General features: G+C 71.0%; 104 protein-coding genes, 2 tRNA genes, 1 pseudogene and 1 riboswitch (1 of these 108 cut by a window edge). Of the genes and pseudogenes, 48 read left to right on the top strand and 59 right to left on the bottom strand.

Annotation, left to right across the window (positions count from 1 at the left end):
• Nucleotides 1-443: 443 nt before the first annotated feature.
• From ACWENQ_RS14725 to ACWENQ_RS14755, 7 genes are all read right to left on the bottom strand, one after another.
• Nucleotides 444-3,008: a valine--tRNA ligase gene (locus ACWENQ_RS14725; protein ID WP_449919700.1), complete on the bottom strand. Its 2,565-nt coding sequence runs from the start codon at nt 3,006-3,008 to the stop codon at nt 444-446.
• A gap of 117 nt (nt 3,009-3,125) precedes the next feature.
• Entirely contained in the window at nt 3,126-4,409 is a 1,284-nt protein-coding gene (clpX, locus tag ACWENQ_RS14730) for an ATP-dependent Clp protease ATP-binding subunit ClpX (protein WP_354914831.1), read from the bottom strand.
• A 174-nt stretch (nt 4,410-4,583) separates the two neighbouring features.
• Nucleotides 4,584-5,207, bottom strand: a complete 624-nt coding sequence (locus ACWENQ_RS14735; protein WP_449919697.1) for an ATP-dependent Clp protease proteolytic subunit — start codon at nt 5,205-5,207, stop codon at nt 4,584-4,586.
• 11 nt (nt 5,208-5,218) lie between these two features.
• Nucleotides 5,219-5,851, bottom strand: coding sequence for a ClpP family protease (locus ACWENQ_RS14740; protein WP_449919694.1), 633 nt, complete (start codon nt 5,849-5,851; stop codon nt 5,219-5,221).
• Between the two features lie 112 nt (nt 5,852-5,963).
• Nucleotides 5,964-7,502, bottom strand: a complete 1,539-nt coding sequence (locus tag ACWENQ_RS14745) for a Na+/H+ antiporter (RefSeq protein WP_449919692.1) — start codon at nt 7,500-7,502, stop codon at nt 5,964-5,966.
• A 102-nt stretch (nt 7,503-7,604) separates the two neighbouring features.
• A complete protein-coding gene (tig, locus tag ACWENQ_RS14750) occupies nt 7,605-8,969 on the bottom strand; it encodes a trigger factor (RefSeq protein WP_354914839.1) in 1,365 nt (454 codons plus the stop codon).
• Nucleotides 8,970-9,133: 164 nt separating this feature from the next.
• Nucleotides 9,134-10,000 (bottom strand): helix-turn-helix domain-containing protein, encoded by an 867-nt coding sequence (locus ACWENQ_RS14755; RefSeq protein ID WP_449919689.1) that lies wholly within the window; start codon nt 9,998-10,000, stop codon nt 9,134-9,136.
• Between the two features lie 226 nt (nt 10,001-10,226).
• Here ACWENQ_RS14755 and ACWENQ_RS14760 point away from each other — a divergent pair, with 226 nt between their 5' ends.
• On the top strand, nt 10,227-10,706 hold the full coding sequence (locus ACWENQ_RS14760; RefSeq protein WP_354914843.1) for an ATP-binding protein: 480 nt from the start codon (nt 10,227-10,229) through the stop codon (nt 10,704-10,706).
• A gap of 195 nt (nt 10,707-10,901) precedes the next feature.
• Here the strand turns inward: ACWENQ_RS14760 and ACWENQ_RS14765 are convergent, their stop codons facing one another.
• A complete protein-coding gene (locus tag ACWENQ_RS14765) occupies nt 10,902-11,762 on the bottom strand; it encodes a class I SAM-dependent methyltransferase (protein ID WP_452414536.1) in 861 nt (286 codons plus the stop codon).
• Between the two features lie 158 nt (nt 11,763-11,920).
• A tRNA-Pro gene (locus ACWENQ_RS14770) sits at nt 11,921-11,994 on the bottom strand.
• Between the two features lie 89 nt (nt 11,995-12,083).
• On the opposite strand from ACWENQ_RS14770, the gene ACWENQ_RS14775 reads away from it, so the two are divergent.
• Nucleotides 12,084-12,154: transfer RNA gene (locus ACWENQ_RS14775), tRNA-Gly, on the top strand.
• 48 nt (nt 12,155-12,202) lie between these two features.
• The gene (locus ACWENQ_RS14780) at nt 12,203-12,430 is read left to right on the top strand and encodes a hypothetical protein (protein WP_452414537.1); all 228 of its coding nucleotides are present in this window, start codon (nt 12,203-12,205) and stop codon (nt 12,428-12,430) included.
• Nucleotides 12,431-12,515: 85 nt separating this feature from the next.
• Here the strand turns inward: ACWENQ_RS14780 and ACWENQ_RS14785 are convergent, their stop codons facing one another.
• Nucleotides 12,516-12,815, bottom strand: coding sequence for a hypothetical protein (locus ACWENQ_RS14785; protein WP_452414538.1), 300 nt, complete (start codon nt 12,813-12,815; stop codon nt 12,516-12,518).
• A gap of 28 nt (nt 12,816-12,843) precedes the next feature.
• On the opposite strand from ACWENQ_RS14785, the gene ACWENQ_RS14790 reads away from it, so the two are divergent.
• The 4 genes from ACWENQ_RS14790 to ACWENQ_RS14805 all read left to right on the top strand — a co-directional run bounded on the left by ACWENQ_RS14790 (nt 12,844) and on the right by ACWENQ_RS14805 (nt 15,439).
• Complete coding sequence (locus tag ACWENQ_RS14790) at nt 12,844-13,086, top strand: hypothetical protein (protein WP_452414540.1); 243 nt, start codon at nt 12,844-12,846, stop codon at nt 13,084-13,086.
• Between the two features lie 254 nt (nt 13,087-13,340).
• Nucleotides 13,341-14,075, top strand: coding sequence for a class I SAM-dependent methyltransferase (locus tag ACWENQ_RS14795; protein ID WP_452414541.1), 735 nt, complete (start codon nt 13,341-13,343; stop codon nt 14,073-14,075).
• 124 nt (nt 14,076-14,199) lie between these two features.
• On the top strand, nt 14,200-14,820 hold the full coding sequence (locus tag ACWENQ_RS14800) for an NADPH-dependent F420 reductase (RefSeq protein WP_452414543.1): 621 nt from the start codon (nt 14,200-14,202) through the stop codon (nt 14,818-14,820).
• Nucleotide 14,821: 1 nt separating this feature from the next.
• Nucleotides 14,822-15,439, top strand: a complete 618-nt coding sequence (locus ACWENQ_RS14805; protein ID WP_452414544.1) for a uridine kinase — start codon at nt 14,822-14,824, stop codon at nt 15,437-15,439.
• Nucleotides 15,440-15,550: 111 nt separating this feature from the next.
• Here the strand turns inward: ACWENQ_RS14805 and ACWENQ_RS14810 are convergent, their stop codons facing one another.
• Together ACWENQ_RS14810 and ACWENQ_RS14815 are read right to left on the bottom strand one after the other, a co-directional pair.
• On the bottom strand, nt 15,551-17,689 hold the full coding sequence (locus ACWENQ_RS14810; protein WP_452414546.1) for a protein kinase domain-containing protein: 2,139 nt from the start codon (nt 17,687-17,689) through the stop codon (nt 15,551-15,553).
• Nucleotides 17,690-17,900: 211 nt separating this feature from the next.
• On the bottom strand, nt 17,901-19,754 hold the full coding sequence (locus ACWENQ_RS14815) for a trypsin-like peptidase domain-containing protein (RefSeq protein WP_452414548.1): 1,854 nt from the start codon (nt 19,752-19,754) through the stop codon (nt 17,901-17,903).
• A 90-nt stretch (nt 19,755-19,844) separates the two neighbouring features.
• Between ACWENQ_RS14815 and ACWENQ_RS14820 the strand changes: the two genes are divergently transcribed.
• The 3 genes from ACWENQ_RS14820 (at nt 19,845) to ACWENQ_RS14830 (ending at nt 23,441) form a co-directional block, all read left to right on the top strand.
• Nucleotides 19,845-20,714, top strand: coding sequence for an LLM class flavin-dependent oxidoreductase (locus ACWENQ_RS14820; RefSeq protein ID WP_449919668.1), 870 nt, complete (start codon nt 19,845-19,847; stop codon nt 20,712-20,714).
• An 18-nt stretch (nt 20,715-20,732) separates the two neighbouring features.
• Nucleotides 20,733-22,046: a TrpB-like pyridoxal phosphate-dependent enzyme gene (locus tag ACWENQ_RS14825; RefSeq protein WP_452414549.1), complete on the top strand. Its 1,314-nt coding sequence runs from the start codon at nt 20,733-20,735 to the stop codon at nt 22,044-22,046.
• Between the two features lie 96 nt (nt 22,047-22,142).
• A complete protein-coding gene (locus tag ACWENQ_RS14830) occupies nt 22,143-23,441 on the top strand; it encodes a dihydrolipoyl dehydrogenase family protein (protein WP_452414550.1) in 1,299 nt (432 codons plus the stop codon).
• On the opposite strand, the gene ACWENQ_RS14835 is transcribed toward ACWENQ_RS14830, so the two are convergent.
• Nucleotides 23,368-24,444 carry an AI-2E family transporter gene (locus tag ACWENQ_RS14835; protein ID WP_452414552.1) on the bottom strand — a complete coding sequence of 359 codons (1,077 nt, stop codon included), beginning with the start codon at nt 24,442-24,444 and terminating at the stop codon, nt 23,368-23,370. The genes ACWENQ_RS14830 and ACWENQ_RS14835 overlap by 74 nt on opposite strands.
• Before the next feature lie 158 nt (nt 24,445-24,602).
• Nucleotides 24,603-24,680, bottom strand: coding sequence for a 50S ribosomal protein bL37 (locus tag ACWENQ_RS14840; protein WP_376773285.1), 78 nt, complete (start codon nt 24,678-24,680; stop codon nt 24,603-24,605).
• Nucleotides 24,681-24,814: 134 nt separating this feature from the next.
• Between ACWENQ_RS14840 and ACWENQ_RS14845 the strand changes: the two genes are divergently transcribed.
• The 3 genes from ACWENQ_RS14845 (at nt 24,815) to ACWENQ_RS14855 (ending at nt 27,812) form a co-directional block, all read left to right on the top strand.
• Nucleotides 24,815-25,594: a DeoR/GlpR family DNA-binding transcription regulator gene (locus ACWENQ_RS14845; RefSeq protein WP_354914866.1), complete on the top strand. Its 780-nt coding sequence runs from the start codon at nt 24,815-24,817 to the stop codon at nt 25,592-25,594.
• Nucleotides 25,591-26,652: a galactose-1-phosphate uridylyltransferase gene (gene galT / locus ACWENQ_RS14850; protein WP_452414554.1), complete on the top strand. Its 1,062-nt coding sequence runs from the start codon at nt 25,591-25,593 to the stop codon at nt 26,650-26,652. The genes ACWENQ_RS14845 and galT overlap by 4 nt, the downstream gene beginning before the upstream one ends.
• A 66-nt stretch (nt 26,653-26,718) precedes the next feature.
• A riboswitch (cyclic di-AMP (ydaO/yuaA leader) is annotated at nt 26,719-26,855 on the top strand.
• A gap of 3 nt (nt 26,856-26,858) precedes the next feature.
• Nucleotides 26,859-27,812 (top strand): coiled-coil domain-containing protein, encoded by a 954-nt coding sequence (locus ACWENQ_RS14855; protein ID WP_354914868.1) that lies wholly within the window; start codon nt 26,859-26,861, stop codon nt 27,810-27,812.
• Nucleotides 27,813-27,893: 81 nt separating this feature from the next.
• Here the strand turns inward: ACWENQ_RS14855 and katG are convergent, their stop codons facing one another.
• Nucleotides 27,894-30,170, bottom strand: a complete 2,277-nt coding sequence (gene katG, locus ACWENQ_RS14860) for a catalase/peroxidase HPI (RefSeq protein ID WP_452414556.1) — start codon at nt 30,168-30,170, stop codon at nt 27,894-27,896.
• Nucleotides 30,171-30,192: 22 nt separating this feature from the next.
• Nucleotides 30,193-30,471: a hypothetical protein gene (locus ACWENQ_RS14865; RefSeq protein ID WP_452414557.1), complete on the bottom strand. Its 279-nt coding sequence runs from the start codon at nt 30,469-30,471 to the stop codon at nt 30,193-30,195.
• A 152-nt stretch (nt 30,472-30,623) separates the two neighbouring features.
• Here ACWENQ_RS14865 and ACWENQ_RS14870 point away from each other — a divergent pair, with 152 nt between their 5' ends.
• Nucleotides 30,624-31,865: a cytochrome P450 family protein gene (locus ACWENQ_RS14870; RefSeq protein WP_452414559.1), complete on the top strand. Its 1,242-nt coding sequence runs from the start codon at nt 30,624-30,626 to the stop codon at nt 31,863-31,865.
• Nucleotides 31,866-32,009: 144 nt separating this feature from the next.
• On the top strand, nt 32,010-32,516 hold the full coding sequence (locus tag ACWENQ_RS14875; RefSeq protein WP_452414560.1) for a DinB family protein: 507 nt from the start codon (nt 32,010-32,012) through the stop codon (nt 32,514-32,516).
• Between the two features lie 2 nt (nt 32,517-32,518).
• Here ACWENQ_RS14875 and ACWENQ_RS14880 read toward each other — a convergent pair whose 3' ends face one another.
• Complete coding sequence (locus ACWENQ_RS14880) at nt 32,519-33,817, bottom strand: M50 family metallopeptidase (RefSeq protein ID WP_449919649.1); 1,299 nt, start codon at nt 33,815-33,817, stop codon at nt 32,519-32,521.
• A 140-nt stretch (nt 33,818-33,957) separates the two neighbouring features.
• Here ACWENQ_RS14880 and ACWENQ_RS14885 point away from each other — a divergent pair, with 140 nt between their 5' ends.
• On the top strand, nt 33,958-34,584 hold the full coding sequence (locus ACWENQ_RS14885; protein ID WP_452414562.1) for a response regulator transcription factor: 627 nt from the start codon (nt 33,958-33,960) through the stop codon (nt 34,582-34,584).
• A gap of 271 nt (nt 34,585-34,855) precedes the next feature.
• Here ACWENQ_RS14885 and ACWENQ_RS14890 read toward each other — a convergent pair whose 3' ends face one another.
• Nucleotides 34,856-35,971, bottom strand: a complete 1,116-nt coding sequence (locus ACWENQ_RS14890) for a PP2C family protein-serine/threonine phosphatase (RefSeq protein WP_354914878.1) — start codon at nt 35,969-35,971, stop codon at nt 34,856-34,858.
• Between the two features lie 118 nt (nt 35,972-36,089).
• Here ACWENQ_RS14890 and ACWENQ_RS14895 point away from each other — a divergent pair, with 118 nt between their 5' ends.
• The gene (locus tag ACWENQ_RS14895) at nt 36,090-37,316 is read left to right on the top strand and encodes a GNAT family N-acetyltransferase (RefSeq protein WP_452414564.1); all 1,227 of its coding nucleotides are present in this window, start codon (nt 36,090-36,092) and stop codon (nt 37,314-37,316) included.
• A gap of 197 nt (nt 37,317-37,513) precedes the next feature.
• Nucleotides 37,514-37,660 carry a hypothetical protein gene (locus ACWENQ_RS14900; protein ID WP_452414566.1) on the top strand — a complete coding sequence of 49 codons (147 nt, stop codon included), beginning with the start codon at nt 37,514-37,516 and terminating at the stop codon, nt 37,658-37,660.
• 343 nt (nt 37,661-38,003) lie between these two features.
• Here the strand turns inward: ACWENQ_RS14900 and ACWENQ_RS14905 are convergent, their stop codons facing one another.
• Nucleotides 38,004-38,471: a ribose-5-phosphate isomerase gene (locus ACWENQ_RS14905; protein WP_354914884.1), complete on the bottom strand. Its 468-nt coding sequence runs from the start codon at nt 38,469-38,471 to the stop codon at nt 38,004-38,006.
• Nucleotides 38,472-38,570: 99 nt separating this feature from the next.
• On the opposite strand from ACWENQ_RS14905, the gene def reads away from it, so the two are divergent.
• Both def and ACWENQ_RS14915 read left to right on the top strand, forming a co-directional pair.
• Nucleotides 38,571-39,059 (top strand): peptide deformylase, encoded by a 489-nt coding sequence (gene def / locus ACWENQ_RS14910; RefSeq protein WP_449919639.1) that lies wholly within the window; start codon nt 38,571-38,573, stop codon nt 39,057-39,059.
• A 28-nt stretch (nt 39,060-39,087) separates the two neighbouring features.
• On the top strand, nt 39,088-39,816 hold the full coding sequence (locus tag ACWENQ_RS14915; RefSeq protein WP_452414568.1) for an SDR family oxidoreductase: 729 nt from the start codon (nt 39,088-39,090) through the stop codon (nt 39,814-39,816).
• A 7-nt stretch (nt 39,817-39,823) separates the two neighbouring features.
• Here ACWENQ_RS14915 and ACWENQ_RS14920 read toward each other — a convergent pair whose 3' ends face one another.
• Both ACWENQ_RS14920 and ACWENQ_RS14925 read right to left on the bottom strand, forming a co-directional pair.
• Nucleotides 39,824-41,227 carry an aldehyde dehydrogenase family protein gene (locus ACWENQ_RS14920; protein WP_452414569.1) on the bottom strand — a complete coding sequence of 468 codons (1,404 nt, stop codon included), beginning with the start codon at nt 41,225-41,227 and terminating at the stop codon, nt 39,824-39,826.
• Between the two features lie 104 nt (nt 41,228-41,331).
• Nucleotides 41,332-41,994: a mycothiol-dependent nitroreductase Rv2466c family protein gene (locus ACWENQ_RS14925; RefSeq protein WP_452414571.1), complete on the bottom strand. Its 663-nt coding sequence runs from the start codon at nt 41,992-41,994 to the stop codon at nt 41,332-41,334.
• A gap of 81 nt (nt 41,995-42,075) precedes the next feature.
• Between ACWENQ_RS14925 and pepN the strand changes: the two genes are divergently transcribed.
• A complete protein-coding gene (gene pepN, locus ACWENQ_RS14930) occupies nt 42,076-44,646 on the top strand; it encodes an aminopeptidase N (protein ID WP_452414573.1) in 2,571 nt (856 codons plus the stop codon).
• A gap of 105 nt (nt 44,647-44,751) precedes the next feature.
• Here the strand turns inward: pepN and ACWENQ_RS14935 are convergent, their stop codons facing one another.
• Entirely contained in the window at nt 44,752-45,627 is an 876-nt protein-coding gene (locus tag ACWENQ_RS14935) for an NAD-dependent epimerase/dehydratase family protein (protein ID WP_452414575.1), read from the bottom strand.
• Nucleotides 45,628-45,742: 115 nt separating this feature from the next.
• Between ACWENQ_RS14935 and ACWENQ_RS14940 the strand changes: the two genes are divergently transcribed.
• The 5 genes from ACWENQ_RS14940 to ACWENQ_RS14960 all read left to right on the top strand — a co-directional run bounded on the left by ACWENQ_RS14940 (nt 45,743) and on the right by ACWENQ_RS14960 (nt 50,041).
• A complete protein-coding gene (locus tag ACWENQ_RS14940) occupies nt 45,743-46,264 on the top strand; it encodes a MarR family winged helix-turn-helix transcriptional regulator (RefSeq protein ID WP_452414577.1) in 522 nt (173 codons plus the stop codon).
• A gap of 190 nt (nt 46,265-46,454) precedes the next feature.
• The gene (locus tag ACWENQ_RS14945; RefSeq protein WP_452414579.1) at nt 46,455-47,909 is read left to right on the top strand and encodes a serine/threonine-protein kinase; all 1,455 of its coding nucleotides are present in this window, start codon (nt 46,455-46,457) and stop codon (nt 47,907-47,909) included.
• A 127-nt stretch (nt 47,910-48,036) separates the two neighbouring features.
• Nucleotides 48,037-48,999, top strand: coding sequence for a hypothetical protein (locus ACWENQ_RS14950; protein WP_354914901.1), 963 nt, complete (start codon nt 48,037-48,039; stop codon nt 48,997-48,999).
• A 9-nt stretch (nt 49,000-49,008) separates the two neighbouring features.
• Nucleotides 49,009-49,833 (top strand): GNAT family N-acetyltransferase, encoded by an 825-nt coding sequence (locus ACWENQ_RS14955; RefSeq protein ID WP_449919614.1) that lies wholly within the window; start codon nt 49,009-49,011, stop codon nt 49,831-49,833.
• A gap of 4 nt (nt 49,834-49,837) precedes the next feature.
• Nucleotides 49,838-50,041, top strand: coding sequence for an FmdB family zinc ribbon protein (locus ACWENQ_RS14960; protein ID WP_354914905.1), 204 nt, complete (start codon nt 49,838-49,840; stop codon nt 50,039-50,041).
• 27 nt (nt 50,042-50,068) lie between these two features.
• On the opposite strand, the gene ACWENQ_RS14965 is transcribed toward ACWENQ_RS14960, so the two are convergent.
• The 3 genes from ACWENQ_RS14965 to ACWENQ_RS14975 all read right to left on the bottom strand — a co-directional run bounded on the left by ACWENQ_RS14965 (nt 50,069) and on the right by ACWENQ_RS14975 (nt 52,395).
• Nucleotides 50,069-50,983 (bottom strand): serine hydrolase, encoded by a 915-nt coding sequence (locus ACWENQ_RS14965; protein WP_452414580.1) that lies wholly within the window; start codon nt 50,981-50,983, stop codon nt 50,069-50,071.
• 120 nt (nt 50,984-51,103) lie between these two features.
• Nucleotides 51,104-51,703, bottom strand: coding sequence for a GNAT family N-acetyltransferase (locus tag ACWENQ_RS14970; RefSeq protein WP_452415016.1), 600 nt, complete (start codon nt 51,701-51,703; stop codon nt 51,104-51,106).
• A gap of 206 nt (nt 51,704-51,909) precedes the next feature.
• Nucleotides 51,910-52,395: a helix-turn-helix transcriptional regulator gene (locus ACWENQ_RS14975; protein ID WP_354914909.1), complete on the bottom strand. Its 486-nt coding sequence runs from the start codon at nt 52,393-52,395 to the stop codon at nt 51,910-51,912.
• 91 nt (nt 52,396-52,486) lie between these two features.
• Between ACWENQ_RS14975 and ACWENQ_RS14980 the strand changes: the two genes are divergently transcribed.
• A complete protein-coding gene (locus ACWENQ_RS14980) occupies nt 52,487-52,855 on the top strand; it encodes a hypothetical protein (protein ID WP_452414581.1) in 369 nt (122 codons plus the stop codon).
• A gap of 70 nt (nt 52,856-52,925) precedes the next feature.
• On the opposite strand, the gene ilvD is transcribed toward ACWENQ_RS14980, so the two are convergent.
• Nucleotides 52,926-54,764, bottom strand: coding sequence for a dihydroxy-acid dehydratase (ilvD, locus tag ACWENQ_RS14985; protein WP_449919605.1), 1,839 nt, complete (start codon nt 54,762-54,764; stop codon nt 52,926-52,928).
• A 144-nt stretch (nt 54,765-54,908) separates the two neighbouring features.
• A complete protein-coding gene (locus ACWENQ_RS14990; protein ID WP_449919602.1) occupies nt 54,909-55,685 on the bottom strand; it encodes a nuclease-related domain-containing protein in 777 nt (258 codons plus the stop codon).
• A 194-nt stretch (nt 55,686-55,879) separates the two neighbouring features.
• On the opposite strand from ACWENQ_RS14990, the gene ACWENQ_RS14995 reads away from it, so the two are divergent.
• Genes ACWENQ_RS14995 through ACWENQ_RS15005 form a run of 3 tightly spaced genes read left to right on the top strand, consistent with a single transcriptional unit; the run spans nt 55,880 to nt 57,974 of the window.
• Entirely contained in the window at nt 55,880-57,280 is a 1,401-nt protein-coding gene (locus ACWENQ_RS14995; protein ID WP_452414583.1) for an amidase, read from the top strand.
• A gap of 41 nt (nt 57,281-57,321) precedes the next feature.
• On the top strand, nt 57,322-57,609 hold the full coding sequence (locus ACWENQ_RS15000) for a hypothetical protein (RefSeq protein ID WP_452414584.1): 288 nt from the start codon (nt 57,322-57,324) through the stop codon (nt 57,607-57,609).
• A 5-nt stretch (nt 57,610-57,614) separates the two neighbouring features.
• Nucleotides 57,615-57,974: a DUF5130 family protein gene (locus ACWENQ_RS15005; protein WP_452414585.1), complete on the top strand. Its 360-nt coding sequence runs from the start codon at nt 57,615-57,617 to the stop codon at nt 57,972-57,974.
• 18 nt (nt 57,975-57,992) lie between these two features.
• Here the strand turns inward: ACWENQ_RS15005 and ACWENQ_RS15010 are convergent, their stop codons facing one another.
• Nucleotides 57,993-58,502: an HNH endonuclease gene (locus ACWENQ_RS15010; RefSeq protein WP_354914927.1), complete on the bottom strand. Its 510-nt coding sequence runs from the start codon at nt 58,500-58,502 to the stop codon at nt 57,993-57,995.
• Nucleotides 58,503-58,756: 254 nt separating this feature from the next.
• On the opposite strand from ACWENQ_RS15010, the gene ACWENQ_RS15015 reads away from it, so the two are divergent.
• The 3 genes from ACWENQ_RS15015 to ACWENQ_RS15025 all read left to right on the top strand — a co-directional run bounded on the left by ACWENQ_RS15015 (nt 58,757) and on the right by ACWENQ_RS15025 (nt 62,023).
• Nucleotides 58,757-60,793, top strand: a complete 2,037-nt coding sequence (locus tag ACWENQ_RS15015) for a prolyl oligopeptidase family serine peptidase (RefSeq protein WP_452414587.1) — start codon at nt 58,757-58,759, stop codon at nt 60,791-60,793.
• A 73-nt stretch (nt 60,794-60,866) separates the two neighbouring features.
• On the top strand, nt 60,867-61,694 hold the full coding sequence (locus ACWENQ_RS15020) for a helix-turn-helix domain-containing protein (protein ID WP_449919588.1): 828 nt from the start codon (nt 60,867-60,869) through the stop codon (nt 61,692-61,694).
• Complete coding sequence (locus tag ACWENQ_RS15025) at nt 61,691-62,023, top strand: VOC family protein (RefSeq protein ID WP_449919586.1); 333 nt, start codon at nt 61,691-61,693, stop codon at nt 62,021-62,023. Before ACWENQ_RS15020 ends, ACWENQ_RS15025 begins: the two co-directional genes overlap by 4 nt.
• A gap of 109 nt (nt 62,024-62,132) precedes the next feature.
• Here ACWENQ_RS15025 and purU read toward each other — a convergent pair whose 3' ends face one another.
• The 5 genes and pseudogenes from purU to ACWENQ_RS15050 form a co-directional block, all read right to left on the bottom strand.
• Nucleotides 62,133-62,981 carry a formyltetrahydrofolate deformylase gene (purU, locus tag ACWENQ_RS15030; protein WP_452414589.1) on the bottom strand — a complete coding sequence of 283 codons (849 nt, stop codon included), beginning with the start codon at nt 62,979-62,981 and terminating at the stop codon, nt 62,133-62,135.
• Nucleotides 62,978-63,994 carry an aminomethyltransferase family protein gene (locus ACWENQ_RS15035; protein ID WP_452414591.1) on the bottom strand — a complete coding sequence of 339 codons (1,017 nt, stop codon included), beginning with the start codon at nt 63,992-63,994 and terminating at the stop codon, nt 62,978-62,980. The genes purU and ACWENQ_RS15035 overlap by 4 nt, the downstream gene beginning before the upstream one ends.
• A 103-nt stretch (nt 63,995-64,097) precedes the next feature.
• Nucleotides 64,098-64,631 (bottom strand): annotated as a pseudogene (locus ACWENQ_RS15040) (NAD(P)/FAD-dependent oxidoreductase); the annotation flags it as partial.
• Nucleotides 64,604-65,512 carry a LysR family transcriptional regulator gene (locus ACWENQ_RS15045; protein ID WP_452414592.1) on the bottom strand — a complete coding sequence of 303 codons (909 nt, stop codon included), beginning with the start codon at nt 65,510-65,512 and terminating at the stop codon, nt 64,604-64,606. The pseudogene ACWENQ_RS15040 and the gene ACWENQ_RS15045, both read right to left, overlap by 28 nt.
• Nucleotides 65,513-65,518: 6 nt before the next feature.
• A complete protein-coding gene (locus ACWENQ_RS15050; protein ID WP_452414593.1) occupies nt 65,519-66,607 on the bottom strand; it encodes a pyridoxal-phosphate-dependent aminotransferase family protein in 1,089 nt (362 codons plus the stop codon).
• A gap of 264 nt (nt 66,608-66,871) precedes the next feature.
• Between ACWENQ_RS15050 and ACWENQ_RS15055 the strand changes: the two genes are divergently transcribed.
• The 3 genes from ACWENQ_RS15055 (at nt 66,872) to ACWENQ_RS15065 (ending at nt 70,092) form a co-directional block, all read left to right on the top strand.
• On the top strand, nt 66,872-67,795 hold the full coding sequence (locus ACWENQ_RS15055) for an anion permease (protein ID WP_452414595.1): 924 nt from the start codon (nt 66,872-66,874) through the stop codon (nt 67,793-67,795).
• A gap of 534 nt (nt 67,796-68,329) precedes the next feature.
• Nucleotides 68,330-69,010 (top strand): DUF47 domain-containing protein, encoded by a 681-nt coding sequence (locus ACWENQ_RS15060; RefSeq protein ID WP_452414596.1) that lies wholly within the window; start codon nt 68,330-68,332, stop codon nt 69,008-69,010.
• Nucleotides 69,011-69,630: 620 nt separating this feature from the next.
• Nucleotides 69,631-70,092, top strand: a complete 462-nt coding sequence (locus ACWENQ_RS15065) for a cupin domain-containing protein (protein WP_449919570.1) — start codon at nt 69,631-69,633, stop codon at nt 70,090-70,092.
• Between the two features lie 403 nt (nt 70,093-70,495).
• Here ACWENQ_RS15065 and ACWENQ_RS15070 read toward each other — a convergent pair whose 3' ends face one another.
• Nucleotides 70,496-71,380, bottom strand: a complete 885-nt coding sequence (locus ACWENQ_RS15070; protein WP_452414597.1) for a TIGR03620 family F420-dependent LLM class oxidoreductase — start codon at nt 71,378-71,380, stop codon at nt 70,496-70,498.
• Between the two features lie 103 nt (nt 71,381-71,483).
• On the opposite strand from ACWENQ_RS15070, the gene ACWENQ_RS15075 reads away from it, so the two are divergent.
• A complete protein-coding gene (locus ACWENQ_RS15075; protein WP_452414598.1) occupies nt 71,484-71,765 on the top strand; it encodes an ArsR/SmtB family transcription factor in 282 nt (93 codons plus the stop codon).
• A 392-nt stretch (nt 71,766-72,157) separates the two neighbouring features.
• On the top strand, nt 72,158-72,712 hold the full coding sequence (locus ACWENQ_RS15080) for an NUDIX hydrolase (protein WP_449919564.1): 555 nt from the start codon (nt 72,158-72,160) through the stop codon (nt 72,710-72,712).
• Here the strand turns inward: ACWENQ_RS15080 and ACWENQ_RS15085 are convergent.
• Entirely contained in the window at nt 72,693-72,989 is a 297-nt protein-coding gene (locus ACWENQ_RS15085) for a hypothetical protein (RefSeq protein ID WP_452414599.1), read from the bottom strand. The genes ACWENQ_RS15080 and ACWENQ_RS15085 overlap by 20 nt on opposite strands.
• Nucleotides 72,990-73,136: 147 nt before the next feature.
• On the opposite strand from ACWENQ_RS15085, the gene ACWENQ_RS15090 reads away from it, so the two are divergent.
• Together ACWENQ_RS15090 and ACWENQ_RS15095 are read left to right on the top strand one after the other, a co-directional pair.
• Nucleotides 73,137-73,955: a helix-turn-helix domain-containing protein gene (locus tag ACWENQ_RS15090; RefSeq protein WP_354914969.1), complete on the top strand. Its 819-nt coding sequence runs from the start codon at nt 73,137-73,139 to the stop codon at nt 73,953-73,955.
• Nucleotides 73,952-74,188, top strand: coding sequence for a DUF397 domain-containing protein (locus tag ACWENQ_RS15095; RefSeq protein ID WP_452414600.1), 237 nt, complete (start codon nt 73,952-73,954; stop codon nt 74,186-74,188). Before ACWENQ_RS15090 ends, ACWENQ_RS15095 begins: the two co-directional genes overlap by 4 nt.
• A 390-nt stretch (nt 74,189-74,578) precedes the next feature.
• On the opposite strand, the gene ACWENQ_RS15100 is transcribed toward ACWENQ_RS15095, so the two are convergent.
• From ACWENQ_RS15100 to ACWENQ_RS15125, 6 genes are all read right to left on the bottom strand, one after another.
• Entirely contained in the window at nt 74,579-74,752 is a 174-nt protein-coding gene (locus tag ACWENQ_RS15100; protein WP_449919558.1) for a hypothetical protein, read from the bottom strand.
• Entirely contained in the window at nt 74,749-75,537 is a 789-nt protein-coding gene (locus ACWENQ_RS15105) for a hypothetical protein (RefSeq protein WP_354914978.1), read from the bottom strand. Before ACWENQ_RS15105 ends, ACWENQ_RS15100 begins: the two co-directional genes overlap by 4 nt.
• A 114-nt stretch (nt 75,538-75,651) precedes the next feature.
• A complete protein-coding gene (locus ACWENQ_RS15110; protein ID WP_452414601.1) occupies nt 75,652-76,467 on the bottom strand; it encodes a citrate/2-methylcitrate synthase in 816 nt (271 codons plus the stop codon).
• Complete coding sequence (locus tag ACWENQ_RS15115) at nt 76,464-77,216, bottom strand: CoA-transferase subunit beta (RefSeq protein WP_452414603.1); 753 nt, start codon at nt 77,214-77,216, stop codon at nt 76,464-76,466. The genes ACWENQ_RS15110 and ACWENQ_RS15115 overlap by 4 nt, the downstream gene beginning before the upstream one ends.
• Nucleotides 77,213-78,109, bottom strand: coding sequence for a CoA transferase subunit A (locus ACWENQ_RS15120; RefSeq protein ID WP_449919548.1), 897 nt, complete (start codon nt 78,107-78,109; stop codon nt 77,213-77,215). Before ACWENQ_RS15120 ends, ACWENQ_RS15115 begins: the two co-directional genes overlap by 4 nt.
• Complete coding sequence (locus ACWENQ_RS15125) at nt 78,094-79,533, bottom strand: aldehyde dehydrogenase family protein (protein ID WP_452414604.1); 1,440 nt, start codon at nt 79,531-79,533, stop codon at nt 78,094-78,096. Before ACWENQ_RS15125 ends, ACWENQ_RS15120 begins: the two co-directional genes overlap by 16 nt.
• A gap of 288 nt (nt 79,534-79,821) precedes the next feature.
• On the opposite strand from ACWENQ_RS15125, the gene ACWENQ_RS15130 reads away from it, so the two are divergent.
• The 4 genes from ACWENQ_RS15130 to ACWENQ_RS15145 all read left to right on the top strand — a co-directional run bounded on the left by ACWENQ_RS15130 (nt 79,822) and on the right by ACWENQ_RS15145 (nt 83,754).
• Entirely contained in the window at nt 79,822-80,901 is a 1,080-nt protein-coding gene (locus tag ACWENQ_RS15130) for an extracellular solute-binding protein (protein ID WP_452414605.1), read from the top strand.
• Between the two features lie 152 nt (nt 80,902-81,053).
• Nucleotides 81,054-81,938, top strand: coding sequence for an ABC transporter permease subunit (locus ACWENQ_RS15135; protein ID WP_452414607.1), 885 nt, complete (start codon nt 81,054-81,056; stop codon nt 81,936-81,938).
• A complete protein-coding gene (locus ACWENQ_RS15140; RefSeq protein ID WP_452414609.1) occupies nt 81,935-82,738 on the top strand; it encodes an ABC transporter permease in 804 nt (267 codons plus the stop codon). Before ACWENQ_RS15135 ends, ACWENQ_RS15140 begins: the two co-directional genes overlap by 4 nt.
• Complete coding sequence (locus ACWENQ_RS15145) at nt 82,735-83,754, top strand: ABC transporter ATP-binding protein (protein ID WP_452414611.1); 1,020 nt, start codon at nt 82,735-82,737, stop codon at nt 83,752-83,754. The genes ACWENQ_RS15140 and ACWENQ_RS15145 overlap by 4 nt, the downstream gene beginning before the upstream one ends.
• On the opposite strand, the gene ACWENQ_RS15150 is transcribed toward ACWENQ_RS15145, so the two are convergent.
• The 5 genes from ACWENQ_RS15150 to ACWENQ_RS15170 all read right to left on the bottom strand — a co-directional run bounded on the left by ACWENQ_RS15150 (nt 83,742) and on the right by ACWENQ_RS15170 (nt 90,496).
• The gene (locus ACWENQ_RS15150) at nt 83,742-84,194 is read right to left on the bottom strand and encodes a hypothetical protein (RefSeq protein ID WP_354915005.1); all 453 of its coding nucleotides are present in this window, start codon (nt 84,192-84,194) and stop codon (nt 83,742-83,744) included. The genes ACWENQ_RS15145 and ACWENQ_RS15150 overlap by 13 nt on opposite strands.
• 54 nt (nt 84,195-84,248) lie before the next feature.
• A complete protein-coding gene (locus ACWENQ_RS15155) occupies nt 84,249-85,892 on the bottom strand; it encodes a tetratricopeptide repeat protein (protein ID WP_449919531.1) in 1,644 nt (547 codons plus the stop codon).
• A gap of 149 nt (nt 85,893-86,041) precedes the next feature.
• A complete protein-coding gene (locus ACWENQ_RS15160; RefSeq protein ID WP_449919528.1) occupies nt 86,042-87,307 on the bottom strand; it encodes a DMT family transporter in 1,266 nt (421 codons plus the stop codon).
• A 1,147-nt stretch (nt 87,308-88,454) separates the two neighbouring features.
• Complete coding sequence (locus ACWENQ_RS15165) at nt 88,455-88,937, bottom strand: GNAT family N-acetyltransferase (RefSeq protein ID WP_354915013.1); 483 nt, start codon at nt 88,935-88,937, stop codon at nt 88,455-88,457.
• Complete coding sequence (locus tag ACWENQ_RS15170) at nt 88,934-90,496, bottom strand: XRE family transcriptional regulator (RefSeq protein WP_449919524.1); 1,563 nt, start codon at nt 90,494-90,496, stop codon at nt 88,934-88,936. Before ACWENQ_RS15170 ends, ACWENQ_RS15165 begins: the two co-directional genes overlap by 4 nt.
• A 275-nt stretch (nt 90,497-90,771) precedes the next feature.
• Here ACWENQ_RS15170 and ACWENQ_RS15175 point away from each other — a divergent pair, with 275 nt between their 5' ends.
• The 4 genes from ACWENQ_RS15175 to ACWENQ_RS15190 all read left to right on the top strand — a co-directional run bounded on the left by ACWENQ_RS15175 (nt 90,772) and on the right by ACWENQ_RS15190 (nt 94,651).
• The gene (locus tag ACWENQ_RS15175; RefSeq protein WP_354915018.1) at nt 90,772-91,047 is read left to right on the top strand and encodes a hypothetical protein; all 276 of its coding nucleotides are present in this window, start codon (nt 90,772-90,774) and stop codon (nt 91,045-91,047) included.
• A 475-nt stretch (nt 91,048-91,522) separates the two neighbouring features.
• Nucleotides 91,523-92,512: a mechanosensitive ion channel family protein gene (locus tag ACWENQ_RS15180; protein WP_452414613.1), complete on the top strand. Its 990-nt coding sequence runs from the start codon at nt 91,523-91,525 to the stop codon at nt 92,510-92,512.
• A gap of 235 nt (nt 92,513-92,747) precedes the next feature.
• A complete protein-coding gene (locus ACWENQ_RS15185; RefSeq protein ID WP_449919520.1) occupies nt 92,748-93,128 on the top strand; it encodes a globin in 381 nt (126 codons plus the stop codon).
• Nucleotides 93,129-93,145: 17 nt separating this feature from the next.
• Nucleotides 93,146-94,651: a glycoside hydrolase family 13 protein gene (locus ACWENQ_RS15190; RefSeq protein WP_449919733.1), complete on the top strand. Its 1,506-nt coding sequence runs from the start codon at nt 93,146-93,148 to the stop codon at nt 94,649-94,651.
• 419 nt (nt 94,652-95,070) lie between these two features.
• Here the strand turns inward: ACWENQ_RS15190 and ACWENQ_RS15195 are convergent, their stop codons facing one another.
• From ACWENQ_RS15195 to ACWENQ_RS15255, 13 genes are all read right to left on the bottom strand, one after another.
• Nucleotides 95,071-95,499 carry an acyl-CoA thioesterase gene (locus tag ACWENQ_RS15195; RefSeq protein WP_354915027.1) on the bottom strand — a complete coding sequence of 143 codons (429 nt, stop codon included), beginning with the start codon at nt 95,497-95,499 and terminating at the stop codon, nt 95,071-95,073.
• Between the two features lie 24 nt (nt 95,500-95,523).
• The gene (locus tag ACWENQ_RS15200) at nt 95,524-96,153 is read right to left on the bottom strand and encodes a TetR/AcrR family transcriptional regulator (RefSeq protein WP_452414614.1); all 630 of its coding nucleotides are present in this window, start codon (nt 96,151-96,153) and stop codon (nt 95,524-95,526) included.
• Between the two features lie 471 nt (nt 96,154-96,624).
• Nucleotides 96,625-98,289, bottom strand: coding sequence for an energy-dependent translational throttle protein EttA (ettA, locus tag ACWENQ_RS15205; RefSeq protein ID WP_354915033.1), 1,665 nt, complete (start codon nt 98,287-98,289; stop codon nt 96,625-96,627).
• 92 nt (nt 98,290-98,381) lie between these two features.
• Nucleotides 98,382-98,663: a hypothetical protein gene (locus tag ACWENQ_RS15210; RefSeq protein ID WP_452414615.1), complete on the bottom strand. Its 282-nt coding sequence runs from the start codon at nt 98,661-98,663 to the stop codon at nt 98,382-98,384.
• Between the two features lie 368 nt (nt 98,664-99,031).
• On the bottom strand, nt 99,032-100,333 hold the full coding sequence (locus ACWENQ_RS15215) for a GGDEF domain-containing protein (RefSeq protein WP_354915039.1): 1,302 nt from the start codon (nt 100,331-100,333) through the stop codon (nt 99,032-99,034).
• A 1,062-nt stretch (nt 100,334-101,395) separates the two neighbouring features.
• Nucleotides 101,396-102,514, bottom strand: coding sequence for a single-stranded DNA-binding protein (locus ACWENQ_RS15220; protein ID WP_452414617.1), 1,119 nt, complete (start codon nt 102,512-102,514; stop codon nt 101,396-101,398).
• Nucleotides 102,515-102,684: 170 nt separating this feature from the next.
• A complete protein-coding gene (locus tag ACWENQ_RS15225) occupies nt 102,685-104,175 on the bottom strand; it encodes a serine/threonine-protein kinase (protein WP_452414618.1) in 1,491 nt (496 codons plus the stop codon).
• Between the two features lie 169 nt (nt 104,176-104,344).
• Nucleotides 104,345-105,982: an ABC transporter gene (locus ACWENQ_RS15230; RefSeq protein WP_452414620.1), complete on the bottom strand. Its 1,638-nt coding sequence runs from the start codon at nt 105,980-105,982 to the stop codon at nt 104,345-104,347.
• Nucleotides 105,979-109,077, bottom strand: a complete 3,099-nt coding sequence (locus tag ACWENQ_RS15235; RefSeq protein ID WP_452414622.1) for a dynamin family protein — start codon at nt 109,075-109,077, stop codon at nt 105,979-105,981. The genes ACWENQ_RS15230 and ACWENQ_RS15235 overlap by 4 nt, the downstream gene beginning before the upstream one ends.
• Nucleotides 109,078-109,634: 557 nt before the next feature.
• On the bottom strand, nt 109,635-110,867 hold the full coding sequence (gene cobA / locus ACWENQ_RS15240; protein ID WP_354915054.1) for a uroporphyrinogen-III C-methyltransferase: 1,233 nt from the start codon (nt 110,865-110,867) through the stop codon (nt 109,635-109,637).
• A gap of 64 nt (nt 110,868-110,931) precedes the next feature.
• Nucleotides 110,932-112,035 carry a nicotinate-nucleotide--dimethylbenzimidazole phosphoribosyltransferase gene (cobT, locus tag ACWENQ_RS15245; protein WP_452414624.1) on the bottom strand — a complete coding sequence of 368 codons (1,104 nt, stop codon included), beginning with the start codon at nt 112,033-112,035 and terminating at the stop codon, nt 110,932-110,934.
• Nucleotides 112,032-112,895 (bottom strand): sirohydrochlorin chelatase, encoded by an 864-nt coding sequence (locus tag ACWENQ_RS15250; RefSeq protein ID WP_354915060.1) that lies wholly within the window; start codon nt 112,893-112,895, stop codon nt 112,032-112,034. Before ACWENQ_RS15250 ends, cobT begins: the two co-directional genes overlap by 4 nt.
• A gap of 57 nt (nt 112,896-112,952) precedes the next feature.
• Nucleotides 112,953-113,245 carry the final stretch of a bifunctional cobalt-precorrin-7 (C(5))-methyltransferase/cobalt-precorrin-6B (C(15))-methyltransferase gene (locus ACWENQ_RS15255; protein ID WP_452414626.1) on the bottom strand. It continues 868 nt past the right edge of the window, so only the last 293 of its 1,161 coding nucleotides appear in the window; its start codon lies beyond the right edge, outside the window; the stop codon is at nt 112,953-112,955.

Here is a 113,245-nt window from a genome sequence, read left to right on the forward strand (position 1 = left end):
TTAACACACTGTTGAGTTCTCAAGAAACGGACGCGTTCACCGTCAACCACCCGGCCGCACTCGCTTCGTTCGTTGTGTCTTAATTTTACCGTTTCGTCCGACTTGCTGTCAAACCGGGCGAACCAGCTACAATCTCGACCACCCCGCTTCCGGGGCAACCCTCTGAACCTACTCCATCATTCGGTCCTTGTCCAATCGCGTGGACGCCGCCCGAAGATCGAATGTGTTTCAGAGGGAGTGACGGGAGCCTAGCAGTCCTTGCGTGACCTTCGTTTCCGAAGATCCGTAGGCCGCGTTGCCCCGCCTTGAAAACTGTAGCAGCCAGCCAGAGGTCCGGCGTCCACCTTCGGTAACGAATCAGTTTTCCCCTGGTTCGCGTTGGCCAAACATGCCGGAGGGCCCGGAGCCGCGCACGGCTCCGGGCCCTCCACTGTCCACGCCGATCAGCCGGCGGGCAGGGTCGCCAGCTGCGCCTCGAGCCTGCTGATGTCAGCGGCGGACGCCTCCGCCCTGGCCCGCACCTTGGCCACCACGTCCTCCGGCGCCTTGGCCATGAACTGCTCATTGCCCAGCTTCGCCGCCACCTGCGCGGCCTCCTTGCGCGCCGCGGCCAGGTCCTTCTCCAGCCGCTTGCGCTCAGCCGCCACGTCGATGGCGCCCGCGGTGTCGATGGCGACGGTGACCTCGCCGACGACGAACGAGGCGGTCGGCATGAACGACTCGCCCGGCTCCTGCAGCTTGAGCAGGGACCGGATGGCGCTCTCGTGCGCGGCGACAGCCGTACCCTCCAGCGTGAGACTGGCCGCGACCTTCTGGCCCGGCTTGAGGCCCTGGTCGGAGCGGAAGCGGCGCACCTCGGTCACCAGCTCCTGCAGGGCGAGGATCTGCGCCTCGGCCGCCGGGTCCGCGTAGCGGTCGTCGGCCACCGGCCACGGTGCGACGACCACCGACTCGCCGCCGGTGACCGCGCGCCAGAGCTCCTCGGTCACGAACGGCACGAACGGGTGCAGCAGCCTCAGCAGCGCGTCGAACACATGCCCGAGCACGATGCGGGTCTGGTCGAGCCCCTCGGCGAGCTGGACCTTGGCCAGCTCCAGGTACCAGTCGCAGACCTCGTCCCACGCGAAGTGGTAGAGCAGGTCGGCGACCTTGGCGAACTCGAACTCCTCGAACGCCTCGTCGACCTGGCGGACGACGGTCTGCAGCCGCGACAGGATCCACCGGTCGGCCGACGTCAGCGCGGTGGGCAGCTCGCCGGTGGTCGCGCCGTTCATGAGCGCGAAGCGCGTGGCGTTCCAGATCTTGTTGCAGAAGTTGCGTGAACCGGCCGCCCACTCCTCGCTGACCGCCACGTCGGAGCCGGGGTTGGCGCCGCGCAGCAGGGTGAAACGGGTGGCGTCGGCGCCGTAGCGGTCGATCCAGTCGAGCGGGTCGACCACGTTGCCGAAGGACTTCGACATCTTCTTGCCGAACTGGTCGCGGACCATGCCGTGGAGGGCGACGGTGCGGAAGGGCGGCTGGCCGTCCATCGCGTACAGGCCCAGCATCATCATCCGCGCCACCCAGAAGAACAGGATGTCGTATCCCGTCACCAGCACGGTCGTCGGGTAGAAGCGGGCCAGCTCGGGCGTCTGCGCCGGCCAGCCGAGCGTCGAGAACGGCCACAGCCCAGAGGAGAACCAGGTGTCGAGCACATCCGGGTCCTGGACATAACCCGCGGGCGGGTCCTCGTCCGGCCCGACGCACACCACCTCGCCGGCCGGGCCGTACCAGACCGGGATCCGGTGGCCCCACCACAGCTGGCGCGAGATGCACCAGTCGTGCATGTCGTCGACCCAGTCGAAGTAGCGCTTGGCCAGCTCCGGCGGGTGGATGCGGGTGCGCCCGTCACGGACGGCGTCGCCGGCGGCCTTGGCGAGCGGGGCGACGTTGACGAACCACTGCAGCGACAGCCGCGGCTCCACCACGGTCTTGCAGCGCGAGCAGTGGCCGACGGCGTGAAGGTAGGGCCGCTTCTCGGCGACGATCAGGCCCTGCTGGCGCAGCGCCGCGACCACGGCCGGTCGCGCCTCGAACCTGTCGAGGCCGAGGAACGGGCCATGGGCGGTGATCACGCCGCGCTCGTCCATGACGGTCAGCGACGGCAGCGAGTGGCGGCGGCCGATCTCGAAGTCGTTGGGGTCGTGCGCCGGCGTCACCTTGACGCAGCCGGTGCCGAAGGCGGGGTCGACGTGCTCGTCGGCGACGATCGGGATCCTGCGCCCGGTCAGCGGCAGCTCCACCTCGGTGCCGACCAGGTGCGCGTAGCGCTCGTCCGACGGGTGGACGGCCACGGCCGTGTCACCGAGCATCGTCTCGGGCCGGGTGGTGGCGACCACGATCTCGTCGGAGTAGCGGATCGAGACGAGCTCGCCCTCGTCCTCGCTGTGCTCGACCTCGATGTCGGACAGCGCGGTCAGGCAGCGCGGGCACCAGTTGGTGATGCGCTCGGCGCGGTAGATCAGCTTGTCGTCGAAGAGCCGCTTGAAGATGGTCTGGACGGCGCGCGACAGCCCGGTGTCCATGGTGAAGCGCTCGCGCGACCAGTCGACGCCGTCGCCCAGGCGCTTCATCTGACCGAGGATCTTGCCGCCCGACTCGTCCTTCCACTGCCAGACGCGCTCGACGAACGCTTCACGGCCGAGGTCGTGCCGGGACAGCCCCTCCTTGCCGAGCTCGCGCTCGACGACGTTCTGCGTCGCGATGCCGGCGTGGTCCATGCCGGGCAGCCACAGCGTCTCCATGCCGCGCATGCGGGCGCGGCGGGTGAGCGCGTCCTGGACGGAGTGGTCGAGCGCATGGCCGATGTGGAGCACACCCGTCACGTTGGGCGGAGGCAGCACGATCGAGTACGGCTCGCGCCCGCTGCCCGGGTCCGCGCCGAAGTAACCGCCTGCTACCCAGCGCTCGTAGCTCTGGGTCTCGACGTCGGCGGGCGTGTACTGGGTAGGCAGCTCTGGCGTTGTCACGCGGTCAAGTTTAGAGACCTCGGGCGACTTCCGTGGAATCGTCACCCCCGGGACGCGCCGAGGCCCCCGGAGCACGCTTGTGCTCCGGGGGCCTCGCCGTACTAGGACGGCCTGTGGTCAGGCCGACTTCTCGCGCGGGGTCCGCTGCTGCTTGGCGGCCAGCTGGTCGCGCGGGACCAGCGTCGGGATGGCGTGCTCCAGCACCGACTCCCGGGTGATGACCACGCGCGCCACGTCCTGCCTGGAGGGCACCTCGTACATCACCGACAGGAGCACCTCCTCGAGGATGGCGCGCAGGCCGCGGGCACCGGTGCCGCGCAGGATCGCCTGGTCGGCGATCGCCTCGAGGGCGTCGTCGGTGAACTCGAGCTCGACCCCGTCGATCTCGAACAGCTTGCGGTACTGCTTGACCAGGGCGTTGCGCGGCTCGGTGAGGATCTGGATGAGCGCCTCGCGGTCGAGGTTGTGCACCGAGGTGATGACCGGGAGCCGGCCGACGAACTCGGGGATCATCCCGAACTTCAGCAGGTCCTCCGGCATCACGTCGCCGAAGATGTCGGCGGAGTCGATCTCTTCCTTCGACCGGATGATGGCGTTGAAGCCGATGCCCTTCTTGCCGACCCGGGACTCGATGATCTTCTCGAGGCCGGCGAACGCGCCGCCGCAGATGAACAGCACGTTGGTGGTGTCGATCTGGATGAACTCCTGGTGCGGGTGCTTGCGCCCGCCCTGCGGCGGCACCGAGGCCGTCGTGCCCTCCAGGATCTTCAGCAGCGCCTGCTGCACGCCCTCACCCGAGACGTCGCGGGTGATGGACGGGTTCTCGCTCTTGCGGGCGATCTTGTCGACCTCGTCGATGTAGATGATGCCCGTCTCGGCCTTCTTGACGTCGTAGTCGGCGGCCTGGATGAGCTTGAGGAGGATGTTCTCGACGTCTTCGCCGACGTATCCCGCCTCGGTGAGCGCCGTGGCGTCCGCGATGGCGAACGGCACGTTGAGCATCTTGGCCAACGTCTGCGCCAGCAGCGTCTTGCCGGATCCCGTCGGACCGAGCAGCAGGATGTTGGACTTGGCCAGCTCGAGGCCGTCGTCCCTGCCGCGGTCGCCTGACTGCACCCGCTTGTAGTGGTTGTAGACCGCCACCGAGAGCGCCTTCTTGGCCTTGTCCTGGCCGATGACGTAGGCGTCGAGGAACTCGTAGATCTCTCTCGGCTTCGGCAGATTGTCCCACTTGAGTTCGGAGGACTCAGACAGCTCCTCCTCGATGATCTCGTTGCAGAGATCGATGCACTCATCGCAGATGTAGACGCCGGGACCGGCGATGAGCTTCTTGACTTGCTTCTGGCTCTTCCCGCAGAAAGAGCACTTCAGCAGGTCTCCACCGTCGCCGATGCGTGCCACCCCAGAAACTCCTTTGCGTGGGACCGCCCTGCTCCCGCGATCCGATCCTTCGGACCCGGTCCGAACCGCTCAGGTTTCGACGTTACCGTCTTCTGGGCCCTCAGTGAGCCCCCTGGCGGCGAGTCGCACCGGAACGTGCCCAATTGGGCAGCGCTCCGGTGCGTCGCGTCTCGATCAGGAAGCGACGGCCTGAGCTCGCTTCTTCCTGGCCGGAATGATGTCGTCGATCAGACCATACGCCTTGGCCTCATCGGCGTTGAGAATTTTGTCGCGCTCGATGTCCTTACGAACTTCGGCCGGAGCCTTGCCCGAGTGCTTGGCGATGATCTCCTCAAGGAGCGCTCGCATCCGCAGGATCTCACGGGCCTGGATCTCGATGTCACTACCCTGGCCGCCGCCCTCGGTGGAGGGCTGGTGGATCAGCACCCTGGCGTTGGGCAGCGCGAAGCGCTTGCCCGGGGTGCCGCCGGCCAGCAGCACGGCAGCCGCGGAGGCGGCCTGGCCGAGGCAGACGGTCTGGATCTCCGGCCGGACGAACTGCATCGTGTCGTAGATCGCCGTCATGGCCGTGAAGGACCCGCCGGGCGAGTTGATGTAGATGCTGATGTCACGGTCGGGGTCGAGCGACTCGAGCGTCAGCAACTGAGCCATGACGTCGTTGGCTGACGCGTCGTCGATCTGCACTCCGAGGAAGATGATGCGGTCCTCGAAGAGCTTGTTGTACGGGTTCATCTCCTTCACGCCGTACGACGTGCGCTCGACGAAGGAGGGGAGAACGTAGCGGCTCTCGATGTTCACTTCAGCTCCCCCTAGGAAACGGTGCCCTGCGAGGACACCTGGCGCGCGCTGCGGACCACGTGGTCGATGAAGCCGTAGTCCTTGGCCTCGTCGGCGGTGAACCAGCGGTCGCGGTCGGAATCGGCCTCGATCTGTTCCAGCGACTGGCCGGTGTGGAAGGCGATCCGCTCGGCCAGCGTCTTCTTCACGTAGAGCATCTGCTCAGCCTGGATGGCGATGTCGGCGGCGGTGCCGCCGATGCCGCCCGAGGGCTGGTGCATCATGATGCGGGCGTGCGGCAACGCGTAACGCTTGCCAGGGGCGCCGGCGCAGAGCAGGAACTGCCCCATGGAAGCCGCCAGGCCCATCGCAACCGTGGCCACGTCGTTCGGCACGTATTCCATCATGTCGTAAATCGCCATGCCGGCGGTGACGGAACCACCAGGCGAGTTGATGTAGAGGTAGATGTCGCGGTCGGGATCGTCGGCCGCGAGAAGCAGCAGCTCGGCGCAGATGCGGTTGGCGATCTCGTCGTTGACGTCCGTGCCGAGCACGATGATGCGCTCACGCAGCAGGCGCTGGTACAGCTGGTCCTCAAGCCGGAAGGACGAGCCGTTCTCACGGCCTCGCGACTCGGGCTGATAGAAGGTCGGCGGGCTGGTCACAGCGTCACCTTCCGATGCGTCGTAATCGATGGGCTTTGCTTGTGACCTTAACGCGCACGGCCCACAGGTCATGCCCGGTCCACCGACTGTTCGCTGTCGGCGCAGGTCGGCGTCAGTGCCCGCCTGAAGCGCGTCTGCGCTCCTCGAGGTCCAGTTCGTGCAGCAGCTTGCGCTGGGTCGCGACGCTGATCCGGCCCTTGCGGTACAGCTCGTTGAGCTTGTCCCGCTGGGCTTTGACCAGCTCCTTCCTGAGCTTGCCCATCTCGGGCCTGCCCTCGTCCTCACCGAGCACCGAGCGCACGGTGTCCAGGCGCAGCTCGAACAGCTGCCGGTAGACGTCGGCGGTGCGGTCGTCGATGCGGTCGTCGGCGGCCAGCTCGTCGATGCGGGCGAGCGCGGCCTCCAGCGTGGCCGCGCGGGCGACGGCCTCCTCCTTGATCTCGGCTTCGCTCTCCCCCAGTCCGAGTCTGCGCAGCAGCCACGGCAGTGTCGCCGCCTGGCCCACAAGTGTGGCCAGGACGACACAGGCGGCCAGGAACAGCAGTATCTGCCTGTTGGGCACGTCGAACGGGATGGACAGCGCGATGGCCAGCGTGATCGCTCCGCGCATGCCGGCCCAGCCCATCGCGACGCGCTGCCGTACGTCGATGGTCTCGAAGCGCTTGAAGCGCAGCAGCGGCACGACCACGAGCGTCCAGAACATCCGCAGCAGCACGACGACCGCGATGACCGCCACGACGGTGACCAGCAGACGCGACCACGACTGCCCGGGCATGGCGCCGAACACGTCGGTGATCTCCAGGCCCAGCAGCACGAACAGCGTCGACTCCAGCAGGTAGACCAGGACCTCCCAGAAGGCCTGCCCGGTCAGCCGGGAGGCGGGTTGCAGCAGGCCCTGCCCGGTGGTGCCGAGCCGGAAGCCCACCACGATCGTGGCGAGCACGCCCGACAGGCCGAGCTCCACGGCGGGCAGGTAGGCCACGAACGGCGTGACGAGCGACAGCACGATCTGCGCGCCGGGCTCCTTGACCAGCGGCCGCAGCCAGCCGACGAGTCCGGCGACCGCGATGCCCCAGAGAATGCCGCCGGCGACGACCTTGACCAGCTCGATCAGGGTGTCGGCGGCGGTGACCGGATGGTCGAGCGCGGCGAGGGCGAGCCCGAACATGGTCAGGGCGACCCCGTCGTTGACCAGGCTCTCCCCCTCCAGGATGGTGACCAGCCGACGGGGCGCGCCGACCCGCTTCAGCACCGCGGTCGCGGCCACGGGATCGGTGGGCGCGACCGCGGCGCCGAGCGCCAGCGCCGCCGCCCACGGCAGCCCCGGTACGGCCCAGCCGGTCACGGCCGCCACAACGAGCGCCGTCGCGCAGGTCAGCGTGAAGGCCATGATGGCGATGGGGCCGGCGTCCGCCCGCGTCTCCCGCGGCGCGGTGAGGAAGGCGGCGTGGAAGACCAGCGGCGGCAGGAAGAGGTTGAGCACGATCTCGGGGTCGACGCGCACGTCGTCGACCCCGGGCAGCAGGCTGATCAGCAGGCCGAAGGCGACCAGCAGGATCGCCTCCGGCACGAGCAGGCGGCGGGCCAGGACGCGGCCCGCCACGAGGGCCACGGCGACCGCCAGCGCGAGGAAGAACAGCTCGTCCCCCATGACTCCCCCGTCGATCGGCCTCTCGTGAGTGCCTGCCCCGAAAACGGCGAAACCCCCGCCCTGCGGGAGCAGGAACGGGGGTTTCGGCAGAACGCGGAGTGCTTACTCCTGGTCGGCGGGCGCCTCTTCGGTGACCTCTTCGCCGTTGATCTCGGTGTAGATGGCCTTGAGGTCGACCTCGTTGCCGGCCTCGTCGACGACCTTGGCGGCGTCGCCGACGACGGTCTTGGCCTTGTCGCGGACGATCTCGACCATCGCCAGCGTGAGCTGGTCGTTGTCGGACAGGTGCTGGGCCAGCGTGTTGGGCGCGACGCCCATCTGCATGGCGCGGCGGACCACGAAGTTGGTCAGCTCCTGCTCGTTGACGCCCAGCTCCTCGGACTTGACGATCTTGTCGAGGACGAAACCGCTCTTGATGGCCTTGGCCGACTGGGTCTCGAACTCGGCGAAGCGCTCCTCCTCCGTCGTCTGGTAGAGACGGAAGAAGGCGTCGCGGCTCAGGCCGCTCTCGGCGATCTGGTGGTCGAGGTTGTGCTTGCGGGCGTCGAGCTCGGCCTTGAGCGCGCTGTCGGGGATCGGGATGTCGATCTTCTCCAGCAGGGCGTCGAGGGCCTTCTCGCGGGACTGGACGACCTGGTCGACCAGCTTGTTGCGGCGGGCCTGCTCGCGGATGCTGTCCTTCAGCTCCTCGAGGGTGTCGAACTCGCTGGCCAGCTGGGCGAACTCGTCGTCGAGCTCGGGAAGGACCTTCTCCTTGACCGACTTGATGTTGATGATCACATCAGCCTCGTCGCCGGCGTTCTCGCCGCCGACGAGCTCGGTGCGGAAGGTCTTCTCCTCGCCGGCCGACATGCCCTCGAGCGCGTCGTCGAGGCCCTGCAGGACCGAGCCCGCGCCGACCTCGTAGGACACCTCGTTGGCCTGCTGCTCCTCGAGGTTGACGCCGTCGATCTCGGCGCGCAGGTCCATCACGACGAAGTCGCCCTTGACGGCGGGACGCTCGACGCCGGTCAGCGTGGCGAAGCGCTGGCGCAGCGCGTCGAGCTGGCCGTTGATGTCCTCGTCGGTGACCTCGGCGGCCGGGACGGTCACCTCGATGCCGGCGAAGTCGGGCACCTCGAAGCTGGGCCTGATGTCGACCTCGGCGGTGAACTCGATCTGCTCGCCGTCCTCGATCTTGGTGACCTCGATGTCAGGCTGGCTGACAGGGAACAGGTCGACCTCGTCGACGGCCTGACCATACAGCTTCGGCACCGCGTCGTTGAGGGTCTCCTCCAGCACCACCGCGCGGCCGAAGCGCTGCTCGATGATGCGGGCCGGGACCTTGCCGGGGCGGAAACCGGGGACGCGCACCTGCTGCGCGACCTTCTTGTACGCCGCCTGCATGCTCGGGCCAAGCTCGTCGAACGGCACTTCGACGGTGAGCTTCACCCGAGTCGGGCTGAGCTCCTCGACAGCGGTCTTCACGGGGTGGTCTCCTTGATCAAGCTTGAGTGTCCGCGGGCGCGTCCAGATCTGCGGCTCACGCGCCGCGCCCACATGATCGGTGTCGGGCATGCTCGCACCGGCGAATGTCCAACGCCGCACGCCAGTCTAGGGCAGATGTGCACCGAAGCACGACGAAGCGCGGCTCAGATCTCGTCCTTGATCTTGTTCAGCAGTTCGACGGTCTCGTCTGGTGTCGTGCTGACCGCGCACAAGCGTTCCATGACCTCGGTGTAGCGGTCGACGTCCTCGCGCTTGTCGAGGTAGAGGGCGCTGGCCAGCTGCTCGACGTAGACGACGTCGGGCAGGTCGTGGTCGGGGAAGCGCAGGATGCTGAACGCGCCGCCCTCGGCGCTGTGGCCGCCGAAGTCGAACGGCATGACCTGGATGGTGATGTTGGGCTGGCGCATCTGCTCGATCAGGTGCTCGAGCTGGGCCTTCATCACGTCGGCACCGCCGATGGGGCGGCGCAGGGCGGCCTCGTCGATCACTGCCCAGAAGACGGGGCCGCCGGGCCGGTCGAGGACGCGCTGGCGCTCGAGGCGCAGGTCGACCCGGCGGGCGATCTCCTCGCCGCCGACACCCGCCGAACCGGCGGTGATGACCGCCCTGGCGTACTCCTTGGTCTGCAGCAGGCCGGGGACGAACTGGACCTCGTACGTCCTGATGCGGGCCGCGGCCTCCTCGAGGCCGACGTAGGCCTGGAACCACGAGGGCAGCAGGTCGTTGAACCTGTGCCACCAGCCCGGCTCGTTCGCGGTGGCCACCAGGTCGAGCACGGCCCTGCGGGCGCTCTCCTCCGCCACGCCGTACAGGGTGAGCAGGTCGGCGACGTCGCGCTCCTTGAACCCGACGCGCCCGAGCTCCATGCGGCTGATCTTGGACTCGGAGCCCCTGATGAGGTGACCGGCCTCTTCCCTCGTGACGCCCCGCGACTCACGCAACCGGCGAAGTTGGGAGCCCAGGAGGATGCGCAGAGCCGTTGGCCCCGACCCCGGCGGGTGCTGCGTCACAATGCCTCCCTCTTCGGTCCGCACACAGTGTCACTAGTTCCAGCTTCCATGACAAGGTCTCAGCCGTGTGTCCCCCATGCCAGTAATCACAATGCTGTTGCACATTGCAGCTGCACGTGCATTTGGGTCTTGCAGCGTGGCTTGTCGTGACCCATGATGGCCTAGTGCATATCGGGGGCAATCACTGACATATGCACTAATTCGGGATTAGTGGAGGTACGGCGGGATGGTGGAGGACCCTCTGGCCGCTGCCACCTGCCTGCAGATCACGCGTGAAGTCGGCTTCGAGCGCCTGCTCCACGACGACTTCCCGGACACCACCTCCTGGCCCCTCCCCTTCAAGGCCGACTCCGTCCGTACGGCCAGGGACGTCACCCGCTCGACCCTCAACGACTGGGGGCTGTCCGAGCTCGGCGACGACGCCGCCCTGGTGGTCTCCGAGCTGGTCACCAACGCGGTCAGGTACGCCAGGGGCAACCGCCACATCACGCTGCTGCTGATGCGCGCCGCGCCGCACGTCCTGCTGGCGGTCGCCGACCCCAGCGACGAAGTGCCCATGCCGAAGGAACCCGACTTCATCTCCGAGAACGGGCGCGGCCTCTACATCGTCGAGACCTACAGCGAGCAGTGGGGCTGGGACTGCCTCGACGGCGGCGGCAAGGCCGTCTGGGCGCTGTTCCACACCGAGGCCGACTCGCCGTCCTGAGTCGTCTTCCCGGCTCGTCTTTTCCTGCTGGTCCTTCCGGTCCGTCTTCCTGACCGGCTCGCCGCCGTCGTGGCATCCCTGTACACGCGACCGCGGCCATTCACGAACCCGCCACGCCGTCGGAGCGCCGTCCATCCGTCCGTCCTGCCGCCCTGGCGGCGGACCGGCGTGAACCCGGCTGCTCCCGGGACGACGTCAGGCCTGACGGGCGCGGACGAACCAGACGTCCTGGATGGGGGCCCGCAACCGCTCCGGCAACGGCGGCAGCCATTCGCAGCGCCCGTCGGCGATGTCGCGGTGCAGCGCCGCCTGCGCCAGCCAGCCGTAGGGAGCCAGCCACTCCACCGGATCGCGGAACGAGCCGACGAACGGCGAGCCGCGCTCGCTCATCTGCCGCAGGAACTCCTGCCGGGCGGGATCGGTGAGGAACCGGTCGTGCGGCCCGTCGAAGGTGAACCACGAGCCCGGCGCCGACAGCGCGCTCATGGTCTCGGCCAGTGCCCGCCCCTGCGGCTTGGTGAGGTAGTAGAACAGCCCCTCCGCGATCCAGTGCACCGGCCGCCCGGGTTCGAAGCCGGCGGCGAGCAGCGCGGCCGTCCAGCTGTCTTCGCGCAGGTCCGCCTCCACGACCTCCACCCGGCATCTGGCGGTGAACCCGGCCGCGCCGAGCAGCTCCGCCTTGCCGGCGAGCTGGCCGGGCAGGTCGACCTCGAAGTAGCTGAAGCCCTCGTCGAGCGGCAGCCGGTAGGCGCGGGAGTCGGTGCCCGAGCCCAGGCACACCGCCTGCCGTACGCCTGACTCGAGCAGCGTCGCGTCGCCGAGCCGCCCCCTGATCGGCACCACCTCTGACGGCAGCCCCTTGCTGCGAATCTCGTCGTAGCTCGCCTCGGACTCCGAGGTGACGAAGGCGGCGGCGCACGGATCGTCCACATAGGCGTCGGCCTGGGCCCGCTCCCTGGACCGGATCACGGCCATCCAGTCACTGGTGAGCATCACCGACCCGGCCCGCACCTCGTCGTCCATCGACATGCTCACCCCCGGCACGCGACTCCCCACTCAGGGTCATCATGCCTGATGGTGTTCCGCCATACCACCGGAGGGGTCTCGCGGCGCCGAGGACGGCCGCCACGACGCACATGAGCGCCTGCCCGCCCGCCGGACACGCACGAGGCCACTCCCTATCTCGTGGAGTGGCCTCGTGGCAGGCACGGCAGTCGGGGCGACAGGATTTGAACCTGCGACTTCCTGCTCCCAAAGCAGGCGCGCTACCAAGCTGCGCCACGCCCCGCGACGTCAGTTACGCATGCGCTCCGGGACTCCGGTACGCTTACGCCCTGACGACCGGATGAAGTCTAGACCAGACTTCGACCGGCTCGCGCGGACGTAGCTCAATGGTAGAGCCCTAGTCTTCCAAACTAGCTACGCGGGTTCGATTCCCGTCGTCCGCTCAGACAGGCGAAAGGCCAGGTCACCCGGCAAGGGAGACCTGGCCTTTCGTGATCTTCAGACGCTTTTTCCGATCTTCTGCCCGTTGCCTTCTTTCTGTATTCCTCTTCGCTGCCGTGGATGCCTGGTTCCTCTTCGCTGCCGTGGATGCCTGGTTCCTCTTCGCTGCCGTGGATGCCTGGTTCCTCTTCGCTGCCCCTGAATGCCCGGCCGAGCGCCTGCGCGACGGCCTGGTCCTGGTCTCTGGTGGCGTGCCGGTAGATCAGAGCAGCACTTGAGGCGGCGTGCGCTCCTGCGCTGGCTTGGTGGCCCCCGCTGCTCCGCGGCCGTCGCGCGCCGGTCCGGCTGTGACGTGTCGTCAGGTCAGACGGATCCGCACAGCCTGTTGAGCTCCGCGACGTCTGTGTTGATATCCGCGATCACCTGGTTGGGATCGCCGCCGGTCATGCCGGTCAGGCGGAAGTTCAGTTCCTGGAATTCGGCGGCCAACCGACTGATCTTCGCCCCCACCACTCCCTGCGCGTCGAGGACCGCGCCCATCAGGTCGTGGCGCGTCTGCTGAGCCGCGGCTGCCTGGCTGCTGCGGATGGTCCCGGCGTTCCGGCGGTATGCGGTCAGCGCCGCCGCCGCCTCGTCGCAGCCGCCGGGCCGCACCGCTGCCACCGGTGCCGAGGAATCCGGGACCTCTCGCGTGGAGCTCGGCGGTGTCGGCTCGGGCGGCGTGCTGGACTCAGGCGGCGTGCTCGACTCGGGCGGCGTGCTCGACTCAGGCGGCGTGCTGGACTCAGGCGGCGTGCTGGGCTCAGGCGATGGACTCGGGGTCGGCGGTGCGGGCGGGGTGGTCACCGGATCTGGTGACGACGACTGCAGGGCCGGGGTGGGGGCCACCGCGTCGGACGGGGGCTGCGGAGGTGGGGTCGGCGGCACCAGGTAGGCGATCAGCGCGACCACGGCGGCGGCCGCGCCCGCCAGAGCGCCCAGTGCCGACCAGTTCAGGCGCAACCCTGCTCCTCCGCCCGCCGTCGGCGGCCGCGCTGATCCGTTCTCCGTCATGCCCTCATCGTGGCCGAGCCGCCCATCTCGGTCCAGAACGCCTCCGGCTCATCTTCTTGAACAGAACTCGCCGACAAAGGCGCGGGCGGTGAAGCGTCTTCGGCTGCCAGGAGAACGGGCGAATACGATCTCCGTATGCACGACGCCGAGTTCAACGACCCCCGGCTGGTGGCGGTCTACGACGCCATGTACACCTGGGGTCGCGACGACGACTTCTTCCTCGCCGTGGTCGGCGAGACTCCCGCTGCCCGGGTGCTGGATCTGGGATGTGGGACCGGGCGGCTGGCGCTGGGCATGGCGGCGGCCGGCCATACGGTCACCGGCGTCGATCCGGCCCGCGCGTCGCTGGAGGCGGCCCGCGCCAAGCCCGGCGCCGAGCGGGTCACCTGGATCGAGGGCACCGCCGACGTGCTTCCCGAGCGCGCGTTCGACGTCGCGGTCATGACCAGTCATGTGGCGCAGGTCTTCGTCGACGACGAGGAGTGGAAGCGCGTCCTCGCCGCGCTCGAACGGTCGCTGGTGCCAGGTGGCCGGCTGGTGTTCGACTCGCGGGATCCCCGCAATCTCGCCTGGGAACGGTGGAACCCGACCGACTCGCGCCAGCTGGTGCGCCTGCCGGACGGTGCCGAGGCCGAGACCTGGGTGGAGGTGACCGACGTCCAGGACGGCAGGGTCAGCTTCACCTACCACTACGCCTTCTCGAACGGGGAGACGCTGCTCAGCACTTCGACGCTGCGCTTCCGTACCGAGGAGGAACTGCGCGCCTCCCTGGCGGAGGCCGGATTCCGGGTGGAGCGGATTCACGGCGGGTGGCACCGGCAGCCGGTCGGGGAAGGGGACGGAGAGTTCCTCGTCATCGCGCGGACCTGAGGGCGGACCTCAGAGCGGACCTCAGAGCGGATCTGAGAGCGGATCTGAGAGCGGATCTGAGAGCGGGCCCGACGACGGAATAGGGCGAGGGCGGCGCCGTGTTGCCGCGTCCATGGTTACGTCCATGGTTATCGGACTCATCGGCAGCGGATCCATCGGCGGCACGCTGGCCAGGCTGGCCGTCGCGGCAGGCCACGAAGTGGTCCTCAGCAACTCGCGCGGCCCCGAGACCCTCGCCGACCTCGTCGAGGAGCTGGGGCCACGGGCGCGGGCCGGCACGGCGGAGGAGGCGGCGCGTGCGGGTGACGTGGTCGTGGTGACGATCCCGTTCGGCAGCTATCGCGAGGTGCCGCCCATCGACACCATCGTGATCGACACCAACAACTACTATCCGGCCAGGGACGGCCACGTCGCCGAGCTCGACTTCGGCGAGACGACGAGCAGCGAGCTGCTGGCCGCGCACCTGAAGGACGCCAGGGTGGTGAAGGCGTTCAACAGCATCTACTACCGCGACCTGGCCACGCAGGGCCTGCCTGAGGGCACGCCGGGCAGGCGCGCGCTGCCGATCGCGGGTGACGACGAGGCGGCCAAGCGGGTGGTGGCCGAGCTGACGGACGCGTTCGGGTTCGACGTGGTCGACGCCGGGCCGCTGTCGGAGGGCCGCAGGTTCGAGCCGGACACGCCGCCCTACAACCGGCGGCTCACCCGGGACGAGCTGCGGCAGGCCCTGGGCAGGGACCGCTAGCGTGCGGCCGATCTCTCCCGCGTCGCTGGTCGAGGAACTGGCCGAGCGCGTAGCACGGCACCCGCGCGGCGCGTGGGTACGGGTGCTGGTCGACGGCGCGCCGCCGGCGCGGCCCGATCTGCTGGCCGACGACCTGGTCGAGCCGCTGCGGGTGCGCGGGCGCGCGGTGCGGCGGGTGTCGGCCGGCGACTTCCTGCGTGCGGCCTCCCTGCGCCTGGAGTACGGCAGGACCGACCCCGACGCCTTCTACGACGACTGGCTGGACGAGGGCGGCCTGCGCAGGGAGGTGCTCGACCCGCTCTCCCCCGGCGGCACCGGCCGGATCATCCCGTCGCTGTGGAACAGCGTGACCGACCGCGCCACCCGCGCGCCGTACGAGACGCTGCCGGAGGGCGGGGTGCTGCTGCTGGACGGCACGCTGCTGCTCGGGCGGGGCCTGCCGGCCGAGCTGACCGTGCACCTGTGGCTGTCGCGGGCGGCCCTGACCCGGCGCACCGAACCCGGAGACGCCTGGCGGCTGCCGGCCTACGAGCGTTACGAGCGCGAGGTGGCCCCCGCGGAGTCGGCCGACGTGGCGGTCAAGACCGACGATCCACGCCACCCCGTGCTGCTCAGGTGAGCCGACCCCGGCCGCCCGTGCCGTTCAGGCGCGCCGATCACCGCCGTCCCGTGCTGCAGCCCCGGCCGCCCGTCCTGCCCAGGTGAGCCGATCCCCGTCGTCCCCTGGCGCTCAGGTGAGCCGCCACACCCGTAGCGTGTCGTCGCCTCCGGCGCTGACCACGACCGTCCTTCCGCCGACGACGGCCGTCGCGAGGCCGAAGACGTTGTGGTCGTGGTCCTTGAACGGCCTGCCCGCGTCCTTGCCGGTCGCCAGGTCGTGCACCCTGGCGGAGCCGTCGTTGCCGCCCGAGACGACCAGCGTCCGGCCCGCCACCTCGGCCACGGCGATCGAGTAGACCCATCCCGAGTGCCCCCGGTACGGCAGGCGCCGCTCGCCGCCCGCCGGCTCGTCCACCCACACCTCCTGGTCTCCGCCGCCTGACAGCACGACCGGCCCGCCGTCGAGCGTGGCGGTCGCGATCGCCGAGACGTATCCCGAGTGGGTGGTCACGTTCGCCCCCTCGCCGCCGTCGAGGCTCCAACGTTTGACCTCGCCGTCCTGTCCCCCGGTGTAGAAGGTGCCGTCGTCGGTCGCGGCGAGGGAGAAGACGGCACCGTCATGGGCGCCGCGTCGCGTCTGGCCGACCTGCTTGCGGGTGGCCAGGTCCCACACGCGTACGTTGCCGTCGCCGCCTCCGGTGATCACCACGGTGCGGTCTCCGTGGCGTGCCACCGCCAGGGAGAACACCGGCTCGTTCTGGTCGATGGGCTTGCCGAGCGGTCCGCGACGGGCCAGGTCCCAGACCCTGACGGTGCCGTCGTCGCCGCCGGAGACGGCGATCGGCGTGCCGTCCAGGTCGGTGACGGCGACCTCGCGCACCCCGTTGGTGTGGCCGGTGAACGTGGCCATGAGTTTGCGCCCGGTCAGGTCCCACAGCCGGACGGTGCGGTCCTGGGAGCCGGAGACCGCGACCGGCCTGCCGTCCACGGTGGTGGTGGCGACGGTCTCCACGTCGTCGGTGTGGCCGCGTAGGGTGCCGAGCGCCGTGCCGACCGTCTTTCCGGACCACGGCGACAGGGCCGGAGCCGGGGTCGGCGGGGTGGGTGACGAGGTCCGGGCGGAGGTCGGCGGGGTGTGGGTGGCCGGCGCGGGGGCGCCGGTGGAGGCCAGAGGGCCGACGGTGGGGCGGGGCGTGCCGGTGCCCAGCCATGCGGGCACGACGACCGCCGCTCCGGTGACGAGGGCCGCGCAGGCGGCGGCGACCACGCCGTAGGCGACCTTCCTCCTGGTCCTGCCCGGAACCGTGTCCAGCGCACGTCCCTGGAGAGCGCGGGAACCCGGAGCGGGCCCGGTCACCCCGGGCGCGGGCGTCGCGGGTCCGCCGTCAGCCCCGGGCGGGGCGGGCACGGGTCCGAACGGCACAGCTCCGGCGGACACGGGACCGACGGGCGCCGGACCGGTCGGTACAGATCCCGCAGGCACAGGACCGGCAGACACATGGCCGAAAGACGCAACCCCCGCAGGCACAGGACCAACGGGCGCCGGACCGGTCGGCACAGACCCCGCAGGCACAGGACTGGGCGAGGGTCCGGTGGACATGGGCCCCGCAGGCGGCGGGCCGGCGGAAGTGGGACCGGCGGGTGCGGGGCGGTGGGCGATGAGGGACAGCATCGCCTGGGAGGCGGTGGGGCGCGCAGCGGGATCCTTGGCCAGGCACTGCGCCAGCAACCGCCGCAGGTCGGCGGGGATGGCCGACAGGTCAGGCTCGGCCGTCAGGATGCGGTGCAGCACGGCGGGAATGCTGTCGTGGCCGAAGGCGGGCCGTCCGGTGGCGGCGAACACCATGGTCGCCGCCCAGCTGAAGACGTCCGAGGCGGCGCCCACCCGCTGCCCGCCGACCTGCTCGGGCGACATGTAGGTGGGCGTGCCGACGACGCCGCTGGTCGTGGTGCCCACGGTGTCGAGCGCCCTGGAGATGCCGAAGTCGATGACTCGCGGGCCGTCCGGTCCGAGCAGCACGTTGGCCGGTTTGAAGTCGCGGTGGACGATGCCCGCCTGGTGGATGGCGGCCAGCGCGGTCGCGGTGCCGACCGCGATCCGGTGCAGCGCCGCGCCGGAGCGGGGGCCTTCCCGTTCGACGCTCTTCTGCAAGGAGACGCCGTCGATGTACTCGCTCACCACGTAGAGGGAGCCGTCGCTCTCGCCCGCGTCGAGGACCCGCGCGGTGCAGAACTCGGCCACCTGCCTGGCCAGCTCGATCTCGCGCAAAGCGGGCCCGCACGTCGGGGCGGTCGGCGTGGCGGGCGTGCAGCAGTTTGACCGCGATCCGCGCCCCGTCGGGTCCTTCGGCGAGGTAGACCGCGCCCTGGCCTCCCTCGCCCAGCCGGTCGAGCAGCCTGTACGGCCCGAGCCGTACGGGATCTCCTGGCTTGAGCATCGTGCCCCTGTCCGTCTGTCGTGCGGGCCTTCCGGGCGAACATCATGCCAAGGCGGCGGCGACGGCGCGTGCGACGGCCGGGTCCGACAGGTATTCCTCCACGTCGTGGGCGCGTTGGAGGGGGTTGTCGACCGCGCGTTCGTCGACCTGTCCCTTCCAGTCGTCGTCCAGGGGGCAGCCGATGCACACCGGGTCGGACGGGCACCAGACGTTGAGCCACGCGCCGATCTTCGGCGGGCGCGCTGGCCCGCCCGCCAGGAGGTGGCGGTGCACGGCGTCGAGGCCCAGCGGGCTGCCCGCGGTCACCAGCAGCGGCACTTCCACGCCTGGCGGCAGCGAGGCCATGAGGTCCATCGCCACAACGCTGCCGAGGCCATGCGCCACCATGACGAGGGCGCCGGAGCGCGGCAGGGTGCGCATGACGGCGTCGAGCACGCGGTGCCGTACCGGGGGGTCGTCGAGGTAGGCGGCGACGTCGCGGAAGACGCGCGCGATGAGGAGCCGGTCGAGGTTGGTGGCGGAGGCGAGCCAGGACAGCGCGCCGTCCAGGCCGGTGAGCAGCCCTTCGCGCCGCGAGTCGGACGGCATGCCCGCCATCATGGCCGCCTCGCCGACGAGTTGCTCGTACAGCAGCCGCGCGGTCGGCGAGGTGGGCGCCGCGCACCCGGCGGAGGGCTCGGGGCCGGCCGGGACGAGCCGGTCGGCGTAGGAGGGCAGCCACACGTCGCCAGGGTCGAGGGTGGGCAGGTCGGCGAGGGTGAGTCCCTTGTTCAGCCCGGCCGTCCACTGCCTGCGCAGCGCCACGGGGCCGGCGTGGTCGCGATGCTCACCGGGACCGCCGGGCAGGAACAGAAGGCGCCTGCCGCCGCCGAAGGCGGTGGGGCGGGCGGCGAGAGCGGTGGCGGGCGCCCTGAGGGGTTGGACGGCGGGCGGCCGGGCGACCGGTACGGCAGGCGTCCCGAGCCCCGCGGCGGGCCCCATCTCGGCGAGCAGGGCCCGCACCCCCGCGGTGACCTCGCGCCCCGCCAGGTGGGCGAGGATGACACTCACCCGCACCCCCGAGCCCCGCACCCCGGAGCCCCGCAGCCCGGAGCCCGGCACCCCCGAGCCCCGCACCTCCGCATCCGTCTCCGCGCCCGGGCTCGGTGGGTCGTCGGCCGGACCGTGGTGCAGCGCGACGACCTCCCACTGGTCGTTGAACACCGGCGAGCCCGAGCCACCGGGCCCGCCGGTGGTGTAGAGCAGCCGTTGCGCGGTCTGCTCCCGCAGCCGGCTGTGCCGGACGGAGATCTCCGTCGCCCGGCCCGGCGGATGGCCGGGCGGATGGCCGGCCATGTTCACCGGCTCCCCTGCGACGATCTTCCCCTGCCGGGCGACGAGCGGGTTCCAGCCGAGGAGCGCGCCCGCCTCGCTGCCGTCGGCGGCGGCCTTCACCAGGACGAGCGTGTAGCCGAGCCGCTCGTCGGTGAGGAAGCAGCCGTCCGGGTCGAACCTGAACCTGACGGGTGTCCCTGGCCGGTCGCCGGCGCCTTCCTCGCCGAAGAACTCCGCGACCGCGCCGCCCGCCGCGGCGGACGAGGGCAGGACATGGCCGGTGGTGAGCAGCAGTCTGGGCGAGACCATGAACCCCGTGCCCAGCGGCGTTTCCCTTCCCGGCGGGCCGGCCGAGATCCGGGCCACGGCGGCGACGGCCCGCGCTCCCCTGGACAGGAAGCCCGCGGGCGGGTGGTCGGCGGCGGCGGCGATGATGCGCTCGTACAGCGGCGCGCCTTTGGCCACGCCTTCGCCGACGAGTCTCTCGATGGTCGCGACGGGCACCTGTCCCGTGGCCACGAGACGTTCCGCCCTGGCCGCGAGCTGGTCGACGTCGTCCCTGATGCGGGCGATGGGGTTCATGCGCCCACGGTGCGCCGGTGCGGTGGCCTCCGCATGAGTAGGTCCATACTCAGCCGGAATCTCCCGGGCCGGCCCGCGGTTTGCGGGGACATGAGCGACTACGGACGACCTCTCCAGTTCGGCTACTTCCTCGTGCCCGACGCCGGCGACCCGGTGATCGAGCACGCCAGGCTCGCCGACCGGCTGGGCCTCGACCTGATCGGCGTCCAGGACCACCCGTACCAGCGCAGGTATCTCGACACCTGGACGCTGCTCAGCGTGATCGCCGCCGTGACCGAGCGGGTGACCGTCTTCCCCGACGTGGCGAACCTGCCGCTGCGGCAGCCGGCCGTGCTGGCCAAGTCGGCCGCCAGCCTCGACCTGCTCAGCGGGGGGCGGGTGGAGCTCGGGCTGGGGGCGGGCGGTTTCTGGGACGCCATCGAGGCGTACGGCGGGCCGCGCCGTACCAAGGGGGCGGCGATCGACGCGCTCGGCGAGGCGATCTCGGTGATCAGGCAGATCTGGAGCGGCGAGCGCAACCGGCGCTTCGAGGGCGAGCACTACCGTCTGCGCGGCGCGCAGGCCGGACCCTCGCCTGCGCACGGGATCGGCATCTGGCTGGGCGTGGGCGGGCCGAAGGGGCTCGCGCTGGCGGGCCGGGCGGCCGACGGCTGGCTGCCGTCCTCGCCGTGGGCGCCGCCCGAGCGGCTGCCCGAGCTGCACGCCAGGATCGACGAGGCGGCGGTCGAGGCGGGCAGGAAGCCGTCCGACCTGCGGCGGGTCTACAACATCAACGGCGCCATCGGGCCGGACAGGCCCGCGAGCCAGTGGGTGGCCGAGCTGACCGACCTGTCCGTCGGGTTCGGCATGGACTCGTTCGTGTTCTGGGCGGAGGGCGACCAGGAGCGGCAGCTCCACCTGTTCGCCGAGGAGGTGGTCCCGGAGGTTCGCAGACAGGTAGCACTGGAACGCGAAGCGTGACGGGTCCAGTATGGAGAGATGATCCCCAGTCACTGGTACAACATCGTTCCCGACCTGCCCGCTCCTCCGCCGCCGCCGCTGCATCCCGGCACGATGCGGCCGGTGGGGCCGGAGGATCTGGCGCCGTTGTTCCCGATGGACCTGATCGCCCAGGAAGTGAGCACCGACAGGTTCGTCGAGATCCCGCAGGAGGTGCTCGACGTCTACCGCCTGTGGCGGCCGACACCGCTGATGCGGGCCCACCGCCTGGAGGAGGCGCTCGGCACGCCCGCCCGCATCTACTACAAGTACGAGGGCGTCTCGCCCGCCGGCTCGCACAAGCCCAACACCGCGGTGCCGCAGGCCTACTACAACGCCAAGCAGGGCATCCGCCGCCTCACCACCGAGACCGGCGCCGGCCAGTGGGGATCGTCGCTGGCCTTCGCCTGCGCCCAGTTCGGGCTGGAGTGCGAGGTCTGGATGGTGCGTGCCTCCTACGACCAGAAGCCGTACCGCCGCTCGCTGATGCGCGTGTACGGCGCGACCGTCCACGCCAGCCCCTCGCCGCTGACCGGCGCGGGCAGCAAGGTGCTGGCCGACGATCCCGACTCGCCCGGCAGCCTGGGCATCGCGATCAGCGAGGCGGTCGAGGTGGCCGGGGCCGCCGACGACACCCGTTACGCGCTGGGGTCGGTGCTCAACCACGTGCTGCTGCACCAGACCGTGATCGGTGAGGAGGCGCTGAAGCAGCTTCCCGAGATGCCCGACGTCGTCATCGGCTGCACCGGCGGCGGATCCAACTTCGCGGGGCTGATCTTCCCGTTCCTGCGGGAGAAGCTGGCCGGCAACATCTCGCCGGTGTTGCGGGCGGTCGAGCCCGAGGCGTGCCCGTCCTTCACCCGCGGGGTCTACGCCTACGACTTCGGCGACACGGCGGGGTTCACGCCGCTGCTGAAGATGCACACGCTCGGCCACGACTTCGTGCCCGACCCGATCCACGCCGGCGGGCTGCGCTACCACGGCATGTCGCCGCTGCTGTCGCACATGTACGAGCTGGGGCTCTTCGAGGCGGTCGCCGTCTCGCAGACCGACTGCTTCGCGGCCGGGGTGCGGTTCGCCAGGACCGAGGGCATCGTGCCCGCGCCCGAGCCGACGCACGCGCTGGCCGAGACGATCGCCGAGGCGCTGCGCTGCAAGGAGAGCGGGCAGGAGAAGGTCATCCTGACCGCGCTGTGCGGGCACGGCCACTTCGACCTGGCCGCCTACGACCGCTATCTGGCGGGCGAGATGGAGGACTTCGCGCTGCCCGAGGAGCGGATCGCCCGGTCACTGTCGGGCCTGCCCGTTACGTGACCGGCTTCTCCTTGGCGGAGGGGAAGCGCTGAGCGGTGCGGTGAAGCCGGTCCTGGCCATCGCGTCGTCGCCGGGCGAGCGGCGTAACGTGGGTGGATGGATGTCGATGTGATCGTGCTGGGCCTGGGTCCCGGTGGCGAGGACGCGGCGGAGCGGCTGGCCGACGCCGGCCTGGAGGTCGCCGGTGTCGAGGCGAACCTGGTCGGTGGTGAGTGCCCGTACTGGGGCTGCATCCCCTCCAAGATGATGGTCACCGCGGCCAACGAGGTCGCCCAGGGCGGCCTGGCGCCCGACTGGGCCCCGGTCGCCCGCCGCATCCGCGACGAGGCGACCGACGACTGGAACGACAAGGTCGCCGCCGACCGCTTCACCGGCAAGGGCGGCCTGCTGGTCAGGGGCCACGGCCGCATCACCGGGCCGGACGAGGTCACCGTGGGCGAGCAGGTCATCAGGGCGCGGCGGGGCATCGTGATCGCCACCGGGTCGCGGCCGGCCGTCCCTCCGATCAAGGGTCTGGACGGCACGCCGTACTGGACGAACCACGAGGCGATCGAGACGGAGACGGTGCCGGAGTCGCTCGTCGTGCTGGGCGGCGGCGCCATCGGCGCCGAGCTGGCGCAGGCGTTCTCCAGGTTCGGCGCGGAGGTGACGGTGCTGGAGGGCCTGGACCGGCTGCTGTCCATGGAGGAGCCCGAGGCGAGCGCGCTGGTGGAGAAGGTGTTCACCGACGAGGGCATCGGGGTGCGCACGGGGGTGAAGGTCGACGAGGTCGCCTACGCGGACGGCAGGTTCACGCTGGCGGGGGTGACGGCCGAACGGCTGCTGGTCGCCACGGGCCGCAGGGTCGACCTCGCCGCGCTCGGCGTCGGCGCGATCGGGCTGGACGAGAGCGCGCGGGCGATCCCCGTGGACGAGCGGATGCGCGCCGCCGAGCGGGTGTGGGCGCTGGGCGACGTGGTCGGCAAGGGCGCGTTCACGCACATGTCGATGTACCACGCCGACATCATCGTCAGGCAGATCCTGGGCGAGCCGGTGTACGAGGCGGAGTACCACGCGGTGCCGAGGGTGACGTTCACCGACCCCGAGGTGGGCGCCGTCGGGCTGACCGAGGCCCAGGCCCGGCAGCAGGGGCTGGACGTCAGGGTGTCCCTCACGGACCTGGCGGGCTCGACACGCGGCTGGATCGCGCGGGCGGAGGGGTTCGTCAAGCTGGTCGCCGCCGACGGGGTCCTGGTCGGCGCGACGAGCGCCGGTCCGTGCGGCGGCGAGATGCTGTCCATGCTGACGCTGGCCGTGCACGCCAGGATCCCGGTCGAACGGCTCAGCCAGATGATCTACGCGTACCCGACCTTCCATCGGGCGGTGTCGGCCGCTCTTCCCGCGCTTCTCCGCTGACCAGCGGGATCGCCCAGCGGGTGCCGGGGTCGGCGTCGATGACGAGGGCCCTGGCCAGCGCGGTGAGGGGCACGGCGAGGATGGCGCCGAGCGGGCCGAGCACGACCGACCACACCAGCAGCGACAGCAGCGTGAGCGTGGTCGACAGACCCGCCGACTCCCCCGCGTACTTGGGCTGGATCACCGACTGGATGACGAAGTTGACCACGGTGTAGACGACGATCACCCAGACCATCGTGACCCAGCCCGAGTCGAGCAGGGCCAGCAGCGCGGGCGGAAGCAGCCCGAGGAAGAACCCGACGTTGGGGATGTAGTTGGTGATGAAGGACAGCATCCCCCACAGCACGGGCAGCGGTACCCCGAGCAGCCACAGCGCGCCCGCGTCGAGCACCGCCACGATGAAGCCGAAGACGGTGCAGACCACCAGGTAGCGGCAGGTGCTCCTGGCGAAGTCGGTCAGCGCGCGCACGAGGTCGGGTTTGGTGTTCTGCAGCCGGCGGACGGCGGCCTGGATGTGGCCCGCGTCCATGCTCATGCCGTACGCCAGCAGGATGATCACGATGAAGGCGGAGGCGACGTCGAGCAGGCCGCTCAGGAAGCCCTGCACCAGCGGGACGAGCTTGCCGGGATCCAGCGCCTTGACGGCGGCGCTGATCTGCTCGGGGGTGATCCCGAGGCCGGCCAACCACTGCGTGACGGAGGCGGCCAGCTGGTGGTACTCGTCGGCGTACTGGGGAAGCAGGCCGGCCAGCCGTGCGATCGAGACGACCAGGGCACCCACGAACGCCAGCAGCACCAGCAGCACGACCGTCAGCGGCACGGTCACCAGCACCCACGAGGACGCGCCGCGCCGCTTCAGCCAGGCGCGCAGCGGGCTGACGGCGATCGTCAGCGTGAGCGCGAGGAAGGCCGGGGCCATGATCGCGCTCGCGCGCCTGAGCCCGGCAAGGATGACCACCGCGGCCGCGAGGCCGATGAGGATCCGCAGTCCACGCGACATCATGGGTCACACTATCGCGACCGTCGGTGACGAAGGCAGGCAACCGCGCCGGTCAGCGCGTTGTACGGGATCGCCGCGGTCGCTGCCCGTGGCGCCAGAGGGGGGACCGGACATCGGGTACGCGGCGTACGCGGCGTACGCGGTGTACCCGATGTCCTGCCTCAGCGAGCGTTGGGACGCTTGCCGTGGTTGGCCGCCTTCTTCTTGCGGGCCTTGGTCTTGCGGGCGCGCTTCGCCATCGCCTACCTCCTCATGTGATGATCCCAACCTCTCGCGAAGGCGGCGGCCCGGACAAGGCCTTCGCCAGATTCCACTCCCCATGTTTCAACATAGATGTGTCATAATTTGGTGGAATCTGTTGGAAGGAGGGCACATGCTCGCACCACAGCGGCAACAGGCGATCCTGGAGCGCGTCCGTCGCAGCGGCGGAGTCCGGGTGGCCGACCTCGTCCGCGAGCTCGGCGTCTCCGACATGACCATTCGCCGGGACCTGGAGGCGCTCGCCGAGCGGGGCCTGCTCGAGAAGGTGCACGGCGGGGCCACGATCAACGGCCCCGGCTCGACGGAAGAGCCGGGCTTCGCCGCCAAGTCGATGCGTCAGCAGCCGGAGAAGGACGCGATCGCCCGCAGGGCGGCCACGCTCGTCCGCCCCGGCACCGCCGTCGCCCTGTCGGCCGGCACCACCACCTGGACGCTGGCCCACCACCTGGTCGACGTGCCGGACCTCACCGTCATCACCAACTCCATCCCCGTCGCCGACGTCTTCCACCGCAGCCCGCGCGCCGACCGCACGGTGGTGCTCACCGGCGGCGTCCGCACGCCGTCCGACGCCCTGGTCGGCCCGGTCGCCGTCGCGGCCATCAGGCGGCTCCACGTCGACACGCTGTTCCTGGGCGTGCACGGCATGAGCACCAAGGCCGGTTTCACCACCCCCAACCTGCTGGAGTCGGAGACCGACAGGGAACTGGTCGCCTCGGCACATCGCCTGGTGGTCCCGGCCGACCACACCAAGTGGGGCACGGTCGGCATCAGCACGATCGCGGAGCTGTCGGAGGCCGACGTCGTCATCAGCGACGCGGCCCTGCCGGACGAGGCGCGCGCGGAGCTGGCCGAGCGGGCGGGAGAACTGATCATCGCGGAGGACATCAAGTGAAGCGCACCATCGCGCACATGGCCGACGGCCGAGAGTTGATCTACTTCGACCGGCGCGACGACGCCGACCGGAGCGCGATCGACGAGCGCGAGCTGCCGCCCAGGCCCGCGGCCTCCGAACTGCGCTACGACCCGCTCACCGAGGAGTGGGTGGCGATGGCGGGTCACCGGCAGACCCGCACCTTCCTGCCGCCGGCCGACGAGTGCCCGCTGTGCCCGACCAGGCCCGGCAAGCCGACCGAGATCCCGGCCGCCGACTACGACGTCGCCGTCTTCGAGAACCGCTTTCCCAGCTTCTCCACCAACCTGGGCACCTACGCCGCCCCCGGCGGGCTGAGCGAGGTGCGGCCGGGGGTCGGGCGCTGCGAGGTCGTCTGCTTCACCTCCGACCACGACTCCTCCTTCTCGGCGCTGTCCGACGAGCAGGTGGAGCTGGTGATGGAGGCCTGGGCCGACCGCACGGCCGAGCTGTCGGCGATCCCGGGCGTGGAGCAGGTGTTCTGCTTCGAGAACAGGGGCGCCGAGATCGGCATCACGCTGGCGCACCCGCACGGCCAGATCTACGCCTACCCCTACGTCACCCCGCGCACCCGCCTGCACCTGGCGGCCGCGGCCAAGCGGCCGAACCTGTTCGCCGACGTGCTGGCCGCCGAGCGGGCGGGCGAGCGTGTGGTGGCCGCCAACGAGCTGTGGACCGCGTTCGTGCCGGCCGCCGCCCGCTACCCGTTCGAGGTGCACCTCTACCCGCACCGCCAGGTTCCGGACCTGGCGGCGCTCACCCAGGAGGAGCGCGCCGCCTTCGGCCCCGTCTACACCCGCGTGCTGAAGGCGCTCGACGGGCTGTTCGGGGTGGTCATGCCGTACGTGGCCGCCTGGCACCAGGCCCCCGTACGGCACGGCCGCGACCTGGCCTACCTGCACATGGAGCTGTTCAGCATCCGCAGGGCGCCGGAGAAGCTGAAGTACCTGGCGGGCTCGGAGTCGGCGATGGGCGCCTTCGTCAACGACGTTCTGCCCGAGGACGCGGCACGGCTGCTTCGATCACAAGTAGATCACTAATTAATGTCCGCTTGAGGTCGCATTACGGGGGATTTACTACTAATATCCCGATTCGTCGGCTTTCACAGCCGTCACATGCCTAATCCTGGGCGCGTTGCCCGGAGCCGGGGACCCATCGAGAACCTGGGGTGAATCCACGCGTGTGGTAGGGCTTCTCCCGCCCGAACCCGTCAGCTAACCCGGCCGGCAGACGGAGAGGATCGTTCGTGGCGTCCCCCACGTCCCGTTTCGCATGCGGTGCTGTCGCCGCGCTGTCCCTCGTGATCGGTTCCGCGACCGCGGTCTCGGCTGCCCCCAAGCCGTCCGAACCGCAGTTGCGGACCGAGCTGAAGAAGCTCAACACCCGGGTCGACAAGCTGATCCGGACCTACAACGCCAAGCGCGTCTCGCTGGCCAAGGCCCAGAAGGACGCGAAAGCGGCCGGGAAACAGCTCGCGGCGGCCGAGCAGACGCTGGTCACGGCCGAGAAGGAGGCCTCGAGGATCACCGAGCTGCGCTACCAGGCCAGCACCCCTGACCTGCCGACGCTGCTGTTCACCCCCGACCTCAACACCGCCGCCCTGCTCGAGCAGATGAGCGCCGAGCAGGACGCGGTCGTCAAGAACGTCGCCGCGGCGCGCGACACCAAGAAGCAGGCCGCCGACGCGGCCACCGCGCTCGCCGACCGGATCAGGACCGAGACCGAGCAGGTCGCCGGCGACCGGAAGGCCGCCGAGGGCATGATCAAGGACATCGAGAAGAAGCTGCAGGCCCTCGTGCCGACCGGTCCTGGCCGCAAGGCCGACGGCAGCTGGGCGCCTGAGCTTCCCGCCGGGTCGGACAACATCACCCCGCGCACCCGGCTCATGCGCGACACCATCAAGAAGACGTTCGCGCTGCCGTTCGAGGTGGGCTGCTACCGGTCGGGCAGCAGCGGGGAACACCCCCTCGGACGGGCCTGCGACTTCATGATGAGCTCGGGCGGCTCCATGCCCGCGGCCGTCAACCGGACGCTGGGCGACCAGATCGCGGCGTGGGCGGTGAAGAACCAGACCCGCCTGGGCGTCAAGTACGTGATCTGGCGGCAGCGGATCAACAGCGGCAGCGGCTGGCGGCCGATGTCCGACCGCGGCAGCATCACCGAGAACCACTACGACCACGTCCACGTCTCGATGAACTGAAAGCAGGCGATGGCGAGCCGCCTGGACCGATACGCCTCCGCCGCCCCCGCCGCCGCCCTCGGCGGCGGGGGCGTTCACGGGTCAGGCGAGGTCGAACCGGTCGAGTTCCATGACCTTGGTCCAGGCCGCGACGAAGTCGGTCACGAACTTGTCGCGGGCGTCCTGGCTGGCGTAGACCTCCGCGAGGGCCCGTAGCTGGGAGTTGGAGCCGAAGATGAGGTCGACCGCGGTGGCGGTCCACTTCACCTCATCGGTGACCACGTCGCGGATCTCGTACAGATGCTCCTCGGAGTCCGATGCCTTCCACCGGGTGCCCGGGGAGAGCAGGTTGGTGAAGAAGTCGGCGGTGAGCACACCGGGCCGGTCGGTGAGGACGCCGTGCCGGGTACCGCCGACGTTGGCTCCGAGGGAACGCAGGCCGCCGATGAGGACGGTCATCTCGGGCGGAGTCAGGTTGAGCATGTAGGCACGATCGACGAGCAGCACCTCCGGTTGCGTCTTCTCGTCGGAACGCAGGTAGTTGCGGAACCCGTCGGCCCGCGGCTCCAGGACCCGGAAGGACTCGACGTCGGTCTGCTCCTGAGTGGCGTCGGTACGGCCCGGGCGGAACGGCACCGTCACCGCCACGCCGGCCTCGCCCGCTGCCCTCTCGACGGCGGCCGAGCCGGCCAGCACGATCAGGTCGGCGAGCGAGATCTTCGCGCCGCCGGCCTCGTTGAACTCGCGCCGGATGCCCTCGAGGGCGTCCAGGACCGTCGTGAGCTGCTCGGGCTGGTTGACCTCCCAGCTGCGCTGCGGCTCGAGACGGAGCCGGGCGCCGTTTGCGCCGCCGCGCTTGTCGGTGGACCGGAAGCTCGCTGCGGCGGCCCAGGCGGTGGAGACCAGTTGAGCGGTCGTGAGGCCGGACTCCAGGATCTTCGCCTTGAGGGAGGCGACGTCGGCGTCGCCCACGAGTTCGTGGTCGACCGCCGGCACCGGATCCTGCCACAGCTGGGGCTCGGCGACCCACGGTCCGAGGAAGCGGCTGACCGGACCCATGTCGCGGTGCAGCAGCTTGTACCAGGCCTTGGCGAAGGCCGACGCGAGCTCGTCGGGGTTCTCCAGGAAGTGGAGGGAGATCTTCTGGTACGTCGGGTCGACGCGCAGCGACAGATCGGTCGTGAGCATCGTCGGCTTGTGCTTCCTCGACGGGTCGTGGGCGTCCGGGATGAACGCCTCGGCGTCCTTCGCGACCCACTGCTTCGCGCCGCCGGGGCTCGTGGTGAGCTCCCACTCGTGGCCGAAGAGAATCTCGAAGTAACGGTTGCTCCACTGCGTCGGCCGGTCGGACCACGTCACCTCGAGACCGCTGGTGATCGTGTCACCGCCCTTGCCGGTGCCGTAGCTGCTCAGCCAGCCCAGGCCCTGCGCCTCCAGCGGCGCGCCCTCGGGCTCCGGCCCCACATGGTCGTCCGCGACGCCGGCGCCGTGGGTCTTGCCGAACGTGTGGCCGCCGGCGATGAGAGCGACGGTCTCCTCGTCGTTCATCGCCATCCGTGCGAAGGTCTCGCGGATGAAATGCGCCGCCGCGGCCGGGTCCGCGTTGCCGTGGGGACCCTCCGGGTTGACGTAGATGAGACCCATCTCGGTCGCGCCGAAGATCGGCACCATCTCGGTGTCGGTGGCGTAGCGCTCGTCACCGAGCCAGGCGTCCTCCGGACCCCAGAAGATCTCCTCCGGCTCCCAGACGTCCTCGCGGCCGAAACCGAAGCCGAAGGTCTGGAAACCCATCGACTCCAGGGCGACGTTGCCGGCGAGCACGAGCAGGTCGGCCCACGAGATCTTCTGGCCGTACTTCTGTTTGACCGGCCACAGCAGCCGGCGGGCCTTGTCGAGGTTGGCGTTGTCGGGCCAGCTGTTGAGCGGCGCGAAACGCTGGGCGCCATCGCCGGCCCCGCCGCGACCGTCGTGGATGCGGTAGGTGCCTGCGGCGTGCCAGCTCATCCGGATCATGAGACCGCCGTAGTGGCCGAAGTCGGCCGGCCACCAGTCCTGCGAGGTGGTGAGCACCTCGATGATGTCCCGCTTGAGGGCCTCGACGTCGAGCTTGCCGAACTCCTTGGCGTAGCTGAAGCCCTCTGCCAGTGGGCTGCTCTTGGACGAGTGCGCGCGCAACACCGAGAGGTCGAGCTGGTTGGGCCACCAGTCCCGGTTCGTGCGCGGACGACCGCCGGTCCTCGGGGTCGGCGAGGGGATCGCCGGATTCTCGCTCTCGCTGCCACGCGCGGTCGCGGAGTCTTGGGCGACCGAGTAGCCGGCCGCCGCCTTCTGGTCCACGCCCTGCGCGCTGGAGGGGGCGTTGTCCTGGGTGTCGCTCATCTGCTTCCTCCGAACTGCCGGATCAGTGGGCAATGCGTCTGGTCGCACAGCCGGGACAGGAGCCCCAGGAGACGACCTCCGCATGGCCGGTCACGAAGCCCTGGTCATCCGAGGCGGTGAGCCAGGGGGCGCGGCCGGGGGCGCAGTCGACGTCCGCGATCGCACCGCAGGAGCGGCGCACGACATGGCGATGGTTGTCCCGCACGCGTGACTCGTGGCGGGCGGTCGTACCGGCGGGTTCGACGCGCCGCACCGAACCGGCTGAAACCACTCGCGACTGCGCCTCGAAGTCAGACGCCATATCGTCAACATAGCCGCCCCCTTCGCAGAGCGGACACGCGGCCGTGCCCTGCCGTCCGCCTCGTGGCTTCGGACGCTCCTTGCCCGGGGTCGGCGGCAGGCGTACGTTTGACTCGATGACCAAAATCATCCGTTCGGTCACGAGAGGCGCTCATGAAGACCGTCAACATGATGGATCCCAACCTGCTGGCCGACCCCTTCGGCGGCTTCGCCGAGCTCAGGGAGGAGGCGCCCGTGCTCCGCGCCTCCTTCCCGTGGCTGGATGACGACACCCCCATCTGGCTGGTCACCCGGTACGACGACGTCAGGACCGTGCTGAGCGACCACCGGTTCGTCAACGACCCGCGCAACGTGCCAGGCGGGACGGTCGACAACGCGCGCACGAAGATCGCGCAGGCGAGGGGCGTCCCGCCCGAGTACGCCGACTTCCTGGCCAACGGCATGCTCGACCTCGACGGCGACGACCACCTCAGGCTGCGCAGGCTGGTCTCGCGCGCCTTCACGGCCAGGCGCGTGATGGAGCTGCGGCCCCGCGTGGAGGAGATCAGCGCGCGGCTGCTCGACGCGCTGCCGTCCGACCGGGTCGTCGACCTGGTCGAGGAGTACGCCTACCCGCTGCCGATCACCGTCATCTGCGAGCTGGTCGGCATCCCCGAGGCCGACCGCCCGCAGTGGAGGGCCTGGGGCGCCCGCATGGTCAGCATGGAACCCGGCGCGCTCGCCGAGCCGCTCGTCGGCATCATCGAGTACGTCCGCGACCTCATCCCCCGCCGGCGCGCCACCCCCGCCGACGACCTGCTCACCGGGCTCATCAGGGCCCACGACGAGGATGGCGACCGCCTGAGCGACGCCGAGCTGGTCACCATGGTGCTCACGCTCGTCCTGGCGGGTCACGAGACCACCGCCCACCTGATCGGCAACGGCACCGCCGCCCTGCTGACCCACCCCGACCAGCTCGCCAGGCTGCGCGCCGAGCCCGAACTGATGCCGCGCGCCGTCCACGAGCTCATGCGCTGGTGCGGACCCGTCCACGGCACCCGCCTGCGCTACCCCGTCGAGGACGTCGAGCTCGACGGCGCCGTGCTCAGGCGGGGCGAGCCGGTGATGGCGGTGCTCGTGAGCGCGAACTTCGACCCCCGCAGGTTCGACGACGCCGACCGGCTCGACATCGCCCGCGAGTCCGACAGCAGGCGCGAGGTCCACGTGGGCTTCGGCCACGGGCTGCACTACTGCCTGGGGGCGGCGCTGGCCCGGCAGGAGGGCGAGGTGGCCTTCGGCGGGCTGCTGTCGCGCTTCCCCGGGCTACGCCTGGCCGTCCCGCCCGAGAAGCTGGAGCGGCAGCTCATGCCCGGCTCCTGGCGCCTGGCGGCCCTTCCCGTGCTCCTGGACGGCTGACCCGGCCGACTCGCCCGACTCGCCCGCGCGCCCCAGGCCGGTCCCGAGCCCTCCCCGCACCGGCCGCGGGGCCGTCACGCCCCCGGCTCCTCCCGCGCCCCCTGGCGGCGCCATGGCTCCTGGGCGGGTCCATAATCACACGTTATGACCAACCCCCGGATCGATCCCCCGTTCATCGCCGGCGAGCGCGAGATGCTCGACTCCTGGCTCGACTGGCACCGCGAGACGCTGGCGATCAAGTGCGCCGGCCTGACCGACGACCAACTGCGCGAACGGTCCGCGGCGCCGTCCACGCTGTCACTGCTGGGCCTGGTACGCCACCTGGCCGACGTGGAGCGCGGCTGGTTCCGCCGGCACCTCATGGGCGAGGACGCCCCGCGCCTGCACTCCACCGACGGCCGCCCTGACGACGTCTTCGACGACATCGCGACGATGACCGGCGAGCAGGCGCTGGCCGCCTGGCGCGCCGAGATCGCCCATGCCCGCGAGGTGTCGGCCGGACTCCCGCTCGACACGATCGGCAAGGGCCTGCGGCACGGCGAGGAGGTGTCACTCCGGTGGATCATGGTGCACATGATCGAGGAGTACGCCCGCCACAACGGCCACGCCGACCTGCTGCGCGAGCGGATCGACGGGGCGACGGGCGACTGACCTCAGCCGGAGAGCCTGATCGGGTTGACCAGGTCGGCGTAGACGAGCAGCCCCGCCATGACGATCATGACCATGGCGAGCGCGTAGGTCAGCGGCAGCACCTTGGCGATGTCGACGTAGCCGGGCTCCGGCCGCCGCATCACGCGGGCGTAGCCGCGCTTGACGCCCTCCCACAGGCCGCCGGCGATGTGGCCGCCGTCGAGCGGCAGCAGCGGGATCAGGTTGAACATGCCGATCGCCAGGTTGAACCCGGCCAGCAGGTTGACCAGCTGGAAGAGCTTGTCCTTGACCGGCAGCTCCGAGGCGGCGATCTCACCGCCGATGCGCCCGGCGCCGACGACGCCGATGGGCCCGTTGGGGTCGCGCTCCTCGCCAGAGAAAGCCGCCTGCCACACGCCGACCATCCGCTGCGGCAGGTTGACCAGCGACTCGGCCACGTGGCCGGTCAGCGTGGCCATGTAGCCGATCACGGTGCCGACGCTCTGCTGCTCGTAGACCTTGGTGGCCATGACGCCGAGGAAACCCTCGCCCTTGGTCCTGGCCGTGGGGTCGTCGACGGCCGCCCTGGTGATGAGCGTGACGTCGAGGGTCATCGGCTTGCCGTCGCGGACGATGCCGATCGTGACCGGACCGGCGCCGTGCTTCCTGATCTTCTGGGTGGCCTCTTCCCAGGTGCTGACCTTGACGCCGTTGAAGGCGACGATCCTGTCGCCGGCCTTCATGCCCGCCTTGGCGGCGGGCGTCGGCTGGTCGCCCGCCGCGCAGACCGTGCGGGTCTGGCCGTGCGGGATGACGCAGGCGTTGGTGTCGGGCGAGACCACGGGCGACAGACCGGGCAGGCCGATGCCGACGAGCAGGATCGTGAACAGCACGAAGGCCAGCACGAAGTTCATCAGCGGGCCGCCGAACATGATGATGACCTTCTGCCACCACTTCTTGCGGTAGAAGACGCGGTCGTCGTCGCCGGGGCCCACCTCCTCCTGCGCCACGTCCCGCGCGGTGTCGATGAGGCCCTGGAACGGCCCGGTCGAGGATCTGCGCAGCTTGGTGGGGTCGTCGCCGGGGCGGGGCGGCAGCATGCCGATCATGCGGATGTAGCCGCCGAACGGGATCCACTTGATCCCGTACTCCGTCTCGCCCTTTCTCTTCGACCACAACGTGCCGCCGAAGCCCACCATGTACTGCGTCACCCTGACGCCGAACAGCTTGGCGGGAACGAGGTGGCCGATCTCGTGCAGGGCGATGGAGGCCATCAGCCCCAGCACGAAGATGACGATCCCCGCGATGTAGAGCCAGATCATCTACGCGCGCTCCGTGGCTGAGAAGAAGGTCCGACAAGCCCAGAGTAGTCGAACAATCCAATGCTGAACGGCTTGCGCGTCCTTTGCGAAAGCGTGGCGCCACGTTGACACTGCGCAGCCATCCGATCACTCTAGGGGATGTGTCGCTTCGGATCCTGGTCGCCGAGCACCGTCCGCTGGTGCGCAGGGGCCTGGTCGCCTCGCTCGAGGCGGAGCCCGACCTGCAGGTCGTGGCCCAGGTCGGCAGCAGTACGGAGATCGTCCCCGCGGCGCTGCGGCACCAGCCTCAGGCCGCCGTCGTCGACCTCGGCCTGCCCGGCCTCGACGGGCTCGGCGGGCTCGGCGGGCTCGGCGCCACCGCGCTGCTGCGCGAGCACGCGCCCGGCTGCCGGGTGCTGATCCTGTCCGCCCAGCCCAACCCTGGCCAGGTACGGCGGGCCTTCGAGGCGCGCGCGTCCGGCTTCATGGGCCTCGACGTGGCGCCCGAGGTGCTGGCCGCGGGCCTGCGGGCGATGGCCGAGGGGCGCAGGGCCGTCGACACCGAGCTGGCACTGGCGGCGCTGGAGTCGGCCGCCAACCCGCTGACCCCGCGCGAGCGCGAGGTGCTGCGCGTCGCGGCGGGCGGAGCGCGCTCCACGGAGATCGCCGACCAGCTGTTCCTGTCGGTGGGCACGGTCCGCAACCACCTGTCGCGCATCATGTGCAAGACGGGCGCCCGCAACAGGCTCGACGCGGTGCGCATCGCCAGCGACTCCGGCTGGCTGTAGCGGGACCGCCCCCACGCTCCGGCCATGCCGTCGGCGGGCCCGCTTCAGCCGGCCCAGCCTCGTGAACCGCCTACCGCCACCGAACCCTACGCACCGCCACCGAGCCCTGCGAACCGCGGCCGAGCCCCGGCGGAACCGCGCCGCTCCTGCCGGGGCTCGGGGCTCAGGGGCGCTCGGTGGCGCCCCTGCCGACCGTGACCGCCCCTTGAGGGTCTCAGGCCCGCTCCCTTGCCAGACAGTGACTCAGCTCACGATCTGACCGTGTCATTCGTCACGGCCGCCAGATGAGCACCAGCGCGCAGTCGTCGTTGTGGCCGGAGGCCATCGAGCTGACCAGCGCCCTGGCGCCGTCACCGAAACCCGAGGGCAGCAGCCGCTCGGCCTCGCCCAGCAGCCTGTCGAGGCCCGCGTCGATGTCGCGGCCCGGCTGCTCGATGAGGCCGTCGGTGTAGAGCATGAGGGCGTCGCCCTTGCGCAGCACCCCGCTGTCGGGCTCGCAGTGCAGGTCGGGCACGACTCCGAGGACCACGCCCTTGGCCGCGGCGATCTCCCAGGTGCCGGTGCCGGAGTCGAGCTTGACCACGGGAGGGTGACCGGCCGAGGTGATCGTGTACTCGCCGGTGGCCAGGTCGAGGCGCAGGTGGACGGCGGTGACGAAGCCCTCGTCGCCGCGCTGGCGGTGGAGGTAGCCGTTGCAGGCGGGCAGGAAGTCGTCGACCGAGCCGAGCAGCCCGCCGAAGGTGCCCGACAGCAGCAGCGCTCTGGTGCCGGCGTCGACGCCCTTGCCGGACACGTCGACCAGGGCGATGTCGACCTTGTCGCCGTCGCGCGTGGAGACCAGGAAGTCGCCGCCGAAGGAGGAGCCGCCCGCCTGTTTGAGCACCACCTTGGCGCCCCACTCCTTGGGCAGCGCGGGCAGCTCGCTCTGGCTCTTGAGCCGGTCGCGCAGCTCCAGCAGCATGGCGTCGCCGCGCAGCCCCTGCACGCCCAGTTTGCCCCTGGTGCGCGCCATGAGCACGGCCAGGACCGTGGTGAAGCCGATGGTCACCATGAGCCCGAGCCCGATGCTGTTGACGCCCAGGACCGCTCCAATGTAGGCGAGCGAGGCCAGGACGGAGACCAGCAGGATCGCCAGGCTGCGCAGCCGTAGCTGCAGGCCGCCGATGAGCGTGATGAGGATGAACAGGGACGGCGAGAACCACTCCATCGAGACGCGGGCGGCCAGCCCGCCGACGGTCAGGGTCAGCACCGACAGTGTGATGAGCAGGTTGCGGTCGCGGGCCAGCGGCCCTCTCCGGAGGAATCTGACGAGGGGCACCAGACCGGGCACCTTGACCAGCACCGCACGCAGCCGAGGCGGGATCTGCGGCACCGGACGTGAATTCATGATGCGCCTGACTGTAGCGTTCTCTCCCTCATTTGGGCAGCCCACTTGACCAAGACCTTGATCATTTACCATGGATATTGGGTGGCCGTCCGGCTTTGCCCGCTCCTACCGTGGACGGATGACCTATCCGATCCGCCCCATCTCGGAAGACGAGTGGCCCCAGTTCAGCGGCGTGCTCGTCGAGGCCTTCAACTGGACGCCCCCTCCCACCCAGGCCGAACGCTGGAAGGCCAACACCGAGTTCGACCGGACACTGGCCGCCTTCGACGGCGACCTCATCGCGGGTGTCACCGGCGTCCACAGTCTCTCGATGGCCGTGCCGGGCGGCACGCTGCCGGTGGCGGGCGTGACCGCGGTCAGCGTCCTGCCCTCCCACCGCCGCCGCGGCATCCTCTCGCAGCTCATGCGCCGGCAACTCGCCGACGTACGTCAGCGGGGCGAGGCCGTGGCCGCGCTCTACGCCTCCGAGGCGGTCATCTACGGCCGGTTCGGCTACGGCAGAGCGTCCGACAACCTGGCGATCGGCATCCCCACGCACCGCTCGGCCTTCGCCGCGTCCGCCCCGTCCGATCCCTCGCTCAGGATCCGCGTCGTCACGCCCGCCGACGTCAGGCCGGTCCTGGAGGAGCTGTTCGCCTCCGTCGTGGCGGAACGGCCCGGCCGCTACGCGCGCAACGAGCACTTCTGGAACCACATGCTGGCCGACGAGGAGTTCGACCAGAACGGCGCCGGCAGGCTGCGCGCGATCCTGGTGGAGGACGCCGACAAGGCACGCGGCTACGCGCTGTTCCGCGTCAAGGGGGGCTGGGCCGACAACGGCGGACCCGACGGCGAGCTGCAGCTGCGCGAGCTGCACGCCACCGACCCCGCAGCGCACGCGCTGCTGTGGCGCTCGGTGCTCGACCGCGACCTGGTCACCAAGGTCACGGCCGACGTCCCGGTCGACGACCCGATCACCCAGCTGCTGGCCGACGTCCGCCAGCTCAACGCGCGCTGGGGCGACGAGCTCTGGGTCAGGCTGGTCTCGGTGGACGCCGCGCTGGCCGCCCGCGCGTACGCCGCGCCGGTGGACGTGGTGATCGAGGTGGCCGACGACGTCTGCCCGTGGAACGCCGGCCGCTGGCGCCTCACCGCGGACACCGGCTCGGCCTCCTGCAAGCCCACCGACGAGGCGCCCGACCTGTCGCTGCCGGTGGCCGCGCTGGGCGGGGCCTACCTGGGGGCCGGCTCGCTCGCGGCCCAGCACGCGGCGGGCCTGCTGACCGAGCACTCGGCGGGCGCGGTCCGGGCGCTGGCCACCGCGCTGTCGTGGTCGCCCGCCCCGTGGGCGGGCCTGGTGTTCTGACCGGCTCAGGAACGCCCGGAGAGCGGGCGGGCGGCCGGGGGCGGGTCGGGTCGGTCGGGTCGGCTTGATGGGGTACGGCAGGCACGGCCGGCCGCCACCGCGGGCACGGGGCGGGCCTCCCTCCAGGGGCACGCTCCTCGAGCGCGCGGGGCCGGCCGCCGCCACGGACGGGCCGGGGGCGGGTTACAGTCACAGGTATGGCGCTGCAGAGTTTGCAGATCACGGCGATCACCGCGATGCGGGCCAGGGACGTCTCCAGGCCCTCGCAGGAGCAGCAGGAGGCCGCCGACCGGAGACCCTTGCGCGACGAGGCCCCCCGGCGCGAACCGCGCCGCAAGCAGTAACCCCTGGCGCACGGCCGCCCCTTTCGCCCGCAAGCCCTTGCCGGGAACCTCGCGCGCGACCTTCTTCTGGCGGATGCCGCGAGACCGCGCGAGCGGGCGCGCCCCGGCGTGCCTGCGCTCTTCGGGAGCGAACATGCCTGCGCTCTTCGGGAGCCCACGCGCCTGCGCTCCGGGAGAGAACGTGCCTGCGCTCCGGGAGAGAACGTGCCTGCGCATTTCGGTAGAGAACCTATGGCGCGGGATCTGGCGAGCGGATGCCCGACCCGCGCGACGAGGCCACGGCGAGCGGGTGTCCGCTCGCCGTGGAGGCGCGGGCGGTCGGCCCCCGGAGCCTGGCGGGCCGCTACGGCAGCGGCGGCAACTGGCCGATGGTCTCGTAGGAGGCCAGCTGGGCGATGCGGCGGCTGTGGCGCTCGGCGCCGGAGAACGGCGTGTCGAGGAACACCTCGACGAACCCGGTCGCCTCCTCCTCGGAGTGCATGCGGGCGCCGACGCTGATGACGTTGGCGTTGTTGTGCTCGCGGGCGAGCCGCGCCGTCTCCTCGCTCCAGGCCAGCGCGGCACGGATGCCGCGCACCTTGTTGGCCGCGATCTGCTCACCGTTGCCGGAGCCGCCGATCACGATGCCCAGGCTGCCGGGGTCGCCCGCGACCCCCTCGGCGGCGCGCAGCACGAACGCGGGGTAGTCGTCCTCGGCGTCGTAGACGAAAGGACCGCAGTCGGTCACCTCGTGCCCTTGGTCCTTCAACCAGGTCACCAGGTGGTTCTTCAGCTCATAGCCGGCATGGTCGGCACCGATGTAGACACGCACGGGACCAGTTTGGCAGGTTCGCAAGGCGCGCTCCACGCCGGTCCCACGCTAGAGTAAGAGGCTCTTGCCCCGCCCAGTCCTTACAGGAGTACAGCGCCCATGCGTGAGATCCGGTACATCGGCGATCCCGTCCTGCGCACCCCGGCCGAACCCGTCGTCGACTTCGACAGGGAGCTGAGGAAGCTGATCGACGAGATGTTCGAGGCGATGTACGCGGCCGAAGGCGTGGGCCTGGCCGGACCCCAGATCGGCGTGTCGCGCCGGCTGTTCGTCTACGACTGCAGCGGGCGCAAGGGGCACCTGATCAACCCCACGCTGACGATCGACGACGCCGAGCCGGTGCTCGACGAGGAGGGCTGCCTGTCGGTTCCCGGGCGCGACACCGGCAGGCCGCTGTACGCGGCCACTCCGCGGGCGGCGGGCGTGAGCATCGAGGGCGTCGACAGGCTCGGCCGCACCGTCCGGCTCAAGGCGCGCGGCCTGCTGGCACGCTGCTTCCAGCACGAGACCGACCACCTGGACGGCACGCTCTACGTCGACCGGCTGCCGAAGAGCGAGGCCCGCAAGATCCTCCAGCGCACACCCTGACGCCGGACCGATCGCCTAGGTTGGCCGCATGGGAGTACTCAGCGGCAAGGGGGCGGTCGTCACCGGAGGGTCCAGGGGCATCGGCAGGGCAATCGTCGAGCGTCTGGCCAGGGACGGCGCTCAGGTGGTCTTCAGCTACCGCAGCCAGGCGGAGGCGGCCGAGCGGGTCGCCGCCGCCACGGGGGCGCATGCCGTACAGGCGGACCTGGCGGGCAAGGCGGATCTGGAGCGGCTGTTCGCCGCGGCCGAGGCGGTCCTGCCGGGGCTGGACATCCTGGTCAACAACGCAGCGACCGGCGGTCCCCGGTCCATCGCCGACACCAGCGACGACGACTACGAGCACGTCATGGCGGTCAACGCCAGGGCGGTGTTCATCGCGATGCGCTGGGCGGCCAGGACGATGCGCGACGGCGGCAGGATCATCAACATCTCCACCCTCAACACGGCGCTGGCGGTGCCCGGCGTCGCCGTGTACGCCGCGAGCAAGGCGGCGGTCGAGCGGTTCGCCATGGTGGCCGCTCGCGAGCTCGGCGGGCGCGGGATCACCGTCAACAGCGTCTCTCCCGGCGCGGTCGACACCGAGCTGCTGCGTTCCACCAACCCGCCGGAGGCGCTGGAGCGCATGCCCGAGCTCACCGCGCTCGGGCGGATCGGCCGACCGGCCGACATCGCCGACGTGGTGGCCTTCCTCGCCGGGCCGGACGGCAGGTGGCTGACCGGCCAGAACCTGCGCGCGACGGGCGGCCTGCTGCTGTGACGCCGGCTCAGAGCTGGAGCGACTTGATCTCGAAGTACTCCTCGAGCCCGTGCTCGCCCAGCTCCCTGCCGATGCCGGAGTGCTTGTAGCCGCCGAAGGGCGCCTGCGGGTTGAACTGGCCGCCGTTGATCGACACCTGGCCGGTGCGCAGCCGCCTGGCCACCGCGACGGCCCGTTCCTGCGTGCCCGCCCACACGGCGCCGGCCAGGCCGTAGCGGGTGCCGTCGGCGATCTGCACGGCCTGCTCCTCGGTGGTGTAGGGGATGATCGACAGGACCGGACCGAAGATCTCCTCCTGCTCGATCGTCATCCCCGGCTCCACGCCGGCGAAGATGGTCGGCTCGACGTAGTAGCCGCGCTCCAGGGGGCGCTCGGTGCCGCCGATGATGAGGCGGGCGCCCTCCTCCTGCCCCGTGTTGATGTAGCGGACCACGCGGTCGCGCTGGGCGGCCGAGACCAGCGGGCCGATCCTGGTGGCCCCGTCGAAGGGGTCGCCGACGGTGTACTTGCGGGCGGCCTCGACGGCCAGGCCCACCGCCTGGTCGTACTGGTCGCGGTGGACGATCATCCGCGACCACGCCGAGCAGGTCTGCCCGGCGTTGACGAAGGCGTTGGCGACGCCCGCCTTGACGGCGACGGCCAGGTCGGCGTCGGGCAGGATCAGGTTGGCCGACTTGCCGCCGAGCTCCAGCGCGACCCGCTTGACGCTCTCGGCCGCCAGCGCGGCCACGCGGCGGCCCGCCTTCGTGGACCCGGTGAAGGAGACCATGTCGACCTCGGGGTGGGTGACCAGCGCCTCGCCGACCACCGGGCCCCTGCCGCTGAGCAGGTTGAACACGCCGCGCGGCAGGCCGATCTCGTCGAAGATCTCGGCCAGCGCGTAGGCGGCCAGCGGGGCCACCTCGCTCGGCTTGAGCACGACCGTGCAGCCGGCCGCCAGCGCGGGCGCGACCTTGCAGATGATCTGGTGGAGCGGGTAGTTCCACGGCGTGATCGCGGCCACCACGCCGGCGGGCTCCTTGACCACGAGCGAGTTGCCGATCCTGCTCTCGCGGGGGTGGCTCTCGGCCAGCTGCGCGTAGGAGGCCAGCACGCCCGCGGGCATCAGCGTCTGCACCTTCAGCGCGAAGCCGTACGGCGCGCCCATGTCGGTGGCGATCGTCCTGGCGACGCTCTCGGCGCGCTCCTGCAGCAGGCCGGCGGCCGCGGCCAGCAGCTTGCCTCGCTCGGCGGGCGCGGTGGCCGACCAGTCGGGGAAGGCGGCGCGGGCGAACAGGACCGCGGCCTCTGCGTCATCCGGTGCGCCGGCCGGAACGGTATCGATCGTCTCCTCTGTCGCGGGGTTGACGACGTCGATTCCTTCTCCCGAGACCGAGGCCGTCCAGGCCCCGTTGATATAGAGATGACGCATGTCCCCCATCCTTGCGTGCCGAAGGTCACAAAGCGAGAACCTTGACTCCCCTGAGAGTACGGCTTAGCGCGCAGAGTTAGGGGGACATGTCGGAGATCTCGTGACTAGTCGAAGACGGGCCGCTTGGTGCGGGTCCGCTTGAGCTCGAAGAAGTCCTCGAAGCCGGCGACGGCGCGGACGCCGTCCCAGAGCCTGCCCGCGTCCTCGCCCCGCAGGATCTTCGTCAGGACGGGCCCGAAGAAGGCCACGCCCTCGACCTGGATGACGGGGGTGCCGACCTCCTGGCCCACCAGGTCCATGCCGCGGAAGTGCGACTCCCTGATGGCCTCGTCGTAGTCACCGGAGTCCATCGCGTCGGCCACCTCCCGGTCGAGGCCCGCGGCCTCCAGGGCGTCGACGAGCGTGTCCCTGATGGTGGGGCCCTCCTTGGGCCGGCCCTCGTTGTGGAAGCGGGTGCCGAGCTCGGTGTACAGCGGACCCACCACGTGCTGACCGTACTTCTCCGCGGCGGCCGCCACGACCCGGACAGGGCCGATCGCCGCGGCGATCATCTGGCGGTACTCGTCGGGGATGTCCTTGTCCTCGTTGAGGACGTTCAGGCTCATGATGTGCCAGCGGGGTTCGATCGGCCGGACCTTCTCGACTTCCAGCAACCAGCGGGAAGTGATCCAAGCGAAGGGACAGAACGGGTCGAACCAGAGGTCTACAGGGGTTCGTTCAGCCATGGTGGGGGTTCCCTCAGTCGTGATGACCTTGCCGTCGGCCATAACCTGAGTGAGAGTCAGGACTATTCCTGACGTGACAGGATTCAGACATAACCCCAAAGATGTGGTGAAGAGGAGCGGATCTTGGCAGGCAACCTGACCCGTGACGAAGCTCGCGAGCGGGCCCGGCTGTTGAAGGTCGAGTCGTACGACGTCAAACTCGACCTGACGGAGGGTGAGGAGCGGTTCGAGAGCGTCACGACCGTTCGCTTCTCCGCCGCGGAACCAGGCGCGACGACGTTCATCGACCTGCACGGCGCCCACCTGCGCTCGGTCGAGCTCAACGGCGTGGCGCTCGACGTGTCCGCCTACGACGCCGACAAGGGACGCTTCCCGCTGTCCGGCTTGGCCGCCGACAACGAGCTGACGATCGACGCCGACTGCGCCTACATGCGTACGGGCGAGGGTCTGCACCGGTTCGTCGACCCCGTGGACCAGAAGGTCTACCTGCACACGCAGTTCGAGACGGCCGACGCGCACCGCATGTACGCCTGCTTCGACCAGCCCGACCTGAAGGCGGCCTTCGAGCTGACCGTGCTGGCCCCGGCCGACTGGGAGGTCGTCTCCAACAGCGCCGCCGACTCCGTCGAGGAGCTGGAGGAGCACAAGGGCCGCCACGGCACGATGCGGGCGGCCAGGCGCCATCACTTCGCGCCCACCGCGCGCATCTCCACCTACATCACCGCGCTGGTGGCCGGCGGCTACCACAAGGTGACCTCCGAGCACGACGGCATCCCGCTGGGCATCTACTGCCGCGCCTCGCTGGCCGAGCACCTCGACCCGGACAACATCTTCGAGGTCACCCGTCAGGGCTTCGACTTCTTCCACAAGGTCTTCGGCGTCCGCTACCCGTTCGGCAAGTACGACCAGCTGTTCGTCCCGGAGTTCAACGCGGGCGCGATGGAGAACGCCGGCTGCGTGACCTTCCTGGAGGACTACGTCTTCCGCTCCCGCGTCACCGACGCCATCATCGAGCGCCGCGCGGAGACGATCCTGCACGAGATGGCGCACATGTGGTTCGGCGACCTGGTCACCATGCGCTGGTGGGACGACCTGTGGCTGAACGAGTCGTTCGCCACCTACGCCTCCGTGCTGTGCCAGTCGGAGGCCACCCGCTGGGGCAACGGCGCGTGGACCACGTTCGCGAACGTGGAGAAGGCCTGGGCCTACCGCCAGGACCAGCTGCCCTCCACCCACCCGATCGCCGCCGACATCCCCGACATGCAGGCGGTCGAGGTCAACTTCGACGGCATCACGTACGCCAAGGGCGCCTCGGTGCTCAAGCAGCTGGTGGCCTACGTCGGCCTCGACAACTTCCTGGCCGGCGTCCGCGACTACTTCTCCGAGCACGCCTGGGGCAACACCGAGCTCAAGGACCTGCTCACCGCGCTGGAGCGGACCAGCGGCCGCGACCTGTCGTCGTGGTCGAAGGAGTGGCTGGAGACCTCCTGGGTCAACACGCTGCGCCCCTCGTTCGAGGTGGACGCCGAGGGCCGCTTCACCCGCTTCGAGGTGCTGCAGGAGGCGCCGGCCGAGTACCCGACGCTGCGGTCGCACCGCGTCGCGATCGGCCTGTACTCCCTGGTCGACGGCGAGCTGACCAGGACCAGGCGGGTCGAGCTCGACGTGGTCGGCGCGCGCACGGCCGTCGCCGAGCTGGTCGGCGAGGTCCAGCCCGACCTGGTGCTCGTCAACGACGACGACCTCACCTACGCCAAGGTGCGGCTCGACGAGCGCTCCCTGGCCACGCTGGTCGACGGTGGCATCACGCGCTTCACCGAGTCGCTGCCGCGCGCGCTGTGCTGGTCGGCGGCCTGGGACATGACGCGTGACGCCGAGATGGCCACCCGCGACTACGTCAAGCTGGTCATCTCCGGCATCTCGACCGTCAAGGACATCACGGTCGTGCAGACCGTGCTGCGCCAGGCCCGCCAGGCCGTGCAGCAGTACGCCGACCCGGCCTGGCAGGCCGAGGGCCTGGCCCAGCTCGCCGCGGCGCTGAAGTCGTGGATCGCCTCGGCCGAGGCCGGTTCCGACCACCAGCTCGCCTACGTCAACGCCTTCTGCGCGGTGGCCACCTCGAGCGAGGACCTGGCCTTCGTCAAGGGCATCCTGGACGGCACGTCGGTGCCCGAGGGCCTGGCCGTCGACGCCGACCTGCGCTGGACGCTGACGCACGCGCTGGTCAGCGGCGGCGTGCTCGGCGCCGCCGACATCGAGGCGGAGCTGCAGCGCGACGCCACCGCCTCGGGCGAGCGCTCGGCCGCCCTGTGCAAGGCGGCCATCCCGACCGCCGAGGCCAAGGCGGAGGCGTGGGCGGCGATCACCGGCGGCAAGCTGGCCAACGCGATCTTCAGGACGACGATCGCCGGGTTCCAGGACCCGCACCACGTGGAGTTGCTCGCGCCGTACAAGGAGAAGTACTTCGCCGAGGTCGGGCGGATCTACGACGAGTGGACGTTCGACATGGCGCAGAGCTTCTCCGTGGGGTGCTTCCCCTCGCTGCTGATCGAGCAGGGGACGGTCCAGGCGGCCGACGACTACCTCGCCTCGTCCGGCGCTCCCCAGGCGCTGCGCAGGATGGTCATGGAGGGTGCCGACGGCGTGAGCCGCGCCCTGCGGGCCCGCGCCAAGGACGCCTCCGCGCGCGGCTGACCGGCCGCGCGGCCGCCCCTGCGGGGCGGCTGACATGAGGCACCCGCCGATGTGACGGGCGCCCCTCGGCTCTCGAGGGGCGCCCGGTCGCGTTCACGGGCGGGGTCAGCGGTAGGAGCCGTCCTGGATGTCGGCGACCGCGCCGGGGCGCTCGGGCGTCCAGCCGAGCGTGTCGCGCGCAGCCTGACCGGCGACGGACTGGTCGAGCGCCAGGGCGTCGGCGAACAGCCGGCCGAGCTCCGCACCGGCCTGCTCCAGCGGCCAGCTCTCGGGCGCGGCGGTGAGCCCGGCCGCGCGTCCCGCGGCGGCGGCCAGATCCGTGACGGGCACCGCGTTCTCGGTCACGCCGTGCCAGAGCGTCCCGGGGTCCGCCTTCTCGACCACCAGCGCGAACAGGTCGGCGAGGTCGTCGACGTGCACCATCGGCCAGCGCACCGACTCGTCGCCGACGAACCTGGGCGCGCCGTGCTTGGCGGCGAGGCTCACCAGCAGGGCGGGGATGCCGCCGCCGCGGCCGTGCACGATGCCGGGACGGATCACGGTTGCGCGTACGCCGTCGGCCGCGGCCGCGAGCACCTGACGCTCGATGTCCGGGCGGTAGCCCACGATCGGCAGCGGGTTGACCGGCGTCCGCTCGTCGGCGGTCCCGGCCCCGGTCGCGCCGAGCACCCACACGCCGCTGGTGTAGACGAAGGCCCGCCCGGTACCGCGCAGCGGCTCGGTCAGGGCGGTGATCGCGGCGGCGTCGACGGCGGCGTCACCGGTGGGTCCGGCCAGGTTGATCACGGCGTCGATGTCGGGCGTCACGGCCGCGGTGAGCGAGGCGGGATCCGTCATGTCGCCGACGCGGCGCTCGTTCCCCCGCCCGGACCCCACGGAAGTGGGGCGGGTGAGCTCGACGATCTCGTGGCCCCGCTCCGCCAGCCGCTCGGAGATGGCCGTGCCCAGGTAGCCGCTCGCACCGATGATCAGAACACGCATGTCAGACCTCCATCAAAAATTTCGATGTCGAAAACTTAAGGCTCGACCCTCGCCACTGTCAAACGCTTCGATGTGGAAATGTTAGGCTGCGGAAACCCCGACAAGGATGTGAGCCATGAGCGAGAGCGCCCCAGAGGACGAGGTGGACGTGATCATCCAGGAGTGGCGGCAGGCCAGGCCCGACCTCGACGCCTCCCCCATAGGCGTCGTGGGGCGGCTGTCACGAGCCTCGCGGCTGATCGAACGCGGCGTCAAGGACCTCTTCGAGGAGCACGGCCTGCAGCCCTGGGAGTTCGACGTGCTGGCCACGCTGCTGCGCTCCGGCCCGCCGTACCTGCTCTGCGCGGGCGACCTGAGCGCGGCGGCGATGGTGAGCTCCGCGGCCCTCACCAACCGGGTCGACCACCTCGTGGCCAAGGGCCTGGTCCACCGCGAGGTCGACCCCGCGCACCGGCGCCGCGTGCTGATCTCGCTGACCGATCAGGGTTTCGCCGTGGTCAACGAGGTCGTCGAGCACCACATCGCCAACGAGAACCGCCTGCTGTCCGGCCTGACCGCGGCCGACCGCGACCACCTGACCGTGCTGCTGCGCCGCCTGCTCGTCTCCCTCGGCGACACGGGCCGCGCCACCGGCTGACCACACACGTCGCCCCCACCGGCGGCGCCTTCTGACCGCCGCCTCTCCGCAGCGGCGCCCTTCCCCTTGGAGGGCGCCGCCCTGGTTCGACGGCATCTGGTGGGGTATGCGGCGTCCGTTCCCGGTGCGACGTCCCACCCCCTCGCTCGTTTCCCGGATGCCGCGGGACCTGCGGTGTTAGCCTCGACTGGTGCTCGAACCCGGGACCAGACTCAGCGGCCGCTACCGTCTGCTGTCCAGGCTGGGTGGTGGCGGCATGGGCGAGGTCTGGCGTGCCGACGACGACGTGCTCGGCCGTACCGTCGCGGTGAAGGTCCTCCTGCCGGCGCTCATGGAGGACCCGCGCTTCGCCCAGCGCTTCCAGAACGAGGCCAGGGCGATGGCCACGCTCACCCACCCCGGCGTGGTCGACGTCTACGACTACGGCACCTGCGAGCTCGGCGACGGGCGCCGGGTGAGCTTCCTGGTGATGGAGTACGTCGACGGCGAGTCGCTCGACCGGCTGCTGCGCCGCTCGGCGCTCACGGCCGACGAGACCATGCGGCTGGTCGCCGAGGTGGCCGACGCCCTGGCCGCGGCCCACGAGCGCGGCATCGTGCACCGCGACGTCAAGCCCGCCAACCTGATGATCAAGGCGGACGGCAGCGTCACCCTCACCGACTTCGGCATCGCCCACTCCGCCTCCGGCGGCCAGCTGACCGCGACCGGCACCGTGATGTGCTCGGCCGGCTACTGCGCTCCCGAGCAGGCCTCGGCGGGCGACATCACCCCCGCCGTCGACGTCTACGCCCTCGGCGTGGTGGCCTACCAGTGCCTGACCGGCAGGCTGCCCTTCGACGGCGAGACCCCCGTCCAGATCATCTTCAAGCACCTCAGGGCCGCCGTGCCGCCGCTGCCCGACGACGTGCCTCCCGCGTCGCGCGCGCTGGTCATGTGGGCGCTGGAGAAGGACCCGGCCATGCGCTGGGCCTGCGCCACCGACATGGCCTCCGCCGCCAGGCACGCCGCCGCCCACCCGATGGACGACCTCAGCCCGGTCAGCGGCCGGGGCCAGGACGCCGAGCCCGCGGCGCCACCCGCGGGCGCGGGGGCGCCGGGAGCCGCCGTCCCCGGTGCCGAGCCCGGTGCCGAGCCCGGCGCCGACCTCCGCACGCTCCCCGCCGACCGGCCACGCCGCGGTCGCCGGCGGGCGCTGGTGATAACGGGCGCCACCCTGGCCGCCCTCGCCGCGGCGGTGGCAGCCGTCGGGTGGACATGGTTCCGGCAGCCGGTCCCCGCGGGCGGGGTGCGGCAGGAGCTGCCCGTGGCCGAGCCGGTCGGGGGACGCACGATCCAGGCCCGGGTGCCGATCAAGCAGGAGCCCGGCCGGGTGCCCCCGGTCGGCGGCAAGGTCAGGCCCACGCCCAGCCCCGACCAGGCGGCCACCGCGCCACCGCCCTCGTCCGTGCCGAGCGTCCCCGTCACACCGCCGGTCACACCGCCCGCCGAGCCGACCCGCGAGCCGACCGCCGCGCCGACGCAGGAGCCGACGAAGCCCGCCGAGCCGCAGGAGCCCACCACCGAGCCGACCGTCGACCCGCCCACACCGGACCCGCAGACCGGGCCGGGCGGCGACATCCAGTGCATCAAGGCGCCCTGTCCCTGACGGCGTCGCCGCACACCGGCGGCCGGGCCCGGTTTGATGACGGCCACGGCGGTGGTGTTGGGTGGATGGCGTGGGTCCCCGACCCTCCGGATCCTGTCATCCGCCGACCCCATGAGAGAGTGATCACGTGGAAACGACTCGTGATCTGCTCGTCGCGCTGGCCAATCGTTACGCGTTCGCCGACCTCGGCGCGCTGGCCCCGACCGAGGAGATCGCCGAGGTCTGCGAGTTCGGCCAGCGCCTGCTCTCGCTGGACGCCGAGGACTTCGCGGTGGGCGCGCCCGCCGTACCGAGCGATCTGCGCCGCAGGGCGCGCGACTGCCACATGCCGCAGACCCCGCGCGAGCAGCCGAGAGGGGCGCTCGACTCGCTGCGCCCCGCGTACGGCCTGCTGCTGGAGGTCATCGCCATCAGGTGGTTCCGCCGCGAGCTGAGCCCGATGATCGCCGCCGTGCACATCACCAGCGAGTACCTGCCGCTGCTGGCCTTCGAGTCGCAGCTGGGTCACGCGGGCGACCCCGCGCGCTGGCCGGAGGGGCTGACCGTGCCCGGCAGCAGGTTCGGGGTGATCGGCGACAGGGAGTGCGACCACACCAAGTCGGAGCAGTCGGCCACCAACCGCACGCTGCGGGTGGCGGGCGAACCGCCGGAGGGCTGGCGCGCCTACTTCGACCGGCAGCACAGCCAGGTGGCCGGCGCGCTGGCCGTGTGCGTGGCCACCTGCCGCAACCCGTGCTCGGCGATGGACTGGATCGATCCGAAGGCGAAGGAGGACCTGCACGTGCGGGCCCGCACCGCGCTGGCGTTCGCCGAGACCCCGCTGGTACGGCTGCGCCACGCCGCTCCCGTCGGCCACGGCTTCGGCGTCCCCTCCCCGGAGGAGGTGCTCGACGCGTGGGAGCGCAGCCGCCTGGCCCTGGACAAGAACGAGGTGGGCGCCCGCGCGCTGGTCGACGACGGCTTCCCGATCCCCGGGCTGCCGTCGCTCGTCTCCGCCATCGCGGGAACACCGCTGGAGCCGTCCACGCTCCTGCGCGACGTGAGCGCGCACGTGGCCGGCCTGCTCAGGGCCTGCGACGATCTGGCATGATCCACGATCATGTGGAACTTCTCGTCTGACGCCGCCGAGTACGCCGCGCACGCCGAGGCCTTCCTGAAGGCGGACCCGGCGGCCAACACCGTTCCGCTCACCGTCCTGGCGGGGACGCGCATGGGCATGTGGGGCGATCGGCACCTGTTCGGGTGGTGGAGCGAGGACGGCGAGGTCAGCGGGGCGATGTTCCGTACCGCTCCGCACCCCCTCTACCTGGCGCGCATGCCGCTGGCCGCGGTGCCGCCGCTGGCCCGGGAGCTGCGCGCACGCGGCGTCGAGACGCCGGAGGTGTCCGGGCCCGCCGACCTGGTCGACGCCTTCCTCGACGCCTCCGGAGCCACCGAGCGCGCCCCCCGCCGCAACGAGCGGCTCTACCGGCTCGGCACGCTGGCCGTCCCGGAGGTGACCGGTCACGGGCGCCGCGCCACCCTGGGCGACTTCCCCCTGGTGGTGAACTGGTACGAGGCCTTCGCCGTCGAGGCGGGCCTGCGCGTCGGCGACGACCTGGCCGAGCGCACCCACCGTCGCATCGAGCAGGGCGACATGCTGCTCTGGATCGACGGCGACGTGCCCGTCTCGTTCGCGGGCATCTCGCCGGAGGCGGCGGGAATGTGCAGGATCGGGCCCGTCTACACGCCGCCGTCGAGCCGCCGCCGCGGGTACGGCTCCGCCGTCACCGCCTACGCCAGCCAGGTGGCGCTCGCCGAGCGGTGCACGATGACCGTGCTGTTCACCGACCTGAGCAACCCCACCAGCAACGCCATCTACCAGAGCATCGGCTACGAGCCGGTGTCCGACTACGCCTTCGTCGTGCTCGACCCCGTACGCTAGAGCCATGCCGCGTTACGACTTCCGCTGCCGCGCCTGCGGTTCCACGTTCGAGCTCACCCGCCCGATGTCGGCCTCCGGCGACCCCGCGGCCTGCCCCGAGGGCCACACCGACACGGTCAAGCTGCTGTCCACGGTCGCCGTGACCGGCGGCGCCACCGCACCCTCGGGTGGCGGCGGCGGGTGCTGCGGCGGCGGCTGCTGCTCCTGACCGCTCTCGGCCGCCCGCCGGGGCGCGCTATGCGGGCGACTCGACACCCGTGAACGCGCGAACGGCCAGCGTGGCCACCCGCTCGACGGTCTCGACCCCCGTGTCCATGGCGGGGCTGCGCTCCGACAGCACCGCGACGAGCAGGTCGTGGCCGGGCAGCGCGAGCCGGCCGACGCTGTTGACGGTGCACCCGCCGTCGTGCAGGCCGACGGGCAGCCAGCCGTTCTTCAGCGCCACCCGGCCCCGCCCCGCCGCCGCGCCGACACCCCACGCCTGCGCGGGAACGACCGACGACATCAGCTCGAGCGCGTAGCGGCGGTGGCCGGTCGCCAGCGGTCCTGCCGGGCCGGTCAGCCGGTCGAGCACCTTCACCTGGTCGGACGGCCTGCTCAGGGTCATGCCCCAGCTGTAGCCGGGCATCGTGTGGGAGATGCCGAGCCCGTACAGGACTCTGGCCAGGCCGCGCGGCCCGCCGATGGCGGTGTACAGGCGTTCGGCGCTGGCGTTGTCGCTCTGTCTGATCATCCGGTCGGCGTGCCGCCGTTCCCGGGCCGTCAGCTCGCGCGCCTGGCTCTGGGCGCGCAGCAGGAGAGCGAGCAGGATGTCCACCTTCACGACGCTGGCCAGCGGGAACGGCTCGTCCTCGTGGAAGGCGTACCGGATGCCGGTGGTCCGGTCATGGACGGCCACCGCGCACCGGCCGGGGCGGCCGGCGAGGTAGGCGGTGAGCGAGCGGTCCAGCCTGCGCCGCGTCTGCTCGGGCAGCGCCGACCCGGCCGCGTCGCGCTCGGCCGCATCGCGCTCGACGGCATCGCGCTCGGCGGCGGAGGGCGCGGTCTCCGCCGCCCGATGCGCAGGAGCCGACGGCGCGGCGTCGGCGTGCGCGCACCCGCCGGCGAGGATCGCCGGCACGGCGACGAGCACGATGCCCCGTAAACGCATGCAGGGAGCCTGCCAGCCGTCCGGCAAGGCCAGTGGCTGCCGAAGGTCAAGGGCCGCCCAAGGTCCCGGACGGCGACGGCGTGGGACCGGAGCGGGTCCCGCCCTCAGGCCGGGGGGTTGTCAGCGGAGGGGCAGGGTCGGGTGCGGGCCGGTGGGGGCATGGCCCGTCATGGTGCTGGTGATGGCCCACCGCTCGTGGTCGCGCCAGGCTCCGTCGATGAACAGCAGGTCGGGTGAGTAGCCCTCCATGCGGAAGCCGAGCCGCCGGACGAGCTTCAGGGAAGCCTGGTTGTCCGGCTGGATGTTGGCCTCCAGCCGGTGGAGTCGCAGGTGCTCGAACGCGTACCGCAGCACCAGGCCGAGCCCTTCGGACATGTATCCCTGGCCGGCGGAGGGAGCGAAGGCCGCGTAGCCGAGGGAGCCGCACTGGAAGCGTCCGCGGATGATGCTGTTGATGTTGACGGTGCCCGCGACGGCGCCGGTGTCCCGCACGCGGACCAGCAGTCCCTCGGCGGCCGCCGGGTCGTCGAACCGCCGCAGATAGGTCTGGAACTCCTGCGGCGTGGTGGGCAGTGCCATCCACGGCCGGTGCAGGTCCGCGCTGGCGTGGACCAGGTCGAGGAACTCGCGTTGGTCGTCGCCGGTGATCGGACACAAGGTCACGCGGCAGGAACCCAGCCGCTCATCGGTCAGGAACGTCTCGGCCCCGTCGCTCCGCATCACACGGGGAACGGTATCGCGGTTCGCGGCGAGGACACGAAGCGCGCGGCGGCCCCCGCCCCCCTTCGACACGGGGAAACCGGGCGCCGCGGCCTCCCGCCCCGGGAGGGGCCGGGAGACCGCGGCGGGATGGCGTCCCCCGCCGCCGTGGGACGGGAGACCGCGGTGGGACGGCATCCCCCGCCGCCGTGGGGCGGGGGACAGGGTCAGGCGGCTTTGCGCCGCTGGAACGGCAGGAATCGTTCGGCGAGGTGCGGCCGGGCGGGGGTCAGCGTCGGCTCCACCGCGATGATGCGGTCGAACCGGAACGCCCTGATCCCGCGACGCAGCCGGCACACGCCGACCAGGTACCAGTATTCGCGGTGGACCAGGCAGGTCACCGGGTCGACGTCACGGATCGTGACGTGGCCCCCGGCGTCGCGGTAGTGGATGCGGATGACGAGCCTGCTGGTGATCGCCTCGGCGATCACCCTGGCTCGGGAGGCCACCTCCACGGGCAGCGGATCGGTGAGCGTCGCGAGGGTGGTGGCGATGACGTCGTCGTCGAGCTCCAGGTGCTCGAACGCGTGACGCAGGCCGCGGCGCGCGGTGACGGCCTGCGGGCCCGATCCCAGGTGCGCCAGGGAGAGGGCGAGGGCGGCGATCTCGGCGGTCGTCAGGGGTCGCGTGGAGGACTTCACGACTGTCGTCATACCCCGAGAGTACGGGACGGCACCGACAATTTTCGAAAGAGTGTACGGCTATCGGCATCCGGATGAAGCGTGCACATCGTCGACCTGCCGGATGCCGCCGGGGCGCGCGTTCGTCTTCGACGAGCCCGACTACCAGGCCGGTGTGTACCGGGACGTGGTGTTGCGTCGCTGGCGCAACGTGCTGGGGCGCACCATGTGGGACTTCCCCTGCGGCCGGGACGGCGGCAACCGGTATCTGGCGCTGGGCCTCGGCTGCGGGCAGACCGCCGACCTCGTCCCGCCGCCCGACCGGGACGAGCTGATCGCGTACGGGCCGCCGCTGTCCGACGACGGCACCACCTGGCTGGGTACGGCGCTGCTGGTCCGGGCGCCGGACCCGGATGCGGCACGCGCCGTCCTGGCCGTGGACCGCTACGCCGACATCGCGGTCCACGACTGGGAATTCGGGGGGCGGCGGTAGCCCACCGCGTTCCCCTCATCCGGAGGTGTCGCGACGCCCACGAGAAGGCGCGGGCCGTTCGGGAGGCGCGTCAGCGCGACAGCTGGGACAGGTCCCGGGAGGCGCCCGTCGAGGCGGACGTCGTCATCGCGGCGTAGGCCTGCAGCGCCACGCTCACCGGCCGCTGACGCTCGCGCGGGCGATAGCCGCCCAGGTCGGCCAGCAGCCGCTCGCGCCGCTGGGCCAGCTCGGCCTCCGGCACCCGCAGCTCCAGGAGCCGGTTGGGGATGTCGATCTCGATGAGGTCGCCGTCTTCCACCAGCGCGATCGCGCCGCCCTCCGCCGCCTCCGGGGAGGCGTGGCCGATGGACAGGCCCGAGGTGCCGCCGGAGAAACGCCCGTCGGTGACCAGCGCGCACGCCTTGCCGAGCCCCTTGCCCTTGAGGAAGGAGGTCGGGTACAGCATCTCCTGCATGCCGGGGCCGCCCTTCGGGCCCTCGTAGCGGATGACGACCACGTCGCCCTCCTTGACCCTGCCGCCGAGGATGCCTTCGACGGCATCCTCCTGCGACTCGAACACCACGGCCGGTCCGGTGAACCTCCAGATCGACTCGTCGACGCCCGCGGTCTTCACCACGGCGCCGTCGCGGGAGATGTTGCCGTAGAGGACGGCCAGGCCGCCGTCCTTGCTGTAGGCGTGCTCCCGGTCGCGGATGCAGCCCTCGGCCCGGTCGAGGTCGAGGGAGTCCCAGCGGTTGTCCTGGGAGTACGGCTTGACGGTGCGGACGTTGCCCGGCGCGGCGTGCCACAGCTCGACGGCCTCGGGCAGCACGGTCTCCGAGGCGGGGTCCCAGGCGGCGATGACCTCGCCGAGCGTGCCGCCGTTGACGGTGTGCACGTCGCGGTGAAGCAGGCCCGCCCGGTCGAGCTGCCCCAGGATGCCGGGGATGCCGCCGGCCCGGTGGACGTCCTCGATGTGGTACTTGTTCGTGGCCGGGGCGACCTTGCACAGGCACGGCACCCGCAGGGAGATCTCGTTGATCTCCTTGAGCCCGAAGTCGACCTGGGCCTCGCGGGCGGCCGCCAGGATGTGCAGGATCGTGTTGGTGGAGCCGCCCATGGCCACGTCGAGCGCCATGGCGTTCTCGAAGGAGTCCTTGGTGGCGATCGCGCGCGGCAGCACCGTCTCGTCGTCGCCGTCGTAGTAGCGCTTGGCGAGTTCGACCACGCGGCGACCGGCGTCCTCGAAGAGCCTCTTGCGCGCCTTGTGCGTGGCCAGGATGGTGCCGTTGCCGGGGAGCGCCAGGCCCATCGCCTCGGCCAGGCAGTTCATGGAGTTGGCGGTGAACATGCCCGAGCAGGAGCCGCAGGTCGGGCAGGCGTTCTCCTCCATCTCCAGGAGCTCCTCGTCGGAGACGGACGCGTCGGCCGCGGCGATCATCGGGTCGACCAGGTCGAGCTTGCGGCCGGGCGTCTTGCCCGCCTCCATCGGCCCGCCGGAGACGAAGATCGTCGGAATGTTCAGCCTGAAGGCGGCCAGCAGCATGCCGGGCGTGATCTTGTCGCAGTTGGAGACGCAGATCAGGGCGTCGGCGCAGTGCGCGTTCACCATGTACTCCACGGCGTCGGCGATCAGCTCCCGGCTGGGCAGGGAGTAGAGCATGCCGCCGTGGCCCATGGCGATGCCGTCGTCGACGGCGATCGTGTTGAACTCGCGCGGGATCGCCCCCGCCTCCCTGATCGCGCCGGCGACGACCTCGCCGACCTCGCGCAGGTGCACGTGACCCGGCACGAACTGGGTGAAGCTGTTGGCCACCGCGATGATGGGCTTGCCGAAGTCGCTGCCGGCTACACCGGTCGCCCGGAGCAGGGCCCGGGCGCCGACCATGTTCCTGCCGTGCGTGACCGTACGAGACCTGAGGGCGGGCATGTGCGCTTCTCCCATCGACTAGCGAGTCTTCACATGGTACGACCCTCGCTCGGTGACTGAGACGCGCGTCCACGGGCCGGACAGCCACCCGCCCATGCGAAAGCCGCCGCACGGCGTGCGGCGGCTTTGCTCCAGCCGGCCCCGCTAGCCCTCGCCGTAGCGGGGCGGCAGCACCTGGGCGGCGATCTGGTACAGCCGCTCGATCTCCTCGTCGGTGAGGGCGCGCTCCCGCTTGGTGATCCACTTGCGCGCCCGGCCGCCCTCGTAGACGTCCACGTCGCGGATCGTCATGATCTTCCAGGGGACGGGCGGGCCGTAGATCGCCAGCGACGCCACGACCGTGACCTCACGGCCGTAGGACTTGCTGATCAGCTCGCTGGCCTGCGTCGCCTCCCACTTGGCCTCGGTGAGGCGCGGCTTCATGTCGAAGGGCCCGTGGAAGAGCTTCTTGCCCATCTGCACGCGCACCGGCAGGCGCTTGTCCCACTTCTCCGAGTCGACCGCGTAGACGCCCGTCGGGCCGATGACCAGATGGTCGATCTGCGCCTCGCTGCCGGGGATCGCCCTGGCGTGGAGGGTGCGGTAGCCGCTGCGCTCCAGCCGCTTCAGCTGCGCCTCGGTCCTGCGCTCGGCGACCGAGGAGCGCCGCCACGCGGGCACCGTGGAGTGCGACCTGGCGCGGTAGACCGTGTCGGCGATCGCGGCGAGGACGGCCGCGGTGATGCCCACGCGCACGTCGGCGGCGAGGAAGCCCACCACCACGCCGGCGGCCACGGCGATCAGGACGCGGACGCCCAGATGCCGGAATCGGGGCTGCTGGAGCAGGCTGAGCAGGGAAGCGCGCTCGACCGGCGCGTACGTTGAGGTGGGTGTGGAGTGGTCGGCGGCGGTGCCCTCGTCGTCGGCAGGCCTGTCACTCACCCAGATCGGTGACGTAGTGTTACCGTCTTCGCGCTGCTTAGCGGAGTCCACGCTACAAACGGTAGCCGAGGGCCCGGCCGGTGCCTACTGCTGGCGCGTCCATAGTTTTATGGCCCACGTCACCGCGTTTACCACCGGAATTCGGGGTATCTACCTCTTTTCTTCTCTAGACAACTCGGCCTACTCTGCGGTTCGTGGCGCACATACATGATCTCACCGCTCGTGAGCAGGCGGAAGCCGTCAGGCGCCGGGAAATCTCACCAGTTGAGATCGTTGAACACTACCTCGAGCGCATCGAGCGGATCGACCCGCAGGTCGGCGCCTATGTCACGGTGACGGCCGAGCGCGCGCTCGCCCAGGCGCGCGCGCTCACCGAGCCGCGCGGCCCCCTGTACGGCGTGCCGATCCCGATCAAGGATCTCAACCTGGTCAAGGACGTGCCGATCAGGTTCGGCTCGGCGACCTACGAGGACTTCGTCGCGCCCGTCGACGACACGGTCGTGGAGCGGCTGCGCGACGCCGGCACCGTCATGCTGGGCAAGACCGCGACGCCCGAGTTCGGCCTGCCGTGCTACACCGAGACCGCCGTGTCGCCGCCCAGCCGTACGCCGTGGGACCTGTCACGCTCGGCGGGCGGGTCGAGCGGCGGCGCGGCGGCCGCGGTGGCGGCGGGGCTGGCGCCCGCCGCGCACGGCAGCGACGGCGCGGGGTCGATCAGGATCCCCTCGTCGGTCTGCGGCCTGTTCGGCATCAAGCCGACGCGGGGCCGCATCAGCTTCGCCCCGATCATCCCGGACCTGGCGGGGCTGTCGACCAACGGGCCGATCGCCAGGACCGTGGCCGACGCCGCGGCGCTGCTGGACGTGATGGCGCACAACAACCCAGGTGACCTCTACCTCGCCCCGCCGCACGAGGGCACCTTCCTCGAGTGCGCGGCCATGGAGCCCGGCCGCCTGCGGATCGCGCGCTACGCGACTCCCGTCGTGGAGGGGGCCGAGGTGCACCCCGACGTGCTGGCCGCCTACGAGGCGGCGAGCAAGACCCTGGAGGGTCTCGGGCACGAGATCGTCGACATCGCCTCGCCGTTCGGGCCCGACCTGGTACCGCAGTTCGTCACGATGTGGTTCACCTTCGCCTGCATGCACCCGGTCGCGCTCGACCGGCAGGACCTGCTGCGCCCGCTGACGGCGTGGCTGCGCGAGCGCGGCTTCGCCGTACCGGCGCCCGCGTTCCTGCAGGCGCAGTCGTCGCTGCAGCTGGCCACGCGCATGGCGCTGATGGCGACCGACCCCTACGACGCGGTGCTCACGCCCACGGTCATGCAGCCGCCCGTCCCCGTCGGCTGGTTCGAGGACGGCGGCGACCCGGAGGAGACCTTCGAGCGGATGAAGCGCTTCGCCCCCTTCCCGCCGGTCTACAACGTGAGCGGGCAGCCCGCCGTCAACCTCCCGCTGCACTGGAACGCCGACGGCCTGCCGATCGGCGTCATGCTGGCGGGACGGGTGGGCGGCGAGGGCACGCTGATCTCGCTGTCGGCGCAGGTCGAGGCGGCCCGGGGCGGCTTCTGGGGCAGGCGGAGACCGCCCGTCTGGTGACGGGGCTGGTCCGCGCGTCGCGGCGGGTTTACCGTCGAGGTGTGGACAGCGCGCTGGAGATCTTCGGTTTCCTCGTCGGAACCTCGCTCGGGCTGTTTCTGCTGATCAGCCTGGTGGTCATGCTGCCGTCCAGGACGGCCAAGGGGGAGCCCCCCGGCGTCGTGTGGCTGGGCGGCCCCGGGCACAGCGAGCACGGTGTCAGCACCTCGGGGCTGGTGCTCGCCGACCGCAGGGCCCACTGGGCGCCCGCGCCCGAGGTCGACTGGGTGGGCGAGGCCGAGACCGCCGAGCCGGCCAGAGGCGTCGGCGGCGCCTCGGCGGGGTGGTGACGGCGATGCGCACGCTCACCCCCGCCCAGGCCGACGACGTCCGCACGGCGCTGCAGCACGCCGAACGGCGCAGCGGGCTGCGCTTCAGCGCCTTCCTCGGCGCCTCCGCGGACGGCAGGCGCCACTTCGCCGAGCGCCTGCACGCCGCGATGGGAGAGGAGTCGCCTGACGCGGTGCTCATCCTCGTCGACCCCGAGGGCCGCGGCCTGGAGATCGTCACGGGCGAGAACGCCAGGCGGCGGCTGTCCGACGGGGCGTGCAGGCTGGCCGCCATGTCGATGGCCACCGCCTTCAGCGCCGGCGACCTCGCCGGTGGCCTGCTCTACGGGATCCACACTCTGGCCGAGCAGGCCACGCGACGCTGAGCCGGCGGCGCGCCGCCGCTAGGCCGCCGTCTCGGACAGGTAGGGCGCCCACTGGGGATCGCCGACGAGCTGGGCGCCGATGAGCCGCCAGTGGGCGCCCCTTGGCACCGCGGGGGCGACGCGCAGCGTCCACCCCAGCTCCTCCAGGAACTTGTCGGCCTTCCTGTGGTTGCACGGCATGCACGAGGCGACGCAGTTCTCCCACGTGTGGGTGCCGCCCCGCGAACGGGGGATGACGTGGTCGATGGTCTCGGCCCGCTGCCCGCAGTAGGCGCAGCGGAAGTCGTCACGACGCATGAGCGCCGCCCGTGTCAGGGGGATGCGAGACCGGTAGGGAATACGGACATATCTTCGGAGCCTGATCACCGACGGGACGTCCACCGTACAGGTGGCGGAGCGCAGCACCGCTCCCCTGCCGTCACGATGGACGACGTCGGCCTTCTCCCTCAGCACCAGCACGACTGCTCGGTGCAGCGACAGCGTGGTCAGTGGCTCGTAGGTGGCGTTGAGCAGGAGTACTTGGCGCATCAGGGGGCCACCCCCCGACGCAGGGGTATCAGAGGGGCCATGACCCCTGTTGGCGGTCCCTCCTGGGACCCGGTCGCTTCCGTCACGTGGACCTCCGCCGGACGGTCCAACGGATGGTCACCACGGCACCGTCCTTCACCAAGTCTGGCGTTTACGGCATGCCCCCGCCACCCATTACTGATGACCAAAGGGACGCGCGATGTCATATATGCCCGGTCTACTCGGGCTTTACGCGTCACAGGTAGGGTTCAGACATGTACCCAGCAGCTCGCCGAGACGACGTCGTCGAGAACCTGCACGGCACGCCCGTGCCCGACCCCTACCGATGGCTCGAGGACTCCGACGATCCGGAGGTGAAGGGCTGGCTGCTGGCGCAGGAGGAACTGTTCCGGTCGCAGGTCCAGCCGCAGCGGTTCAAGGAGCGCATCGCCGAGCTGCTCCGGTCCGGCTCGGTGGGCGTGCCCGTGTGGCGGGGCGAGCGCCACTTCTTCTCCCGGCGCACACCTGACCAGGAGCACGCCGTCTACTACGCCGTCGACGCCGACGGCACCGAGCGCGCGCTCATCGACCCGATGGCCATCGACTCCTCGGGGCTGACCACGCTCGACGCGGTGCAGCCCGACAAGGAGGGGCGCCTGCTGGCGTACCAGATCTCGGTCGGCGGCGACGAGGAGTCCTCGCTCTACATCGTCGACGTGGCGACGGGCCGGCGGGTCGAGGGCCCGATCGACCGGTGCCGCTACTCCCCCGTCGCCTGGCTGCCCGGCGGCGAGGCGTTCTACTACGTGCGCCGCCTGCCGAGCACCGAGGTGCCCGAGGGCGAGTCGCAGTTCCACCGCCGCGTCTACCTGCACCGCGTCGGCACCTCCACGGAGGACGACGTGATGATCTTCGGCGACGGCATGAAGATGACCAACTACTACGGCGTGTCGGTCTCCCGCGACGGCCGCTGGCTGCAGATCTCCGCCGCCGAGGGCACGGCGCCGCGCAACGACCTGTGGGTGGCCGACCTGACCGCCTCCCCCGCCGAGCGGCCCGAGCTGACCGTGGTCCAGGAGGGCGTCGACGCCCAGACCGGGCTGGTCTTCGGCCGCGACGGGCGCCTGTACGTCCACACCGACCGCGACGCGCCGCGCGCGCGGGTCTGCGTCGCCGACCCGGCCGCCCCGTCGGTCTGGACCGACCTCATCCCCGAGGACCCCGAGGCGGTGCTGACCGACTTCGCCATCCTCGACGACCTCGAGCGGCCGGTCATGCTGGTCGGCTGGACCCGTCACGCGATCAGCGAGATCACCGTGCACGACCTGGCGAGCGGCGAGCGGATCGGCGAGGTGCCCACCCCCGGCCTCGGCACGATCGGCGGGATCTCCGAGCGGCCCGAGGGCGGCCACGAGGCGTGGTTCGGCTACACCGACAACACCACGCCGCCGACCATCCAGCGCTACGACGCCCGCACCGGCGAGACCACGTTGTGGGCCGCCTCCCCCGGCGCGGTCGAGGTGCCGCCGGTCAAGACCTCGCAGGTGGTCTACCGGTCCAAGGACGGCACCGAGGTCCACATGCTGGTGATCGAGCCGGTCGACCGCGAGGGGCCGCGCCCGACGATCCTGAACGGCTACGGCGGCTTCGGCATCTCGATGACGCCCGGCTACTCCGCCTCCATCCTGACCTGGGTCGAGGCGGGCGGCGTCTACGCGATCGCGGGCCTGCGCGGCGGCGGTGAGGAGGGCGAGGACTGGCACCGCGCCGGCATGCTCGCCAACAAGCAGAACGTCTTCGACGACTTCCACGCCGCCGCCGAGCACCTGATCGCCACCGGCGTCACCACCTCCGCGCAGCTGGCCATCTCGGGCGGGTCCAACGGCGGCCTGCTGGTCGGCGCCGCCCTCACCCAGCGGCCCGACCTCTACGCGGCCGTGGCGTGCTCGGCGCCGCTGCTCGACATGATCCGCTACGAGCTGTTCGGGCTCGGCGCCACGTGGAACGTCGAGTACGGCTCGGCCGAGGATCCGGCGGAGTTCCCCTGGCTGTGGGCCTACTCGCCCTACCACCACGTGCGCGAGGGCGTCACCTACCCGGCGACGCTGTTCACCGTCTTCCAGTCCGACACCAGGGTGCACCCGCTGCACGCGTGGAAGATGTGCGCGGCGCTGCAGCAGGCCCAGGCGGGTGACGCGCCGATCCTGCTGCGCAACGAGACCGAGGTGGGGCACGGCGCCCGGTCGGTGAGCAGGACCGTCGACCTGGCCGCCGACCAGCTGACCTTCCTGGCCCGCCACACCGGCCTCTGACGTTCTCTTCCCCCGGGGGCCCCGCGCCTCCGGGGGAAGGGCGAACGCCGGGACGGCCGGGTATGGTCGGGGCATGGACGGGACGGCGGCCGGCCGCGCCCCGGCGGTGCCGGGTCTCACCGCGATCGAGCGCACACCCGGCCCGGCCCTGCGCCCCTACGTCACGCGGATGTGGGCCTACAGCGAACGCTACGACCATCCGGTGACCCGCACCGAGGTGGCGACGCCCGGCGTGGTGCTGATCCTCGCCTTCGGCGCCGCCATGGAGGTCGACGGCGCGCGCCTCACCTCGTTCGTGGGCGGCCTCGGCGACCGCTACACCGTGACCAGGATGACCGCGCCGACGGAGGGCGTGGAGGTCCTGCTCACCCCGTTCGGGGCGCGCCGCCTGTTCGGCGTGCCGATGAGCGGGCTGGCGAACCTCGTGGTGCCGATCGACGACCTGCTGCCCGCGTGGGGTCCTGCGGCGGTCGAAAGGCTCGGCGAGCTCGCCTCGTGGCCCGGCCGTCTCGCGGCCGCCGAGGCGCTGCTGCGGGCCCGCATCCTGGCCGCCCCGCCGCCCGACCCCCGCGTGGTGTGGGCGTGGGATCGCCTGGTCGAGTCGTCGGGAACGGCCGGCGTCACAGGGCTGGCGGGATCGCTCGGCTGGAGCCACCGCCACCTCGTGGCCCGCTTCCGCGACCACGTGGGCCTGACCCCGAAGGCGGCGGCCAGGGTGATCCGCTTCGAGCGGGCGATGAGCCTGCTCCGCTCGGGAGCCGACCTCGCCCGCGTGGCGGCGGCGTGCGGCTTCTACGACCAGCCCCACATGAACCGGGAGTTCCGCGCGATGGCCGGCGCCACGCCCGGTCAGATTCGTCCAAGACACCCGGCGGGCGCGGGCACAGACTCGTTCTCATGACGAGAACCGTTTTCGCGCTCGCCCGCTACCAGGACGTCCAGGCCGCCGTCGGCTTCCTGACCGCGGCCTTCGGGTTCGAGCCGCACGAGGTGATGAAGGACCACGCCGAGATCCTGGTCGGCGACGACATCATCATGCTCGGGCGGGGCACGCCCGGCGGTCCGGGCGTCTACGTCGCCGTCGACGACCCCGACGCGCACCACGACAAGGCGGTGGCCGCGGGCGCCGTCGTCACCATGGAGCTGACGGACCAGCCCTACGGGTCCAGGGAGTACGCGTGCAAGGACCCCGAGGGCAACCTCTGGTTCTTCGGCACCTATCGGCCCTGACCTCGCCTCGTCCGCACGGCCCGCCGGAGTCCCGCTGGAGCACGCGTGACGGACGGGCGGCCACCGGTGAGGGACGGTGGCCGTGGCCTGGCCTGCCGTACGGGAGGGATCAGCGGGGGAAGACGATGGTCTTGTGGCCGTCGAGCAGCACCCGCTGCTCGGCGTGCCACCGGACGGCGCGCGCCAGCGCGACGCACTCGACGTCCCGGCCCATGGCGACCAGGTCGTCCGGCGTGTGGCTGTGGTTGACGCGCGCCACCTCCTGCTCGATGATCGGCCCCTCGTCCAGGTCGGACGTGACGTAGTGGGCGGTCGCGCCGATCAGCTTCACCCCGCGGTCGTGCGCCTGGTGGTACGGCTTGGCGCCCTTGAACGACGGCAGGAACGAGTGGTGGATGTTGATCGCCCGGCCGGCCAGCTTCTCGCACAGGTCGGCCGACAGCACCTGCATGTAGCGGGCGAGCACCACCAGCTCCACCTGGTAGTGCTCGACCAGCGCGAGGATCTCCGCCTCCTGCTTCGGCTTGGTCTCCGGGGTGACCGGCAGGTGGTGGTAGTCGATCCCGTACGACTGGGTGAGCGGCCGCAGGTCGGGATGGTTGGAGGCGACGGCGACGATCTCGATGTCGAGCAGCCCCGAGCGGACCCGGTAGAGCAGGTCGTTCAGGCAGTGGCCGAACCTGCTGACCAGGATGAGCACCCGCGGCTTCACCGAAAGGTCGCGCAGCTTGAACTCCATGCCCCACTCGGGCGCCAGCGCGGCGAAGGCGGCGCTCAGCTCGTCGTGCGGCAGGCCCGCCCTGAACTGCACCCGCATGAAGAACCGCGCGGCGGCCTGGTCGCCGAACTGCTGGCTCTCGGTGATGTTGCAGCCGCTTCTGGCCAGCAGACCAGACACGGCGGCGACCACCCCGGGGCGGTCGGGGCAGGACAACGTCAGGACGTACTCGGCGTTCATACCTTGACTCTCGCGGAGGTGGGATCGTAGGGCGCCTTGCGGCTGATCTGGGCAGGGTACCTCTCTCCCGCGCAGTCCACCTCGGCCATGGCCGGTGTGCCGGTCACGAAGCCGAGCGCCACGGTCCTGCCGATGGTGGGACCGTGGGCGGCGGAGGTGACGTAGCCGTCCGCGAGCAGGGATTCACCTCCCCACAGGTGCGCCTCCGTGGTGATCGACACGATCGTCCTGCGCGCGTCGTGGATCCGGTCCATGCCCCGGAAGGGGGCGCTCTTCTTGCAGGTGAACAGCAGGCCCGCCGCGGCCGGGGTGACGTCGGGGCCGAGCTCGCGGCCCCACGCCCGGTAGCCCTTCTCCAGGCGCATGGCCTCGATCGCGTAGTGGCCTGCCTGCCTGACGCCCGTCGCGAGCAGCGTCTCGTAGACGGTGACCGCGAACTCGGCCGGCACGTAGAGCTCCCAGCCCAGCTCGCCGACGTAGGTGACGCGGCTGGCCCGGACGGTGGCGTGGCCGAGGTCGATCAGCCGCGAGGTGCCGAACTCCCCCAGCTCCGCCTTCGACACCGTGCGCAGGATGTTCCTGGACTCGGGCCCCATGAGGCCGAAGACGGCGTAGGCGCTGGTGACGTCCACCAGGACCGCCCGCCGCTCGCCGATGCCCCTGGAGATGTGGTCGAAGTCGCGCGTGGCCTGCGCCGACCCCGTGACGATGAGGTACTCGTCGGCCGACACCCTGGTCACCGTCAGGTCGCTCTCGTAGCCGCCCCTGTCGTTGAGCATGCCCGTGTAGACGACCCGGCCGACCTCCACGTCGACGTCCGCCGTGCACAGCCACTGCAGCGCCGCGGTGGCCTCCGGACCCTTCAGCGTGAACTTGGCGAACGACGTCTGGTCGAACAGCGCCGCCTCGCTCCTGCAGGCGCCGACCTCCGCGTCGACCGTCTCCTGCCATCCCGGCCTGCCGAAGGTGTACGGCGCGGCCGGCCCGAAGTAGTTGACCCGCTCCCAGCCCATCTTGGCGCCGAAGCAGGCGCCCGACGCGGCCAGCAGGTGGTGTGGCGGTCTCCACGCCGCGCACCCGCCCGTCCCTGACGGCGGTGCCGGTGACCCTGGCGCGCTCGACGACCTCCACGCCGCGCCGCTGGGCTCCGCGGGCCAGGGCCTGGGTGAGGTCGGAGGGGTTCGCCTTGCCGTCGCCCGGCAGCCACACGCCGCCGACCAGGTCGTCGGTGCGCATGACCGGCCACAGCTCGCCCGCCTCCCTGGCGGTGACGACCTCGACGGCGATGCCGTAGGCACGGGCCTGCGCCGCCGTCCTTCTGAGCTGGGTCATCCGCTCGGGGGTGCGGGCGACGCTGACGCTGCCGCAGCGCTTCCAGCCGGTGCCGAACCCCGTCTCCCTCTCCAGGCGGGCGTACAGGTCGGTGCTGTACCTGATCAGCCTGGTCATGCTCTCGGTACTGCGCAGCTGCCCGACCAGTCCTGCCGCGTGCCAGGTGGTGCCGCACGACAGCCGACCCTGCTCCAGCACGACGACGTCGCTCCAGCCCAGCTCGGCCAGATGGTAGGCCACGCTGCAGCCGACGATGCCACCGCCGACGATGACGACCTGCGCCCGGCTCCTCAAGAAACGCTCCTCAACCTGGGCCATGTGCGCACCGAGCGCAGCATGGCGATGAAAGCCTGTTCGGCGGGGCCCAGCAGCCGGTCGCGGCGGTGGGCCAGCACGATCGGGCGGGGCCTGGGCGCGGGAGTGACCTCCACCGCGGCCAGCCGCCCGTCGGCGAGCTCCTGCTCCACGCAGTGCTCCGACACCAGCGAGACGCCGAGCCCCACGGCGACCGCCTGCTTGATCGTCTCGGGGCCCCAGATCTCTGTCCTCTTGTCGAGGCCCCACGTCTCCATCGCCTGTTCCTGCAGCTCACGCGTGGACGAGCCGGGCTCGCGGATGAGGAAGAGCTCCTCGGCCAACGCGGCCGGCTCCGCCGTACCGCTCCTGGACAGGTGGTGGCCCGGCTCGGTGATCACGACGAGCCTGTCCTCCAGGATCGGCTCGCTGACCAGCTGCGGCGCCGAAGGCTGGCCGGCCAGGACGGCGACGCCGATCTCGCCGTCCACCAGCCCGCGCTCGACCTGCTGGCCGTTGCCGACCCGGATGCCGATCTCGATGCCCGGATGGCGGTCGCGGAAGGCGGCCAGCAGCGGCGGCAGCAGGTAGGTGCCGACCGTGGTGGTGCCGCCGGCGACCAGCTTGCCGGCCTGCAGCCCCGAAACCTGCCGGATGGCGGCCACCGCCTCGTCGGCGAGCAGGAAGACGCGCCTGGCGTACTCCAGCATGACCTCGCCCTCGGGCGTGAGCCTGATCCGCGCGCCGCTGCGGTCGATCAGCGTGACGCGCAACGCCTGCTCAAGCTGCCTGACCTGGTGCGACACCGACGGCTGGCTCAGGTAGAGCTTCTGCGCCGCGGCCGAGAAACCACCGCACTCCACCACCGTCATGAAGATCCACAGCCGGTGCAGGTTGAGCTGCATGCCTTGTTAACCCCTTGCTGCCTCGATCGACTCGCCGAGCGCCGTTTCGAGCTGCTCGAGCCGGTGCCAGGGGATCTCCCCCATCGTGCAGATGCGGAAGAAATCGTCCGACAGTCGCCCCTGACCTGCGTAGACAACGTAGCCGCGCTTCTTGAGCTCGTCGTGAAGCGCCTGGTACGTCACACCGTCCGGCAGGTGAAGCATCGTCACGGTGTTGGACCTGAAACGTTCATCGACGAGGATCTTCAGGCCCAGCCGTTCGAACTGCCCGCGCACCAGCGCCGCCCGCTCGCGGTACAGCTTGGTCCGCGCCGCGAACCCGCCCTGCGCCTCGTACTCCTCGATCGCCTCGTCCAGGGCGTAGCAGACCTGGACGGCAGGCGTGAACGGCACGTCGTTGTTCAGATAGCCGGCCGCGTCGAGGTAGAGGCTGCGCTCGGGAACCTCGTGGATCCTGGCGACCGAGGCCGGGCTGCACAGGATGAACGCCATGCCCGGCAGGCCGTGCAGACCCTTGTTGGCGGTGCCGCAGACCACGTCGACGCGCACGTCCGCGAGGTCCTGGTCCTCGATCGCGGTGCCGGAGATCGCGTCGATCACGAACAGCGCTCCCGAACCCGCGACGACCTCGCCGATCTCCCTGATCGGGTTGATGAGGCCGGTCGTGGTCTCGTGGTGGACGCAGACCACCGCGTCGATGTCGTCGTGCGCGGCGAGCGCGCGCCGCACCGCCTCCGGGTCGGCCGGGACCGTCCAGTCGCTCCTGACCTCGTGGACGGCGATGCCGTGCGCGCGGGCGATCTTGATCATGCGGTCGCCGTACACGCCGTTGTTGACGACGAGCACCGCGCGGCCCTCCCGCACGGAGCTGATCACCGCCATCTCCATGGCGGCCGTCCCCGAACCGGTGACCAGGACGGCCTCGTGGGTGCCGCCGAGGTTCAGGCAGCGGGGCAGCGCCTCGCGGATCCTGAACAGCAGCTCGGTGAACTCCGGCTCGCGGTGGCACAGGTCTCCGCGCAGCAGGGCGTCCTTGACCCGCTGGGACGTACAGGCTGGTCCGGGATTCAGCAGAATGAGCTCTTCGTCCATCATCCACTCGATCTTCTGGAGATATCGGGCGTAATGGACGCTAGCCGGGTGCCCAGCCTGCGACCAGGCAGGATTTCGCTATGACCCTCATAGGCGGACGACGCCGGGCGGCCCCCTCGCCACCCCGCGCCCAGGTGTTCCGCGCGTCGGTGATCTGGGGAGCCTTCGACTCGCCGGCGACACGACCATGACCCGTGACAGCGTCTATATCGGACATCATGAATGACGGGCTTGTGATCCCTTCGCCCGTCGGATTGGGTGAAGCGCATGCCCCTGGAGGTCGTGGTCGCCGGCCTGTTCGCCGTCGTGTCGGGGATGAACGACGGCGGCGCGCTGCTGGCCACCGGGCTCAAGCTCCCCGCCGTCCGGCCCGTCGTCGGCGTCCTCACCCTGGTCCTGCTGACCGGCGCGGTGCCGCTGGTGTCCCAGCACGTGGCGCAGACCTTCGCCACCCGGCTCGCCTCCTTCGAAGGCCCGGACGCCTCCCGCGCCATGATCGTCGCCGTGCTGTCGGCCATCGCGGTCGTCCTGGCGCTCAGCCACTACGGGCAGCCCACCAGCCTGACCCTCGCCATCGTCGGCGGCCTCACCGGCGCCGGCCTCGGTGCCGGGCTCCAGGTGTCGGCGGCTTCCGTGACGCTCGTGCTCGCCGTCGGGATGCTGGCGCCCTTCGCCGGAGCGCTGGCCGGCTGGGTCGTGATCCGGCTGCTCGTCCTCCTGACCGACGCCCGGGGCCTGCGCCGGTGGCACTGGGCGGGCTTCCTCCTGCAGTGCGTCGCCTACGCGGCCAACGACGGGCAGAAGATGCTGGCCGTCTTCCTGATCGCCCTGGGCACCTCGGGGCCGCCCGTCTCGTTCACCGCCGCGCTGCTGTTCGGCCTCGGGACCGTGTACGGCATGCCCAAGGCGGGCCGTACGCTCAGCCGGGAGATCATCGTGTCCCGGCCGTTGCACGGGGTGACGGCCGAACTGGCGTCCGGCGCGACGGTGATCGGGTGCGCGGCGGCCGGGATGCCGGTGAGCATGACCCAGGCCATCGCGGGCGGACTCATCGGCGCGGGCGTCGCCCAGGGCAGCGGCAGGGTGCGGTGGTACGCGGCCGTCAAGATCGTGCTCGCCTGGATCCTCACCTTGCCGGCGGCTGGACTGCTGGCGGCTCTGACGGCCCTCGCTCTGCGGGAGCTCGGGTGAGGCGCGAAGAGGAGGCCGGCCAGGAACGGGCCCGCGCAACCGCACCGAAGGCACGAAGCCGAAGGCACGAAGCCGAAGGCACGAAGCCGAAGGCACGAAGCCGAAGGATGGACGGCTGTTTCGTGGAACCGGAGCCGGGGTGCCCTGGGCATGCCATCAAGAAGCGGGCAGCCGGCGAACCCCCCGAAGAGACCGTGCCACCCCCGCCCACCGGCAGGTCCGAAGTGGTGCCGTGAGCGAGCAACGGGCCCGGCGGTACCGGAAACCCGGCGGACTCCCGAGAACGACGCCCCGGACCGGGAAGACCGAGTATGGGAGTTCGTTCCGAATCGGAGCCGGTGGCGGGACGGAAGCCGGAGCCCCGGGACAGGGAGGCGGAGTCTGGAAGGGTGGGACATGGAGCCGGCGCCACGGACGCAGGGAGAGACCGACGCGGGACGACAGAGCCAGGACGACGAAGAGGCTCGAAGGCACAGCGGGCCTTCGGGACGAGGCATCGCCGCCAACGGTGTGTGGCGGTACGGAGGCGTACGGATGATTGCCGGTGAGGCCAGGGCGCGGGCGCAGGACGGCAGGCGCCCGGCGAAACGGCTGAGCCGGATTCGCGACCTGCTGGCCGGGCGGATGGACGGTGCCCTCACCGACGCGCTCGCCGGACAGTTGGAGGCGACCAAGGAGGGCGCCTGGCTGGCCATGGCGATGATCAGCGGCGAGGTGGGCAGGACCGGCGCGCACGAGCAGATGCGGTCCATCGAACACTTCGGCGACACCGAACGCGCCCGCCTGGTCGAAGAGCTCAAGAACGCGCTGGTCACACCCATCGACAGGGAGGACCTGTTCCGGCTGTCCCGCTCCATCGACGACGTGCTGGACTCGTTGCGTGACTTCGTGCGGGAGTCGCACCTGTACCGGGTACCGGATCAGATCAGGTTCGCTCCGCTGCTGGACCAGGTGATCGTGGGTATCGAGGCGCTGGAGAGCGCGGTGCAGGACCTCGCGTCCCGGCCTTCGGCGGTGGTGCACGACGCGTTGGAGGCCAAGAAGGCGGGAGGCGCCGTCCGGCGGATGTACCAGTACGAGATCGCCCGGATCTTCTCGGGGGAGGTGACCGCCGACGCGATGAAGGAGCGGGAACTCGTCCGGCGCCTGGAGATCGTCGGCATGGCCATCGGCGACGCGGCCGACGCCATCGCCGACGGCGCCATGAAGCGCTGACCTCACGCAGGCGCCTTCCCTGACCGAAGGAGCCCGCATCCGGCCACGACGTAGGCCCACACCCGGGCGAAGCTGCGCCATCCCCACCGCGCGGGCCCACCCCTGAGCGAAGGCGCGCCATCCCCACCGCGCGGGCCCACCCCTGGGCGAAGGCGCCCTTATCCCCGCCGCGCGGGCCCACCCCGGGCGAAGGAGCCGCCAGACGACGGTCTTCGTAAGACCTACGCCGTTGAGAGCCGGCTCGTGCGAGCCGTACAGACGACCACGAACCGGAGGAGATCGTCCAGCGGGAAACCCTCCGGTGCCACACCGCGCCCTCGTCGACCCGGTGGGGACCGGACCGAAAAGCGCTCACCCGCTCGCAGGCCAGGGCACTGGCGGTCCGAATGCCGAGCAGGCGTGGCTGGCGCCGAATGACGAACGGGCCTGGCTGGCGCCGAATGCCGAGCGGGCCTGGCTGGTCCCTATGGTGGCCGAGCGAACCCCAGGGAATGAGCGCCGCGCATCCTCCCAGGCACGCACGTTCCTAAGGCCTCCCGCGGCTCCTCCCAGGGCGGCTGGTAGCGCCGCGGTCTGGACCTGCTGGGACGTCTCGGACGCCGTCACCCGATAATGCAGGGATGATCGACAACGAGATGCCGCGCCCGTTACTGCGTCACCCCGAGGACGGCGAGCTGATCGACGTGGCGGGAGTGGCCCACTTCTTCCGGCTGACGGGCGAGCACACCGGCGGCCGCTTCGCGTTCGAGGAGTTCACCCTGGCGGGGGGCGTGGTCGGGGCCCGCCCGCACGTGCATCACGGTCACGACGAGTACTTCTACGTCCTGCGCGGCGACCTGACCCTGCACCACGGCGACGGTGAGGTGACAGTCGGCCCCGGCCACCTGCTCGCCGCCGCACGCGGCACCCCGCACGGCTTCCGCAACGCTGGGACGGAGCCGGTCCAGGCCCTGTGCCTCTACACGCCGGCCGGGTATGAGGGCTACTTCCGCGAGGTGCACGAGGCCGTGGCGGCCGGCGCGGAGGTGACCGACGAGCTTCTGGCGGAGTTCCGCGCCCGCCACCGCACCAGCTCGTTCTAGCGGGTGCCAGGCCCAGCCACGACAACAGGCCCAGCCGGGACAACCTGGGACGCCCGAGCCGTTGGGTGGCCGGAGCGGGCTGTGCAGGTCCGGGGACGATGGCGCCCCGCCTCGAGCGGACACGGTGACCGGCATCGCCAGCCGTGCCGCTCTCGTCGGCGGGCGGGCCGCGGCGCCGACGGTCGGTTCAGAGATTCGCCGTGGCGCCGACGGCCGATTCACCCGTCCACCGCGACATCAACAGCCGATCCAAAGGTCCACCGCGACACAGACAGCCAATTCAAACGTTCGCCGGGGAACCAGCGGCCGATCCGAAGGTCCACCGCGACACAGGCAACCGATTCAACGTTCGCCGGGGAACCAGCGGCCGATCCGAAGGTCCACCGCGGCGCCGGCGGGCGGTTCAGAGGTCCAGGGTGTCGGCGAGCCGGGTGAGTTGCCGCATGCCGTCGGCCATGTCGAAGCCGCCTGCCGTCAGCGGTTGCAGGGCGAGGTGGTCGGCGCCGGCGTCCAGGTGGGCCCGGACACGCTTGGCGACCGCCTGCTCGTCGCCCCAGGCCACGATCGCGTCCGCCAGGCGGTCGCTGCCGCCGTCGGTGAAGTCGGCGTCGGTGTAGCCGAGATCGCGCAGGTTGTTCAGGTAGTTGGGCAGGGCGAGGTAGTAGGCCATGTGCTCGCGCGCCGCCTGGCGGGCCTTCGCCGGGTCGGGCTCCAGGATGACGGCGAGCTCCGGCACCAGCAACCGTTCCTTGCCGAGGATCGCGCGGGCGCGGGCGGTGTGCTCGGGCGGGACGAAGTAGGTGTGCGCGCCGTCCGCCCTGTCCCGTGACAGCTCCAGCATCCTGGGCCGCAGCGCCGCCAGCAGCCGGGGGGCGTCACCGCCCGACACCATGCCCGTGGCCGCCGCGTCCATGCCGTCGAGGTAGGCGCGCATCGCCGTGAGGGGCTTGTCGTAGGAGTGGCCCCGCCCGGTGACGAGGCCGCCGTGGCTGACGCCGATGCCGAGCACGAACCTGCCTGGGTAGGCCTCACCGAGCGTGGCACGCCCGGCCGCCATCGCGGTGGCGTCGCGGGCCCAGATGTTGGCGATGCCGGTGCCGACCGCGATCCGCGTGGTCGCGGCGAGCAGCAGGGCGGCGCTCGCGAACGGCTCCCTGCTCGTGGAGTTCTCGTTGACCCAGAGGGTGGAGTAGCCGAGTTCCTCCAGCTCGGCGGCCGCCTCGCGGACGACCGGCGCAGGCGCCCTGCCGAACAGGGGATACCACACGCCGATCCGACCGTTGTCCATCACTGTCGCGACCTCTCGGGTAGGCTGTTCGATCGAGATGGAACATTACACGAGTGTTCGACAGCCGTCGAACAGAGGACGCCAGCTGACCCACGGCTCCCCCATGGAGGCCTCGTTGCAGGCGGCGCTCGACGCGCTGGCCGACCCGATCAGGCGGTCCATCGTGCGCGAGCTGGCGGAGGTGCCCGACTGGTCGCTGGCCTGCGGCACGTTCAAGGAGCTGCCGGTCGCCAAGTCGACCCTGAGCCACCACTTCACGGTGCTGCGCAACGTCGGCCTGCTCGAGCAGCGCGACGAGGGCGCCAGGCGGCTCAACCGGCTGCGCCGCGAGGAGTTCGACACCCGCTTCCCCGGCCTGCTCGCCCTGGTCCTGTCCGAGCACTGACCGTTTTCCTGACTCCCCTCCCCACCCGACCCCGTCCCGCCCGAACACCCACCACCTCCCCGGCCCGCCCGACCCGGTCCCGCCCGAACGCTGACCACCTTCCCGACCCCCACCCGTTCGAGCGCAGACCGGCAGGCGCAGACCGGCAGGCGCAGATGAGACCGATGAAGACGCGGCCGACGAAAGCCGGCTGGCGAAGACGGGGGCCGGCGAAAGGCGAGGCCCACGGATACAAGGCCGGCAGAGAACGAGACCGGCGCCAACGAGATCGGCGGAGACAAGGCCGATGAAGGAGCGAGCTCTCGATGCCACGTCGCCGGGAGACGCGAAGTCCTGCTGGAGTAGCGTGATCGACGGATGGTCACCGGTGACCACGGTGGCCTGTCGCGGGCGTGCCGTACAAGAGCGAGCGTGCCATAAGAGCGGGCGGGCCGTACAAGAGCGGGCGGGCCGTGCAAGAGGACGACGACCACGGGCAAGAGGACGACGAACGCGGGGGCGCGGTGAGCAGTGATCGGCCGGCGGCGCGGGTGGTGTGTCTCGATCGCGACGGCAGGGTGCTGCTGATGAACTGGTACGACCGGGTCAGCGGCGAGGCGATCTGGGAGCCTCCTGGAGGGGGGCTCGACCCTGGCGAGACGCCGCTGGAGGCGGCCAGACGCGAGCTGGCCGAGGAGACGGGCCTGCCGGGTGGCGCGGTTCAGGACAGGTGGGTCGCGGTGGATCGGGACTTCACGTGGCTGGGCGTTCGGTACGTGAAGGTCGAGCCGTTCTTCGTCGCCCGTTTCGACGAGGCGCGTCCCGGGGTGCGGCCGGGTGAGCTCACGGAGGAGGAGAGCGAGGCCTTCCTCGGCCACGGCTGGTTCAGCGCCGAGGAGCTGCGCTCACTGCCGGGCCGGCTCGATCCGCCGGAGCTGCCCGAGGTGATCAGGAGACTGAGCTGGTGACGTAGGCGGCGACCTGGTCGGCGTCGTGGAAGTCGGCGGTGCGCCCGTCGTCGTGTTCGACGTGGAACCCGCCGTCCACACTGATCTTCAGCGGGCCCGCGATGAGCACGGGCCCGCCGTGTTCAGGTGGGTCGTACCTGTTCTGCAGGAGCGTCAGCCGGAGGTGTCTGACCAGGAGCGCGCGTCTGCCGGCCTCGGCGAGCCGGTCCTGCACCCATCCCAGCTGCTGGATCTGTTCTTCTTCCACCCGTTGGGTGTAGATGGCACCCATAAGCACCACACATCCTTAGATCGGGGAGATTCCGCGGTCCGTGACCCCAGCCTGCATTCAAGTGACTACTCTAGGTATGGATTCCGGTCGCACACCTGGGGTGTGTGAACGCCGGCCCGCTTTTGTAGAACCTCTGTAGAACCGGAGCCCCCGATGCCTGCTGCACGCGAGCTCGATCCGAGCTCCAGCCCGCTGGCGTTCTTCGGCTCGGAGCTGAGGGAGTTCCGCACGCGTGCGGGCCTCTCCCAGGAGCAGTTGGCCGAGCGGTTGAGCTATTCGCTGTCCCTGGTCTGCGCGATCGAGCTGGCCAGGCGCACGCCGTCCCGTGACTTCGCCGAGCGCGCCGACGCGGTGCTCGAGACCGGCGGGTCGCTGCTGAGACTGTGGCCTCTGGTACGGCAGGCGGCCTACCCCGCCTGGTTCCGTCCGTGGCTGGAGATCGAGCAGACGGCGCGCACGTTGCAGACGTGGCAGCCGTTGCTGATCCCCGGCCTGCTGCAGACGGAGGACTACGCGCGGGAGATCTTCCGCAGGGAGCCCGCCGCCACGGCGGAGCAGGCGGAGGAGGCGGTGTCGGCGCGCATGACCAGGCAGGCGGTCCTGCACCGGCCCGATCCGCCGATGTACTGGGTGGTGCTGGACGAGTGGGTGGTCCGCAGGCCGGTCGGCTCGGCGGCGACGATGCGCGGGCAGGTGCGCGCGCTGCTGGAGTCGGCCGAGTTGCCCAACGTCACCGTGCAGGTCGTCCCTGTCGACGCCCAGGCGGTGCCGGGGTTGACCGGTGCCTTCGTCATCGCGAAGGTTCCCGGCGAGCCGGATCTCGTCTATCTGGAATCGGCGGGCGAGGGGTATGTCACCGATCGTCCCGTGGACGTCGAGTCCATCGCCCGCAGATATGACGTGATCAGGTCACTCGCCTTACCGGTTCACGCAAGTCTAAATTTGCTGTCGAAAGTGGAGGAGAGCATATGAATGACCTCACATGGCGTAAGGCCCGCCGTAGCGGTGGCAATGGCGGGGACTGCGTCGAAGTAGCCGTCCTCGACACGCCCGGGGACGGCGCCGCTCACAAGCCCGGCCAGGACAGGCTCTTCGTCCTGCGTGACTCCAAGGACCCCGACGGACCGAGACTGTTCTTCACCGAGGCCGAGTGGGAGGCTTTCCGGCTCGGCATGAAGGACGGCGAATTCGACGACCTGGCCTGATCCGGCGCCTGGTCCCTACCGCACACCCGGGCTCGCGGAGGCGTGCCGCGTGCCCGGCTCAGATCACTTCTGGCCGATCCCAGGGTGATCCGACCTCAGAACCCCTTGCTCGCCGCCTCGAGCGCAGGCTCGGCGGGCGTGTCGGGCCACGGCCGCGCGAGCGCGCCGGGTGGCCGACGCCCGCCTCCGCCGCCATGACGCCCGCCGGCCCGCGGAGCGGAGCCCCGAGGCACGCGGGCCCACCGGGCGGGCGGAGCCGCCGCGGCCCGCGGACCCACCGAGCGGGCACAGGCACACCGGCCCGCCGAGCGGAGCCCCCGGCACACCGGCCCGCCGAGCGGGCACAGGCACGCGGCCGTTACGCGTCGCACCCGCCCGGAGCGGCCGACCTCATGCCCTGCTGCCGCGCGCCGGCAGCGACCTGGCGGGTAGCGCGCGGGGAGCCGTGGCGGGCAGCGGCGTGTCCCGGGGCGGCAGCTGCCGCGCCGGCAGCGACCTCGCGGGCAGCGAGCGGGCAGGCAGGGTGCGAGCAGGCAGGGCCGGTCGCTCAGGCATCAGGCTCACGCGATCACCTCGTTGTGCGCGGTCGACATCAGGGCGCGCAGCAGCGGACCGCAGGCCCGCTCGTGCTCCGCCTCCACCGGCAGCCCTTGGGCCACCCTGGCATGGTAGAGCTCGCGTTCGAGCTCGTCGGTGTAGAGCTGCGCGGTCAGGCCGACGACCACGGTCACGCCGGTGCCGCCGCGCGGGATGACGGCGACGGCGTGGGTGCGCAGCCAGCTCTCGTCGGCTCCGCCGTACCAGCCGCACTTGACGGCCGCGTCGGGTACGGCCAGGGCCTCCCGCACGCCGAACGCCTGCCGCCCGGGCACCTCCCGCATCCACGACAGCACCTCGGCGGCCACGGGGTCGCCGGCGAGGGCGGCCTGGGCGAGGGCGGTGTAGGCGGTGGCGACCTCGGCGGCGGCGACCTCGACCGAGCCGAAGCGGGACGGGTCGCCGTTGCCCTGGGTCCAGGCCGCTCCCGTGCGCCGGTGGATCTCGGACAGGATCACCGCGGGCCCGACGGCCAGCCAGAGCGCCCTGGTGTCGCTGTTGGAGGAGGTCACGACGGCGGGCTCGGCGTGGGCGCGCCAGAACCCCTGGTCGGTGACGTGTGCCGCGGCGGCCCAGCAGTACAGGGGTTTGAGCAGCGAGGCGCAGCGGAGCCGTTCGAGGCCGTGGGTGAGCGTGATGGTGCGCGAGGGCACCGTGGCGGCGGGCCCGCTCACTCCCCTGGTGATCGCGGCGGCCTGTGCGCTCGCGCCCGGGCGCAGGTCACGCAGGGCCGCGGCGAAGCTCGTGCTCATCGGCCGATGTTACAACGGCCGTCCCCGTGACACGGCCGCCTCCGGGGCCACCTGGATCCAGGCGCCCGCGCGGATGCCGGCAAGCGCCCCGGAGTGGCCCCGAGGCCGAGGGGGTCAGCCGGACAGGGACCGGTCCGCGGGGCCGTCGTAGTGGTCGGGGCCCTGCATCGACAGGTCCAGCGGCTGCACCATGGGCGAGTTGGCCGAGGCGCGCCAGCCCTTCTCGCGCGTCGTCTCCTCGATGGAGTGCGCGCAGAGCGACAGCGACCTGCACACGATGAACAGCGCCTTCAGCTGGAGCGGCTCGTAGCCCATGTCCAGGCCGATGCATCCCATCGCGCCGGGTCCGTTGATCCAGATCCGCCGGCCGAAGACGTCCTCGGTGGCGTCCTCCATCGCGCGGGCGATCGCGACGTACCTGCCGGTGACGCCCAGGGAGTCCGACAGCTCCATGAGCCTGACGGTGCGCGGGTCGCGGATGTGCTGGGCGTGGTGGAAGCCGGGCATCCGCTCTCGCCGTTCCCGCATCTCAGCGACGATCTTGGCGGCGGCCTCGCGGTCGCTCAGCCCGTCCTGCTCGGCTCTGGCCGCCACGCCGAGGAACATCTCGGCAGGACGGTCAGCGGTGCCGTGCAGGCGGCCGATGCCGGCGACGCCCGCGGCGACGGCGGCGTTGAGCTCGGCGCCGCCCGCGGTGGCGAACCGGACGGTGGCGGAGGAGGGCGACATGGCGTGCTCGGCCATGTTGACCATGATCGCCTCGGTCATCCTGCCGACCTCGGGCGTGGGCAGCTCGCCCTTCAGCACCAGGTGGAAGTGCTCACCGAAGGAGATGGCGCCGGTCAGCTCGTTGACGTCGTAGCCGCGGATGACGATGCGGTCCTTGCTCTTCCATGCGATGGCCGTCTCCCAGGCGAACGGCTTCTTCATCGGGCGATCCTTTCGGGAAAGTACACGCACGCCGGGTCGATCTCCTCGCGCAGCAGGCGAAGCTCCTCGGGGTCCGGCGGCAGGACGGTCTCCAGCACGTCGGCGAACGCGGGCGCGAAACCCGTGTTGTCCAGGACGGCCTGCCGGGTGGCGCCCGGCATGAGCGCGGTGACGGTGAGGGCGCAGTCCTCGGCCTCCATGACGCACAGGTCGGTGACGACCTTCACGCGCAGCGGCCCGAGGCCCGCCTTGGCCCGTTCGCCGGGCCCGCCGAGGAAGCCGGGGCTGGTGACGTAGCCGCAGCGGGCGGGGAATCGGCGCCGCTCGTGGTCGGTGAGGATGACCACCTGCGAGCAGTGGCTGGCGATGTCGTTGGCGCCGCCGCTGCCGGGCAGGCGTTTGCCCGCGACGGTGGTCGAGTTGATGTTGGCGTACTGGTCGATCTCGGCGCCGCCGAGGAACCCGGTGCGCACGAGCCCGCGCTGCACGAGCCCGCCGAGCGCCTCGAACAGCGAGCCGTGGCGGGCGGCGCCGTGCATGAGCCTGGGGTCGACGACCGAGACGGGGGTGGGCACGACCTTGGGGAAGACCACGCCCGATTCGATCACCAGCTTGGCGCCGGGGGCGTGGGTCCGCTGCGCGAGCGTGGCGGCCAGCAGTGGGAGCCCGGTGCCGACGATCACGAGGTCGCCGTCGCGGATCTGCCGCGCTCCCTCGGCGACGAGCAGTTCTCTGGGAAGGGCGGTCACACCAGGCTCCTCATCCGGTCGGCCAGTGCCCCGCGGAGCCTTCCGTCGGCGTCCCTGGTGGCGAGGTACTCCTCGAAGGAGGCGCCGAGGTTGTCCGCGATCCACTCGCGCAGCGCCTCGTCACCGGCACGGCCGAGGCCCTGGTACTCCTTGATCTCCGCTTCGGCGAAGTCGTAGGCGCGGTAGACGGAGGTGGGGAAGGCGCCGAAGGGCTGCTCGACGACCGCCGTCACGTACGCCTCGGGGATCGTCACCTGCTCGGGGCGGTCGGAGAAGGACCCCGCGGGCAGCACCTGCTCGGCGGAGACGATCGTGACCCGGGCCGCGCGCACCATGTCGACCTCGTGCGAGGTCACCCCTTCGATCACGACGTTCCCCGCCGTGTCGGCCCGGTTGGCGTGGATGAGCGCCACGTCGGGGGCCAGCGCCCTGACCAGTACCAGCGGCCGGCCGCCGAACGGGTCCACCGACTCGACGGCGACGCCCGCGGCGACCATGTCGGCCAGCAGGTCGGTGCCGAGCAGGCTTCTGGTCGGCAGGTACGGCAGGCCGAGCGCCGCCGCGGCGAACCTGCTGGCCATGGCCAGGTGGGAGTGGTCGCCCACCGTCACCTCGCCGCGCTCGACCGCCCGCCGCCAGGCGAACAGCGTGCCGTATCGCTCCAGGTTGCCGGTGCCCTGCTCGGTGCGCACCACGAGCCGGGCGGCCACCAGCATGTCCAGCGGGAGCGACAGGTTGCACCCCACGACGGTCAGGCCGCCGACGCGCTGCCTGATGACCTCGTGGACCAGGGCCATGGGGCAGCGGTTGATGTTCTGGCCGCCCATCCCGACGGTGGCGCCGGAGGTCACGAACCGCCCGACCGCCTCGGCGGCGGTCAGTAGCTTATGCACGCCGACCGCCACTCGGTGTAGAAGTCCCAGACCTGCGGCGAGCACTCGGGCGGGCCGAACTGCGACAGTTTGGCGCCCATGTGCGGCAGGTGCGCGTAGGCGCCCACACCGGGCCTGTTGACGTGGAGCATGCCGGCCTCGAAGCGCTCGAGGGCCTCGAAGATGGTGGCCGGGTCCTGGGTGAAGATCGTGCCGCTCATGCCGTACTTCACCGAGTTGGAGATGCGCATGGCGTCGTCGAAGCCGTCGCAGTCGATCACCGAGAGCACCGGGCCGAAGATCTCCTCCTGGGCGATCTCGCTGTCCCATGGCACGTCGCGCAGCACGGTGGGCTGGACGAACCAGCCGTTGCCTGGGGCGCGCCCGCCGCCGGTGGCCACCTTGGCGCCCGCCTCCTGGGCGGTCTTGATCGCCTCCAGGCAGGCGTGCATGCGCGCCTCGTTGACGACGGGTCCGACGGCGGCCGTCTCGTCGGCGCCGGCTCCGACGCGCAGCGCGCCGACCTGCTCGACCAGCCGCGCGAGGAACTCCTCCTTCACCGCGACGTCCACGACGACCCTGGAGGTGGCGCTGCAGCGCTGCCCCGACTGGCCGAACGCGCCGAACACTGTGGCCTTGACCGCCTTGTCCAGGTCGGCATCCTTCAGTACGAGGACCGCGTTCTTGCCGCCGAGCTCCAGCTGGGTGCGCAGCAGGCGGGGCGCGCCGGCCTGGTGGATGGCCAGGCCCACGGGCAGCGATCCGGTGAAGCTGATGCCGGCCACGCCCTCGTGCGCGACCAGCGCCTCGCCCGCGGCGATGTCCCCCTGGACCAGGTTCAGCACGCCCGCGGGCACCCCGGCGTCGGCGAAGACCTCGGTGAGCAGGGCCGCGGTGAGCGGCGTGAACGGCGAGGGCTTGAAGACCGCGGCGCATCCGGCGAGGAGCGCGGGCGCGATCTTCCACATCGGGATGGCCAGCGGGAAGTTCCACGGCGTGATGAGCCCGACGACGCCGATCGGCGCGCGGAAGGTGTAGGAGAACGTGCGCGGCTCCTCGGCGGGCAGCGTCTCGCCCTTGAGCCTGCGCCCCTCCCCGGCGGTGAAGTCGAGGATGGCCAGCGCGCGCCTGACCTCGCCGCGCGCCTCCTTCATCAGCTTGCCCTGCTCGCGGGTGATCGCCTGGGCGAAGTCCTCGGCCCTGTCCTCCAGCAGGCGCTCGGCGGCCCGCAGGTGTTCGGCGCGCCTGATCGGGCCGAGCGCCTTCCACGCGGGCATCGCCGCGGTGGCGGCCTCGACCGCCAGCTCCACGTCCGCCCCGCCAGACTCGGCGAAGTCGCCGAGTTGGTCGGAGAGGTCGCCGGGGTTGAGGTTCGGCCGGGTCTGCCCGCTCTCGGGGGCACGCCATTCGCCTCCGATGTGGTTGAGCAGGTATCGACTCCCCATCGGGTTCCTTTCATCTCTCTCAGTCTTCTTCTCGTACGGCAAAGCCTCACGTCCCACCACGATTCGGACAAGTGGGATAAAACCGATGCCCCTCATAGAGAGGCGTTATACGGCTCGCCCTATAGCGCCGATAGACAAATGCGCATTGGCCATCCCGAATCACTGCACTAGACATTCGAGAAAGCCCGGCCTTGTAGGAGTTCACCCCGAATTCACCCGGGGGCCGACGCCGAGATACCCGACGAAGGCCATCATTCGGTGCGAAAAGGGCTGAGAAGGGTGGAAATCATGACTAATCTCCGTTCGGGAGTGGTGGCGGTCGCGTCCGCGCTGGCGCTGACCGCGTGCGGGTCCGGCTCGGGCGACTACGACTGGCAGGCCGCGCCGGACACCAGCAAGATCGCCGAGCAGGGCAAGGACCTGCCGACCTACGGCCTGGCCCCCGACTGGGCCAACTACGGCGAGGTGGTCAAGGCCTTCTGCGCCAAGCACAACGGCAGCTGCGCGCACAAGGACACCGACATGTCCTCGTCGGAGGAGATCGTCAAGTTCGACGCGGAGAAGGACAACCCGGTGGGCACGGCCAGCGACATCGGCCTGATGTGGGGCCCGATCGCCGAGGCCAAGGGCGTCGTGCCCGAGTACCTGCCGCCCTCGGCGGGCAAGCTCAAGGACTGGCAGAAGGGCAGGGGCGGCTGGGTGGCGACGTTCGTCGGCGCGCCCGCGTTCGTCGTCAACACCGACAAGGTGACCAACCCGCCGCGGAGCTGGGCCGACCTGCTCAAGCCCGAGTACCAGGGCCAGGTGGCCATCAAGAACCCGACCTCGTCGGGCACCGGGCAGGCCATGGTCGTGGCCGCCGCGATCGCCAACGGCGGCTCGGTGGACAACCTGGCACCCGCCTACGACTACTTCAGGAAGCTCACCGACGCCGGCAACATCAGCGCGGTCAAGATGAGCGAGGAGACCCTGGAGAAGGGCGAGGCGCCGATCCAGATCAACTACGACTTCAACGGCCTGGCCCAGCAGGCGGCGCTGAAGGCGAAGAACGTCGACGTCGAGGTGATCATCCCGAGCGACGGCTCGGTCTGGTCGCCATCCGGACTCATGATCAACAAGTACAACACCGGCAAGGGCGACTTCCTCAAGGCCTTCCTCGACTACGTGCTGTCCGACGAGGCGCAGACCATGTTCGCCAAGTTCGGCGCGCGGCCCGTCAGGGCGCTCAACGGTGATCTCCAACTGCCCGCCGACGCGAAGGCCAACTGGCTGCCCGAGTCGGCCTACGCCCCCGTCAAGGAGATCAAGATCACCCAGGTGAATCCCGAAAGCATCGTCGCCGACTGGGAGTCGAAGGTTCTCGCGTGACTGTGGGACAAGACGTGACTGTGGGACCACATGTGACCGCAGGGCAGGACGTGACTGCGGGCTCACATGTGACCGCGGGGCAAGACGCGACTGCGGGCCCACATGTGACCGCGGGGCAAGATGCGACTGCGGGGCAGGAAACATCCGCCGCGGTGACAACATTGCCCACCCCGGGTGAGGAATCTTCCCCCACGCGGCTCGGGGGAAGATTCTCCACCCGCGGATTTCTCCCCCAATGGGGTCCCGCGCTGCCCCTGCTGGCGTTCACGTTCGCGCTGCTCGTGCTGCCCGCGCTGCGCCTGGTGCACGACACCTTCGCGCTGCGCGGCGGCGGCTACGGACTCGACAACATCGTCAAGGTGATCGAGAGCCCCCTGGACCTGCGGGCCATCGGCGGCTCGCTGGCGCTCGGGTTCGTCCAGGCGACGCTGGCCACCGCGCTCGGCGCCCCGGCCGCGTGGCTGATCACCAGGATGCGGCTGGGCGGCAAGGCGTTCTGGCTCTCGCTCATGAACGTGGCCTCGAACTTCGCCGGGATCGGGCTGGCGTTCGGCTTCGTGGCGCTGATCGGCGCCACCGGGATGCTCACGCTGCTGCTCGGGATCTCCTTCCCCTCGGTCGGCTCCTTCAGCGGGATGAACATCGTCTACCTGTACTTCAACATCCCGATGTTCGTGCTGCTCACCCTGCCCGCGCTGAGCGTGCTGAAGGACGACTGGCAGGAGGCCGCCGAGGTCTGCCACGCCACCCGATGGCAGTTCTGGCGCCACGTCGGCCTCCCCGTGCTCGCGCCGTTCGTGACCGCGGGGTGGCTGCTGATCTTCACCTGGACGATCGGCGTCTACGCCGTGGCCTACGCGCTGGCCGCCTCGCCCGGATCGCAGAAGCTGATCACCCTGCAGATCGGCACCACGCTGGAGTCGTCGGTGTTCGGCTTCGAGCGGGCCGCGGTGCTGTCGGTGCTGCTCATGGTGCTGGCCATCGGCGCCACCGCCATATACCGGCTGTCGCTGCGACGCGCTGCGAGGTGGCTGTGACCCGCCGGATCTTCCTGACGCTGCTCGGCGCCTACTTCGCGCTGCCGCTGCTGGCCGCGCTGCTCTACTCCCTGGCCACCCGCTGGACCGACACCCCTCTGCCCGACGGCTACACGCTCGCCCACTGGGCCAAGCTCTTCACCAGGGCCGAGGTCGCCGGGGCGCTCGGCCGGTCGTTGTTGCTTTCGGCGGTCGTCGTGGCCGTCGACATCCTGCTGGTGGTGCCGGCGGCGTACTGGTCGGTGGTGCGCAACCCGCGCATCGGCTCGGTCATCCAGACGATCGCGGTGATCCCCTTCGCGATCCCCTGGGTGGTGGTCGGTGCGGGCATCCAGCTCGTCACCGCCTCCGTCGCGCCCCAGCTGTTCCACACCTTCTGGCTGCTGGCCGCCGCGACGGCGGCGATCTCCTTCCCCTTCATGTACTGGGCGGTGGAGAGCGCGCTGCTGGCGGCCGGGGCCGTCGAGCTGAGCGAGGCGGCGGCCACCTGCGGGGCGAGCCCTGCGCAGACGCTCGTCAGAGTCGTCCTGCCCGCCGTCAGGGGCGGGGTGGTCTCCGGGTCGCTGCTGGTCGTGGCCACCGCCATGAACGAGTTCGCGCTGGCCAAGATCCTGGTCGGGGTGAGCTACGAGACGCTGCCGCTGTGGTCGGCGCGCCAGTTCGTCTCGCGCACGCTCAGCGACCCCAACGCCCTGGCCGTCGTCACCGTCTTCACCTTCGGCTTCCTGTTCGCCCTGTCGGCTCTGGTCGTCCGGCTGGGCAGGGGCCGCGTCACCACCATCGGAAGGACCCTGCGTTGAGTCACGTCGTGCTCGAGGGCATCACCAAGCGCTATGCGGGACACACCGCGCTGAACGGCGTGAGCGTCAGCGTCGAGCAGGGCGAGCTGCTGGCGCTGCTCGGGCCGTCCGGGTGCGGCAAGACGACGCTGCTGCGCTGTGTGGCCGGGCTGACCACCTTCGACGGCGGTCGGCTGCGGATCGGCGGCACGGACATGACCGGCGTGCCCGCCCGCAAGCGGCCCATCGGCATGGTCTTCCAGTCCTACGCGCTGTTCCCCAACCTCACCGTGCGGGGCAACATCGCCTTCCCGCTGACCGTGCGGAAGGAGCGGAACGTCCAGCAGCGGGTGGAGGAGATGCTGGAGCTGGTCGGCCTCACCGAGCAGGGCGACCGGTTGCCCAACCAGCTGTCGGGCGGCCAGCAGCAGCGCGTCGCGCTGGCCCGCGCCCTGTCGCCACGCCCCCAGGTGCTCCTGCTCGACGAGCCGCTGTCGGCGCTGGACGCCCAGGTACGCCACCGGCTGCGTGACGAGGTGCGACGCATCCAGCACCAGGTCGGGATCACCACCGTCTTCGTCACCCACGACCAGGCCGAGGCGCTGGCCATCTCCGACCGGGTCGCGGTGATGAACCACGGCGAGATCGAGCAGTGCGCGCCGCCCGCCGAGATCTACAGCTCACCCTCGACGAGGTTCGCCGCAGGCTTCGTCGGCAACAGGAACGCGCTGGAGCTGGAGGCGGTGAACGGCAGGGTTTTCGACGTCCCCGCCCCCTCCTCCCGTGTGCTGTGCATGTTCCGCCCCGAGGACGTGTCGCTGGCGGCCGAGGGGACGCCGGCGACGGTCGACGTCAGCGTCTTCCTCGGCGCCACCACGCGGCTCTACCTACGGGCCGAGGTCCACGGGCAGCCGGTGACGGTCTTCGCCGACCTGCCCTCGCGGGCCGCCGCGGCCGTCTCGCCGGGGGACGAGGTGCGTTTCAGGGTCGACCCCGACCACGTGCAGGTCTTCCCCCAGACCGCTCAGAACCCGTAGCGCGTCCACACCACCGCGAGACCCGACAGGGGCAGCGCCGCGACGGCGAGCCAGCCCGCCACCCGCCAACGCCTGGCCAGGCCAGGCGAGGAGAGCACGGCGGCCACCGTACCGGCGGCCGTGAAGGCGAGACCGGCGCGCAGCGCCTCCACCACCGGGGACGGCGAGGACGGCACCGCCTCGCCGAAGCCCCTGATGGCCAGCAGCACCGCCGCCGCCGTCAGGGCCACGCGGCGGGCAGGGGCCACGGCGGCGCGGGTAAGCAGGGGCACCGCCGCGGCCAGCGCCACGATCGTCACCACCAGGTAGGCACCGAGCGTCGGATACAGGCACGGCCAGTCACCGCAGCGGGTGGCGGTCCTGGTGGCGCTGATGCCCACCCACCACAGCGCCCCGAGACTCCCGTAGATCGCCGCGACCCGCCCCAAGAGCCTCCCCATGCTCCTATTGTGTGCGATCAGCGGTGCGGTCGAACGCCCCCGCAGGTGAAACGGTCACTCCCGCCCCATGGCCCGCAGCGCCATGGCCCGGTTGGCGTAGAGGTCGGGGTGCGGGTCCAGCTCGATCGCCCGGTCCAGGTCGGCGACCGCGCCCTCCAGGTCGCCGCGCTCGTAGCGCAGCGCGCCCCTGCCCGCCCACGCCGCCGCCAGGCCCGGCGCGGCGGCCAGAGCGGCCTCCAGCGCCCGCGCCGCCTCCTCGTGGCGCCCCGCCGTGGTCTCCAGCTGGCCCAGCACCGTCAGCAGGTGCGGGTTCCCCGGCGCGACCGCCAGCCCCGCCCGGACGTCGGCCATCGCCTCGATGTCCCGTCCGAGACCCGCCAGCAGGCCCGCGCGGTTGATGGCGGCGTCGACGTAGCGGGGATCCAGCTCCATGACATGCGCCAGGTCGGCCAGCGCCGCCTCCTCCTCGCCGAGCGCGACCCGCACCTCGGCCCTGTTGTAGTACGCCTCGGGCAACGGCGGGCTCAGCGCGATCGCGCTGTCGTAGTCGGCCAGCGCCTCGGCGTGGCGGCCGAGCGAGAACCACAGGTTGCCGCGATCGAGGTAGTAGTCGGGAAAGGCCGGGTCGATGGCGATAGCGGCGGCGTAGTCCTCCAGCGCCTCCTTGGTGTGGCCGAGCACCGCCATGAGCTGCGCTCTGTTGGCCAGCAGCACCATCCGGTGCACGGGGTGACGATCCGGCGGCAGCTCGCGCGCCGCCAGCTCGATGGCCGACTCCACCAGCTCGAGCGCACTCTCGGGGCGCCCTTCGCGCAGCTCGATCAGCGCCAGCCCGTTACGGTCGAAGCCCAGCTTGAAGGCCCGGTCGGGCACCAGGGCGGAGATCGCGATGGCCTGGTTGATCCAGCCCCTGGCCCTGCCGAGGTCGCGCCGCGCCGGGTCGGGGTGGCGGGCGTCGAGCATCGCGGTGCCGTACGCCGCGGCGGCGTGCATGGCGGGATCCTGGCTGCTCCTGCGCACCCGCTCCCAGATGTCCCTGGCCTCCTCCTGGCGGCCGAGACCGCCGAGCGCGGTGGCCGTCCGCTGCGCGAAGCGCCACCAGGGAGGGCCGCCCGGCTCGGTCATGGCCATCCCCCGCCGGCCCAGCTCGACGACCGCGTGCAGGAAGCCTTCGCGGACGCAGTGGTCGACCAGCTCCCAGAGCTCGGCGGTGCTCCTGCCGTCCTCGGCGGGCGCGGGCCCCTCGTCGTGGAGCTCCAGGCGCAGGCGCGCTGCCGGGATGCGGCGGGCCATCACCTCCAGCAGCTCGACGTCGGTCGGGTCGGCCTCCGCGACGTTGTGGACCACCAGCGCGCTCCCGGCGGGCACCGCGGCCGCGACGAACTCGGCCAGCCCGTTGGCCAGGCGTAACGTACGGCGGGGCGCGGGCACCAGGATGCGCTCGTCGTCGGGCAGGTCCGCGTCGATGGTGACCCGCCTGGCGGGCACCAGCGGGCGCAGCGCCGGGACCGCCGCCCTGATCTCGATGTCGTGGGCGGACACGAGATCAGGGGAACGTTCCAATGCGCCCGGTACCAGCCGGGTGAGCAGTGCCGCGGCCACGGTGTAGGGGCCGTGGGGTCGCCGGTGCGCGTCGATCGGCGGCATCAGCGGCGGCGTCGACTCCCCGCTGGACGGAGGCGCATCACGTCGGGTCACCCCTTGTGGATGACGGAGGCTGTGCCGGTGAGCCGGGCGGTACCCGGTTTCCGGACGACGATCCTCTTCATGCGTCCTCCCCTGTTCGGTAAAGACACATGTAGTTGAGATGTCGACAAACTTCAAGACCTATAAGAAAGCAGTCTGATTTACCGCACAACACCGATATCTGGCGCCTCTTCGACCTCAGCTTCCCTGGCGGGGGCGGGCCGCAATGCGCACAAACACCGTCCGCTGAGCGGAAATGTCAGGCATCCCGCTTCCGCCGACAACTCCTGCCGGGCCCTGACGATCCCGGTCGCGTGCTCGATCAACCGCTCGATGCCGGGCTCGCCGCCGCCCTTGCGCGCCAGCGAGCACCAGGGCTCCGCGTCCGGATCGCGCTCGGCCGCCCTGATCCAGCACTCCCTGACCTGATCGAGGTTGACGGGGGCCGCCGGCCGGGCGGGCTCCGGCTCCGGGGCGCGCAGCGACGCCAGCGCCTCCGCCGCCTGCTTGGCCGCCCTGAGCAGGCTCTCGTCGGCCTCCGGCGCCTGCGGCCCCGGCGCGGGCGGATCGCCCACCACGACGGGCTCCCCCTTCGACGGTATGGCCAGCAGCATCGCCGCCGCCATGAACGGGCCGCCCACCACCACGCTCAGCCCGACCGGCTCGTCGCACAGCAGCGCGATGACCGCCACCCACAGCGGCTGCGACGACAGCAGGATGGCGCTCGGCACCGCGTGCAGATGGCGCTGGCCGAAGGAACGTGCCAGGAAGCCGAGCGCGCACGACACGATCGCCAGGTGCGCGAGCTTGAGCCAGCCGTACGGCCCCGGCGGCGCCTCCAGCCCGTCGGGAACGGCCGCCACCCCGTTGAGCAGCCCGATTGTGAGCAGCTGGATGACCGTGATGGCGTAGGCGTTGTAGTTGGACCTGGAGAAGTTGGCGAGCACGAGAGTGTGACAGGCGTACAGCGCGGCCGCGCACAGCGTGAGACCCAGCGCCACCGGGGCGAACCGCACCCCGTCGCCCTTCATCACCGCGAAGATCGTCACGCCGACGAGGGCGAGCGCCACGCCGTACCAGATGCGCCGCGGCACCCTGACGCGGAAGAGGACCAGCGCGAGCACCGGCGTCATCACGACGTTGCAGCCGACGGCGAATCCCGACACCGCCGAGGAGAGGTCGTTCAGCGCGAAGGCCTGCATGGTCTGGCCGACCCCGAACATGACCCCCAGCACGATCCCCCGCGACCAGGTGCCCTTCGCCAGGCGGGCCAGGCACCTGGGCCTGATGAGCCACAGCACGACGGCGGCGATCGTGTAGCGCTCCGCGAGAAGGTCTGTCACCGACATGTGCAAGGGCTCGTCGATGAGGCTCTTCATCAGCGGGAAGGCCGACCCCCAAGCGGCGCTGACGAACAACAGAAGCACGGCTCCCAGGAGGGGTCGGGGAGCGGGCACCACTGCCATGCAGTGCAGCATCTCATCACGGTTCGCGCGCGCAGACCCGTCGGCGGAGGCCAGAGGGGCTGCACTTACACGCAGGCGGAAGACCATACCTCGCGGGCTCCGCAATACTCCCCCGAGCGAACACGGCAAAATTCGCATTCACCTCAGACCCTTCCGCATCACCCGCCTCGTTTCGAGGTCGGTCCCGAACGTTCATGACCGCCCGCAGGAGGGTCGGCGAGCACTCAGACGGGGCCCGCCTCCCTCGTCGCCTCCCACCCGCCATCTCTCCCCCAGCCGGTCGACCTTCCGGCCGCCCGTCTCGATCGGCCGGACAGCTTCGTCGACCGGTCACGCCGTCCCGTCATCCGCCGTCCTGGTCCGCTCCCCTGGCCGCCTCACCCCAGCCGGCCGCCCTCTCCCCACCGGCCGTCGTCGCCGGCTGGGCGCCTCCCTGCCTGTGGGCTCTGCAGGCCGCGTATCCATGGCCGGTCGTCTCTCCGCTGCCCACGCGTCTTTCCGGGGCGGGGAGTCTGCGACAAAGCGCGGGCGGCTTGGGCGAGCTCGGCCGGCCGGGGCCGGTGAGGGTGGACCGGCCGTTGGAGCGCTGCGCCACTCCACCCGAGCACGGCGGTTTCGATGGCCACACGTCCCCGGTCACCGGCTCGCTCGAAACGCCGGCCGCCGGCTCGGCCCGGGTACCGGCCCGCTCGTGACCGGTCCGGCTCGCCCGGCCCTGGCGTACTGATTCCGGCCCGCCAGGCGCCACCCGGCCCGCTCGGGCTGCCCATGTCCGGGATCCGGCTCTCGTAGCCCGACCCGGCTCGCTCCCGCTGTCCGTGTCGTGGTTCCGGCTCTCTCGGGAGCGTCGGATCGGGCCGCCTTCAGGCTCCTGGTCATCGGACAGGGCCGGGTTGCGGCTTGTGGCCGCCGGAGCGGGCCGGGTTTCCGGCTACTCGGGAGCGTCGGATAGGGCCGGGCTCAGGCTTGTGGCCATGCGGCCCTGATCCGGTTTCCGCCGGGGTCTCAAGCGCCCCCGGTCACCTCGGCAGGCGGCGTGGAGGGGTACGGCGAGCCGCCCACGCCACCCGGCCCCCATGACGTCAGGCGACGGGCCGGGCGCCGCCGTTCACGGGGCCAGGACGGGCGCGAGGCTCTTCTCGCCGTAGATCACGATGTGCTCGCCCACCTGCCGCCTGGACAGTTCCGTCCAGCCCTGCCGTTCGTAGAGGGCGAGAGCCGCTCCCTGGCTCATGGTCGTGTCACCCCGCAGCCTGGAGAAGCCGAGCATCAGCGCCCGCTCCTCCAGCTCCGCCAGCATCCTCGCCCCGAACCCGCGCCGCTGGTGGTCGGGGTGCACGCGCAGCCTGCACACCTCCACGGTGTCCTCGCCGAGCGGGCGCAGGCCGCCCATCGCGACGACGCGGCCGTCGACCTCGCCGACGAGGAACTCCCCTCCGCACCCCAGGTAGACCTGGTGGATGCGGGGGAAGTCGTCGTCGTAGTAGACCCCGTCGCCCGGGACGATGCCGACCTGGGCCAAGCACACCTGGTGCAGGGAGTAGATCGCGTCGAGGTCGGACCAGCGGTATCGCCGGATGACCAGAGTCATGCCCTGTTTCCCCCGATTCCCATGAGCTCGTAGAACTCCTGGAGGGCCGGGAGGTCCGTGCCTCCGTTGGCCTCCACGGACCTGGCGAACTCGACGGCGGGCCGGAGGATGAAGTCGGTGCGGTACTCGGGCTTGAGCCGGCGTGCCGCGTCGATGGCGACCTCCAGCGCCTCGTCGATGTCGCCTTCGATGAGTCGGCACTGCGCCCTGTCGAGCCTGATCAGCGTCTGGTCGAGGATGTGGTCGGAGTATTTCTCCAGCGCCTGTTCCAGCACCATGTCGGCCTCGATCGTCTGCCCCAGCTTGGTGAGCACGTCGCCCTGGTAGAAGTAGAGCTGGCGCTCGGTGTAGCCGAAGGCGATGTCCTCCTGCTCGTGGGCCTTCATGTGGGTGAAGGCGTTGCGCGCCTTCTGCAGGGCGCGCTTGGCCTGGTCGACCACTTCCTTCTTGCCGTTGTTGCCGGCCAGCAGCGCGAGCGCGCGGGCCTCGACGACCGGAGCCATGGCCTGTGCGACGCAGGGGGTGGCCCCGGCCAGGTCGCGGCTCTTCTTGGCGAGGTTGAGCGCCTCGCGGGCGTCGCCGTAGTAGAGCGGCACCAGCGACTCCCGGGCGGTGATCCACGCGCGCAGCGCGCGGTCGCCCGTCTCGTCGGCGGCGGTGCGCCCGGTACGGAAGAAGGCCCTGGCCAGCCTGTGGTCGCCGATGTTGATCATGATCATGCCGCTCAGCCCGGACAGCTGGGCGGCCATCCTGCACAATCGCTCGGCCAGATCCGTCGGCTGGCGGCGCGACATGGCGGCGCGCACCGCGCTCAGCTCCAGCAGCACGTCGCACAGCAGCCGCAGCGGCGGTGTGCTGGTGTACTGCCGGCCGAAGCTGAGCGTGGCCTCCTCCCACTGGTCGAGCATCGCCGGCGAGACCGTGGCCATCACCAGCGTCTCGTCCATGCGCCGCCGGATGCCCTCCACGGCGCCGAGGATCTCGGCCGGCAGCTCGCCGATGGGGCCGGTGCTCGCCTTGTCCAAAAGGTTCAACAACGTCCTGCGCAGGACGTTCTCGTCTTCCTCCGCGGAGCCGCCGCCCGCCGTGCCGCCGCCGTCCCGGCTGAGCCACAGGTCGCGCGGCCTGGAGGGAAGCTCGGCCCTGTCGTCGTCGGCGCTGCCGGTGCTGCGCAGGCCCGGCATGCGGTGACCGTGACCGCAGATGCACGGGCCGTCGTAGCCGAGAGAGATCGGCTCGACGCGGTAGACGGTGCACAGGTAGTGCAGATACTCGGGTCCGGGCCGTTTCAGACCGCTCTCGTAGGCCGACAGCAGCGTCTCGCCGATGCCCGGCGCCGGCTTCTGGTCACGCTCGAACAGCGCGCGCACCTGTTCGATGACGTCGGCCAGCGCGATGCCATGGGCCAGGCGGTGCCCCTTGATCCTCGTCGTGCCGAACTGGGGACCACAGGTCTCATGGATCTCCTCGGCGATCTGAGCGCACGAGCGGCCGGTGGCCAGACCCTTCGCCCGGATCCGCCTGGCGATCTCCGTTTCCCTGTGCTGCCTGCCGGACATCCCGGCCCCTCTCTCTGAGCCGCAAGGCACCTGTACTGACGCAGAGTAGCGGGAGGGATGCACTCTGCCTCAAGAAAACTATGAACCATTAGTGACAGGAAGAAAATGGTCCCTTGAAGGTTACGGATAAGGATCGTCCTCCAGAGGACTGTTTCTTCCAACCCACGAGGGTCAAGGGCACTCCCGGAGGGGGGTCCGGGCTCGTTGACCCCTCCCATGGTCATGAGTCATCTTTCTCTCACCAGCAACGATTCGGCCAGAGGGAGGCGGAGAGGGTGGGCGACGACTTCGGGCACCTGGAGCGTTTGGTTTCCGAGCTCGATGCTCGCGGATTGCTCGCGAGGATGGTTCGGACGCACTCCGGACGCCTCTTCGTCAGGGTGATCAACCCGAACGCGACAAGTCTGGCCGAGAACGTCACCTGCCAGCCCTCCACTGGCGTGCCCGACTGGTACTACTGCTGGTCCTGGGGCGAACCCATGCACCAGGCCGACGATCCCGCGGGCGCGGCGACCAAGGTCGCGCGCGTGCTCGCCGCGGTAGGGGAGTGACCATGGCGGTGATCCGGGTGGGGCGCAGCCACCACGGCTCACCGTCCCGACCGCGGCCCCACGGGGCCGGCGGGGTGTCCGGTGCGGAGAGTCCGCCGTTCGCGGCGACTCTGGGCACCCCGCCGGTACCCGTGCACCTCCACCTGCGCGCGGGCGTGCGCCCGCACCACGATCTCGTACGGCACAGCGGCTCCCCCGAGGCGTGCCGTACGCGGAGAAGCGTCCTTCGGGTCCGCCCGCGGGACGGTCGGGGGATCCCTCCCGGAAACGGTCGGGACATGCTTCCGGGTGCGTGTCCCCTCCGAGTCGTCCGCCACCGGTTCGCCAGGCCCCGCCCCCCCGCGGCCCCGGGGCCCGGCGCACCCGTCTTCCCCGGCGTGATGTGACGGCGACCGGCTCGACCGGCAGTAATCTTTTGGGGCGTAGTTGGTCCGTAGATTGCCGGCCGAGCCGCTTCCGGAGGGGGATTCACCTCGTGTTCCTGCTTGCCACGCCGACACCGTCGCCGACGCAGACGCCGACGGCGTCGTTCGACCCTGCTTCAGTGGTCAACGACATCAGCAAGGCATGCGAGAGCGACACGATCTTCTGCCAGGGCCTTCGTGACTTCCTGCCTGGTGGGACGTGGGCTCCCATCCTCGCCAGCGTCATCACGATCGTCCTCATCCTCGTGCTCGCCGTGGTGGTGAGGAATCTCACCCACCGGCTCATCACGCGCGTCGTGAACCGGGCGACCGCCAGCGCCGCCATCACCGGTCGCCTGCGCAGGGGGCAGGCGACCGACGGCATCGACGCCCTGCTCAACGAGCGGCGCAAGCAGCGCGCCGAGACCATGGGCTCGGTCCTGCGCCACGTCGCCTCGATCGTCATCATGGGCACCGCGATCCTGACCGTGCTCGACCGGCTGACGATCCCCATCGCGCCGCTGCTGACCAGCGTCGGCATCCTGGGCATCGCCATCGGTTTCGGCGCCCAGGAGCTCGTCAAGGACTTCATCGCCGGCATGTTCATGCTGATGGAGGACCAGTACGGCGTCGGCGACGTCATCGACGCGGGCGCCGCCATCGGCACCGTCGAGGCGGTCACGCTGCGCGTCACCAGGCTGCGCGACGCCGACGGCCGCGTCTGGTACATCCGCAACGGCACCATCACCCGCGTCGGCAACGAGTCGCAGGGCTGGTCGCGCGCCTACGTCGATGTCCCGGTGGCCTACGACGCCGACGTCCCCGCCGTCCGCGACCTGCTCAAGCGGGTGGCCGACGAGCTGTGGGACGAGCCCGAGTACCGCGAGAGCGTGATCGTGGAGGAGCCGGCCGTCTACGGCATCGAGCAGATCTCCGACACTTCGGTCATCTTCCGCGTCTCGGCCAAGACGCTTCCGTCCAGGCAGGCCGAGGTGGCGCGCGAGCTCCGGATGCGCGTCAAGGCCGCGCTCGACGGGGCGGGAATCGCGCTGGCCGCGTGAGCGCTTACTTAGGAGAAACGTGGCCGGCAGACTGCCGCGCGTCTGTTCCGCAGCTGGGCGCCGTATCGGCAGTCCATCGGCCACGTTTCTCGTGAGTGTCGAAGGGAGCGGTCAACGTCCCTGACGTGACGGCGGGAGGCGAAGTCCCGCTGGAGAAGCGTGGGAGGACGGGCGGTCAGCGGTGACCGCGGTGGCCGTGATCGTGCATGCCGTAGAGAATGGATAGCCTGAGATCGTGACCGAGGGTTCGTTTTATGAGGCCGTGGGCGGCGAGGAGACCTTCCGCCGGCTGGTCCACCGCTTCTACGAGGGTGTCGCCGAGGACGCTCTGCTGCGCCCGCTCTACCCCGAGGAAGACCTCACCGCGGCCGAGGACCGGCTGCGCGGGTTCCTCGTCCAGTACTGGGGCGGTCCGAGGACCTACAGCGAGCAGCGCGGCCACCCCCGCCTGCGCATGCGGCACGTGCCGTTCGTCATCGGCGAGGCCGAGCGCGACGCGTGGCTCAAGCACATGCACGACGCCGTGCAGGAGCTGTCGCTGCCGGAGGAGCTGGAGAACCGCCTCTGGGACTATCTGGTGATGGCAGCGCAGAGCCTGGTGAACTCACCCGCATAACGGGCATGACACGCCCCATGGACATCCCCTGGTGGCGTGATGCCGTCGTCTACGAAATCTACGTACGCAGCTTCGCCGACGCCTCGGGAGACGGCGTCGGCGATCTGGTCGGGGTCAGGGAACGCCTGCCGTACCTCTCGGAGCTGGGCGTCGACGCGATCTGGCTGACCCCCTTCTATCCCTCCCCGATGGCCGACGGCGGGTACGACGTGGCGGACTACCGCGGCGTGGACCCGCTGTTCGGCACGCTGGCCGACTTCGAGGCCCTGGTGGCCGACGCGCACACCATGGGCATCAGGGTGCTGATCGACGTCGTCCCCAACCACAGCTCCTCGCTGCATCCGTGGTTCCAGGCCGCGCTGGCGGGCGAGGGACGCGACCGCTACATCTTCCGCGACCGGCCGAACAACTGGCAGTCCACCTTCGGCGGTCCCGCCTGGACGCAGGCGGCCGACGGCCAGTGGTACCTGCACCTGTTCGCGCCCCAGCAGCCCGACTTCAACTGGCGCAACCGCGAGGTGCACGAGGAGTTCCTCGACGTGCTGCGCTTCTGGCTGGACCGGGGCGTCGACGGGTTCCGCATCGACGTGGCGATGGGCCTGTACAAGGCGGAGGGGCTGCCCGACGTGGGCGACCAGTCGTTCACGTCGACCTCGCCGGTCTGGGGCAGGCCCGAGGTGCACGACGTCTACCGCGAGTGGCGCAAGCTGCTCGACTCCTACCCCGGCGAGCGGATGGCCGTCGGCGAGGTGTGGACCGACAGCGCCGCCGACCTGGCGCTCTACGTGCGGCCCGACGAACTGCACCAGAGCTTCAACTTCGCCTGGCTGCAGGCGCCGTGGTCGCCGACGGCGTTCAGGAAGGTCATCGACGACACCCTCGCGACCGTCCCGTTCGCGACGTGGGTGCTGTCCAACCACGATGTCGTACGGCACCGCACCCGTTACGACACCGCCGACCCCGGAACCGGACTCTCCAGGGCAAAGGCCGCATTGCTCGTCATGCTCGCGCTGCCCGGGTCGGCATATCTCTACCAGGGGGAAGAACTCGGCCTCCCCGAGGTGAAAGAAATTCCACCCGACGCGCGGCAGGACCCGATCTTCTTCCAGTCGGAAGGAAAGCTTCCGGGCCGCGACGGATGCCGGGTGCCGATCCCGTGGTCGGGCACCGCCTCGCCGTACGGGTTCTCGCCGGACGGGGTGGCCGCCTGGCTGCCCCAGCCGCAGACGTTCGGCGAACTGAGCGTCCAGGCGCAGACCGGCGACAGCGACTCGACGCTGGAGTTCTACCGCAGGGCCCTGGCCTGCCGCCGCGACCTGGCGCGGACGATCCCCTACGAGCTCGAATGGCTCGACGCCCCCGAAGGGGCGCTGTTCTTCACCCGCGGACAGCTCACCTGCGTGATCAACTGCGGCACCGACCCGGTACGGCTACCGCCACACGATCGCGTCATCCTGTCGAGCGCCACCCTCACCGGCGACATGCTGCCACCCGACACCGCGGCCTGGCTGCACACCACCTGACCGAAGAACGGCCGGCCCCCTCAGGCCGGCCACCGGCCGATCGCTGGAGGCTCGCCGCCAACCCGCCTGATGCCGCCAGAACCGAGATCCCGACGCCCCTCCAGGTCCCCCAGGGGGCGCGGCGCCCTCAGGTGAGGTGGCGTCCCTGAGCGGGAGCGCGGCGCCCCTCAGAAGAGGCGGCATCCCCCAGACCGAGCGTGGCGCTCCTGAGCAAGGTGCAGTGCGACGCCTCCCAGCTGGCGTAGCGTCCCCCAGCGGGGCGTGGCGCTCCTCGGATGAGGTGGCGCCCCCAGACCGGACATGGCGCTCCTGAGTAAGGTGCGGTGCGACGCCTTCCAGGTGGAGCGGCGTCCTTCAGGTGAGGTGTGACGCCCTTCCGCTCGGTGAACGACACACCTCAACGTGGCGAGTGCCGCCCCTCAGGGCGTGGTGAAACGCCGGAGATAGGCCAGCTCGTCCTGCCGCAACCGGCGCGGCGCCGCGTTCTCCACGTCGTAGGCGACGATCACCGACCGGGCCCGCACATACACCTCGTCCTCGTCCCGAATCTCGTAGTCGAGCGTGAACCGTACCGGCCTGATCTCCGTCACCCACGTCTCCACCAGCACCGGGTCGGCCCGGAACGACAGCGGACGCAGATAGTCGATCTCGTGCCTGGCCACCACCAGGCCGCTGAACGTCTCCCCGCCCTCCTTGTGCACGTCGATGGCCAGCATCCCGAACCGCGCGTCCTCCAGATAGTCGAGGAAACGGACGTTGTTCACATGCCCCTGCGAATCGATGTCCGCGAAACGGACTGTCCGGGGGAAGACGTGCTTGCTTGCGTGCGCGAGGGATCGTTCAACCACGCCCACACCGTATAGGTCCGCCGCTCATGCCCCGACATCGGGCGGCCGTACCCCGGCCACCGGATCGAGCCGCCTGATCAGCACCACCGCCGCCTCGATCACCTGCCGCGCCTCCTCCTCGGTGTCACAGATCGCCACCTCCCTCGCCGCCTCCCCGATCACCGAGGTCAGCACCGCGACCGTGAGCCTGTCGATCGGCTCGGCGCCCGCGCCGAGCAGCACCGCGTTCTGCCGCAGCCACTGCCTTCCCCTGGTACGGCGCAGCAGCTCGAAACCCGGCGGCCCGTCGCCGTCCATGAACAGCCTGACCAGGTCGCGCCGATCCCACGCCCCTTCCAGGTAGGCGCGTGAGCCGGTGACGAGCAGGTCGACGGGGTCGTCCACGCCGGACTGCTTCGCCTTGGCGACGCTGGAGGCCGACGCCTGCTCCTGGGCGACCTGGTGGTCCTCCCACAGCGCCGTGAACAGCTCGGCCTTACCGCCGAAGTGGTGATAGAGGCTGCCCACGCTCGAGCCCGCCCTGGTGACCACGTCGGCGACGTTCGCTTCGGCGAACCCGTGCTCGCCGAACACCTCTCGGGCCGCCTGCAGCATGACCTTGCGCGTCTGCGCGGTGCGGCTCCACTCCCACGCGCTGGAGGACTTGCGTGCCATGAGCACCATGCTAGGAAGGATCGGTCTTCAGGCGCCGCACGACGTGGGAATGCCCGGGGGCGCGAGGAGTGGCGGGGTCGAGGTCCGGTCCGGCCGACCGTCCCTGCGCTTCCCACCATGACGCTGCTGACCCGCCTACGGCCGGAAGAGACCAGAGGCGGTCACGGCGGACAGCCGAGGTGGTCACGGCGGAAAGCCTAGAGGTGGTCACGGTGGGACGAGGCCAGGGATGGCCACGGTGCCGCGTAACGGCGGCCGGCCCGCGCGCCCGATGACCGTCTCCCTGGACAGGCGGCGGCTGGCGGCGGCGGGTGGGCGTGGGAGGGCGTGCCGTACGGGCCGGAGGGCGAGCACCACCACACCTCGCCGGGCCCGCGCGGAAACCCCAGCCGTCAGGGGCGGCCGGGGACGAACGAAGCCCCCTCCGGGAGCACCGATGTGTCGCGGAGGGGCTGCCGTCTGGCCGCTGGATCAGTCGCGGTGGAGCTTGCGGTAGGTGACACGGTGCGGGCGGGCCGCATCGGCACCGAGGCGCTCGATCTTGTTCTTCTCGTAGTCGGCGAAGTTGCCCTCGAACCAGAACCAGTTGGAACCCTCTTCCCACGCCAGGATGTGCGTGGCGATGCGGTCGAGGAACCACCGGTCGTGGGAGGTGATCACCGCGCAGCCCGGGAAGTCGAGCAGCGCGTTCTCCAGGCTGGACAGGGTCTCGGTGTCGAGGTCGTTGGTCGGCTCGTCGAGCAGCAGCACGTTGCCGCCCTGCTTGAGGGTGAGCGCGAGGTTGAGCCTGTTGCGCTCGCCGCCCGACAGGACGCCGGCCTTCTTCTGCTGGTCCGGCCCCTTGAAGCCGAACGCGGCGATGTAGGCGCGCGACGGCATCTCGACGTTTCCGACCTTGATGTGGTCGAGACCGTCGGAGACGACCTCCCACACGTTCTTGTTCGCGTCGATGCCGCCACGGCTCTGGTCGGCGTAGGAGATCTTGACCGTGTCGCCGACGGTGATGGAGCCGGTGTCGGGCGTCTCGCTGCTGGTGATCATCCGGAACAGCGTGGTCTTGCCGACACCGTTGGGGCCGATGATGCCGACGATGCCGTTACGCGGCAGGTCGAAGGTCAGGCCCTCCATCAGCAGGCGGTCGCCGAAGCCCTTGGTGAGCTCGTCGGCCTTGATCACCGTGGTGCCCAGACGCGGGCCCGGCGGGATCTGGATCTCCTCGAAGTCGAGCTTGCGGTACTTGTCCGCCTCGGCGGCCATCTCCTCGTAGCGCTGGAGACGGGCCTTGCTCTTGGTCTGGCGGGCCTTGGGGTTGGAGCGGACCCACTCCAGCTCGTCCTCCAGGCGCTTCTTGCGCTTGGCGTCCTTCTGCCCCTCGACCTTCAGCCGCTGGGCCTTGGCCTCGAGGTAGGTGGAGTAGTTGCCCTCGTAGGGGTAGGTGCGGCCACGGTCGAGCTCGAGGATCCAGGTGGCGACGTTGTCGAGGAAGTAGCGGTCGTGGGTGACGGCCAGCACGGTGCCCGCGTACTTCTCCAGGTGCTGCTCCAGCCACTGCACGCTCTCGGCGTCGAGGTGGTTGGTGGGCTCGTCGAGCAGCAGCAGGTCGGGCGCCTCGAGCAGCAGCTTGCACAGCGCCACCCGGCGACGCTCACCACCGGACAGCTTCGTCACGTCGGCGTCCGGCGGCGGGCAGCGCAGGGCGTCCATCGCCTGCTCGAGCTGGGAGTCGAGGTCCCACGCGTTGCGGTGCTCGAGCTGGTCCTGGAGCTTGCCCATCTCCTCCAGCAGCTCGTCGCTGTAGTCGGTGGCCATCTGCTCGGCGATCTCGTTGTAGCGGTGGAGCATCGCCATCGTCTCGGCGACGCCCTCCTGCACGTTGCCGAGGACGGTCTTGGACTCGTTGAGCGGCGGCTCCTGCTGGAGCATGCCGACGGTGAACCCCGGCATGAGCTTGGCGTCGCCGTTGGAAGGCTGCTCCAAGCCGGCCATCATCCGGAGCAGCGTCGACTTACCGGTGCCGTTCGGGCCCAGCACGCCGATCTTGGCTCCGGGCAGGAACGACAGGGTGACGTCGTCGAGGACAACCTTGTCGCCGTGCGCCTTGCGCACGCGCTGCATCGTGTAGATGTACTCCGGCATGCCTTCTAGCTTAGGGCGTGCGCGAACCGGCTTCCGCCGTACTGGCTGGGCGATCTCCGTGCAACCGTACGGCGGGCGCGTCGCCTGACCGGCTAACCGTTCAGCCACGCGCCGACGAGGCGCTCGACGCGAACGCTGACCCAGGCCCAGACCTCCGCCGGCGAGTACCCCAGACCGGCCGCGACCGCCAGACCTGCGCAGACGACCATCACGAGCACGAAAAGCCCCGAGAAGGATCCGGAAGTCCTGGGCAGTGTGGGCCATTCGTCCGTCAACCGCCCCCGGGACGCCTCCGACTGCCGCTGCCACGACCACTCCTGCTCCTGCCGACGCGATCGATACGCGGCCTCTTCCAGGTGGTCGTCGTAGTACATGTCCCTCCCCTGTCGTGGTCGGCGTGACATCTGTTAGATGCCGACATAACCGAGAGAGTTCATGTGATTACGTGGAGTGCTCACTTGTTCGGGTGTGCCGGAACCGGCCTCCGCCCGTCACCCGCACACGAAAGTCCCTGCGGACCGGGAATCGTCACCAGCGGGTTAGCCTGCGACTCCGCAAAACTCCGGGGTCTGAGGCCAGTCCGCGAAATCCCTTGCGCCGCCCGCCCGTGACCCGTGGCGTCGAATCAGCCTGCCGACCCCAGGAACGGTAGGCCGCGGAGTCGACCGACAGACCCCGGGCATTGGATCCGGCCGCTGGTCCCGGACCTTGGACCTTGGACCAGCCGATGGCACTCAACGGATCAGGCTGCGGGAGGTGGGTCCATGAGGGTGGTCGGCGGGGGGTCGATGAGAGTGGGCGGCGAGTCCACTGGAGCGGACGGCGGCGCCGGCTGCACGGCAGGGATGCAGATGCGGTCGCGGCCCAGTTCCTTGGCCCGGTACAGCGCCAGGTCGGCGGCGGCGAGCAGTTCGATCAGGTCGTCGCCGTGGATGCTCATGATGGCGACACCCGCCGAGATCGTCACGGTGATCAAGGCGTCGTCGACGGGTACGGCCATGCGGCCGATCCTGCTGCGCAGCCGCTCGGCCACTCTGCGGGCCTCGGTGATGTCGGCGCGCGGCAGCAGGACCACGAACTCCTCGCCGCCGAATCTGCCCACCACGTCGTAGTCACGCAGCTGACTCCGGAGCGTCGCCGCCACCCCGATCAGCACCTGGTCGCCGACCAGATGGCCGTGCTTGTCGTTGACGCGCTTGAAGTGGTCGATGTCGATGATGAGGAGGGCCAGCGTCTCTCCGGTACGGCGGGCCCTCACGATCTCGGTGTCGGCCTCCCGCTGCCACGCCGCCGCGTTGAGCAGCCCCGTCTTGGGGTCGGTACGGGCCGCGGCCTGGAGCTGGGCGTGAAGGAGGCTGCGTTGCAGCAGGACGACAGGCGGCAGCGCGAGCGCCAGCAGCGCCAGGTTGAGCGCGCACGCGATCGCCACGATCACACCGAGGCACAGCTCGACGATGTCGAGGATGGCGCTCTCCCTGTCCCACAGCACGTCGCGCCAGCGGGTGTCGGGGTCGGCGGTGTGGGCGGCGATCGCGATGAGCGTGGTGTTGAGCACGGCGAACAGCACCGCGCATCCCACCGCCAGCATGATCGGCACACCCGCGCCCTTGGACAGCACCGCCATGTCGGGCACCAGGGTGTGGAAGACCACCGAAGCGGCGCCACCTGCCAGGCCGATGGCCGCCGAGCTGAAGACCCTCCGATAGAGCACCGTCGCCCTGACCCGAAGCTGCATGAGCATCTGCAGCAGGATCGGCGCCAGCAGCGCGTAGATCGGGGGAAGCAGCAGCGCGACGGGCAGCCACCACGCCGACAGCAGGTCGCGGGAGACGCCCGCGGGCATGCCGAGGCGTCGCGTCGCCTCGATGCACACCGCGCCGCATCCCATCAGCGCGGCGAACATCAGGACGTCCGACCAGCGATAGGGGCCGGAAACCGCGAAGAACGCGATGGCCACGAGATCGAGCGCGACGATCCCGCAGAGGTAGGCAACGAGGGGCCGACGCTGCGCCAGCAACGGCCACCGGCCTGCGAGTGTGGACACACTGTCACGAGGCTTGATCGAGGTGTGACTGGTCGCTGCCATCTCGCCCCCTCTCCGACTAACGATGTGTAACACAATAGTTGCGGAGTGTGCGTCGCGCGACGGGAACCGCTACCTTGGGCAAGGTGGCCATCTGCGTCTGGTGGCCCGGGAATGGAACCGCTCACTCCGCGGGCGGGCCGTGCTGGAAAGGAGCAGCCATGGTGCGGGGCGTGACCTGGACCTGACAGATGCTCTAGCCATCTGACACGGAACACCATCGGCCAACCCCTCTCAGCGGCTCGCACTGCGACTCGCGACGCCACTGAACGGCCGGTGCCCCCCTCCACCTCCCGACATCCTCTCTGCGTACGGCTACGCCCACCGCGACCTCGGTTTCGCAGCGCACGTCCCGAAATCCGCGAGTATGGCCGCGTCCTTCCCGGAGTCCGCCCGCGCTGCAGCTCTCGCGGATTGCTCGGCTTCGGCCCGTAAGTCCTCGATCACCTTCCTCCCTCGTCGGCATCCCGCAACTGCGTATTGCGGCCGACATCAGGAGACCCCGTCCAAGCCCCCACGGCGACGTCAGCACTCATGACGGCGACTCAACGGGAGTGACGGCCTGCCCGCAGCAGCGCCGGTCGACCTGCTCCCCTCGCCTGTGGTCCCGAACCGTAGAGGCCATGAACGGCCCATCGGCGAAAATCGCGCCGAGTCCCGGCGTTCGTATCCATCCGCAGAACCCCAGAAGTTCGCACCACCCGTAAACCCCGGGCCCGCAGAACCGCCAGGAACCCGGCCCGCAGAACCGCCAGGAATTCGCATCAACCGCAGAACCCCGTGCGCTCCTATCCCCACGCAGAACGCCCGGCAGCTCATCCACACGCAGGACGCCGGGATTCGAATCCATCCGCGCAACGCACCGCACCGCTAGCCATCTGCACCCTCATCCGACGGGGCCGTCACTCGAGGGCCTCAACGGCTTCGGCCCCAGTCGGGCTGCGGATTCGGCCGGACTGCGGTGCGGTGAAGGGTGTCAGGCCCGAGGCGCACTCGGGCCTGACACATGAGGCGGATGGGTGGTCAGGCGGCCTTGGCGCGGCGGGCGCGGCCCGTCGGCGCTTGGGGGGCGTCATGAGGGTTCAGGACGCGCACCTTCCCCGCACCGGTGGGGTGGCCCTCGCCCGGATCCGTCTCGGGCTCCTCCGAGGGCGAGTCGTCGCTCTCCCCCGGCGTGAGCGTCGTCGTGTCCCCATCGGTCGAGGCGACAGCCGAACCGGGCCTGCGCCCGGTCCCCCGTGCGGATCCGGCCCCGGAGAGGGAATCAGCGCCGGTCCTGGAGCCCGCCTCGGACCCTGACTCAGGCAGGGCGTCTGGTGCGGAGCCCGATCGGAAGCCGGCCTCGAATGCGGACTGCGAGCCCGGCCCAGAGCCGAACCCGAACCGGGAATCGACAGACTCAGCGCTGGAGACGGAATCCGGCCCCGAGACAGCGTCAGGCCCGGAGACCGGCTCTGCGGCGATGCCGGCGCCGGTCTCGGCGAAGGCAGGACCCAGGCCAAGGCCAGAGGCAGCACCAGGACCAGCAGCAGCGGCAGGGGCGAAAGGCCAGCCCGCCACGTCGTCCCGCGCCGTCTGCTCCGCCTGCCGTTCGGAAGTCTGGTCCGTCTGCCGCTCGGAAGCCTCCTCCACGTGCCGCGCGGAAGTCTCCTCCGCGTCCCGCGAGGCAGCGGGCCGCCCGTGGAGCGCGCGGGCGGTCGCCGATCCCGACATCGCCCAGTCCTGCGTGGACTCGTCGAGGCTCTCCCTCGTCTCCCTGCTCAGGGTGCCGATGCCGCCCGAGCGTTCGGGCTTGGAGAAGGCGCCGACGCCCCAGCGCAGGTCGTGGCCGATCGAGCTGGCCTCGATCTCGGGCATGAACCTGCGGTCGCCCTCGGGCCCGAACTCCCTGATGCGCAGCTTGCCGCACACCACGACGGGATGCCCCACCTGGAAGGACTGGGCCACGTTGTCGCCGAGAGTGCGCCAGCAGCGGACCGCGAAGAACACGGTGTCGCCGTCGGACCACTCCTGGGTCTTCCTGTCGAAGAAGCGATGCCTCGTCGCCACCCTGAGCGAGGTCACCCGCGCCCCGTCGGCGAAGGCGTGCTGGCGGGGCGGGGCTGCGACATTGCCGGTGAGCGTGATGTAGATGTCGTTCATCGTGCCTCCCGTGGAGCGGGCCGGGTGCCCGCTGCTTGGGGACACGGTGTCGCGCGGGAGTGGGTGGCCGGCCGACCGAGCGTGGTTCTGGGGACGAAGGCGCCGGGGCGCGACGCCGCTGTGGACAACGGAGCGGCGGGACCCTCGAAACACCACCACGAACCCGGTCGCTAACGATGCCTGTTGACGGCCGCGGCGACGAGCTTGGCCGCCCGATCGGCGGTGGCGTAGCCGGGCCGCCGGGCCGAGACGTTGATGACCACCACGACGTTCGACAGACGGAAGGAGATGTAGCTCTGGTAGACCGGGAGCCCGTAGGGGCTCCGCCGGGTATAGCTCAACGCCTCGTCGCCGACGTCCGGCCCCTTGCGGAGCTTGGTCCCCGGGTTCCGTTTCGGCTCGTCCTTCATCTGCTCGACCATCTGCTTGTGGTAGAGGCCGGCCGCCGAGGCGCTCGGCAGGCGGAACGCCGTGATGTGCAGGTTGGCGCCGTCGGCCTTGCTCCAGCTGCAGGAGGAGTCGCTCCAGAACTGGCGCTTCATCGCACCGCCGAACAATGAGCGCGTCTGGTTGCTGTTCAGCAGGTCGCACGCCTCGAAGTCGCGGGCGATCAGCGGGGTGGCCGCCGCCGTCGGGAGGAACTTCGGCACGGCGGAGTAGGTGACAGGTGGCGCGAGCGCGTAGCCGAGGATCCGGATCACGTTCGGGAACAGGTAGGGCACGATCACCACGCCCACCACCACGGTCATCACCAGCGCGAGCGCGGCACCGATGAGGACCCTGCTGCGCAGGCGTCGAGACGGGCGTCCCGGCGCGGTCCGCCTGCGGCGCAGGGCCGGGCTGGTCGTGGTGTCGTCCCGCGAGAGGGCTTCCAGCCAGCCGGCCGCCTCGTCGGCGGAGCAGCGGCCTGCGGGGTCCTTCTCCAGGATCGCGGCCAGCACGGGGGCGAGCGGGCCGGCCAGCCGGAAGGGGGCGGGCTCCTGCATCAGCACGGCGGCCAGCACCGCGGCCTGGTTCGGGCCGGCGAACGGCGCCACGCCCTCCACCGCCGTGAAGAGCGTGGCGCCGAGCGACCACAGGTCGGCGAGCGGGCCGTCGACCTCGCCGCGCAGGCGCTCGGGGGCGATGTAACCAGGCGAGCCGGTCAGCATCCCGGTCTGCGTGATCCCGGTGTCCCCGGCGATGGTGGCGATCCCGAAGTCGGTCAGCAGCACCCGTCCGTCGTCGGTGAGCAGGACGTTGGCGGGTTTGACGTCTCGGTGCAGGATGCCCGCCGCGTGCGCGGCCGCGAGGGCGTCGAGCATGCGCAGGCCGATCGCGGCGACTCGTTGCGGCGGCAGGGGGCCGTCGTCGCGTACGGCCCGCTCGAGAGAGCGGCCGTGGACCAGCTCCATGACGATCCACGGGCGTCCGTCGTCGAGGACCACGTCGTGCACCGTGACGATGGACGGATGGGAACGCAGCGTCGCGGCGGCGCGCGCCTCGCGCAGCGTGCGTTCGCCCAGCTCGGCCCGCGACGCCTCGTCGAGGTCCGATGGGAGCCTGACCTCCTTGACGGCCACCTCCTGCCGGAGCAACTCGTCCATCGCCCGCCAGACGGTGCCCATGCCACCCTGGCCGAGCTGCGACAACAGCCGATAGCGGCCCGCGACCAGCGTCACCGTGCCCTTCCCGCCGTCATGGACTTCGCGACCATCCGTCGCCCCCTGTCGATATCCGGCTGAGCACGGGCACATCAGATGTTAAGGGAACGGATCGTGGGCGTCAGTGAATACTGATCAAAAACGGCCGGGGCGTTCGAGCATCCGGAGGAGGGGGCAGCCGGGAACCTCAGCCCGACAGTGCCTTCATCGCCGTGTAGAACTCGTGGTGGCGGGCCAGCTCCCGCTCCACGGGCTCCACCACCATGGTCTCCGCGATGCCCGCGACCCGCCTGCGCATCTCCCGCTCCAGCCGGTCTCGCTCGTTCGCCGCCCCGAGCGCCACGAAGTTCCTGGACGCCATCGCGGACAGCGCCCCCAGTCCCAGGACCGAAGCGGTCATCAACCCCACCCACGGCAGCGTCGCCGCGTCACCGAACAGCGCGAACGGCTCGGGCAGCCGACCGGCGGAGAACACGCCGTACGCCAGCGCCACTCCCATCCACGCCAGCCCCGCGACGAAGGCGACGACGAGCAGGTACTGCCACAGCCGCAGCAGCCGCCACCACACCGGCACCTTGTCCAGCTGCGGCGCGACCTCCGACAGCTCGTCGGACAACGCCTCGGGCAGCTGCGCCGCGCGCGACCTGGCCGCGTGGTGCACGGCCGAACGCCACACCTCGTTCATCCCGACGGTGAGGCCGTCGCTCAGCGCCTGGACGGCGTTGTCGACCTCGGCCGCCTGGGCGCTGACCGACCCTCCGGCCAGCGAGCGGACCTCCTCGCGCAGGTCGCCGAGCTTGAGCGTCTTGAGCGGGTCGCCGCCGAAGGCCGCGCCGATCCGGGCGAACGGCCACGAGATCCAGGAGGCCGAGCGGGTGGCGTAGACGCTCTCCATGGCCTCGCCGACCGCCGGAACGCCCACCGCGTCGCAGAGCGCGTCGGTCAGCCCGACACGGCGGGCGGCGTCCACGGTGGAGGGCGCCGACAGGGCGGCGCCGACCGGCATGGCCTGGCTGAGGCGGCGTTCGACGCGGTCGACGTCCGCGTCGATGCGCTGGATGGCGGCCCTGCGCTTGGAGACGGCGTCGGCGATGACGCCCTTGAGGCTGTCGATGCCGCGGCCCGTGACGGCCGAGGTGGGGACCACCGACGGATGGTTGACGCCTTCGCGGCGCAGCAGGTCGTTGAGGTCGATGACCAGCTCGGCCACCTCCTCGGTGGACAGCCGGTCCGACTGGTTGAGCGCGAACACGGTGACCGCCTCGTGCCCGGCCAGTTCGGTGACGTAGCGGCGGTGGGTGGAGGCGTCAGCGTACTTCTGCGGGTCGAGCACCCACACCACCATGTCGGCGAGCCCGATCAGCCGGTCGGCCTCAGGATCGGTGAGGGCTCTGATGGAGTCGTGGTCGGGCAGGTCCAGCAGGACCAGGCCGTGCAGCTGGCTCTCGCCCCTGTCGAGCGCGCTCGCCCTGGCGAAGCGGTGCCGCCACTGGATCTGCAGCCAGTCGAGGAGCGGTGCCGCGCCTTCCTGTCCCCAGACGCAGGCATGGGTGCGGGCGGTGGTCGGGCGGCGCACGCCCGTGGGCGACAGTTCGAGCCCCGAGATCGCGTTGAACAGCGAGGACTTGCCGCTGCCCGTGCCACCGGCCAGGGCGACCACGGTGTGGTCGGACGACAGCTTGAGCCGTTCGCCCGCCCTGGTGAGCAGGTGGACGGCGTCGGCCAGCAGCGTGGCGTCGAGACGCCCCTGCCCCAGCTCCACGACCTTGGACAGCGCGGCCAGCCTGGCTCCCAGGCCGGGCTTGGTGGTGGAGTAGATGCTCATCGTGCGACCTCGAGGTTGTACGTGGCCTGGTAGAGGCGGGTCGCGGCGGCCTCGTCCGGGATGCCGGCGGCGTCGAGCGCCCGCACGTACCGCATGGCCTCCTCGTCGAACAGCATGACGATCCTGGCGCGCAGGTCGCTGAGCGCCTTGGTGCTGATGCTGCGCAGCGCCTCGGCGCCCAGCAGGCTCCTGAGCAGCTTCTGGGGCAGCTCGTCGGCGCTGAACAGGCCCACCATGAAGATCAGCGCGAACGACTCGGCGCCGAGCGAGACGACCTTGGCCGACCGTTTGGTCACGCCGTCGGTGCGCAGCAGCTCGGTGACGTGGTCCTGCCAGGCGGCGACCGCCCGGCCGGTACGGCGGGCCAGCTCGTCCGAGGGCCGGTCGAGGCCCGCGCCCAGCTCCGTACGGCGCCGCCACCGCGCGCCCACCTCGTCGGCCGCCGCATGCGCGGCGGAGGTGATGAGCGACTCGATCGCGGTGCGGAGCGCGGCGCGGAAGGCGGTGATCCGCTCGGTCGGAACCGGTTTGCCCTTCTTGCGGAAGCTGCGGGTCAGGTCACCGGAGCCGGCGAAGTCCTGCCACCTGGCGCGTGCCTCGCCGCGCATGAGGCTGCCGTCGCGCACGGCGTTGTCGATGTACGCGAGCGCGTCCGAGTAGGCGACGTCGACGTCGGTGCGCAGCTCGCCGCGGAAGGCCACCTGACTCTCCAGGTGCCTGGCCAGCGCCGGGACGCGGGTGCGGAAGCTGTTGAGGACGCCGTTCAGCGTCTCCTGGACGGCCTGCGCCCGCCGTTCCTCGTCGACCGACAGCTCGGCCAGCCACAGCCGCAACTCGGTCATGTCGCCGTGGGGCAGCCTGCCGTCGGTGACGGCCGACTCCTCGATGACGAACCGCTCGACGTCGCCCAGGCCGTACTCGGTCAGCATCCGGACGAAGTGCTTGAGGACCACGTCCTTGGTCTTGGGCTGCACGCGCGAGAGCACGATCGCGATCCTGGCGCTGCGCTCCTTGGCCAGGCGCAGCAGGTTCCACGCGGGGGCGTCGGCGTAGCGGGCGGCGGTGGTGACGAAGACCCACAGGTCGGCGGCGTCGAGCATGCGGCGCGCGATCTCGTGGTGCTCCTCGACGACGGAGTCGATGTCGGGGGTGTCGAGCAGCGCGACGCCCTGCGGCAGCCGTTCGGTGGTGACCAGCACGAGGCTGTCGGGCGCAGCCTCCCTGCTCTGCCGCTCGATGCGCTGCAGGCCCGCGAGCAGCTCGCCGTCGGCGAACCAGCCCTCGTCGTCGGGGTGGCAGGCGAGCACGGGGATGCCGGTGGTGGGACGGCGCACGCCGGTCCGGCTGACGTTCTTCTCGGCGAGGGTGTTGACCAGCGTGGACTTGCCCGCCCCGGTGGAGCCGGCGACGACGATCAGGGCGGGCGCGGTGCTCATCCGCACCCTCGGCAGCACGTAGTCATGCAGCTGCGTGAGGATCTCGGTCTGCGCCTTGCGCGCCTCCTCGGCGCCCGGCAGGTCGAGCCCGAACCTGAGGCCGGCGACGGCGTCCCTGAGCGCGTCCAGGGCGGCGGTGAGCGCCTGCGCGGCGGCGTCGGGCAGGTCCTCCTCGACGACCCTCCGGGCAGCCTCGTCGTCTTCCACTGCGATGCCGTCACCGAGGGCAGGCTCGTCATCGAATACGGCAGAGCCGTCGCCGATGGCCAACTCGTCGTCGGCCACGGACCCGGCCTCGGAGTCGCTTTCGACCACGAACTCGACCTCGGCCATGAGCTCGGGCTCGGCCATGAGCTCGGGCTCGGCCATGAGCTCGGGCTCGGCCGCAAATTCGGTGTCGGCCACGGCCTCGGGACCGGCCCCGGCTTCAGGGTCGGTTACGGCCTCGGACTCGGCCACAGCTTCGGGATTGGTCCCGTCCTCGGGATCGGTTGCACCCTCGAACTCGGCGACAGCCTCCAAACCGGTCAGAGCCTCGTAGCCGGTCCCGCCGTCGTAACCGGTCCCGCCCTCGTAACCGGTCTCGCCCTCGGGATCGGCTACGGCCTCGGACTCGGTTTCCTTGCAGTCGGTCGCCTCGAGCTCGGTCACAGCCTCGGGATCGGTGACGACCTCGAAGTCGGCCTCCGTCACCGAATCGGTTTCGGTCAGGGGCTCGGCGTCGAACGCCGGCTCAGCCTCGGTCGTTGGCTCATCCGCGATCTCGTCGGTCGTGATGGCCTGGGAGGCGGCGGTCCCGCGCTCGTCGAGCGTCTCGTCAGCGGCAGGCCTCTCGCTGACGGCTTGGTCGTCGGCAGCCACCTCTTCGGCGGAGTTCTCGTCCCAGAAAGCACCGTCGGCGACCACCTCGCCGAGGGGAGTATCGCCAGCGGGCGTCTCCCCGGCGATCGTCTCACCGAAGGGACTGTCACCGGCGAACGCCTCACCAAAGGAGCCCTCACCAGCGAGCACCTCGCCGACGGGTGTGTCGTCGGCGGGGGTCGCAGCGGCAGGGATCTCGCCGGCGGGTATCGCGCTCGTGGCGGCCGCGCCGATGGCAGGAACGTCGTCAGCCATGGCCTCGCCGCTGGCGGGCGTCTCGAGGCTGGTGCCCTCGCCGGTGGCGATTGCCTCGGCGGTGGCCTCCCCGATGTCCACCGCATCGGGAGCGGCGAGGGGGGCCTCGGCCGGAACCAGGCCGGTAGCCGAGGCGGCCCCAGCGGGCGGCCCTTCGGCGGCGGCCGAGTCGGTGGCCGTGGACTCCTGGCCGGGGACTTCCTCAATGGCAGGCTCGCCGACAGCTGGTGCCCCGATGGAGACCTCGGCAGGCCGCCGCTCGGCGATGCCCGGGTCAGCCGACGGGGACTCGGCGGGCTCGTCGACGGCTGGTGTCCCGATGGAGACCTCGGCAAGCCGCCACTCGGCGATGCCCGGGTCAGCGGACGGGGACTCGGCGGGGTACTCGGTGGTGGTCGGGTCTGCGGCGCCAGGCCTCACGACGCGGGCGGCACGACGATCCTCCGCGGAGCCGGATTCCTCCTGGAGCTCGGACGCGGCGGGATCGGGCTCGACCCCTGGACCGAACGCTCGCGGCCGGGCCCGGAACGCGTCGAACTCCATGGGGTGCGCCGACTCACCCAGGCGCGAAGCCGCCCGCGATGCCGGGGGCGCAGCCGGGTGCGGTCCCGGCTGTGATCCCGGGCCCGAAGCCGTAAGCGATTCCGGGTGCGCAGCCGGAGGTGATCCCGGGTGTGACGCCGGACGTGCAGCCGGGGGCGATCCCGGGTGTGATCCCGAATGCGCAGCCGGGGGTGATCCCGGGTGAGGCGCCGAGGGTGGGGCCGGGCGGGACGGGCTGAAGGCGTCGAAGCCGTCGGAGATCGGTGCCAGCTTGTCGAAGGCGGGCTCGGCGTCCAGGGTGGCGTGGTCGTCCGCCCGGGGCAGGTCGTGCCGGGCGGGACGGGCGAAGGCGAAGAAGGTCTCCCCCGCCGCGTTCTCGTGGTCGTCGGCGGCCGACGCGTCATGGGCGTCCGGCGGGGAGGGCGGCGGCGATGCCCCGTTCGCCTGCCGTATGTCCGCCTGGTCGTCGGCCGCGCGGTCGGGACCGTCGTCGTCCCTGATCGCGCGGAAGTTGAGGGTCTGCTCCCCCAGGGACTCGGGGGCGTCACCAGCCGATCTCACGGCACGCGCTCCGCTCGAACCATCTCGACCTCCTGGCCGATCCGCACGACGTCGCCCACGATGACGATCGCCGGTGGCCGGATCTTGGCCGCTGCCACCCGGTCGGCCACGGTGGAAAGCGTGGCCGTGACGGCCCGCTGGGTCGGAAGAGTACCGTCCTGTACCACCATTACGGGAGTTTCCGGCGAACGTCCGTCGCGGATGAGTGTTTCCGCGATCGAAGCGATACGTTCAACGGCCATCATGAGCACCAGAGTGCCTGACGAGCGGGCCAGTCCGGGCCAGTCGACGGTGGACTGCGGGTGGTCGGGCGCCACGTGCACCGAGATCACGTGGAACTCCTGGCTCACCCCTCGATGCGTGACGGGCACGCCGGCCGCGGCGGGCACCGCGACGGCGCTGGTGATGCCGGGCACCACGGTCACCGGGATGCCGGCGCGGGCGCAGGCGAGCATCTCCTCGCCGCCCCTGCCGAAGACGTAGGGGTCGCCGCCCTTGAGCCGGACGACGAACCTGCCCTCGCGGGCGTGCGAGATCAGCAGCTCGTTGATCTTCTCCTGGGAGAGCGACCTGCCGTAGGGCACCTTGGCCGCGTCGACCAGCTCGACGTCGGGAGCCAGCTCGTCGAGCAGGGCCCGCGGCGCGAGCCGGTCGGCCACGACCACGTCGGCCTGGGCGAGCAGCTGACGCCCGCGTACGGTGATCAGCCCGGGGTCGCCGGGCCCGCCGCCGACCAGCGCGACGCCGACCGGTTTGGTGCGGTTGCGGCGCGCGTCGACGGTGCCGTCACGCAGGGCGCTGACGACGGCGTCCCTGATGCCCGCGGCCCTGCGGGGGTCGCCGCCCGCGGTGATCGCGATGGAGATCTCGTCGACCTTGCCGCTGGCGGGTGTCCACGCGGCGGAGGCGTCCTTGTCGTCGGCGCGCACGCACCAGATCCGCTTGGCCTCGGCCTCGGCGGCGATGGCCGTGTTGACCGCCCTGTCGCTGGTGCAGGCCTGGACGAGCCAGGCACCGTCGCAGTCGCCCACCTGGTACGGCCTGGCCTCCCAGGTGACGCGCCCCGCGGCGATGAGATCGTCGAGGGCGGGGGTGACGCTGGTCGACACGATGGTGATGTCGGCGCCCGCCTCGAGCAGCGCGGGAACGCGTCGCTGGGCGACCCGCCCGCCGCCCACGACGAGCACCCGGCGGCCCGAGAGGCGCAGGCCGAGAAGGTAGGGGCTCATGTCGGCGGATCTCCCGTTCGCGAGGATTGGTATGTCAGGAGGCAAACCTACCGGGTCCGGATTACTAGGGCTGCTTCTCCGTGACACCCGCGGAGTCGAAGGTCGCCACCTCGTGCATCACCCGGACGGCGGCGCAGACCAGCGGGTGGGCGAGCAGTCCTCCGGTGCCTTCGCCGAGCCGCAGCTCGAGGTCGACGAGGGGGCGCAGGCCGAGGTGGTCGAGGGCGGCGGCGTGACCTGGCTCGGCGGAGCGGTGGCCGGCCACGCAGTGGTCGACGACGGCCGGCGCGAGGGCGGCGGCGGCCAGGGCGGCGGACCCGGCGATGACGCCGTCGAGGATGACGGGCACCCGCGCCGCGGCGCCGCCGAGGATGAAGCCCGCGATGGCGGCGTGCTCGAACCCGCCGAGGGCGGCCAGGATCTCCAGGGCGTCGTGCGGCAGGACGGCGCCGCTTCCTTCGGTCTCCGGCGCCTCCGGCGCGGGGGTGAGGCCGTTGACGCGCAGGCCCTCGCGGACGACCGCCACCTTGTGGGCGTGGGTGGCGTCGTCGATGCCGGTGCCGCGCCCGGTGACCTCGGCCGCGTCCTTGCCGGTGAACGCGCAGACGAGCGCCGCCGACGCGGTGGTGTTCGCGATGCCCATGTCGCCCGTGATCAGGCAGCGGGCGCCGTCGGCCACGAGGGAACGGGCCACCGAGATGCCCACCTCGATCGCCTGGACGGCCTGCGAGACGGTCATCGCCGGGCCGGCCGACAGGTCGGCGGTGCCGTAGCCGACCTTGCGGGAGAGCAGGCCCTCGGCGGCGGGCAGGTCCGCGGCGACGCCCACGTCGACGACCGTGACCGAGGCGCCGACCTGGGCGGCGAAGGCGTTGGCGACCGCGCCGCCGGCCAGGAAGTTGCCGACCATCTGCAGCGTCACCTCCTGCGGCCAGGGGGAGACGCCGCGCGCGTGGACGCCGTGGTCGCCGGCGAAGATGGCCAGCGCGGCGGGCTCGGGCATGGGCGGCGGGCAGGTGCCGGCCGCGCCGGCCAGCCGTACCGCGACCTCCTCGAGGGCGCCGAGGGAGCCCGGCGGCTTGGTGAGGCGGCTCTGGTGGGCGCGGGCGTCGGCGAGCGCGGCGGCGGAGGCGGGCGTGATCTGGGCGAGCACGTCCTGCAACGTCATGCGGAGACCCCCTCGGCGAGTTCGAGTGCTTCCTCGTACCGGTCGATGACCACGTCGGCGAGCACCTCGCAGTCGCCGATCACCTCGGCGCAGCGGATGTCGAGGTCGGGGTGACCGGCTCCGTAGGCGAGTGCCTGCGCCCAGACGCGCTCCAGCATGCCGCCGGCGAACAGCAGGTACGGCACGACGATGACGCGGCGGGCGCCCAGGCGGCGGCAGCGTTCGAGACCGCCGGGCACGCCGGGCGGGGTGATGGAGACGAAGGCGGTCTCCACCGTCATGAAGTCGTAGGCGTGGGTCTCCCAGAACAGCCGCGAGACGCGGTGGATCTCGGCGTTGGCGGCGGGGTCGGTCGAGCCCTCGCCGACCAGCACGACCGCGGTCTCGGCCGGCTCGATGTGCTCGGCCGGCTCCTCGACGGGGATGGAGGGCACCACGCGCAGGCGGGGCTTGACGTCGTCGAGGGAGCGCAGCCTGGGCATGTCGGCGGCGGCCTCGGCCAGCCGTTCGGCCAGCAGGGACAGCACGCGCGGGTCGGGCCCGAGGGGACGCCCGTGGTCGTACATCAGCGTGGGATGCCGTTCCTGCTCCAGCGCCATGGCCGCGGGGAAGTCCTCCATGCGGCTGAGGCTGAGCGGCAGCGTGACCAGCCGGTGGTGGCCCCTGGCCACGAGGGAGGCGACGGATTCGCTCAGCATGGGCTTGGCCTTGGCAAGGTAGCCGCCCGAGACCTCGGCGGAGCTGTCCTCCAGGCGGCAACGCAGCCTGTGGACGAACCTTCCGAACTCGGCGGCACCTGTGTCGTCGTGCGAGCCCTGCCCGATGAGCAGCAGCGGCGGCTTCATGAAGGGGATCTCCACGCCTGTGACCTGGGGTTTATGTAGACAAGACACGCGAGGATATCCGATGCGCGCTGGTCATGCACAGATCACTCTGCGTGCGTGCACGACGAAGACGGGGTCCTCGGCGGCCAGCGCGTGGGCGCCGTCGGCCTGCACGACCAGCCGCGATGCCTGGATCTGGGTGCACTCGGCGCGGTAGCCGTGCTCTTTCAGCCGCTGGAGGACGGCGGGCACCTGCTCGACGACCTTGAGCGTGCAGACGAGCCTGGAGGGGACGCGGGCGGCACAGGCGACGATCACGTCGGCGCCGCCGCCGCCGACGTAGACCGCGTCGGGATCGGGGAGCGGCTCGAGCGCGGGCGGGGCCT

This window comes from Nonomuraea sp. NPDC004354, from assembly GCF_053602555.1.

Coding starts and splice junctions, on each gene's coding strand:
- katG (WP_452414556.1), bottom strand. CDS start 30,170: ATGAGCGACACCCAGGACAACGCCCCCTCCAGCGCGCAGGGCGTGGAC.
- ACWENQ_RS15110 (WP_452414601.1), bottom strand. CDS start 76,467: ATGAAGAAGCCGTTCGCCTGGGAGACGGCCATCGCATGGAAGAGCAAG.
- ACWENQ_RS15070 (WP_452414597.1), bottom strand. CDS start 71,380: ATGGACAACGGTCGGATCGGCGTGTGGTATCCCCTGTTCGGCAGGGCG.
- ACWENQ_RS15090 (WP_354914969.1), top strand. CDS start 73,137: ATGCCTGCTGCACGCGAGCTCGATCCGAGCTCCAGCCCGCTGGCGTTC.
- ACWENQ_RS14975 (WP_354914909.1), bottom strand. CDS start 52,395: ATGACGACAGTCGTGAAGTCCTCCACGCGACCCCTGACGACCGCCGAG.
- ilvD (WP_449919605.1), bottom strand. CDS start 54,764: ATGCCCGCCCTCAGGTCTCGTACGGTCACGCACGGCAGGAACATGGTC.
- ACWENQ_RS14830 (WP_452414550.1), top strand. CDS start 22,143: ATGGATGTCGATGTGATCGTGCTGGGCCTGGGTCCCGGTGGCGAGGAC.
- ACWENQ_RS15220 (WP_452414617.1), bottom strand. CDS start 102,514: ATGAACGACATCTACATCACGCTCACCGGCAATGTCGCAGCCCCGCCC.
- ACWENQ_RS14960 (WP_354914905.1), top strand. CDS start 49,838: ATGCCGCGTTACGACTTCCGCTGCCGCGCCTGCGGTTCCACGTTCGAG.
- ACWENQ_RS14745 (WP_449919692.1), bottom strand. CDS start 7,502: ATGGGGGACGAGCTGTTCTTCCTCGCGCTGGCGGTCGCCGTGGCCCTC.
- ACWENQ_RS14815 (WP_452414548.1), bottom strand. CDS start 19,754: ATGAACCCCATCGCCCGCATCAGGGACGACGTCGACCAGCTCGCGGCC.
- ACWENQ_RS15105 (WP_354914978.1), bottom strand. CDS start 75,537: ATGAGCACGAGCTTCGCCGCGGCCCTGCGTGACCTGCGCCCGGGCGCG.
- ACWENQ_RS14925 (WP_452414571.1), bottom strand. CDS start 41,994: ATGGCCGACGGCAAGGTCATCACGACTGAGGGAACCCCCACCATGGCT.
- ACWENQ_RS15095 (WP_452414600.1), top strand. CDS start 73,952: ATGAATGACCTCACATGGCGTAAGGCCCGCCGTAGCGGTGGCAATGGC.
- ACWENQ_RS14880 (WP_449919649.1), bottom strand. CDS start 33,817: ATGATCTGGCTCTACATCGCGGGGATCGTCATCTTCGTGCTGGGGCTG.
- ACWENQ_RS15170 (WP_449919524.1), bottom strand. CDS start 90,496: ATGTCCGGCAGGCAGCACAGGGAAACGGAGATCGCCAGGCGGATCCGG.
- ACWENQ_RS14915 (WP_452414568.1), top strand. CDS start 39,088: ATGGGAGTACTCAGCGGCAAGGGGGCGGTCGTCACCGGAGGGTCCAGG.
- ACWENQ_RS14875 (WP_452414560.1), top strand. CDS start 32,010: ATGACCAACCCCCGGATCGATCCCCCGTTCATCGCCGGCGAGCGCGAG.
- ACWENQ_RS15125 (WP_452414604.1), bottom strand. CDS start 79,533: ATGGGGAGTCGATACCTGCTCAACCACATCGGAGGCGAATGGCGTGCC.
- ACWENQ_RS14825 (WP_452414549.1), top strand. CDS start 20,733: ATGATCCCCAGTCACTGGTACAACATCGTTCCCGACCTGCCCGCTCCT.
- purU (WP_452414589.1), bottom strand. CDS start 62,981: ATGAACGCCGAGTACGTCCTGACGTTGTCCTGCCCCGACCGCCCCGGG.
- ACWENQ_RS14980 (WP_452414581.1), top strand. CDS start 52,487: ATGCCGCCGGGGCGCGCGTTCGTCTTCGACGAGCCCGACTACCAGGCC.
- ACWENQ_RS15060 (WP_452414596.1), top strand. CDS start 68,330: ATGATTGCCGGTGAGGCCAGGGCGCGGGCGCAGGACGGCAGGCGCCCG.
- ACWENQ_RS15210 (WP_452414615.1), bottom strand. CDS start 98,663: ATGTACTACGACGACCACCTGGAAGAGGCCGCGTATCGATCGCGTCGG.
- ACWENQ_RS14940 (WP_452414577.1), top strand. CDS start 45,743: ATGAGCGAGAGCGCCCCAGAGGACGAGGTGGACGTGATCATCCAGGAG.
- ACWENQ_RS14835 (WP_452414552.1), bottom strand. CDS start 24,444: ATGATGTCGCGTGGACTGCGGATCCTCATCGGCCTCGCGGCCGCGGTG.
- ACWENQ_RS14820 (WP_449919668.1), top strand. CDS start 19,845: ATGAGCGACTACGGACGACCTCTCCAGTTCGGCTACTTCCTCGTGCCC.
- ACWENQ_RS14890 (WP_354914878.1), bottom strand. CDS start 35,971: ATGAATTCACGTCCGGTGCCGCAGATCCCGCCTCGGCTGCGTGCGGTG.
- ACWENQ_RS15235 (WP_452414622.1), bottom strand. CDS start 109,077: ATGGAGTTCGACGCGTTCCGGGCCCGGCCGCGAGCGTTCGGTCCAGGG.
- ACWENQ_RS15050 (WP_452414593.1), bottom strand. CDS start 66,607: ATGATGGACGAAGAGCTCATTCTGCTGAATCCCGGACCAGCCTGTACG.
- ACWENQ_RS15025 (WP_449919586.1), top strand. CDS start 61,691: ATGACGAGAACCGTTTTCGCGCTCGCCCGCTACCAGGACGTCCAGGCC.
- ACWENQ_RS15075 (WP_452414598.1), top strand. CDS start 71,484: ATGGAGGCCTCGTTGCAGGCGGCGCTCGACGCGCTGGCCGACCCGATC.
- ACWENQ_RS14795 (WP_452414541.1), top strand. CDS start 13,341: ATGCACGACGCCGAGTTCAACGACCCCCGGCTGGTGGCGGTCTACGAC.
- ACWENQ_RS14760 (WP_354914843.1), top strand. CDS start 10,227: ATGGTGGAGGACCCTCTGGCCGCTGCCACCTGCCTGCAGATCACGCGT.
- ACWENQ_RS14970 (WP_452415016.1), bottom strand. CDS start 51,703: ATGCGGAGCGACGGGGCCGAGACGTTCCTGACCGATGAGCGGCTGGGT.
- ACWENQ_RS14900 (WP_452414566.1), top strand. CDS start 37,514: ATGGCGCTGCAGAGTTTGCAGATCACGGCGATCACCGCGATGCGGGCC.
- ACWENQ_RS14840 (WP_376773285.1), bottom strand. CDS start 24,680: ATGGCGAAGCGCGCCCGCAAGACCAAGGCCCGCAAGAAGAAGGCGGCC.
- ACWENQ_RS15015 (WP_452414587.1), top strand. CDS start 58,757: ATGTACCCAGCAGCTCGCCGAGACGACGTCGTCGAGAACCTGCACGGC.
- ACWENQ_RS14920 (WP_452414569.1), bottom strand. CDS start 41,227: ATGCGTCATCTCTATATCAACGGGGCCTGGACGGCCTCGGTCTCGGGA.
- cobA (WP_354915054.1), bottom strand. CDS start 110,867: ATGAGCCCCTACCTTCTCGGCCTGCGCCTCTCGGGCCGCCGGGTGCTC.
- ACWENQ_RS14955 (WP_449919614.1), top strand. CDS start 49,009: ATGTGGAACTTCTCGTCTGACGCCGCCGAGTACGCCGCGCACGCCGAG.
- ACWENQ_RS14845 (WP_354914866.1), top strand. CDS start 24,815: ATGCTCGCACCACAGCGGCAACAGGCGATCCTGGAGCGCGTCCGTCGC.
- cobT (WP_452414624.1), bottom strand. CDS start 112,035: ATGACGTTGCAGGACGTGCTCGCCCAGATCACGCCCGCCTCCGCCGCC.
- ACWENQ_RS15130 (WP_452414605.1), top strand. CDS start 79,822: ATGACTAATCTCCGTTCGGGAGTGGTGGCGGTCGCGTCCGCGCTGGCG.
- ACWENQ_RS15065 (WP_449919570.1), top strand. CDS start 69,631: ATGATCGACAACGAGATGCCGCGCCCGTTACTGCGTCACCCCGAGGAC.
- ACWENQ_RS15150 (WP_354915005.1), bottom strand. CDS start 84,194: ATGGGGAGGCTCTTGGGGCGGGTCGCGGCGATCTACGGGAGTCTCGGG.
- ACWENQ_RS15190 (WP_449919733.1), top strand. CDS start 93,146: ATGGACATCCCCTGGTGGCGTGATGCCGTCGTCTACGAAATCTACGTA.
- ACWENQ_RS15010 (WP_354914927.1), bottom strand. CDS start 58,502: ATGCGCCAAGTACTCCTGCTCAACGCCACCTACGAGCCACTGACCACG.
- ACWENQ_RS15020 (WP_449919588.1), top strand. CDS start 60,867: ATGGACGGGACGGCGGCCGGCCGCGCCCCGGCGGTGCCGGGTCTCACC.
- ACWENQ_RS14965 (WP_452414580.1), bottom strand. CDS start 50,983: ATGCGTTTACGGGGCATCGTGCTCGTCGCCGTGCCGGCGATCCTCGCC.
- def (WP_449919639.1), top strand. CDS start 38,571: ATGCGTGAGATCCGGTACATCGGCGATCCCGTCCTGCGCACCCCGGCC.
- ACWENQ_RS15055 (WP_452414595.1), top strand. CDS start 66,872: ATGCCCCTGGAGGTCGTGGTCGCCGGCCTGTTCGCCGTCGTGTCGGGG.
- ACWENQ_RS15230 (WP_452414620.1), bottom strand. CDS start 105,982: ATGAGCATCTACTCCACCACCAAGCCCGGCCTGGGAGCCAGGCTGGCC.
- ACWENQ_RS15005 (WP_452414585.1), top strand. CDS start 57,615: ATGCGCACGCTCACCCCCGCCCAGGCCGACGACGTCCGCACGGCGCTG.
- ettA (WP_354915033.1), bottom strand. CDS start 98,289: ATGCCGGAGTACATCTACACGATGCAGCGCGTGCGCAAGGCGCACGGC.
- ACWENQ_RS14870 (WP_452414559.1), top strand. CDS start 30,624: ATGAAGACCGTCAACATGATGGATCCCAACCTGCTGGCCGACCCCTTC.
- ACWENQ_RS15200 (WP_452414614.1), bottom strand. CDS start 96,153: ATGGCACGCAAGTCCTCCAGCGCGTGGGAGTGGAGCCGCACCGCGCAG.
- ACWENQ_RS14935 (WP_452414575.1), bottom strand. CDS start 45,627: ATGCGTGTTCTGATCATCGGTGCGAGCGGCTACCTGGGCACGGCCATC.
- ACWENQ_RS15045 (WP_452414592.1), bottom strand. CDS start 65,512: ATGCAGCTCAACCTGCACCGGCTGTGGATCTTCATGACGGTGGTGGAG.
- ACWENQ_RS15035 (WP_452414591.1), bottom strand. CDS start 63,994: ATGGGCTGGGAGCGGGTCAACTACTTCGGGCCGGCCGCGCCGTACACC.
- ACWENQ_RS14895 (WP_452414564.1), top strand. CDS start 36,090: ATGACCTATCCGATCCGCCCCATCTCGGAAGACGAGTGGCCCCAGTTC.
- ACWENQ_RS14865 (WP_452414557.1), bottom strand. CDS start 30,471: ATGGCGTCTGACTTCGAGGCGCAGTCGCGAGTGGTTTCAGCCGGTTCG.
- ACWENQ_RS15165 (WP_354915013.1), bottom strand. CDS start 88,937: ATGACTCTGGTCATCCGGCGATACCGCTGGTCCGACCTCGACGCGATC.
- ACWENQ_RS14800 (WP_452414543.1), top strand. CDS start 14,200: ATGGTTATCGGACTCATCGGCAGCGGATCCATCGGCGGCACGCTGGCC.